This is a genomic window from Streptomyces sp. NPDC024017 (assembly GCF_040638895.1).
In the GTDB taxonomy this organism is placed as follows: Bacteria; Actinomycetota; Actinomycetes; order Streptomycetales; family Streptomycetaceae; genus Streptomyces.
On sequence record NZ_JBEZYZ010000005.1, the window covers coordinates 230687 to 344032 of the forward strand.

At 71.8% G+C, this 113346-nt stretch carries 103 protein-coding genes, 2 tRNA genes and 4 pseudogenes (2 of these 109 only partly in view); 68 read left to right on the top strand and 41 right to left on the bottom strand.

Annotated elements, in window-relative coordinates; all coding sequences use genetic code 11:
* Nucleotides 1-954, bottom strand: partial view of a GNAT family N-acetyltransferase gene (locus AB0G20_RS15260; RefSeq protein WP_361301537.1) — the 5' portion only. The gene continues 78 nt to the left of window position 1, outside the view; 954 of the gene's 1032 nt are visible here — the first part of the coding sequence; the start codon lies at nt 952-954; the stop codon falls past the left edge of the window.
* A gap of 140 nt (nt 955-1094) precedes the next feature.
* Between AB0G20_RS15260 and fdxA the strand changes: the two genes are divergently transcribed.
* Together fdxA and AB0G20_RS15270 are read left to right on the top strand one after the other, a co-directional pair.
* Nucleotides 1095-1415: a ferredoxin gene (gene fdxA, locus AB0G20_RS15265; RefSeq protein ID WP_003973842.1), complete on the top strand. Its 321-nt coding sequence runs from the start codon at nt 1095-1097 to the stop codon at nt 1413-1415.
* Nucleotides 1416-1535: 120 nt separating this feature from the next.
* Nucleotides 1536-2627 (top strand): bifunctional succinyldiaminopimelate transaminase/glutamate-prephenate aminotransferase, encoded by a 1092-nt coding sequence (locus AB0G20_RS15270; RefSeq protein ID WP_361301540.1) that lies wholly within the window; start codon nt 1536-1538, stop codon nt 2625-2627.
* A gap of 87 nt (nt 2628-2714) precedes the next feature.
* On the opposite strand, the gene AB0G20_RS15275 is transcribed toward AB0G20_RS15270, so the two are convergent.
* Both AB0G20_RS15275 and AB0G20_RS15280 read right to left on the bottom strand, forming a co-directional pair.
* The gene (locus AB0G20_RS15275; protein WP_361301543.1) at nt 2715-3161 is read right to left on the bottom strand and encodes an ATP-binding protein; all 447 of its coding nucleotides are present in this window, start codon (nt 3159-3161) and stop codon (nt 2715-2717) included.
* Nucleotides 3162-3508: 347 nt separating this feature from the next.
* Nucleotides 3509-4489, bottom strand: a complete 981-nt coding sequence (locus AB0G20_RS15280) for a heavy metal transporter (protein WP_361301546.1) — start codon at nt 4487-4489, stop codon at nt 3509-3511.
* 85 nt (nt 4490-4574) lie between these two features.
* Between AB0G20_RS15280 and dapE the strand changes: the two genes are divergently transcribed.
* Together dapE and AB0G20_RS15290 are read left to right on the top strand one after the other, a co-directional pair.
* Nucleotides 4575-5654, top strand: a complete 1080-nt coding sequence (dapE, locus tag AB0G20_RS15285) for a succinyl-diaminopimelate desuccinylase (RefSeq protein ID WP_033311086.1) — start codon at nt 4575-4577, stop codon at nt 5652-5654.
* 119 nt (nt 5655-5773) lie between these two features.
* Nucleotides 5774-6532: a TIGR00730 family Rossman fold protein gene (locus tag AB0G20_RS15290; RefSeq protein ID WP_361301549.1), complete on the top strand. Its 759-nt coding sequence runs from the start codon at nt 5774-5776 to the stop codon at nt 6530-6532.
* Nucleotides 6533-6591: 59 nt separating this feature from the next.
* Here the strand turns inward: AB0G20_RS15290 and folP are convergent, their stop codons facing one another.
* Entirely contained in the window at nt 6592-7452 is an 861-nt protein-coding gene (gene folP / locus AB0G20_RS15295) for a dihydropteroate synthase (RefSeq protein ID WP_361301552.1), read from the bottom strand.
* Between the two features lie 144 nt (nt 7453-7596).
* On the opposite strand from folP, the gene AB0G20_RS15300 reads away from it, so the two are divergent.
* Both AB0G20_RS15300 and AB0G20_RS15305 read left to right on the top strand, forming a co-directional pair.
* Nucleotides 7597-7980 carry a DivIVA domain-containing protein gene (locus AB0G20_RS15300; protein ID WP_361301555.1) on the top strand — a complete coding sequence of 128 codons (384 nt, stop codon included), beginning with the start codon at nt 7597-7599 and terminating at the stop codon, nt 7978-7980.
* Nucleotides 7977-8588 (top strand): DNA-3-methyladenine glycosylase I, encoded by a 612-nt coding sequence (locus AB0G20_RS15305; protein WP_361301558.1) that lies wholly within the window; start codon nt 7977-7979, stop codon nt 8586-8588. Before AB0G20_RS15300 ends, AB0G20_RS15305 begins: the two co-directional genes overlap by 4 nt.
* A 32-nt stretch (nt 8589-8620) precedes the next feature.
* Here AB0G20_RS15305 and AB0G20_RS15310 read toward each other — a convergent pair whose 3' ends face one another.
* On the bottom strand, nt 8621-9424 hold the full coding sequence (locus tag AB0G20_RS15310; protein ID WP_361301561.1) for an enoyl-CoA hydratase-related protein: 804 nt from the start codon (nt 9422-9424) through the stop codon (nt 8621-8623).
* A gap of 67 nt (nt 9425-9491) precedes the next feature.
* Here AB0G20_RS15310 and AB0G20_RS15315 point away from each other — a divergent pair, with 67 nt between their 5' ends.
* On the top strand, nt 9492-9656 hold the full coding sequence (locus AB0G20_RS15315; protein ID WP_361301564.1) for a hypothetical protein: 165 nt from the start codon (nt 9492-9494) through the stop codon (nt 9654-9656).
* Between the two features lie 153 nt (nt 9657-9809).
* Nucleotides 9810-9977, top strand: a complete 168-nt coding sequence (locus tag AB0G20_RS15320; protein WP_003966491.1) for a DUF3117 domain-containing protein — start codon at nt 9810-9812, stop codon at nt 9975-9977.
* 118 nt (nt 9978-10095) lie between these two features.
* On the opposite strand, the gene AB0G20_RS15325 is transcribed toward AB0G20_RS15320, so the two are convergent.
* The gene (locus AB0G20_RS15325) at nt 10096-10794 is read right to left on the bottom strand and encodes an O-methyltransferase (RefSeq protein WP_269783204.1); all 699 of its coding nucleotides are present in this window, start codon (nt 10792-10794) and stop codon (nt 10096-10098) included.
* Nucleotides 10795-11028: 234 nt separating this feature from the next.
* Here AB0G20_RS15325 and sigE point away from each other — a divergent pair, with 234 nt between their 5' ends.
* The 5 genes from sigE to AB0G20_RS15350 all read left to right on the top strand — a co-directional run bounded on the left by sigE (nt 11029) and on the right by AB0G20_RS15350 (nt 16399).
* Nucleotides 11029-11730, top strand: coding sequence for an RNA polymerase sigma factor SigE (sigE, locus tag AB0G20_RS15330; RefSeq protein WP_037667389.1), 702 nt, complete (start codon nt 11029-11031; stop codon nt 11728-11730).
* Nucleotides 11727-12767, top strand: coding sequence for a zf-HC2 domain-containing protein (locus AB0G20_RS15335; RefSeq protein WP_361301567.1), 1041 nt, complete (start codon nt 11727-11729; stop codon nt 12765-12767). Before sigE ends, AB0G20_RS15335 begins: the two co-directional genes overlap by 4 nt.
* 131 nt (nt 12768-12898) lie before the next feature.
* On the top strand, nt 12899-14833 hold the full coding sequence (locus AB0G20_RS15340) for a trypsin-like peptidase domain-containing protein (protein ID WP_361301570.1): 1935 nt from the start codon (nt 12899-12901) through the stop codon (nt 14831-14833).
* A 217-nt stretch (nt 14834-15050) separates the two neighbouring features.
* Entirely contained in the window at nt 15051-15500 is a 450-nt protein-coding gene (locus AB0G20_RS15345) for a sec-independent translocase (protein ID WP_344458633.1), read from the top strand.
* 227 nt (nt 15501-15727) lie between these two features.
* Entirely contained in the window at nt 15728-16399 is a 672-nt protein-coding gene (locus AB0G20_RS15350; protein ID WP_361301574.1) for a hypothetical protein, read from the top strand.
* 127 nt (nt 16400-16526) lie between these two features.
* Here AB0G20_RS15350 and AB0G20_RS15355 read toward each other — a convergent pair whose 3' ends face one another.
* From AB0G20_RS15355 to AB0G20_RS15365, 3 genes are read right to left on the bottom strand one after another with little or no spacing between them, the layout of a single operon-like run.
* A complete protein-coding gene (locus AB0G20_RS15355; RefSeq protein WP_361301577.1) occupies nt 16527-17660 on the bottom strand; it encodes an Mrp/NBP35 family ATP-binding protein in 1134 nt (377 codons plus the stop codon).
* Nucleotides 17661-17702: 42 nt separating this feature from the next.
* Nucleotides 17703-18302, bottom strand: coding sequence for a DUF1003 domain-containing protein (locus AB0G20_RS15360; RefSeq protein ID WP_361301580.1), 600 nt, complete (start codon nt 18300-18302; stop codon nt 17703-17705).
* Nucleotides 18292-19575, bottom strand: a complete 1284-nt coding sequence (locus tag AB0G20_RS15365; RefSeq protein ID WP_361301583.1) for a CBS domain-containing protein — start codon at nt 19573-19575, stop codon at nt 18292-18294. Before AB0G20_RS15365 ends, AB0G20_RS15360 begins: the two co-directional genes overlap by 11 nt.
* A 225-nt stretch (nt 19576-19800) precedes the next feature.
* Here AB0G20_RS15365 and AB0G20_RS15370 point away from each other — a divergent pair, with 225 nt between their 5' ends.
* Entirely contained in the window at nt 19801-20556 is a 756-nt protein-coding gene (locus AB0G20_RS15370; protein WP_361301586.1) for a hypothetical protein, read from the top strand.
* A gap of 4 nt (nt 20557-20560) precedes the next feature.
* Here the strand turns inward: AB0G20_RS15370 and AB0G20_RS15375 are convergent, their stop codons facing one another.
* Nucleotides 20561-21073 (bottom strand): hypothetical protein, encoded by a 513-nt coding sequence (locus AB0G20_RS15375; protein WP_361301589.1) that lies wholly within the window; start codon nt 21071-21073, stop codon nt 20561-20563.
* A 23-nt stretch (nt 21074-21096) separates the two neighbouring features.
* Entirely contained in the window at nt 21097-22212 is a 1116-nt protein-coding gene (locus AB0G20_RS15380) for a magnesium and cobalt transport protein CorA (protein ID WP_361301592.1), read from the bottom strand.
* Nucleotides 22213-22668: 456 nt separating this feature from the next.
* On the opposite strand from AB0G20_RS15380, the gene AB0G20_RS15385 reads away from it, so the two are divergent.
* Nucleotides 22669-23253, top strand: coding sequence for a suppressor of fused domain protein (locus AB0G20_RS15385; RefSeq protein ID WP_361301595.1), 585 nt, complete (start codon nt 22669-22671; stop codon nt 23251-23253).
* A gap of 30 nt (nt 23254-23283) precedes the next feature.
* Here AB0G20_RS15385 and AB0G20_RS15390 read toward each other — a convergent pair whose 3' ends face one another.
* Nucleotides 23284-24507, bottom strand: a complete 1224-nt coding sequence (locus AB0G20_RS15390) for an MFS transporter (RefSeq protein ID WP_361301598.1) — start codon at nt 24505-24507, stop codon at nt 23284-23286.
* Between the two features lie 161 nt (nt 24508-24668).
* Here AB0G20_RS15390 and AB0G20_RS15395 point away from each other — a divergent pair, with 161 nt between their 5' ends.
* The 3 genes from AB0G20_RS15395 (at nt 24669) to AB0G20_RS15405 (ending at nt 27024) form a co-directional block, all read left to right on the top strand.
* A complete protein-coding gene (locus AB0G20_RS15395; protein ID WP_361301601.1) occupies nt 24669-25310 on the top strand; it encodes a DUF6758 family protein in 642 nt (213 codons plus the stop codon).
* A gap of 119 nt (nt 25311-25429) precedes the next feature.
* A complete protein-coding gene (locus AB0G20_RS15400) occupies nt 25430-26290 on the top strand; it encodes a PHP domain-containing protein (RefSeq protein WP_361301604.1) in 861 nt (286 codons plus the stop codon).
* 128 nt (nt 26291-26418) lie between these two features.
* Nucleotides 26419-27024: a MarC family protein gene (locus AB0G20_RS15405; RefSeq protein ID WP_361301607.1), complete on the top strand. Its 606-nt coding sequence runs from the start codon at nt 26419-26421 to the stop codon at nt 27022-27024.
* 9 nt (nt 27025-27033) lie between these two features.
* On the opposite strand, the gene AB0G20_RS15410 is transcribed toward AB0G20_RS15405, so the two are convergent.
* Nucleotides 27034-29145 (bottom strand): serine protease, encoded by a 2112-nt coding sequence (locus AB0G20_RS15410; protein WP_361301610.1) that lies wholly within the window; start codon nt 29143-29145, stop codon nt 27034-27036.
* 132 nt (nt 29146-29277) lie between these two features.
* A complete protein-coding gene (locus tag AB0G20_RS15415; protein WP_003992775.1) occupies nt 29278-29430 on the bottom strand; it encodes a hypothetical protein in 153 nt (50 codons plus the stop codon).
* A gap of 228 nt (nt 29431-29658) precedes the next feature.
* Here AB0G20_RS15415 and AB0G20_RS15420 point away from each other — a divergent pair, with 228 nt between their 5' ends.
* On the top strand, nt 29659-30552 hold the full coding sequence (locus tag AB0G20_RS15420) for an NYN domain-containing protein (RefSeq protein WP_361301614.1): 894 nt from the start codon (nt 29659-29661) through the stop codon (nt 30550-30552).
* Nucleotides 30553-30583: 31 nt separating this feature from the next.
* Here AB0G20_RS15420 and AB0G20_RS15425 read toward each other — a convergent pair whose 3' ends face one another.
* Together AB0G20_RS15425 and AB0G20_RS15430 are read right to left on the bottom strand one after the other, a co-directional pair.
* The gene (locus AB0G20_RS15425; RefSeq protein ID WP_361301617.1) at nt 30584-31456 is read right to left on the bottom strand and encodes an alpha/beta hydrolase; all 873 of its coding nucleotides are present in this window, start codon (nt 31454-31456) and stop codon (nt 30584-30586) included.
* A 97-nt stretch (nt 31457-31553) separates the two neighbouring features.
* Entirely contained in the window at nt 31554-34112 is a 2559-nt protein-coding gene (locus tag AB0G20_RS15430) for a DEAD/DEAH box helicase (RefSeq protein ID WP_361301620.1), read from the bottom strand.
* 475 nt (nt 34113-34587) lie between these two features.
* Between AB0G20_RS15430 and AB0G20_RS15435 the strand changes: the two genes are divergently transcribed.
* Nucleotides 34588-35337, top strand: coding sequence for a ferritin-like fold-containing protein (locus tag AB0G20_RS15435; protein ID WP_248504544.1), 750 nt, complete (start codon nt 34588-34590; stop codon nt 35335-35337).
* A gap of 73 nt (nt 35338-35410) precedes the next feature.
* Here the strand turns inward: AB0G20_RS15435 and AB0G20_RS15440 are convergent, their stop codons facing one another.
* From AB0G20_RS15440 to AB0G20_RS15455, 4 genes are all read right to left on the bottom strand, one after another.
* Nucleotides 35411-35680, bottom strand: coding sequence for a hypothetical protein (locus AB0G20_RS15440; protein ID WP_361301623.1), 270 nt, complete (start codon nt 35678-35680; stop codon nt 35411-35413).
* A gap of 227 nt (nt 35681-35907) precedes the next feature.
* Nucleotides 35908-36135, bottom strand: a complete 228-nt coding sequence (locus AB0G20_RS15445; protein WP_248504549.1) for a DUF3107 domain-containing protein — start codon at nt 36133-36135, stop codon at nt 35908-35910.
* 134 nt (nt 36136-36269) lie between these two features.
* Nucleotides 36270-36917 (bottom strand): TetR/AcrR family transcriptional regulator, encoded by a 648-nt coding sequence (locus AB0G20_RS15450; protein WP_031132394.1) that lies wholly within the window; start codon nt 36915-36917, stop codon nt 36270-36272.
* 207 nt (nt 36918-37124) lie between these two features.
* Nucleotides 37125-37349 carry a hypothetical protein gene (locus tag AB0G20_RS15455; RefSeq protein ID WP_361301628.1) on the bottom strand — a complete coding sequence of 75 codons (225 nt, stop codon included), beginning with the start codon at nt 37347-37349 and terminating at the stop codon, nt 37125-37127.
* Nucleotides 37350-37604: 255 nt separating this feature from the next.
* Here AB0G20_RS15455 and AB0G20_RS15460 point away from each other — a divergent pair, with 255 nt between their 5' ends.
* From AB0G20_RS15460 to moeZ, 12 genes and pseudogenes are all read left to right on the top strand, one after another.
* Nucleotides 37605-38651 carry an alpha/beta hydrolase gene (locus AB0G20_RS15460; RefSeq protein ID WP_361301631.1) on the top strand — a complete coding sequence of 349 codons (1047 nt, stop codon included), beginning with the start codon at nt 37605-37607 and terminating at the stop codon, nt 38649-38651.
* Nucleotides 38652-38659: 8 nt separating this feature from the next.
* Nucleotides 38660-40330, top strand: a complete 1671-nt coding sequence (locus AB0G20_RS15465) for a DUF3152 domain-containing protein (protein WP_361301634.1) — start codon at nt 38660-38662, stop codon at nt 40328-40330.
* Nucleotides 40331-40398: 68 nt separating this feature from the next.
* Nucleotides 40399-40491 carry an Ms4533A family Cys-rich leader peptide gene (locus AB0G20_RS15470; protein ID WP_361301637.1) on the top strand — a complete coding sequence of 31 codons (93 nt, stop codon included), beginning with the start codon at nt 40399-40401 and terminating at the stop codon, nt 40489-40491.
* Between the two features lie 167 nt (nt 40492-40658).
* On the top strand, nt 40659-42377 hold the full coding sequence (locus AB0G20_RS15475) for an ABC transporter substrate-binding protein (protein ID WP_361301640.1): 1719 nt from the start codon (nt 40659-40661) through the stop codon (nt 42375-42377).
* 4 nt (nt 42378-42381) lie between these two features.
* Nucleotides 42382-43466, top strand: a pseudogene (locus AB0G20_RS15480) (ABC transporter permease).
* Complete coding sequence (locus tag AB0G20_RS15485; protein WP_361301643.1) at nt 43463-44461, top strand: ABC transporter permease; 999 nt, start codon at nt 43463-43465, stop codon at nt 44459-44461. The pseudogene AB0G20_RS15480 and the gene AB0G20_RS15485 overlap by 4 nt, the downstream one beginning before the upstream one ends.
* Complete coding sequence (locus AB0G20_RS15490) at nt 44458-46050, top strand: ABC transporter ATP-binding protein (protein WP_361301646.1); 1593 nt, start codon at nt 44458-44460, stop codon at nt 46048-46050. The genes AB0G20_RS15485 and AB0G20_RS15490 overlap by 4 nt, the downstream gene beginning before the upstream one ends.
* A 189-nt stretch (nt 46051-46239) precedes the next feature.
* Nucleotides 46240-47991, top strand: a complete 1752-nt coding sequence (locus AB0G20_RS15495; RefSeq protein WP_361301649.1) for a DUF3492 domain-containing protein — start codon at nt 46240-46242, stop codon at nt 47989-47991.
* The gene (locus AB0G20_RS15500) at nt 47988-49313 is read left to right on the top strand and encodes a hypothetical protein (RefSeq protein ID WP_361301652.1); all 1326 of its coding nucleotides are present in this window, start codon (nt 47988-47990) and stop codon (nt 49311-49313) included. The genes AB0G20_RS15495 and AB0G20_RS15500 overlap by 4 nt, the downstream gene beginning before the upstream one ends.
* Before the next feature lie 129 nt (nt 49314-49442).
* Nucleotides 49443-50402, top strand: coding sequence for an NAD-dependent epimerase/dehydratase family protein (locus AB0G20_RS15505; protein ID WP_361301655.1), 960 nt, complete (start codon nt 49443-49445; stop codon nt 50400-50402).
* The gene (locus AB0G20_RS15510) at nt 50390-51139 is read left to right on the top strand and encodes a spherulation-specific family 4 protein (protein ID WP_361301658.1); all 750 of its coding nucleotides are present in this window, start codon (nt 50390-50392) and stop codon (nt 51137-51139) included. Before AB0G20_RS15505 ends, AB0G20_RS15510 begins: the two co-directional genes overlap by 13 nt.
* A 63-nt stretch (nt 51140-51202) precedes the next feature.
* The gene (gene moeZ, locus AB0G20_RS15515; RefSeq protein WP_361301661.1) at nt 51203-52381 is read left to right on the top strand and encodes an adenylyltransferase/sulfurtransferase MoeZ; all 1179 of its coding nucleotides are present in this window, start codon (nt 51203-51205) and stop codon (nt 52379-52381) included.
* Nucleotides 52382-52452: 71 nt separating this feature from the next.
* On the opposite strand, the gene AB0G20_RS15520 is transcribed toward moeZ, so the two are convergent.
* From AB0G20_RS15520 to AB0G20_RS15530, 3 genes are all read right to left on the bottom strand, one after another.
* On the bottom strand, nt 52453-53919 hold the full coding sequence (locus AB0G20_RS15520) for an alpha/beta hydrolase (protein WP_361301664.1): 1467 nt from the start codon (nt 53917-53919) through the stop codon (nt 52453-52455).
* A 148-nt stretch (nt 53920-54067) separates the two neighbouring features.
* On the bottom strand, nt 54068-55612 hold the full coding sequence (locus tag AB0G20_RS15525) for an alpha/beta hydrolase (protein ID WP_361301667.1): 1545 nt from the start codon (nt 55610-55612) through the stop codon (nt 54068-54070).
* A gap of 273 nt (nt 55613-55885) precedes the next feature.
* Nucleotides 55886-58618, bottom strand: a complete 2733-nt coding sequence (locus AB0G20_RS15530; protein WP_361301670.1) for a lysylphosphatidylglycerol synthase domain-containing protein — start codon at nt 58616-58618, stop codon at nt 55886-55888.
* 186 nt (nt 58619-58804) lie between these two features.
* On the opposite strand from AB0G20_RS15530, the gene AB0G20_RS15535 reads away from it, so the two are divergent.
* The 6 genes from AB0G20_RS15535 to AB0G20_RS15560 all read left to right on the top strand — a co-directional run bounded on the left by AB0G20_RS15535 (nt 58805) and on the right by AB0G20_RS15560 (nt 69645).
* Nucleotides 58805-59194, top strand: a complete 390-nt coding sequence (locus AB0G20_RS15535; protein ID WP_361301673.1) for an MGMT family protein — start codon at nt 58805-58807, stop codon at nt 59192-59194.
* A gap of 268 nt (nt 59195-59462) precedes the next feature.
* A complete protein-coding gene (locus AB0G20_RS15540) occupies nt 59463-62804 on the top strand; it encodes an ATP-dependent DNA helicase (RefSeq protein ID WP_361301676.1) in 3342 nt (1113 codons plus the stop codon).
* A 91-nt stretch (nt 62805-62895) separates the two neighbouring features.
* On the top strand, nt 62896-66537 hold the full coding sequence (locus AB0G20_RS15545) for an ATP-dependent DNA helicase (protein WP_361301679.1): 3642 nt from the start codon (nt 62896-62898) through the stop codon (nt 66535-66537).
* A gap of 10 nt (nt 66538-66547) precedes the next feature.
* Nucleotides 66548-67945 carry a dipeptidase gene (locus AB0G20_RS15550; protein ID WP_361301682.1) on the top strand — a complete coding sequence of 466 codons (1398 nt, stop codon included), beginning with the start codon at nt 66548-66550 and terminating at the stop codon, nt 67943-67945.
* Nucleotides 67946-68101: 156 nt separating this feature from the next.
* Entirely contained in the window at nt 68102-69046 is a 945-nt protein-coding gene (nudC, locus tag AB0G20_RS15555; protein WP_361301685.1) for an NAD(+) diphosphatase, read from the top strand.
* Between the two features lie 11 nt (nt 69047-69057).
* A complete protein-coding gene (locus AB0G20_RS15560) occupies nt 69058-69645 on the top strand; it encodes a class I SAM-dependent methyltransferase (protein WP_361301688.1) in 588 nt (195 codons plus the stop codon).
* A 41-nt stretch (nt 69646-69686) separates the two neighbouring features.
* On the opposite strand, the gene AB0G20_RS15565 is transcribed toward AB0G20_RS15560, so the two are convergent.
* Nucleotides 69687-69929, bottom strand: coding sequence for a mycoredoxin (locus AB0G20_RS15565; RefSeq protein WP_003992805.1), 243 nt, complete (start codon nt 69927-69929; stop codon nt 69687-69689).
* 126 nt (nt 69930-70055) lie between these two features.
* Between AB0G20_RS15565 and AB0G20_RS15570 the strand changes: the two genes are divergently transcribed.
* From AB0G20_RS15570 to AB0G20_RS15590, 5 genes are all read left to right on the top strand, one after another.
* Nucleotides 70056-72308 (top strand): ATP-dependent DNA helicase UvrD2, encoded by a 2253-nt coding sequence (locus AB0G20_RS15570; protein ID WP_361301692.1) that lies wholly within the window; start codon nt 70056-70058, stop codon nt 72306-72308.
* A gap of 164 nt (nt 72309-72472) precedes the next feature.
* Nucleotides 72473-72799: a hypothetical protein gene (locus tag AB0G20_RS15575; protein WP_361301695.1), complete on the top strand. Its 327-nt coding sequence runs from the start codon at nt 72473-72475 to the stop codon at nt 72797-72799.
* A 173-nt stretch (nt 72800-72972) separates the two neighbouring features.
* Complete coding sequence (locus AB0G20_RS15580; protein WP_033313877.1) at nt 72973-73341, top strand: WhiB family transcriptional regulator; 369 nt, start codon at nt 72973-72975, stop codon at nt 73339-73341.
* On the top strand, nt 73338-73661 hold the full coding sequence (locus tag AB0G20_RS15585) for a hypothetical protein (protein WP_361301698.1): 324 nt from the start codon (nt 73338-73340) through the stop codon (nt 73659-73661). Before AB0G20_RS15580 ends, AB0G20_RS15585 begins: the two co-directional genes overlap by 4 nt.
* A 285-nt stretch (nt 73662-73946) precedes the next feature.
* The gene (locus tag AB0G20_RS15590; protein ID WP_361301701.1) at nt 73947-74165 is read left to right on the top strand and encodes a hypothetical protein; all 219 of its coding nucleotides are present in this window, start codon (nt 73947-73949) and stop codon (nt 74163-74165) included.
* Nucleotides 74166-74181: 16 nt separating this feature from the next.
* Here the strand turns inward: AB0G20_RS15590 and AB0G20_RS15595 are convergent, their stop codons facing one another.
* Together AB0G20_RS15595 and AB0G20_RS15600 are read right to left on the bottom strand one after the other, a co-directional pair.
* Entirely contained in the window at nt 74182-75552 is a 1371-nt protein-coding gene (locus AB0G20_RS15595) for an AarF/ABC1/UbiB kinase family protein (protein ID WP_361301704.1), read from the bottom strand.
* On the bottom strand, nt 75545-76759 hold the full coding sequence (locus AB0G20_RS15600; protein WP_361301707.1) for a ThiF family adenylyltransferase: 1215 nt from the start codon (nt 76757-76759) through the stop codon (nt 75545-75547). The genes AB0G20_RS15595 and AB0G20_RS15600 overlap by 8 nt, the downstream gene beginning before the upstream one ends.
* A gap of 351 nt (nt 76760-77110) precedes the next feature.
* Here AB0G20_RS15600 and AB0G20_RS15605 point away from each other — a divergent pair, with 351 nt between their 5' ends.
* From AB0G20_RS15605 to AB0G20_RS15620, 4 genes are all read left to right on the top strand, one after another.
* Nucleotides 77111-77719: a M48 family metallopeptidase gene (locus AB0G20_RS15605; protein WP_361301710.1), complete on the top strand. Its 609-nt coding sequence runs from the start codon at nt 77111-77113 to the stop codon at nt 77717-77719.
* A gap of 142 nt (nt 77720-77861) precedes the next feature.
* Nucleotides 77862-79586, top strand: a complete 1725-nt coding sequence (locus tag AB0G20_RS15610) for a TerD family protein (RefSeq protein WP_361301713.1) — start codon at nt 77862-77864, stop codon at nt 79584-79586.
* An 11-nt stretch (nt 79587-79597) separates the two neighbouring features.
* The gene (locus AB0G20_RS15615; RefSeq protein ID WP_031112077.1) at nt 79598-80278 is read left to right on the top strand and encodes an AIM24 family protein; all 681 of its coding nucleotides are present in this window, start codon (nt 79598-79600) and stop codon (nt 80276-80278) included.
* Between the two features lie 16 nt (nt 80279-80294).
* On the top strand, nt 80295-81050 hold the full coding sequence (locus AB0G20_RS15620) for an AIM24 family protein (RefSeq protein ID WP_361301717.1): 756 nt from the start codon (nt 80295-80297) through the stop codon (nt 81048-81050).
* Between the two features lie 65 nt (nt 81051-81115).
* Here AB0G20_RS15620 and AB0G20_RS15625 read toward each other — a convergent pair whose 3' ends face one another.
* Complete coding sequence (locus AB0G20_RS15625; protein WP_361301720.1) at nt 81116-81643, bottom strand: NUDIX hydrolase; 528 nt, start codon at nt 81641-81643, stop codon at nt 81116-81118.
* Nucleotides 81640-83079 (bottom strand): zinc-dependent metalloprotease, encoded by a 1440-nt coding sequence (locus AB0G20_RS15630; protein ID WP_361301723.1) that lies wholly within the window; start codon nt 83077-83079, stop codon nt 81640-81642. Before AB0G20_RS15630 ends, AB0G20_RS15625 begins: the two co-directional genes overlap by 4 nt.
* A 192-nt stretch (nt 83080-83271) precedes the next feature.
* On the opposite strand from AB0G20_RS15630, the gene AB0G20_RS15635 reads away from it, so the two are divergent.
* From AB0G20_RS15635 to AB0G20_RS15650, 4 genes are all read left to right on the top strand, one after another.
* Complete coding sequence (locus AB0G20_RS15635) at nt 83272-84393, top strand: SDR family oxidoreductase (RefSeq protein WP_361301725.1); 1122 nt, start codon at nt 83272-83274, stop codon at nt 84391-84393.
* A gap of 94 nt (nt 84394-84487) precedes the next feature.
* Nucleotides 84488-84949, top strand: coding sequence for a molybdenum cofactor biosynthesis protein MoaE (locus AB0G20_RS15640; protein ID WP_361301728.1), 462 nt, complete (start codon nt 84488-84490; stop codon nt 84947-84949).
* A 114-nt stretch (nt 84950-85063) separates the two neighbouring features.
* Nucleotides 85064-85228, top strand: coding sequence for a hypothetical protein (locus AB0G20_RS15645; RefSeq protein ID WP_361301731.1), 165 nt, complete (start codon nt 85064-85066; stop codon nt 85226-85228).
* Between the two features lie 102 nt (nt 85229-85330).
* Nucleotides 85331-86422, top strand: a complete 1092-nt coding sequence (locus AB0G20_RS15650; protein ID WP_361301734.1) for a PDZ domain-containing protein — start codon at nt 85331-85333, stop codon at nt 86420-86422.
* A 62-nt stretch (nt 86423-86484) separates the two neighbouring features.
* Here AB0G20_RS15650 and AB0G20_RS15655 read toward each other — a convergent pair whose 3' ends face one another.
* Nucleotides 86485-87027 carry a PPA1309 family protein gene (locus AB0G20_RS15655; RefSeq protein ID WP_361301737.1) on the bottom strand — a complete coding sequence of 181 codons (543 nt, stop codon included), beginning with the start codon at nt 87025-87027 and terminating at the stop codon, nt 86485-86487.
* Between the two features lie 163 nt (nt 87028-87190).
* On the opposite strand from AB0G20_RS15655, the gene AB0G20_RS15660 reads away from it, so the two are divergent.
* The 4 genes from AB0G20_RS15660 (at nt 87191) to AB0G20_RS15675 (ending at nt 92464) form a co-directional block, all read left to right on the top strand.
* Nucleotides 87191-90118, top strand: a complete 2928-nt coding sequence (locus AB0G20_RS15660) for a UPF0182 family protein (RefSeq protein WP_361302421.1) — start codon at nt 87191-87193, stop codon at nt 90116-90118.
* Between the two features lie 57 nt (nt 90119-90175).
* Nucleotides 90176-90249: transfer RNA gene (locus AB0G20_RS15665), tRNA-Met, on the top strand.
* A 234-nt stretch (nt 90250-90483) separates the two neighbouring features.
* The gene (locus tag AB0G20_RS15670; protein ID WP_361301740.1) at nt 90484-92307 is read left to right on the top strand and encodes a tetratricopeptide repeat protein; all 1824 of its coding nucleotides are present in this window, start codon (nt 90484-90486) and stop codon (nt 92305-92307) included.
* A gap of 83 nt (nt 92308-92390) precedes the next feature.
* Nucleotides 92391-92464: transfer RNA gene (locus tag AB0G20_RS15675), tRNA-Met, on the top strand.
* 48 nt (nt 92465-92512) lie between these two features.
* On the opposite strand, the pseudogene AB0G20_RS15680 reads toward AB0G20_RS15675, so the two are convergent.
* The 3 genes and pseudogenes from AB0G20_RS15680 to AB0G20_RS15690 all read right to left on the bottom strand — a co-directional run.
* Nucleotides 92513-92851: pseudogene (locus tag AB0G20_RS15680) on the bottom strand (hypothetical protein); the annotation flags it as partial.
* 2 nt (nt 92852-92853) lie between these two features.
* Nucleotides 92854-93228 (bottom strand): annotated as a pseudogene (locus AB0G20_RS15685) (ATP-binding cassette domain-containing protein); the annotation flags it as partial.
* Nucleotides 93229-93409: 181 nt separating this feature from the next.
* A complete protein-coding gene (locus AB0G20_RS15690; protein WP_352115369.1) occupies nt 93410-93826 on the bottom strand; it encodes a Fur family transcriptional regulator in 417 nt (138 codons plus the stop codon).
* Nucleotides 93827-93971: 145 nt separating this feature from the next.
* Between AB0G20_RS15690 and AB0G20_RS15695 the strand changes: the two genes are divergently transcribed.
* The gene (locus tag AB0G20_RS15695) at nt 93972-95423 is read left to right on the top strand and encodes a catalase (RefSeq protein WP_361301743.1); all 1452 of its coding nucleotides are present in this window, start codon (nt 93972-93974) and stop codon (nt 95421-95423) included.
* A 70-nt stretch (nt 95424-95493) separates the two neighbouring features.
* On the opposite strand, the gene AB0G20_RS15700 is transcribed toward AB0G20_RS15695, so the two are convergent.
* On the bottom strand, nt 95494-95886 hold the full coding sequence (locus AB0G20_RS15700) for a CBS domain-containing protein (RefSeq protein WP_361302424.1): 393 nt from the start codon (nt 95884-95886) through the stop codon (nt 95494-95496).
* Nucleotides 95887-96117: 231 nt separating this feature from the next.
* Between AB0G20_RS15700 and AB0G20_RS15705 the strand changes: the two genes are divergently transcribed.
* From AB0G20_RS15705 to AB0G20_RS15725, 5 genes are all read left to right on the top strand, one after another.
* A complete protein-coding gene (locus tag AB0G20_RS15705; RefSeq protein ID WP_361301746.1) occupies nt 96118-96378 on the top strand; it encodes a hypothetical protein in 261 nt (86 codons plus the stop codon).
* Between the two features lie 27 nt (nt 96379-96405).
* Nucleotides 96406-97104: a CocE/NonD family hydrolase C-terminal non-catalytic domain-containing protein gene (locus AB0G20_RS15710; protein WP_361302427.1), complete on the top strand. Its 699-nt coding sequence runs from the start codon at nt 96406-96408 to the stop codon at nt 97102-97104.
* Nucleotides 97105-97185: 81 nt separating this feature from the next.
* Nucleotides 97186-97758, top strand: coding sequence for a MauE/DoxX family redox-associated membrane protein (locus AB0G20_RS15715; RefSeq protein WP_361301749.1), 573 nt, complete (start codon nt 97186-97188; stop codon nt 97756-97758).
* A gap of 10 nt (nt 97759-97768) precedes the next feature.
* Nucleotides 97769-98272, top strand: coding sequence for a hypothetical protein (locus AB0G20_RS15720; protein ID WP_361301752.1), 504 nt, complete (start codon nt 97769-97771; stop codon nt 98270-98272).
* Between the two features lie 2 nt (nt 98273-98274).
* The gene (locus tag AB0G20_RS15725) at nt 98275-100263 is read left to right on the top strand and encodes an ABC transporter ATP-binding protein (RefSeq protein WP_361301755.1); all 1989 of its coding nucleotides are present in this window, start codon (nt 98275-98277) and stop codon (nt 100261-100263) included.
* Here AB0G20_RS15725 and AB0G20_RS15730 read toward each other — a convergent pair.
* Both AB0G20_RS15730 and AB0G20_RS15735 read right to left on the bottom strand, forming a co-directional pair.
* Nucleotides 100244-102118 (bottom strand): BTAD domain-containing putative transcriptional regulator, encoded by a 1875-nt coding sequence (locus AB0G20_RS15730; RefSeq protein ID WP_361301758.1) that lies wholly within the window; start codon nt 102116-102118, stop codon nt 100244-100246. The two genes, AB0G20_RS15725 and AB0G20_RS15730, sit on opposite strands and share 20 nt — an antisense overlap.
* A 29-nt stretch (nt 102119-102147) precedes the next feature.
* Nucleotides 102148-102600 carry a S26 family signal peptidase gene (locus AB0G20_RS15735; RefSeq protein WP_361301761.1) on the bottom strand — a complete coding sequence of 151 codons (453 nt, stop codon included), beginning with the start codon at nt 102598-102600 and terminating at the stop codon, nt 102148-102150.
* Between the two features lie 299 nt (nt 102601-102899).
* Here AB0G20_RS15735 and AB0G20_RS15740 point away from each other — a divergent pair, with 299 nt between their 5' ends.
* Nucleotides 102900-103103: a hypothetical protein gene (locus tag AB0G20_RS15740; protein WP_031104385.1), complete on the top strand. Its 204-nt coding sequence runs from the start codon at nt 102900-102902 to the stop codon at nt 103101-103103.
* 918 nt (nt 103104-104021) lie between these two features.
* On the opposite strand, the gene hisN is transcribed toward AB0G20_RS15740, so the two are convergent.
* Both hisN and AB0G20_RS15750 read right to left on the bottom strand, forming a co-directional pair.
* On the bottom strand, nt 104022-104822 hold the full coding sequence (hisN, locus tag AB0G20_RS15745; protein WP_361301765.1) for a histidinol-phosphatase: 801 nt from the start codon (nt 104820-104822) through the stop codon (nt 104022-104024).
* A 105-nt stretch (nt 104823-104927) separates the two neighbouring features.
* A pseudogene (locus tag AB0G20_RS15750) lies at nt 104928-105136 on the bottom strand (MarR family transcriptional regulator); the annotation flags it as partial.
* A 205-nt stretch (nt 105137-105341) separates the two neighbouring features.
* On the opposite strand from AB0G20_RS15750, the gene AB0G20_RS15755 reads away from it, so the two are divergent.
* The gene (locus AB0G20_RS15755) at nt 105342-105947 is read left to right on the top strand and encodes a TetR/AcrR family transcriptional regulator (protein WP_361301768.1); all 606 of its coding nucleotides are present in this window, start codon (nt 105342-105344) and stop codon (nt 105945-105947) included.
* A 7-nt stretch (nt 105948-105954) separates the two neighbouring features.
* Here the strand turns inward: AB0G20_RS15755 and AB0G20_RS15760 are convergent, their stop codons facing one another.
* The 4 genes from AB0G20_RS15760 to AB0G20_RS15775 all read right to left on the bottom strand — a co-directional run bounded on the left by AB0G20_RS15760 (nt 105955) and on the right by AB0G20_RS15775 (nt 109594).
* Nucleotides 105955-106278, bottom strand: a complete 324-nt coding sequence (locus tag AB0G20_RS15760) for a multidrug efflux SMR transporter (protein ID WP_361301771.1) — start codon at nt 106276-106278, stop codon at nt 105955-105957.
* Between the two features lie 138 nt (nt 106279-106416).
* Nucleotides 106417-107427, bottom strand: a complete 1011-nt coding sequence (gene rsgA, locus AB0G20_RS15765) for a ribosome small subunit-dependent GTPase A (RefSeq protein WP_361301774.1) — start codon at nt 107425-107427, stop codon at nt 106417-106419.
* A 17-nt stretch (nt 107428-107444) separates the two neighbouring features.
* Nucleotides 107445-108761 carry a 3-phosphoshikimate 1-carboxyvinyltransferase gene (aroA, locus tag AB0G20_RS15770; protein ID WP_361301777.1) on the bottom strand — a complete coding sequence of 439 codons (1317 nt, stop codon included), beginning with the start codon at nt 108759-108761 and terminating at the stop codon, nt 107445-107447.
* Nucleotides 108762-108871: 110 nt separating this feature from the next.
* Complete coding sequence (locus AB0G20_RS15775; RefSeq protein ID WP_361301780.1) at nt 108872-109594, bottom strand: M50 family metallopeptidase; 723 nt, start codon at nt 109592-109594, stop codon at nt 108872-108874.
* Nucleotides 109595-109644: 50 nt separating this feature from the next.
* On the opposite strand from AB0G20_RS15775, the gene AB0G20_RS15780 reads away from it, so the two are divergent.
* The 5 genes from AB0G20_RS15780 to AB0G20_RS15800 form a co-directional block, all read left to right on the top strand.
* Entirely contained in the window at nt 109645-110460 is an 816-nt protein-coding gene (locus AB0G20_RS15780) for an SOS response-associated peptidase (protein WP_361301783.1), read from the top strand.
* Nucleotides 110461-110470: 10 nt separating this feature from the next.
* A complete protein-coding gene (locus AB0G20_RS15785; RefSeq protein WP_361302430.1) occupies nt 110471-111118 on the top strand; it encodes an alpha/beta family hydrolase in 648 nt (215 codons plus the stop codon).
* Nucleotides 111119-111374: 256 nt separating this feature from the next.
* Nucleotides 111375-112061: an RNA polymerase sigma factor SigR gene (gene sigR / locus AB0G20_RS15790; RefSeq protein ID WP_097220242.1), complete on the top strand. Its 687-nt coding sequence runs from the start codon at nt 111375-111377 to the stop codon at nt 112059-112061.
* Entirely contained in the window at nt 112058-112369 is a 312-nt protein-coding gene (rsrA, locus tag AB0G20_RS15795) for a mycothiol system anti-sigma-R factor (RefSeq protein WP_059416550.1), read from the top strand. Before sigR ends, rsrA begins: the two co-directional genes overlap by 4 nt.
* Before the next feature lie 153 nt (nt 112370-112522).
* Nucleotides 112523-113346: the 5' portion of an HD-GYP domain-containing protein gene (locus AB0G20_RS15800; protein WP_361301788.1), read on the top strand. 514 nt of this gene lie beyond the right edge of the window; only the first 824 of its 1338 coding nucleotides appear in the window; it begins with the start codon at nt 112523-112525; the stop codon falls past the right edge of the window.

Sequence of the window (113346 nt, forward strand, 5' to 3'; positions counted from 1 at the left end):
GCCCATCCCGGCGTACAGCGCCCGCGCTCCCGCGTTGTCGGCCTCGACCTGGAGCCACGCGGCCGACGCGCCCTCGTCGAGCGCCTGCCGGGCCAGCGCGGCCATCACGGTCGTGCCCAGCCCCTGCCGCCGCAGCGCAGGATCGACCTCGACGGCGGCGAACCCGGCCCACCGCCCGTCGACGACACACCGCCCGATCGCGGCCGGAGGCGCTCCCTCGGCCGCCCCGGGCACCGTCGCGAACCACACCGACGGCCCGCTCCGCAGCACCCGCAGCGCCACCTCGCTCACGCCCTTGCGCTGATACCGGGCCAGCCAGGCCTCGTCGGCCTCCCGGGACAGCACGACCCCCGCCGGGTCACCCCGGTCGGCGATCGACGCCAGCGGCCCGACCCACAGCTCGGCGGTCACCTCCCGCACCCAGCCCCGCTGCTCCAGCTCGGCGCAGAGCAGCTCCTGCGTGCCCTCGGCGCCGGTCGCGGTCTGGACGTAGGCGGGCAGGCCGCGCTCGCCGTACCACCGCCGCACGGCGCCGAGCGCCTCGTCGAGCGGCACGCCCGGCGCCCCCAGCGGCAGCACCGAGTTGGCCCGCCGCGTGAACCCGGACGCGGCTCGCAGCTCCCACTCGCCGAGGCGCTCGCTCTCCACGGGCCGCCAGGCCCGCGCGGCGACCCGGGCCAGCTCCTCGTAGGAGGCGGCCGGGCCGCGGCGACGCGCCGGTGCGGAGGGCACGGTCTTGCCCGCGACCAGTGCGGATTCCGGAATACGGACGCTCTCGCCACTCTTGCGTGTGATCAGCAGCACACCGTTGTCCCATGATGTGAGAACACCGACCGTGTCGGTGAACTTCTCCACCGGAGCTGGACGTTCGATCAAGCTCCGCACGGAGACCCGTTTGCCCACGTCAGCAGCGGTGATACGGACCTCGAGTCGCCCGGCGGCAGAGATTTCCACAGGTCAGTTCACCCCTCCTGTACGGATCATGCCCAAGAACGGAGATACTAGGGGCGGGCATCGACGACGCCGCGCTCCCGCGCGCCAGGCGGCGGAGCCTGAGGAGGCCCGCCAGCGCCCTATCGAGGAGGAACGACAGCGTGACCTACGTCATCGCGCAGCCTTGTGTCGACGTCAAGGACAAGGCGTGCATCGAGGAGTGCCCGGTCGACTGCATCTACGAGGGCCAGCGGTCCTTGTACATCCACCCGGACGAATGCGTCGACTGTGGTGCCTGTGAGCCGGTCTGCCCGGTCGAGGCGATCTTCTACGAGGACGACACTCCCGAGGAGTGGAAGGACTACTACAAGGCGAACGTCGAGTTCTTCGACGAGCTCGGTTCGCCCGGCGGAGCCAGCAAGCTGGGGCTGATCGAGCGCGACCACCCCTTCGTCGCCGCGCTGCCGCCGCAGAACCAGTAAGAGCGGCCCGCTACCAGCGCCGCCTCGGTCCCGTACGGCCCGATCACCCCCATGATCGCCGTACGGGGCCGAGGCGTTTGCCGTAACCGGCTCGTACGTACCAGAAAGTGAGCCAGACCCGTGTCCGCAGTCTCCGACCGCCTCCCCACGTTTCCCTGGGACAAGCTGACCCCGTACAAGGCCACGGCCGCCGCCCACCCGGACGGCATCGTCGACCTGTCCGTCGGCACCCCGGTCGACCCGGTACCCGAGCTGATCCAGAAAGCGCTGGTGGCCGCGGCCGACTCGCCGGGTTATCCGACCGTCTGGGGCACGCCCGAGCTGCGCGACGCGATCACCGGCTGGGTGGAGCGCCGCCTCGGCGCCCGGGAGGTCACCCACCGTCACGTGCTGCCGATCGTCGGCTCCAAGGAGCTCGTCGCCTGGCTCCCGACCCAGCTGGGCCTCGGCCCCGGCGACCGGGTGGCCTACCCGCGCCTGGCCTACCCGACGTACGAGGTCGGCGCCCGCCTGGCGCGTGCCGGCTACGAGGCCTACGACGACCCGACCGAGCTGGACCCCGAGGGCCTGAAGCTGCTCTGGCTGAACTCCCCGTCGAACCCCACGGGCAAGGTCCTCTCCAAGGAGGAGCTGACCCGGATCGTCGCCTGGGCCCGCTCGCACGGCATCCTGCTCTTCTCCGACGAGTGCTACCTGGAGCTGGGCTGGGAGGCCGACCCGGTCTCGGTCCTGCACCCGGACGTCAACGGCGGCTCGTACGACGGCATCGTCTCCGTCCACTCCCTCTCCAAGCGCTCGAACCTCGCCGGCTACCGCGCGGCCTTCCTGGCGGGTGACCCGGCGGTCCTCGGCCCGCTCCTGGAGATCCGCAAGCACGGCGGCATGATGACGTCGGCCCCGACGCAGGCGGCGGTGATCGCGGCCCTCGGCGACGACGACCACGTCCGTGTCCAGCGCGCGCGCTACGCCTCCCGCCGCGAGCTCCTGCGCGAGGCCCTGCTCACCCACGGCTTCCGCATCGAGCACAGCGAGGCCAGCCTCTACCTGTGGGCCACCAGGGGCGAATCCTGCTGGGACACGGTCGCCCACCTCGCCGAACGCGGCATCCTCGTGGCCCCGGGCGACTTCTACGGCCCGGCGGGCGCGGAGTTCGTCCGCGTGGCGCTGACGGCGACGGACGAACGGATCGCGGCGGCCGTACGGCGTCTGTGACCGCCGCACGGCACTCACCCGCCCCGCACACACCGAAGGGGTCCAGGGAAGCTCCCTGGACCCCTTCGGCGTCACTACGCCGGCGTGTCAGCCGACCGGCAGGCTCTTCACCGGCAGGGAGTCCGCGGACGGCACGCCACCCTTGGTCAGGGAGTCCGTCGGCAGGCCGCCCTTGGTCGAACCGGCCGTGTCGCCGACGAGCTGCCCGGCGGTGCCCGCCGCGTCACCGGCCGCCTTCTGCGCCACGGGCGTGGTCTTCTTGACCGCCTTGCCACCGGTCTTGCCCGCGGCCGGCACCGCCTTCTTGACGGTCTTGCCGCCGGTGTCACCCGCGGACTTCGTGACGTTCTGAGCCGCGCCGTCGACGGTGTTGCCGACGTTGGCCCCGTCCAGGGCGGTCAGGCCACCGAGGTTCGGGGTGGCGGGCAGCTCGGGGGCCGCGCTGGCGGAGCCGGCCGCACCGACCCCGGCAGCCGCTCCCGCAGCGACGATCAGCGCGGCACGGGCGATCCGGCGGGTCAGGGGGAGGGACATGGTGCTCCTTCGACGGGAGAGAAAAGTGAGCTTCGTGAAGTGTCCGACCTGGTCCGGCAGTTGATCGACTGGCTGTTGATCACCCCGGCTCGGACGCAGTGACTACCGCTCGAAGCCCGCGAAGGTTGCGGCGGCGCAACGTAAAGAGTTGGCAATGCGTCGCATTATCGGCTGCGGATAAAACAGGTCAAAGGGGCCGCTGCGAGAAACTCCGCCGAATCCTTCCAGCCCTGTGTTCCCAAGGGTTCCCACGGTTTCCCGGGTGAGGGTGCGAAAACCTGCGCACGCCTTCGCCGCCGAGCCGTGCGGGTAACCCCCTCGGGTGAGTCCCCGCACCCCTGCGCGATCTAGTTCATCGTGACGATACGGACCGCTTCCGCGTCCCGTTCCGCGCCCGCGGTGCCCTTCGCGGCGGGCTCCCGCCACTGGCTGGCGGTGTTCCCGGCGACCCACTCCCGCCCCGCGTAGGTGACGCGCGCGATGTGCAGCTCGGACGCGTTGGCCACCGCCCAGTGGGCCAGTTGCCAGCCGCGCCGGTCCAGGCCCCGCTCGGTCGCCGTACCGGCGTCGCCGGTCACCGGCAGGGTCACGGTCCGCCCGCCGGCCCCGTCCGCAGCGCTCGGGGACGGCGTCGGCGTGGCCGCCGGCGAGCCGCCCACCTGGGCACCGGCCGGCTCCAGCACATCCCGCCCGAAGTCCCGCACGAGCGCGGCACGCACCCCGTCGGGGCCCGAGGCCCGGGTCGCGGCCGGGCGGCCCTCGCAGGTCAAGGTGGCCGCTGACTGCCCGGTGAGGGCCGCGGCGAGCAGTGCGGCGTCCGGCTCGTGCTTGGCGTAGGCCTGCGGGAAGCCACTGCGCTGCACGCGCTGAGCGGCGACGGTGAGCGGCAGCCGGGTGTAGCCGGGCACCTTGACCAGGTGGTCGTAGAACTCACCGGCCGAGTACGTCGGGTCCATGATCTCCTTCGGCGTTCCCCAGCCCTGCGAGGGCCGCTGCTGGAACAGGCCGAGGGAGTCCCGGTCGCCGTGCTTGATGTTGCGCAGGGCCGACTCCTGGAGCGCGGTCGCCAGCGCGATGGTCACGGCCCGCTCGGGCAGGCCGCGCGCGGTCCCCACGGCGGTGATCGTCGCCGCGTTCACCGCCTGCTCGGGCGTGAACTCGTACGACGCTCCGTCGCCCTTGCCGGAGACCACCTTGCAGCCCGGTCCACCCGAGCCCCCGGTGACGTACTGCACGACGAGGTAACCGGCGACCGCGAGCAGGGCCACGAGGGCGGCACCGCATCGGAAGAGGCGGCCACGACGCTTGGGAGAGGACGGCTCTGGCACGCCGTACAAGGTACTGGAGAGTACGGAGTGGTATGAGCCGGGTGTGGACAGTGAGGCCCGGGCCTGGCGCGTTAGGGTCGACGGCATGGCCGACACCTCGCTTGACCTCACGCTGGACGCCGCGGAGCTCACCGCCCGGCTCGTCGACTTCCGCTCCGAGAGCGGCACCGAGAAGCCCCTCGCCGACGCGATCGAGACCGCGCTGCGCGCGCTGCCCCATCTGACGGTCGACCGGTACGGCAACAACGTCGTGGCCCGCACGAACCTGGGCCGCTCGGAGCGGGTGATCCTGGCCGGCCACATCGACACCGTCCCGATCGCGGACAACGTCCCCTCCCGGCTCGACGAGGACGGCGTCCTGTGGGGCTGCGGCACCTGCGACATGAAGTCGGGCGTCGCCGTGCAGCTGCGCATCGCCGCCACGGTCCCGGCCCCCAACCGCGACCTGACCTTCGTCTTCTACGACAACGAGGAGGTCGCCGCGGAGCTGAACGGCCTCAAGCACGTCTCCGAGACGCACCCCGAGTGGCTGGAGGGCGACTTCGCGGTGCTCCTGGAGCCGTCGGACGGCCAGGTCGAGGGCGGCTGCCAGGGCACGCTGCGGGTGCTGCTGAAGACCACGGGCGAGCGGGCCCACTCGGCGCGCGGCTGGATGGGCTCCAACGCGATCCACGCCGCCGCCCCGATCCTCGCCCGCCTGGCCTCCTACGAGCCGCGCTGGCCGGTGATCGACGGCCTGGAGTACCGCGAGGGCCTGAACGCGGTGGGCATCGGCGGGGGAGTGGCCGGCAACGTGATCCCCGACGAGTGCGTCGTCACCGTCAACTTCCGCTACGCGCCCGACCGCACGCCCGAGGAGGCCGTCGCCCACGTCCGTGAGGTCTTCGCGGACTGCGGGGTGGAGGAGTTCGAGGTCGTCGACCACAGCGGCGCGGCGATGCCCGGCCTGTCCCATCCGGCGGCGAAGGCGTTCATCGAGGCGGTCGGCGGCACCCCGATGCCGAAGTACGGCTGGACGGACGTCTCCCGCTTCTCGGCCCTGGGCGTCCCCGCGGTCAACTACGGCCCCGGCAACCCCCACTTGGCGCACAAGCGGGACGAGCGTGTGGAGATCGCCAAGATCCTCGCGGGCGAGGAGCGCCTGAGGAACTGGCTGACCGCCTGACCGGGCCGGGACGCCCTCGTGTTTACGGCGCTTCATCGCGGACATGCTCACGTCCCTCGTTCGTAACCCGCGTAGATCTACGCTGAGGTGGAAAGACAGGCACGACGGAGGGAGCGCACATGGCGACCGGCAACCCCGAGGGGAAGAAGCAGCCGCCGGACGAACAGCGCCTGGGCCCGGTCCTCCGAAGGCGGGATCAGGTGCAGGCCAGCACCACGGACCAGCGACTGCTGGACGAGCGTGCCCCCTCCGACTGGGTCCACACCGACCCATGGCGCGTGCTGCGCATCCAGTCGGAGTTCATCGAGGGCTTCGGCGCGCTGGCCGAACTTCCGCCCGCGATCAGTGTGTTCGGCTCGGCCCGGACCCCGGTGGACTCACCCGAGTACGAGGCGGGTGTCCGGCTGGGCCGGGGCCTGGTGGACGCGGGCTTCGCCGTCATCACGGGCGGCGGCCCGGGCGCGATGGAGGCGGCCAACAAGGGAGCCCTGGAGGCGAAGGGCATCTCGGTCGGCCTCGGCATCGAACTGCCGTTCGAACAGGGGCTCAACCCGTACGTCGACATCGGCCTCAACTTCCGCTACTTCTTCGTGCGGAAGATGATGTTCGTCAAGTACGCCCAGGGCTTCGTCGTCCTGCCCGGCGGTCTCGGCACCCTCGACGAACTCTTCGAGGCCCTCACCCTCGTCCAGACGCAGAAGGTCACGCGCTTCCCGATCGTCCTCTTCGGCAGCGACTACTGGGGCGGCCTGGTCGACTGGCTCCGTGGCACGGTGATCGCCCAGGGCAAGGCGGCGGAGAAGGACCTGCTGCTGTTCCACGTGACGGACGACGTGGACGAGGCGGTGGCACTGGTGTCGAAGGAGGCGGGCCGCTAGCGGGCCCTTCGAGGCACAGGCCGGGGGTCCAGGGGGCGCGGAGCCCCCTGGCACCTCAGCTAGGCCAGCCCCCGCCGGGCGACGGCAGGCACCCGATGCCCCGCGATCGCCGCGACCATGTCCAGCACCTGCCGCGTCTCGGCGACCTCGTGCACCCGGTACACCTGCGCCCCCAGCCACGCGGACACCGCCGTGGTCGCCAGCGTCCCCACGACCCGCTCCTTCACCGGCCGGTCCAGGGTCTCCCCGACGAAGTCCTTGTTGGACAGCGACACCAGCACCGGCCACCCCGTGGCGACCATCTCGTCCAGCCGCCGCGTCGCCTCCAGACTGTGCCGCGTGTTCTTCCCGAAGTCGTGGCCCGGGTCGATCATGATCGACTCCCGCGGCACCCCCAGTGCGAGGGCCCGCTCGGCCAGTCCGACCGTCACGTCCAGGATGTCCGCCATGACGTCGTCGTACTCGATCCGGTGCGGCCGGGTCCGCGGCTCCGCCCCGCCGGCGTGCGTGCACACCAGCCCCACCCGGTAGCGCGCGGCGACCTCCGCCAGGCCCGGATCGACACCGCCCCACGCGTCGTTCAGCAGATCGGCCCCGGCCTCGCACACGGCCTCGCCGACCTCGGCCCGCCACGTGTCCACGCTGATGATCACGTCAGGGAACCTCCGCCGCACCTCCGCGACGAACCCGACCGTCCGGCGGGCCTCCTCCTCGGCCGTGACCTCCTCGCCCGGCCCGGCCTTGACCCCGCCGATGTCGATGATCGCGGCGCCCTCGGCCACGGCCTGCTCCACGCGCGCGAGGGCCGGCTCGTCGCGGAAGGTGGCGCCCTGGTCGTAGAAGGAGTCCGGGGTGCGGTTCACGATCGCCATGATCACCGGCTCGTGCGTCCCGAACTCCCGCTTGCCCAGCCTGAGCATCCCCTGTGACCTTTCCTGGTACGTCCCGCTCTTCCGCCGCCTGCGACCCTAGCTGTCGGACTCGCATGGCACGATCGGAGCCTGACAACATCGGCTCGGAGGACTTCCGAAGAGTCCGATCCATCCGACCGTGGGGGCCCCGCGATGGTTATGTTCCTGTTCCTGGTCGTCGCGCTCGCCGTCGTGGTCGGCGCGGTGACGCTCGCCGTGGTGGGCGGCGGCGAGAGCGGCCCGCTGCCCGAGGCCGCCCCCGAGCGGCTGCGGGACCCGCTGCCCCCGGACCGCCCGGTCGACCGCGCGGACGTGGAGGGCCTGCGCTTCCCGCTCGCCGCCCGCGGCTACCGGATGGCCGACGTGGACGACGCCCTCAGCCGCCTGGGCGCCGAGCTCGCCGAGCGCGACGCCCGCATCGCCGACCTGGAGTCCGCCCTGGCCGGTGCCCGGTCGGCCTCCGCCCACGGGCCGGTGCAGCCGTCCGGGGAGAACCACGTCTCCATGGAGAAGCCGAGGCAGGAGGACCGGCCGTGAGCGACGGCGCCGCCCTGGCCGGCCCGGACGGCGCGCTGCGCTGCCCCTGGGCCCTGTCCGCCCCGGAGTACGTCGCGTACCACGACGAGGAGTGGGGCCGTCCGGTCCACGGCGACGACGCGCTCTTCGAGCGGCTCAGCCTGGAGGCCTTCCAGTCCGGCCTGTCCTGGATCACGATCCTGCGCCGCCGCCCCGGCTTCCGCGCCGCCTTCGCCGACTTCAAGATCGCCTCGGTGGCCGCCTTCACCGACGAGGACCGCGAGCGCCTGCTGGCCGACGCCGGCATCATCCGCAACCGCGCCAAGATCGACGCGACCCTGGCCAACGCGCGTGCGCTGACAGAATGGTCCCCGGGCGAACTGGACGCCCTGATCTGGTCCCACGCCCCCGACCCGGCCACCCGCCCGATCCCGCAAACCCTCTCGGACGTCCCACCCGTCACACCCGAGTCGACCGCCCTGTCCAAGGCCCTGAAGAAGCGCGGCCTGCGCTTCGTGGGCCCGACGACGGCGTACGCCCTGATGCAGGCGTGCGGCCTGGTGGACGACCACCTGGAGGCATGCGTGGCGAGAAGCACCGCATCAGGGGCGCGGGGGCCGGCCGCATAGGCCCCGGCCCCGACGGCGCTGCACCCCCGGGCTCACCGGCCCAGATACTTCGGCTTCTCCTTGTTGACGAAGGCCTGCACCGCGATCGCGTGATCCTCGGAGGAACCGGCCCGGGTCTGGAGCTCGTCCTCCTTCTCCAGGGCCTCCTCCAAGGAGTGCGTCAGCCCGTACGCCACCGACTCCTTCAGCGCCGCGAGCGCCACCGTCGGCCCCTCGGCCAGCGTCCGCGCCACCTTCTCGGCCTCCGCCCGCAGCTCACCGGCAGGCACCAGCCGGTTGGCGATGCCGAGCTCGTACGCCTCCTGTGCGCCGATGCTCCGCGGGAAAAGCAGCAGGTCGGCGGCCCGTCCCGGTCCGACCACCCGCGGCAGCGTCCAGGAGATCCCCGAGTCCGCGGTCAGGGCGACCCCGGCGAACGAGGTGTTGAACGCCGCCGTGTCCGCCACGATCCGGTAGTCCGCCGCGAGTGCGAAGCCGAAGCCCGCCCCGGCCGCCACCCCGTTCACGGCGGCGACGACCGGCTTCGCCGCCCCGGCCAGCGCGCGCACGATCGGGTTGTAGTGCTCCCGCACCGTGCTCATGGTCTGCCCCGACCCGGTCTCCCGGTCCTGGATCAGCAGCCCGATGTGCTCCTTGAGGTCCTGCCCGACGCAGAACGCCCGGTCACCGGCGGCGGTCAGCAGCACCGCCCGCACGGCGGCGTCCTCCGCCGCGGACCGGACCGCCTCCCGCAGGGCGACCTTGGCCTCCACGTTCAGCGCGTTCATCGCCTCCGGGCGGTTCAGCGTGATCGTCGCGAGTCCGTCGCTCACCTCGTAGAGCACGGTGTCGGTCATGGCGTATCCCCTCCGAGTCGCGGATCGGGGGCGTACCGGCCGGTACGTCCCGGGTCTGCAGGACAGCATGACGGAGATCGCCGACGGGGAACCGGACCGGACGTGTGACCTGCGTCAAAGAATTCTCGTCCGGATTGGTTCGGTGGATGTGTGTGCGGTGGCGGAGTATCGCAGTCTCATCGCCGAATTGAGTGGTTTTGCTCGCGTGCGTTGCCCAAGCGATGCCGACTGATGTTGGTCATCGGGTCCTGAGATGCGGGATAATGGCTTGGAAGCAATGTGTTCGATGCCGGTGTCGCGTGTCCTGCCACAAGGGCCGCACGTGTGCCCTTCTCAGGGGCCGTCGGCTTTGACGATGAGCTGGGTTTCAGGAAGGGGAACGAGCATGGCGGCCATGAAGCCGCGAACGGGTGATGGCCCGCTCGAGGTGACCAAGGAGGGGCGGGGCATCGTCATGCGCGTTCCGCTCGAAGGCGGCGGTCGGCTCGTCGTCGAGCTGACCCCTGACGAGGCCGACGCGCTCGGCGACGCCCTCAAGAAGGTCGTCGGCTGACGCGCAAGCGACCATACCCCTTCAGTTGCCCCGGCATCATCTGTGATGCCGGGGCTGCTGTTTTCTCACCGATGACACTCGCCTGCCCCGGCTCCCGCTCCGCTAACGTGCGACCCGGCTAGCGTTTCACCGCGCACAGCAGCCCGTCGCCGACCGGCAGCAGAGACGGCACCAGCTCCTGGCTCTCGCGCACCGCGCGCAGCAGCTCCCGCAGCCGCAGCACTTCCGTGGGCTGCGGACCGGAGTCCACCGTCCGGCCGTTCGCGAAGGCGCCCTCGAAGACCACCAGCCCGCCGGTGCGCAGCAGACGCAACGATTCAGCGAGGTAGTCCATGACCTCCAGCCGATCACCGTCGCAGAAGACGAGGTCGTAACCGGCGTCCGCGAGGCGGGGCAGCACGTCCAGGGCGCGGCCCGGGATGAAGCGGGCCCGGTTGCTGGCGAAGCCGGAGGCGCGGAAGGCCTGGCGGGCGAACTGCTGGTGCTCGGGCTCGGGGTCCACGGTCGTCAGGACACCGTCGGGCCGCATACCGTGCAGGAGGTGGATCCCGGAGACACCGCAGCCGGTCCCGATCTCCGCGACGGCCTTCGCGTCGACCGACGCGGCCAGCAACCGCAGCGCGGCGCCCGTGCCGGGCGTCACCGAGCGCAGCCCTGCCTCACGGGCCCGGTCCCGGGCCCAGTGCAGCGCTTCGTCCTCGGCGACATAGGCGTCGGCGAACGCCCAGCTCGTCTGCCGGTTGCCGGTAATGACCCTCTCCTGTCCCCGTGAATGCCTGGGCGTGACTGTATCCGTTGGGCACGGGAACCCGCAGATGGGACCGGTCGTTTAAAGGGATGAGCAAGTGGCGCGGGTCGGGACGGGGGGCGGGCGGTGGATCAGGACGCCGAGCAAGTGCCAACGCAGCAGTACGAGGCGTATCAGCCCAGATCAAATTCTCGTAAAACCGCTTATCCGGTCCTAACGGGCGAGGTGGCTATGGTAGGGGCTCCACTGGACACCACCAGAGCTGACAGGGGAGGTGCGGCTGCGCCTGTGGATCGCGCAGGAGTGCTCAGGCGCTTCCTCGGATCGGCGGGCAGGCCGACATCTGTGAACGACACCGCTGCTGACCACAGTCACGCCGCTGACTTCGCCCAGACCGCGACCTTCACCACCGACGCGGACGGGCAGGCGTGGACTCCGCCCACGTGGGAGGAGATCGTCAGCACGCACAGCGGCCGGGTCTACCGGCTCGCCTACCGCCTGACCGGCAACCAGCACGACGCGGAGGACCTCACGCAGGAGGTCTTCGTCCGCGTCTTCCGCTCCTTGTCGACCTACACGCCGGGCACCTTCGAGGGCTGGCTGCACCGCATCACCACGAACCTGTTCCTGGACATGGTCCGCCGCAAGCAGCGCATCCGCTTCGACGCGCTCGGCGAGGACGCGGCCGAGCGGCTGCCCAGCAAGGAGCCCTCGCCGCAGCAGGTCTTCAACGACGCGCACTTCGACGCGGACGTCCAGCAGGCCCTCGACACCCTGGCCCCGGAGTTCCGCGCCGCGGTCGTCCTGTGCGACATCGAAGGGCTGTCGTACGAGGAGATCGCCGCGACCCTCGGCGTCAAGCTGGGCACGGTCCGCTCGCGGATCCACCGTGGCCGCTCCCAGCTGCGCAAGGCCCTCGCGCACCGCTCACCGGAGGCGCGTGCCGAGCGCCGCTCCTTCGTGCCCCGTGTTCCCGCCCTGGGAGGAGGGGGCGCGAGCGCGTGAGCGGATCTCGGCCGAAAGCTTCCGAGGGGCACCTCGCAGAGCAGCATCTGGGAGACCGACTCTCCGCCCTGGTGGACGGAGAGCTCGGTCATGACGCGCGTGAGCGCGTACTGGCGCATGTGGCCACCTGCCCGAAGTGCAAGGCGGAGGTGGACGCCCAGCGCCGGCTGAAGAACGTCTTCGCGGAGGCGGCCCCGCCGCCCCCCTCCGAGAGCTTCCTGGCCCGCCTGCAGGGACTACCCGCGGGCGGCAGCCCGGACGGTGATGTCACACCGCCGGGCGGAGGAGGGCTGCCCGGAGGTCTGTCCGGACGGTTCGGATCGTCCGGGGCCTTCGGCGTGAAGCGCGGCGAGCGGTTCGAGTTCGGGTACGCCCCGGCCCGGCCGCACCTGCCCGTGCTGCCCGCGTCCCCGGGAAACCGGAGCCTCCCGTCCGACCCCAGCGGCCTGCCCGCCGGCCACCGGGGCCTTCCCCCGGAGAGGGGCTTCCGCATTCACGACGTCGGCCGGCACGACAGCGACCGGTCCTCCTCGCGGCTGCGGTTCGCGTTCGTGGCCGCCGGTGCCGTGTCCCTGGCCGCGATCGCCCTGGGCGGCGTCACCACCGGCAGCTCGACCGACACGGATGCCCGCGGCGGCCAGGGCACGGGGAGCAACGTGACCCCGATGCGCCCCCAGGGCTCCGGCGCCGCGACACCGCCCGAATCCCAGCGCCGCCGGACCGCGCCGCTGCTCGGTCAGGTACACGGCCAGAACATGTTCGGCCACACCCCGGCCGCCCCGACCGAGGTCTCCGCCCCGCTGCTGCCCGGCGTACCGCCCGCCGCCCGGCACCAGGCGCTGCATGCCCTGACCGCCCCGGTGGTGGCCGGTGCCGCCGTCATGTCCCCGCTGATACGTCCGCTCGAGGCGGCCACGCCGGCCGCCCTGACCTCGTGGTCCGCGGTCCCCGAGATCACGGCCCCCCTGTTCGCCGTGCCCCTCGCGGACCCGGCCTCGTCCCCCTCTTCCCCGACCTCCTCGCGCACGGCTCACTGACCGGCCTCTGCGCAGCGGCCCGCGAACCTGATTGAATCCGGGGGTTGTCGCCCGCCGCCGAGGTGTGGCCGGGCGCCGATTCGACGAACTGCGGCCACCGCGACGAGCCGTGCCGCGGCTGTGGGGAGAGCATGAACGAGGGGAAGCCCACGAAGGCGAAGTGGTGGAGCCGTCCACGGCCGCAGGACCTTGCGGGGGAGCCGGAGGGTGCGGACCGGGCCGTGGCGCAGGACCCGGGCGCGAACGGGGCGCACGGGCCGGTGACGGCCCCTGCCGACCTGACCGGCACCGACGGGGACTTCGAGCTGGCACGTCCTGCGGTCCGGCACGATGAAGACGGCGACTACGAGTTGAGGCGTCCCGAGGCGGCTCCGGTCCAGGGCGCAGGGGCGCCCGGGGCAGTGGAGCCCGGCGACGGCGCCCCGGCTCAGGCCATGACCCAGGGCGCCGAGGAGGCCGCTGCCACGGTCCCCGCCGCCCGGCAGGAAGGCCAGGACGTCCCCGTCGCCTCCGCCGCACCCGCCGTGCCGGCCGAGGGCGCTCCCAGGCCGCTGCACGACCCCGACCCCTACAGCACCCCGCCCTACGGCGAACCCGGCCCCTGGGCGCCCGCGCCGCCCGTCCAGCACCCGGCGACGACCCCCGCGCAGGGTGTGGCGATACCGGGCCCGCCGACCATGCCGGGCACCCCGGCCGTCCCGTCGCCGCACGGCGCACCGCCTGCGCAGGCTCCCGGCGGCCCCGCGCCTGCCGCTCATGCTCCGGCCGAGATGCCGGCCCCCGGCACCCCCGCGCCCCTGCCGGCCGCGCCGGTCTACGCCGAACCTGCAGCACCTGCCCTCACCCCTGCCCCCGACCCCTGGCAGCGCTACGACCCCTGGGCGGCTCCCGCGTCCGCCGGCGGGCACGGCCCTCTCCAGCAGAACGGCGCCGCCGTGCTCAGCACGGAGCAGCGGCGCAAGCGGGGCAAGAAGTCCCTGGTGCTCGGTGCCGTGCTGCTCGCGCTCGTGTCCGGGGGCTTCGGCGGCGCCGTGGGGACGTATCTGGAGCGCAACGGGGGCGTCGGGACCCTCGAGCTGCCGCAGGCCGGGAGGGAGGCCTCCGCGCGGGACGCGGACAGTGTGGCCGGGATCGCCGGGCGGGCCCTGCCCAGCGTGGTCACCCTGCATGTCAGCGGCGGGGGCGAGCAGGGCACGGGCACCGGCTTCGTGCTCGACACCCGCGGCCACATCCTCACCAACAACCACGTCGTGCAGCCCGCCGGATCGGGTGGCGAGATCACCGTGACCTTCAACGGCGGGCAGACCGCCCAGGCCGAGGTCGTCGGCCGGGACAGCGGCTACGACCTCGCCGTCGTCAAAGTGAAGGGCGTCAGCGGACTCACCCCGCTGCCCCTCGGCAACTCGGACAACGTGCAGGTCGGCGACCCGGTCGTGGCCATCGGCGCCCCCTTCGACCTGGCCGGGACGGTCACCTCCGGCATCATCAGCGCCAAGCAGCGGCCCATCACGGCCGGCGGCGAGAAGGGCGACGGCAGCGACGTGTCGTACGTCGACGCGCTGCAGACCGACGCGCCCATCAACCCCGGCAACTCCGGCGGGCCGCTGCTGGACGCCCGGGCCCGGGTCATCGGCATCAACTCGGCCATCCGCTCGGCGGACAGCGGCTCCACGCAGGACAGCGGCCGGTCCGGTTCGATAGGCCTCGGCTTCGCCATACCCATCAACCAGGGCAAACGTGTGGCCGAAGAGCTGATCAACACCGGGAAGGCGACCCATCCGGTCATCGGCATCACCCTGGACATGGACTACACGGGCGACGGCGCCCGCGTCGCCGCCGAGGGCAGCGAGGGCGGAGCGCCGGTCACCGCGGGCGGCCCGGGCGCCGAGGCCGGGATCAAGGCGGGCGACGTCATCACCGAGGTCGACGGCCAACGGGTGCACTCCGGCGAGGAACTGATCGTCAAGACCCGGGCGCACCGTCCCGGCGACCGGCTGGAACTGACCGTCGAGCGCGGCGGCAAGGAGCGGAAGGTCTCGCTCGTCCTCGGCTCGGCCGGTGGCTGAGGCATGCGGTCCGTGACCCGCGGAGACGTCTCATCGGCCCGCACAAGGGACCAACGAGGCAAACAATCGGGAAAGCGCTCCCACCTCCCGCACTCGGAGGTCCCGGGACAGTACCGGTCGGACAGGATCGCCGGGTACCGTGGATCCGGCCCGGACCACGGCAAGACCCGCACCGACCACGAGGGCCGAGGACCGAGGACATCGCTAGGAGCTTCAGGTGTTCAATGACATAGGACCACTCGAGCTGGTGACGCTCATCGTCCTTGCCGTGCTCGTCTTCGGTCCGGACAAGCTCCCCAAGGTCATCCAGGACGTGACACGCACGATCCGGAAGATCCGTGAGTTCTCGGAGAGCGCCAAGAACGACATCCGGGAGGAACTCGGCCCGGAGTTCAAGGACTTCGAGTTCGAGGACCTCAACCCCAAGACGTTCATCCGCAAGCAGCTGGACAACGAGGACCTGGGGCTCAAGGAGATCCGCAACGGCTTCGACCTGAAGAAGGAGATGGCCGAGGTCACCGACGCCGTCCACAGCCGTGACTCCGACACGTCCTCCGCGTCGTCCGCCGGCGCCGCCGGGTCGTCCGGTGGCCGTATCGACATGACGAAGAAGCCGGAGACGCCCGACCCGGACGACCGGCCGCCGTTCGACGCGGACGCCACCTGAGCGACACGCCCAGGGGCGCACGCCCCCGGGCGCGTGACGCGTTTCATACTCCGGTCGGGCTGTGTAAGGCCTGAACCGGGCGCCCGTGCGGCCCACGCGCCGGGCGGTTTCCCTGCTGCTCGCAGCGGTGTGGCTATGCTGCCGAGTTGTTGTGCGGACCGTGACGAGTACGCCCGAAGGGGGGCGGGCCGTTCCGGTCCGACTAGAGCGAGGAGGCGTCCGGGCACATGGAGACGACGAGTCGGGCAGTCGCGCAGACGCCGGCCGCGGAGGGTGGACAACAGCGCCCCTCCGCCCGGCGTACGGTCGACGGCTACCTGCGTGCGCCCTTCCCGTGGTACGGCCTCGACGAGGCCTTCACGGGGCCGCGCTGGCTGATGCAGGTCGGTACGACGGCCGACGGGGCCGTGGAACACGGGTCCATCGGGCACGGGGACGAACCCACGGTGCGCAACGAGCATGCCGCCGGGGGCGATCAGGAGGCCAAGGAGAAGTTCGCGGTCGTCGTGACCGTGGCGGCGAACCCCTCACGGCGCACGGCGGACGGCACGGGGCTGCTGGAGGCCACGTCGGTCTCCTCCGCGGCGTGGCTCGCGGGTGTGGGACTGCTGTCCTTCACCTGGCCCGGGTCGATGGACCACACGCTGCGGGACGACTGGCTGGAGCAGCAGACCGAGACGGCGTGGGTGCTGGCGGACGACCTGGACGGGGCCGACTGGTCGACGCTGTCGCTTCCCGTGGACGGGGTGCCGACGACGTTCCACTACCGGGAGTCCGAGTTCGGCTGGGTGCTGGCCGGTTCCACCTCGGCAGGGGTGCACGTCGGGGCGTACGGCAGGGGCATGAGTGCGTACGGGCTCGGCTTCGCCGTGGTGAAGGACATCGCCGCTTACGCGTGACGCGAGGGGCGCCGGGTTGTTTTCGGCGCCCCCACGGTTCTCGTGCGCGGGCGGCTGCGGGCCGCCGGTGGCTGGTCGCGCAGTTCCCCGCGCCCCTGGGGGGCGCTGCCCCCCTAGGGCGTTCTGATCAGAACTTGTTCCTCGGGGTGATCCCCAGCGACAGACCCGACAGGCCGCGCTGGCGGCCGCCCAGCTTGCCCGCGATCGCCCGGAGGGCCGAGCCCGCCGGGGAGTCCGGGTCCGTCAGGACGACCGGCTTGCCGTCGTCGCCGCCCTCGCGGAGGCGGACGTCGATGGGGATGCTGCCGAGGACCGGGACGTTCGTGCCGGTCGTGCGGGTCAGGCCGTCGGCGACCGTCTGACCGCCGCCGGTGCCGAAGACGTCGACCATCTCGTCACAGTGCGGGCAGGGCAGGCCGGACATGTTCTCGACCACGCCGACGATCTTCTGGTGCGTCTGGACGGCGATGGAGCCCGCGCGCTCGGCGACCTCGGCCGCCGCCTGCTGCGGGGTCGTCACGACCAGGATCTCGGCGTTCGGGACCAGCTGGGCGACGGAGATCGCGATGTCGCCGGTGCCGGGCGGCAGGTCCAGCAGCAGCACGTCCAGGTCGCCCCAGTACACGTCCGCGAGGAACTGCTGGAGGGCGCGGTGCAGCATCGGGCCGCGCCAGACGACCGGGGCGTTGCCCGGGGTGAACATGCCGATCGAGATGACCTTCACGCCGTTCGCGGACGGCGGCATGATCATGTTCTCGACCTGGGTGGGACGGCCGTCGGCGCCCAGCATGCGCGGCACGGAGTGGCCGTAGATGTCGGCGTCGACGACACCGACCTTGAGGCCGTCGGCCGCCATCGCCGCCGCCAGGTTGACCGTCACCGAGGACTTGCCGACGCCGCCCTTGCCGGAGGCGACCGCGTAGACCCGGGTCAGGCTGCCCGGCTTGGCGAAGGGCACCTCGCGCTCGGTCTGGCCGCCGCGCAGGGCGGACGCCAGCTCCTTGCGCTGCTCGTCGCTCATCACGTCGAGCGTGACGTCGACGCGGGTGACCCCCTCGACCGCGGAGACCGCGTCGGTCACGCGCTGCGTGATCGTGTCCCGCATCGGGCAGCCCGAGACCGTGAGGTACACGGTGACCGCGACCGCCCCGTCCGCACCGATCTCCACGGACTTGACCATCCCGAGTTCCGTGATGGGCTTGTGGATCTCGGGGTCGTTCACCGTCGCCAGTGCCTCGCGCACCGCGTCTTCCGTAGCCATAGGACGATGGTACGGCGCCGTACCGGTGCGTAGGAAAGCGTCTCAGCGGTCGTCTGCGTCACGTCCCCTCGACCGTTCCGCCGGGAATACGACGGGGTCGTGACGGTGGCCGTTCTGCCGTTCCTCCATCTCCTTGATCACGTCCTGGAGCTCCGAGCGGATCCAGTCGCGGGTGGCGACCTCGCCCAGACCGATGCGCAGGGCGGCGATCTCGCGGGTCAGGTACTCGGTGTCCGCGATCGACCGCTCGTTCTGCTTGCGGTCCTGCTCCAGGTTGACCCGGTCGCGGTCGTCCTGCCGGTTCTGCGCGAGCAGGATCAGCGGGGCGGCGTAGGAGGCCTGGAGGGACAGCATCAGGGTCAGGAAGATGAACGGGTACTCGTCGAAGCGCAGGGGCCGGGGCGCGAGGCTGTTCCACGCCACCCACAGGATGATGGCGGCCGTCATCCAGACCAGGAACCGTCCGGTGCCGAGGAAGCGCGCGATGCGTTCCGAGAACCGTCCGAAGGCCTCCGGGTCGTACTCGGGCAGGATCCGGTGCCTGGGCACGCCGGGCTGGTCGAGGCGGGCGGCGCGCGGCCGGGAGGCGGCCGTGGCGCCCGTCGGCGTGCGCTCGCGCAGGGTGTCGCGCTCAGGAACCATCGGTCGCCACCTCCTCGTCCAAGTGGAACTCCGTCTCCCGCCAGTCCTCGGGGAGCATGTGGTCGAGTACGTCGTCCACGGTCACCGCGCCCAGCAGCGAGCCGGCCTCGTCGACCACGGGGGCCGCGACCATGTCGTACGTGGCGAAGAAGCCCGCGATGGCCGGCAGCTCCGCCTCGGGGTCGAGGGGCTGCAGGTCGCTGTCCAGGATCGAGCTGACCAGGGAGGGCGGTGGCTCCCGCAGCAGGCGCTGGAAGTGGACCGTGCCCAGGTACTTGCCGGTCGGGGTCTCGTCGGGTGGGCGGCAGACGTAGACCTGGGCCGCCAGGGCGGGGGAGAGGTCTGCGTTGCGGACGCGGGCGAGGGCGTCGGCGACGGTGGCGTCCGGGCGCAGCACGATCGGCTCGGTGGTCATCAGACCGCCCGCCGTTCGGTCCTCGTACGACATCAGGCGCCGCATGTCGGCCGCGTCGCCGGGCTGCATCAGCCGCAGCAGCCGCTCCTGATCGTCCGTGGGCAGCTCGCCCAGCAGGTCGGCGGCGTCGTCCGGGTCCATGGCCTCCAGGACGTCGGCGGCGCGCTCCTCCTTGAGCTTGCCGAGGATCTCGATCTGGTCGTCCTCCGGGAGCTCCTCCAGCACGTCGGCGAGGCGGTCGTCGTCCAGGGCGGCGGCGACCTCGGCCCGGCGCTTGGGGGAGAGGTGGTGCAGGACGTTGGCCAGGTCGGCCGGGCGCAGCTGCTCGAACGTGGCGAGGAGGCTCTCCGCGCCCTGCCCCTGCTCCTCCAGGGAGAAGCCGGTCACGGCGGTCCACTCGACGGTCAGCGCCTCGCCCTTGGCGCGCCGGAAGGCACTTCCCTTCCGGCCCTTGCGGACGAAGACCCGGTCGATCTCCCACTCCCGGCGGGCCGGCAGCTGATGCACCGACAGGTCGAGGACGCTGACCTCCTCGCCCGTCTCGACGAGCGTCACGCGCCGGTCCAGCAGCTCCCCGAAGACCAGCCGCTCGGTGGGCCGCTGCTCGAAGCGCCGGACGTTCAGCACGCCGGTGGTGATGACCTGGCCGGACTGGATGGCCGTGACCCGGGTCATGGGCAGGAAGATGCGGCGGCGGGTGGCGAGTTCGACGACGAGGCCGAGCAGTCTCGGCGGTCGCTGCCCCACCCGCAGCATGACGACCAGATCGCGCACCCGCCCCACCTGGTCGCCGGCGGGGTCGAAGACGGCGATACCGGAGAGGTGCGAGACGAAGATCCGGGGGGCGCCCGCTGCCATGGCCGCGGCTCCTTTTCGTGCGGGGTGGTTCGTGATGCCGTTCTGGGTGGCTGTCTTTGCGTCTGTGTCTTCCGAATTGCCCGCTCGGGTGGGCTTCAGGCTAGCCCGTCCTGATCGGCGACGCGTCGGCGGGCGGTCCGGACGGACTGGCTCCGATCTGCCCGCACGACCCCGGTACCCTGCGGTACGCCGTTCAGGTCTCCCGTCAGAGAGGCAGCCCCACCTGTGACTCCGATTCGCCAGAACCGTGGCCGCAGAGCCGCACTCGCGAGCGCGATGTGCGTGCTGCTCGTGACGGGGACGGTGCTCACCGGCTGCGCGGAGGATCCGAACGAGGGCACCAACGGGGTCGGCAGACTCCCCGCCGCCAAGATCCAGGGCAAGACCCGCTCGGCAGCCGAGTCCGCCGGAGCGGTCCGTGTGCACGGCAACGTCGTCAGCGGCGGGCGGACCTACGCGCTCGACATGCGGCTGAAGGACGACGGCGGCGACGGGTCGGTCACCTCGAAGGGCGCGACCTTCAAGCTGCTGCGCATCGGCGAGCAGCTCTACGTCAAGGCGGACGCCGAGTTCTGGACTCACGGCAGCGGCCAGGGCGGGGGCGGCGAGGCGGACGCGGCGGCGGCCTCCAAGCTCGACGGCAAGTTCGTGAAGGTGCCGCAGGGCGACCCCGCGTACAAGAAGTTCAGCGGTTTCACGGACAAGGGTCTCCTCCTCGACGGTCTGCTGACCCTGCACGGGACGCTCGCGACGGACGGCCACGACGAGGAGGCGGGCGTCCGCACCATCCGCGTCACCGGTGACAAGGGCTCCGGCGGCACCCTGGAGGTCTCCCTCGAGGGCAAGCCGTACCCGCTGCGCCTGGAGCGGGCCGGCGGGGCGGGCACCCTCACCTTCTCCGCTTGGGGTGAGGACTTCTCCCTCAGGAAGCCGGAGAAGAACGAGACGGTGGACTACGGCCGGCAGCTGCCGACGTCGTAGGCCGTCAGGTCCGTTTGCGCTTCTTCAGCAGCAGGCGGGGCAGGCCCGCCGGGACCGGCCGGCGGGTGAGCGCCGGGGACGGCAGGGGCGGCTCGGACAGGGAGCCGTCGGGCAGCGGCGCCGTCGCCCCGGTCGGTTCCAGACGCAGCACCCGGCACTCGCGGGCCCAGCGGCCGGTCATGGCCTCGCCGTCGGGCGCGTTCAGCCGCTTGCCCTTGAGCTCGGCGACCGCCGCGTCCCACGCCTCGGAGCCCGGCGCGAGCTGGGTGACCCGCGCCGTCCAGGTGACCAGCCGGCCGCCCTTGTCCTTGCTGCGGACCGTCACCTTCGCCTCGGTGCCGTCGGCCAGCCCCGGCAGCGGCTGCTCGCCCGGCCCGTCGCCGACCAGGCACGCGGCACCCTCGTGCCACACGTGCCACAGCGCACGCGCCGGGCCGTCGGGGCCCTGGACCCAGACGAGGCCGGACTTCTTCGTGGCCTCCTCGACGAGGGCCTGGTCGAGCAGCTCGCTTGTCATGGGACCCAGCCTAACCAGGCTGCTCACAGCCACCCGTTCCGCTTCAGTGTGCGGTGGATGCCGAGACAGATGACCACCGTGATGCCCATGATCACCGGGTAGCCGTAGCGCCAGTGCAGCTCCGGCATGTGGTCGAAGTTCATGCCGTACACACCGCACACCATCGTCGGCACGGCGATGATCGCGGCCCACGACGTGATCTTCCGCATGTCCTCGTTCTGGGCGACGGACGCCTGCGCGAGGTTGGCCTGGAGGATGGAGTTCAGCAGCTCGTCGAAGCCGAGGACCTGCTCCTGGACGCGGGCCAGGTGGTCGGCGACGTCCCGGAAGTACTTCTGGATGTCCGGGTCGATCAGCCGCATCGGCCGCTCGCTCAGCAGCTGCATGGGGCGCAGCAGCGGCGACACGGCCCGCTTGAACTCCAGCACCTCGCGCTTGAGTTGGTAGATCCGGCCGGCGTCGGAACCGCGCGGGGCGCCCTTGCGCCCCGGGGAGAACACCTCGGTCTCGACCTCGTCGATGTCGTCCTGCACCGCGTCGGCGACGGCGATGTACCCGTCGACGACGTGGTCGGCGATGGCGTGCAGCACGGCCGAGGGCCCCTTGGCGAGCAGCTCGGGGTCGTCCTGGAGGCGGTGCCTGAGGGCCCGCAGGGAGCCCTGGCCGCCGTGCCGGACGGTGATGAAGAAGTCCCGTCCGGTGAAGCACATGACCTCGCCGGACTCGACGACCTCGCTGTTGGCGTCGAGCTGGTCGTGCTCGACGTAGTGGATGGTCTTGAAGACCGTGAAGAGGGAGTCGTCGTAGCGCTCCAGCTTGGGCCGCTGGTGGGCCTGGACGGCGTCCTCCACGGCCAGCGGGTGCAGCCCGAACTCACCGGCGATGCCGGAGAATTCGGCCTCCGTCGGCTCGTGCAGGCCGATCCACACGAAGCCCCCGTCGCGGCGCACCAGGCGCACCGCCTCCTGCGGGGTCAGGGCGGTCTCGGTCTCGATGCGGCGGCCGTCCCGGTAGACGGCGCAGTCGACGACGGCCGAGGCCGCCGCGGGGCTGCGGGTGGCGTCGTACGTCCCGCCGTCCTTGCGCAGCGACACACGGGACGGACGGACGACTGCGCGCAGGTCGCGGATCATCGACATGGCGGGCTCCTTCGCGGGCGTGCAACGAACGGCGCCGGCGACGGGTGGAACTACCCGGAATGGGGACGTTGTGACTACGAATGTTTGGCACGTCCACAAAGCGGGGAGCACCGCACCGTCGCGGTGGCCGGTTTCGTTACTGATTCAGCTACTGAGGCAGATCAGGCAAAGCGAAACGAAGCGCTCTTCCGCGGTGAAGCGAGTGCGAGAGGTGGCAGCCGGAGAACGAAGCAGCTACATCGGCGGCGCGAAGAGCGTGGTGCTACTGCACGGTCGACTTCGATCCATTGCAGCCCCACCTCCTCCGGCCGGTCCCTCGTAAGGGAGTTCCTTCGGCGTCGGGTGCTTGATCGCGACGCTTCTGCGTGCTGCCCCGAACCACCGGGCAAGAGTAGCAGCCGACACAACTGTCAAGGTGCTGGTTTGCCCGCTACTGGCGAGTTCTATGCTCGCCGCATGGCGAATGTTCTTCCTCTGGTCGAAGCCCGGTTGCGCAGCGCGCTGGGCGAGCCGGACGCGCGCGCGGCGGTCACCTTCCTGGGCACGGACCGCGTCGAGGTGCTCCGCTTCCAGGAGGCCGGCATCGTCCGCTACGCCTCGCTCGGCATGTCCGCGCACCCCATGACGGACCCCACGGCGGTGGTCGCCGACCCGGTCAAGGGGCCGCGCGCCGAGCTGGTCCTCTCGGTCCGTTCCGGGCTCGCCGACACCGACAAGGTGCTCCGGCCGCTCGCCGTGCTCGCGGCGTCTCCGCAGGTGGAGGGCCTGGTCGTGGCTCCCGGGGCGTCTCTCGACGTCGGTGAGCCGCTGTGGCCGGGCGCCCCGTTCACCTCGGTCCTGGTCGCCGAGCCGGGCGGCCTGGTGGAGGACCTGGAGCTCGACGAGCCCCTCGACCCCGTACGGTTCCTGCCGCTGCTGCCGATGACCCCGAACGAGGCGGCCTGGAAGCGCGTGCACGGCGCGCAGGCGCTGCAGGAGCGGTGGCTGAACCAGGGGACGGACCTCCGGGATCCGTCCCGGAAGTCCGTCCCACTGGAGTGAGGAAGCTCACCAACCCCTGGCCGCGCCGCCTCAGTTGGCGAAGACGGTGACGCCGTCCTCGGTCGCGTGCTTCGGCTCCAGCTCCTCGGCTTCGTGCGTGAGGGCCTTGCGTCGTACGACGACCACGGCCGCGCCCGCGACCGCGGTGACCGCCGCCACCACGAACGGGATGTGGAGGTCGGTCCACTCCTCGATCTTCGGCGCGAAGTACGGAGCGGCCGCCGCCGCGAACCAGCGCACGAAGTTGTAGCCCGCGCTCGCCACCGGCCGGGGCGCGTCCGAGACGCCGAGGGCCAGCTCGGTGTAGACGGTGTTGTTCACGCCGATGAAGGCGCCGGACAGGATCGTGCAGACGACGGCGGTCGTGTGGGAGCCGTAGCCGAGCACCAGCACGTCGGCTGCGAGCAGCACCAGCGAGCCGCCGAGCACCTTCAACGAGCCGAACCGCTTCTGGAGCCGGGGCGCCACGATCACCGAGAAGACGGCGAGCAGCACACCCCAGGCGAAGAACACCGCACCCGACCGGTACGGGCTCATGTTCAGCACGAACGGCGTGAAGGCCAGCACGGTGAAGAACGTGTAGTTGTAGAAGAAGGCCGAGACCGCCGCGGAGGCGAGGCCACCGTGGCCGAGGGCCTTGATCGGGTCCAGCAGCGAGATCTTGCGGGCCGGCTTGGGCTGCTCCTTCAGGAACACGGTGATGCACAGGAAGCCGACGGCCATCAGGAACGCCGTGCCGAAGAACGGGTAGCGCCAGCTGGCGTCCCCGAGCAGGGCGCCCAGCAGCGGGCCGCAGGCCATGCCGAGGCCGAGGGCCGACTCGTACAGCAGGATCGCCGCCGCGCTGCCCCCGGCCGCCGCGCCGACGATGACCGCGAGGGCCGTCGAGACGAACAGCGCGTTGCCGAGGCCCCAGCCGGCCCGGAAGCCGACCAGTTCGCCGACGGAACCGGAGGTGCCCGCGAGCCCGGTGAACACCACGACGAACGCGAGGCCGAGCAGGAGTGTCCTGCGGCCGCCGATCCGGCTGGAGACGAAGCCGGTCACCAGCATCGCGACGGCGGTGATGAGGAAGTACGACGTGAAGAGCAGGGAGACCTGGCTCGCCGTGGCGTCGAGTCCCTGGGCGATGGACGGCAGGATCGGGTCGACGAGCCCGATGCCCATGAAGGCGACGACCGACGCCCCGGCGGTCGCCCACACGGACTTGGGCTGCTTCAGGAGGCCGCCCGCTCCGGCGTCGAAGGGGTCCATTGCTTGCTCCCTTTCCCGAGACAGAGGTAGTTGGTATATACACACACTAAGTTAGCTAGGCTAATTAATGCAAGCTACATCTAGTGTCGGTGGTGAAGGGTTCCGTCCGGATGGGTGATCGTCCTTGACGCGGAGGGGCGGGGGTAGGACCGTGGGGCCCTATGAGGGGCGAACCCAGTTGCCCGAAGTGCGGTGGCCGGGTCAGGGCTCCCGGCCTCTTCTCCGACTCGTGGCAGTGCGATGTGCACGGCACCGTTCATCCGGTGCAGCCCGTGATACCGCCCAGCGTCGACGCCCTCAACGTCGTGGTGCACCGCACCCAGGTGCCGCTGTGGATGCCGTGGCCGCTGCCGGTGGGGTGGCTGTTCACGGGGGTGGCCTGCGCGGGGGACGACCGCACGGGCGGCCGTGCGACCGCCGTCGCCTGCACGGGCCCCGGGCCGCTCGGCGGGATGGGCGAGCTGATCCTGGTGGCCGAGGAGCTCGGGGTCGGGCTCGGGGCGCGGTACGCGGGCATGGACGGTCCGGACCCCGGGCCGCACATGAACGTCGAGAAGCCGCCTCAGGCGAAGGTGCTGGCCGCCGGGCGCCCCACGCCGCTGTGGCATGTGGCCGGGGCGCCGGACGACCGTGCCGTGTTCGCGGGCGAGGCGCTCGGGATGTGGCTGTGGGCGGTCGTGTGGCCCGAGCAGTCCGGGTTGCTGATGTACGACGAGCTGGTGCTGACCGATCTGCGGGACGCGGGGGCCGAGGTCGAGTTGGTGCCGTGCGGCGCCCTGTCGCCGCGCCTGCTGGGCGCCTGAGGGGCGTAGGGGGTCGCGGTGTAGGGGGCGCTTGCCGGGTTCGGGTGTGACATGGGGCGTTGAAAAGCTGGTTATCCTTGAGCAGTCCTGTCGTCCCGCCCGTGTCTGGAGTCCGTGTCGTGCGTATCGATCTGCACACCCACTCCACCGCTTCCGACGGCACGGACTCGCCCGCCGAGCTGGTACGCAAGGCCGCCGTGGCCGGGCTGGACGTCGTCGCGCTCACCGATCACGACACCACCCGTGGGCATGCCGAGGCGATCGCCGCGCTGCCCGAGGGAGTGACGCTGGTCACCGGGGCCGAGCTCTCCTGCCGCATCGACGGGATCAGCATGCACATGCTGGCCTACCTCTTCGACGCCGAGGAGCCGGCGCTGCTCGCCGAGCGGGAGCTGGTCCGGGACGACCGGGTGCCGCGTGCCCAGGGCATGATCGCCAAGCTCCAGGAGCTGGGCGTGCCGGTGACGTGGGAGCAGGTGGCGCGGATCGCCGGTGACGGCTCCGTCGGACGCCCGCACGTGGCGAGCGCGCTCGTCGAGCTGGGTGTCGTGCCGACCGTGAACGACGCCTTCACGCAGGACTGGTTGGCCGACGGCGGCCGGGTCTTCGTGGAGAAGCACGAGACCGACCCCTTCGAGGCGCTCCGGCTGATCAAGGGCGCCGGCGGGGTCGCGGTGTTCGCGCATCCCGGGGCGAGCAAGCGGGGGCTCACCGTGCCGGAGGCCGCCATCGCCGAGATGGCCGCGGCCGGGCTGGACGGCATCGAGGTCGACCACATGGACCACGACGCCGACACGCGGGCGAGGCTGCGGGGGCTGGCGAAGGAGCTCGGGCTTCTCGTGACCGGGTCCTCGGACTACCACGGCAGCCGGAAGACGTGCGTGCTCGGGGAGTACACGACGGATCCCGAGGTCTACGGGGAGATCACGCGGCGGGCCTTCGGGGCGTTTCCCGTACCGGGGGCCGGCGGAGCCGTCTGAGTTCTCGCTCCTCTGCGTCCGTCTCCTTCCTTTTCTCCTTCTCTCACCCGGCGCTGCCCGCTGCGCCCAGGCGTTCCGCCCTGCGCACCGCCTGCCCGCGGCGGCAGCCCCCTGCGCAAGGCTCACTCATGTTCGACGTCGCCGTCTTCGGCTCCCTGTTCCTGACCCTCTTCGTCATCATGGATCCCCCGGGGATCACACCGATCTTCCTCGCGCTCACCGCCGGCCGGCCCGGCAAGGTGCAGAAGCGGATGGCCTTCCAGGCCGTCTGTGTCGCCGGTGGCGTGATCACCGTGTTCGGACTCCTCGGGCACCAGATCCTGAACTATCTGCACGTCTCCGTGCCCGCGCTGATGATCGCGGGCGGTCTGCTGCTTCTGCTGATCGCGCTGGATCTGCTCACCGGCAAGACCGACGAGCCCAAGCAGACCAAGGACGTGAACGTCGCCCTCGTGCCGCTGGGCATGCCGCTGCTGGCCGGACCCGGCGCGATCGTGTCGGTCATCCTCGCCGTGCAGAAGGCCCACAGCGTCGCGACGCAGGTGTCCGTGTGGACGGCGATCCTCGCCATCCACGTCGTGCTGTGGATGGTGATGCGCTACTCGCTGGTGATCATCCGGATCATCAAGGACGGCGGTGTGGTCCTGGTGACCCGGCTCGCCGGCATGATGCTCTCCGCGATCGCCGTGCAGCAGATCATCAACGGCGTCACGCAGGTGATCCAGGGGAGCTGAGGGCCCGCGTCAGGCCGGGAGGGGCAGGACGCTGCGGATCTCCCGGGCCGGTCCCGGATGGCCGAGGTACTCGTCGATCTTGTGCGCGCGATCGCGGCCGTTGGAGACGGCCAGCTGGGTGAGCTTCCCCCACCGCTCGTCCTCCAGGGGGCAGCCGATGGCCACCGCGTCGGTGGGGCACCAGACGTTCACCCAGTCACGCACCCTGGGCGGCTGGTGCGGGCCGCGGCTGAGGAGCCGTTCGTTGACGCCGTCCAGGCCGAGCGGGCTGCCCGCGGTGACCAGCAGGACGGGGTCGAGGCCGTCGGGGAGCCGGGCCAGGAGGTCCATGCCCACGACCGTGCCCAGGCTGTGCGTGACCAGCACCAGCTCGCCGCTGGTCGGCATCGTCTCCATGACGCTGTCCAGCACCGACTGCCGCACGGCGCTGTCGCCGAGGTACAGGTCGACGTCCCGCAGGAACGTGGCGATGGTCCACTCGTCCAGGTCCGACCTGGCGGCCAGCCAGCTCAGCGGCCGGTGCAGCGCCCCCACCAGGCCCGCACCGAAGCCCTCCGTGGTCGCCGGCCCGTTCTGCGGCATGCCGGCCCGGGCGGCCGCCTCGTAGAGCAGTTGCTCGTAGGAGCCCGTGGGCGACTCCGCGGCGAACACCTCGGCGGCAGCGGCGGCGCTCACCCGGTCGAGGCCGATGGGCTCGGCCGTGCTCTCCCTGCCGCTCACGAGGTCGTGCAGTCTCGTGCCGTAGAACGGGAACCACGCGTCCTCCGGGTCGAGCGGGGGCAGGCCCGCGAGGGTGAGTCCGCGGTTCAGGCCGGCCGTCCAGGTGCGGCGGAGATCGTCGGGTTCGTGCTCCTGCTGGTCCCGGCCGTGCAGGAAGACCAGGTGCTGACGACCGCCGAAGGCGGTACCGCGGGCGCGGAGGCCGACCTTCGGTTTCCGGGCCGCGGTCTCGCTCCCGGTCATGGGGACCGTCACCGGGACCGCGGGGACCGACGGGGTCGTGACGCCCGGTACCGCCGCCGTCCTCTCGGGCTGTGCCCCCGGGGCCGGTGTGGGGAAGACCGTCGCGGTGGCCGCGGCCTGGTCCAGGCCGGTGTCCGGGCCCATCTCGGCCAGCAGGGCACGCTGCCCCGGGTCGAGGTTGAGCCCGGCCAGGTGCTTGAGGATCGAGCTGATCCGGACGCCCTCGTTGGCGACCCACTCGATGGCGTCGTCGCCGTCGCCCTGCTGCCAGGGCCGACCGTCCTTGCGCAGAACGCGGCCCTGGTCGTCCTTCTTCGGCACGCCGCTGTGGTGCAGCGCCACGACCTCCCACTGGTCGTTGAAGACGGGGGAGCCGGAGTTCCCCGGTTCCGTGTCGGTCGTGTAGTGGACGAAGTCGTCGAGGCGGACCAGCACCGCGTTGTCGCGCAGGGCGATCTCCTTCAGCCGTCCCAGCGGATGGCCGATGATGTTCACCTTCTCGCCGAGCACCAGTTTGCCGGTCTGCACGCTCAGCCGGTTCCAGCCGAAGATCTCGCCCGGCGCTGGGCCGTCCAGGGTGGGCGCCACCGCCACGAGGGCGAAGTCGAGCCGCCGGTCCGCGGCGAAGAAGGTCCCGGGGTCGAGCTCCATCCGGACGACGGTGTCGGGCAGGTTGTCGGCCGTGACCTGGGCGTTGAACTCCGCGAAGCACTGGCGGGCGAAGCTTGCGTCGGGCAGGACGTGGTGGTTGGTCATCATCAGCCGCGGCGAGACCAGGAAGCCGGTGCCGTGCGGCAGCTCGCGGCCGTGGCGCCGCAGGGTGATCCGGGCGACCGTGGCCCCGGCCCGCACCCCGCGCGGCAGGAAGCTCCAGGCCTGGAGCTCGTTGGACAGGTTGATGATCCGCTCGTTGGCGTCGGGCAGGTCCATGGCCTCGCGGTGGATGTCCGCCACCACCGCCGAGGGCGACAGGCCGCCCCGGTCGAGGATCCGGTCGGCGCGGACGGCGAGTGCGTCCGGGGAGTCCGGGAACCGCACACCGGCCGCCAGCCGGCCCTCGACCCGCTCGCGCTCCGGGGCGGAGTCCTCGTAGCGCCGTGCGGCCTCGTCTGCGGCCTGCTGGTGCAGTTCCTTGTGCGACCGATCCGTCACCGCCATGATCCACCGTCCTGTTCTGGTTCGCGCCGGCCCCCCAGCCAGTACGCCCCCGACCTCGGAGGTCCGCAACAGCGGAGCCCCCGCACGGCCGATGCCGGGCGGGGGCTGCGAAGTGTGGGAGAGCTGCGCGCGTTATGAGGCCGTGGTCTCGGCCGGGCGGATCCACAGGCGCTGCCCTATGGCGGCTGCCTGCTGAACGATGCGGTTGACGGAGGCGGCGTCCACAACGGTCGAGTCCACAGGTGTGCCGTCGACGTCGTCGAGTCGCATGATTTCGAAGCGCAAGGGCTTCTCCCTTCGTCTGGTCATCCTCCTGAGGAGAACTACTTGGGTGTGCGGCCCACCAGGCTTCGTGCCCGGTGTTCCATATGGGTCAACAGGGATGCATGCGTCAAACATTCCCTACGCTAAGGAAATTTTTCGCACGGCTAATTACTGTGCCGTAAGAGTGCTGTTACGGGACCGACCGGGACCGGTTGTTCTCGCAGCGTGACCGCCGGGACAATGGCAGTGATGAACGACGACCTCGCGGCGCTCCACGCCCGCATCGACCGCACCAACGAGCTGCTCCAGCGCATGCTCGCCGAGGTGGCGAAGACGCCCTCGACCCACGCGATCTTCGTCGATGCCGGGTATCTGTACGCGGCCGCGGGACGCCTCGTCGCCGGCACGGAGGACCGCCGCGCCTTCGATCTGGACGCCGAAGGCCTGATCGACGCGCTGATCGACAAGGCCCGCACGATCTTCGCGGACAGCCGACTGCTGCGGGTCTACTGGTACGACGGCGCCCGGCGCCGCATCCACACGGCCGAGCAGCAGACCATCGCGGAACTGCCGGACGTCAAGGTGCGGCTGGGCAACCTCAACGCCAACAACCAGCAGAAGGGCGTCGACTCCCTCATCCGCTCCGACCTGGAGTCCCTCGCCCGGCACCGCGCGATCAGCGACGCGGCCCTGCTCGGCGGCGACGAGGACCTGGTCTCTGCGGTGGAGGCGGCCCAGGGGTACGGCGCCCGGGTCCACCTCTGGGGCATCGAGGCGCCGGAGGGCCGCAACCAGGCGGAGCCCCTCCTGTGGGAGGTCGACAGCCAGCGCACCTTCGACCTCGACTTCTTCAAGCCGTACGTCTCCCGCCGCACGGCCCCCGGCTACGAGACGGCCGCGGACCGGCCCACCCGCGAGGACGTGCGGTTCGTGGGCGCGCAGATCGCCGCGAAGTGGCTGGCGGCACGCGGCCGGGACGCACTGGTGGAGCTGCTGCCCGGGCACCCGTACCTGCCCGGCTCGGTGGACCAGGACCTGCTCGTGGAGGCGGAGGGCCTCCTGCAGTACTCGCTGCGCGGCCAGGCGGACCTGCGGCGGGCGCTGCGGGACGGGTTCTGGGAGCACCTGCGGACGCAGTACTAGACCGGGGTCCGGTCGTTTCGGGGGCGAGGTGCTAGACCCGCCCGATGCCGTCCCAGAAGTCGGCTAGGGCGTGGGCCGTCGGCAGCGGCTGGTCGGCGTTGGGCGAGTGCTCGGCTCCCGGGACGACCGTGCGGCGCGCGCCCAGCCGCAGGGCCATGTCGTCGAGGATCGCCACCGGCCAGGTGTCGTCGTGGGCGCCCGACAGGACGTGGAACGGCAACGGGATCGCGGCGAGTTCGGCCACGCGGTCCGGTTCGGTGCACAACTGACGTCCCGTGGCCAGCAGTTGGGCAGGGCTGTGGCCGAGCCAGCGGCGGCGCAACTGGCCCGGGTCACCGGGGCCGCGGGCGGGCCCGCCGACTTCCTCCGGCGGTCCCATGGCCTGGATGGCCTCCCACACCGCCTCCATCGACAGCACGGCGAGCGAGTCCCGCAGCAGCTTCACGCGCTGCTGCTGGGAGACGGAGATCTCCGCGGGCCCTGACGAGATCAGGGTGAAGGAGAGAAACGGGGAGTGGTCGAGCAGGACGGCCGCTCGGGCGATCTGCCCGCCGAGCGAGTGCCCGGCGAGGTGCACGGGCCCGCCCAGCGCGGCGGCCTGCGCGAGCACGTCCCGCGCCAGTTCCCGCTGGGCGTAGGCGGACTCGTCGTCCCGGGGCCCGTCCGACTCGTGCTGCCCCCGCCCGTCCACGGCGACGAGCCGGTAGCCCCGCTGTGCTAGGGGTTCGTGGAGCAGACCGAAGTCCTCCTTGCTGCCGGTGAACCCCGGCAGCATCAGGACGACCCCCCTGTCCTCCGCACCCGCCCTCGGCGACGAGTCGACGACGGCGAACTCGCCGCGCGAGGTGCGCAGGGGGTAGGCGCGGGCGCCCGGGGGCGGGGGGAAGGTGGGGTGGCTGGTCACGGGGCGAGGGTAGCGGGTGGGGGCCGGCCCTGTGCCCGGGGTGAACGCCGACGGCCCGGCTCCCTGTGAGGGGGCCGGGCCGTCGCAGAGGGGTGTATCAGCCCTCCGTGGGCTCCGCGGTCGCCGTGGCCTTGCGGGTGCGGCGGGCCCTTGGCTTCGCCTCCGCCGCGTCCTCCGAAGCGACAGCCGTGGCGGACGTCGTCGCCTTGCGCGTGCGGCGCGGCTTGGCGGCCTCCGGCTCCTGATCCGCCTGTGCGGGGATCTCGGTGGGCTCGACGGCCTTGCGGGTGCGGCGCTGCGGCTTGGCCTCCGTACCTTCGGCCGTGTCGACGGCGGCCTCGGCGGCTGCGGCCGTCTTCCGCGTCCGGCGCGGCTTGGCCTCGGCGGCCTCCGGCTCCTGCGCCGTCTGGGCCGGGATCTCGGCGACGGCCGGGGCCGGCTCGGCGGCCTTGCGGGTCCGGCGGCGCGGCTTGGCCTCCGTGCCCTCGGCCGTGTCGACGGCGGCCTCCGCCGCGGCGGCAGCCTTGCGGGTGCGGCGCGGCTTGGCCTCCGCGGCCTCGGGAGCCTCTGCCGTGGCCGTAACCGCGGTCTCGGCCGTCTCGGCGGTCTTGCGGGTGCGGCGCCGCGGCTTGGCCTCGGCGGCCTCCGCGGTGTCGACGGCGGACTCGGCCGCTGCCGTCGCCTTGCGCGTACGCCTGGGCTTCGCCTCGGCCGTCTCGGCGGTGTCCTCCGCAGCGGCGGCCGTCTTGCGGGCGCGGCGCGGCCTGGCCTCGGCCGCCTCGGCCGTGTCGACGCTCGCCTCGGCCTTCGCGGCCGTCTTACGGGTGCGGCGCGGCTTCGTCTCCGCCGTCTCCGGCGCGGACTCGGTGGTCCCCTCGGCCGTGTCGACGGCCGACTCGGCCGCGGACGCCGCCGTGGCCTTACGGGTGCGGCGGCGCGGCTTGGCGGCAGCCTCGGGGAGCGCGGCATCCGCAGCGGCCGGGGCCTCGGCGACGATCGGCTCCGCGGCCGGCGTCACCGCGGCCTCGGCCTCCACCGCCGGTGTCTCCGACCGGCGAGTACGGCGCCGACGCGGCTTCGCAGCCGTCTCAGAGGCCTCCGTGGCCTCCACGGCCGTGCCCTCCGCTGTCGCTACGGCACTCTCCGCCTGCTCGGACACGGGGGACTCGACCGCCGCGGCCGGGGCCGCCTCGGACTGGGCCCCGCCGCGCGTACGGCGACGGCGACGCGGGGTGCGCGGAGCCGTCACGGCGTCCGCCTCGGCGGCGCCGCCGGTGACCGTGGTGTCCGGTGCGGTGGCGCCGGCGGACTCGGGTGCGCCGTCCAGCGCGGCCCCGCCGCGCGTACGGCGACGGCGACGCGGCGTACGCGACGACCGCTCGCGGTCGGCCGAGCGGGACTCGTCCCGGTCGCTGCGGCCACCTCGGCCACCTCGGCCGTCGCGTCCGCGCGGCCCGCGGCCGCCCGGCTCGCCCAGGTCCTCCAGCTGCTCCGCGTCCAGCCCGGCGCGCGTGCGCTCCGAGCGCGGCAGGAGGCCCTTGGTGCCCTCGGGGATGCCGAGGTCGGAGTAGAGGTGCGGGGACGTGGAGTACGTCTCCGGCGGGTCGTTGAAGTCCAGCTCCAGCGCCTTGTTGATCAGCTGCCAGCGCGGAATGTCGTCCCAGTCGACGAGCGTGATCGCGATGCCCTTGGCGCCCGCGCGGCCCGTACGGCCGATGCGGTGCAGGTACGTCTTCTCCTCTTCCGGCGACTGGTAGTTGATGACGTGCGTGACGCCCTCGACGTCGATACCGCGGGCGGCGACGTCGGTGCAGACGAGTACGTCCACCTTGCCGTTGCGGAACGCCCGCAGCGCCTGCTCACGGGCGCCCTGGCCGAGGTCGCCGTGGACCGCGCCGGAGGCGAAGCCGCGCTGCTTGAGCTGGTCGGCGAGATCGGCCGCCGTGCGCTTGGTGCGGCAGAAGACCATGGCCAGTCCCCGGCCGTCGGCCTGCAGGATGCGCGCGACCATCTCCGGCTTGTCCATGTTGTGCGCGCGGTAGATGTACTGCTTGGTGTTCGCGACCGTCGCGCCCGCGTCGTCCGGCGACGTGGCACTGATGTGCGTGGGCTGCGACATGTAGCGGCGGGCGAGGCCGATGACCGCTCCCGGCATGGTCGCCGAGAACAGCATGGTCTGGCGCCGCACCGGCAGCATGTTGATGATCTTCTCGACGTCGGGCAGGAAGCCCAGGTCGAGCATCTCGTCGGCCTCGTCGAGGACCAGGGACTTGACGTGCTTCAGGTTCAGCTTCTTCTGCCCGGCGAGGTCGAGCAGCCGGCCCGGGGTGCCGACGACCACGTCGACGCCCTTCTTCAGGGCCTCGACCTGGGGCTCGTAGGCCCGGCCGCCGTAGATGGCGAGGACGCGCACATTGCGCACCTTGCCCGCGGTCAGCAGGTCGTTGGTGACCTGCGTGCACAGCTCGCGCGTGGGGACGACGACGAGCGCCTGCGGGGCCTCGGTGAGGGCTTCGGGCTCGGCGCGTCCGGCCTCGACGTCGGCGGGGACGGTGACGCGCTCGAGGAGCGGGAGGCCGAAGCCCAGCGTCTTGCCGGTGCCGGTCTTCGCCTGGCCGATGACGTCCTTGCCCGAAAGGGCCACGGGGAGCGTCATCTCCTGGATGGGGAAGGGAGTGATGATGCCGACGGCCTCCAGGGCCTCGGCGGTCTCGGGAAGGATTCCGAGCTCTCGGAACGTAGTCAGGGTGCTGCCTCTTCTGTGTGGGCGGCGCGAGGCGAGCGCGGGGTCGTGTCAGACCGTGCCGGGGACGTCGGCTGCCTACGGGCGGGCCGTAGAGCACGGGACCGCGCCGACGCTCTAGCGCTCGTGCCGCTGAGGGTGTCCCCCTCCGGGTCTCGTACGCACTGTGGCGGACGGCCGGGGAGGGCTGTCGGGTCGGAGCCGATCGGGCCTCCGACCGGGCATCCTCATACGTGCGGCCTGTCGAGGTACGTCGACGTACCAGCAGGCGCATTACCACCATACCCCGGAATCGCGCACATGCGATGGCCGATTTGGTCACGTAGTCGTCGTCACAGTGATTGACCAGGGCCTTACGCCTCCCGGCGGGCGGGCTATTGTGCGCTTCATGACGAGCTCTGACAAGCCTGAGAACGCCTCGGACACCGCTGCCGCCGAAGACACCTCAGTCGCCGCCCGGGACTGGGCGACGGCCTCCGCCGACCCTCAGTACCGCGCCGCGGTCGTGGACCTGCTCGGTGCGCTCGCGTACGGGGAGCTGGCGGCGTTCGAGCGGCTCGCGGAGGACGCCAAGCTGGCGCCGACGCTGGCGGACAAGGCGGAGCTGGCGAAGATGGCGTCGGCGGAGTTCCACCACTTCGAGAGGCTGCGCGACCGGCTCGCCGAGATCGGGGAGGAGCCGACGCGGGCGATGGAGCCGTTCGTCGCCGCGTACGACGGGTTCCACAAGCAGACGGCTCCCTCGGACTGGCTGGAGGGACTCGTGAAGGCCTACGTCGGCGACTCCATCGCCAGCGACTTCTACCGCGAGGTCGCCGCCCGGCTGGACTCCGACTCCCGCAACCTGGTGCTGGCCGTGCTCGACGACACGGGGCACGGCGGCTTCGCCGTGGAGAAGGTGCGGGCCGCGATCGACGCCGACCCGCGTGTGGGCGGGCGGCTCGCGCTGTGGGCACGGCGGCTGATGGGCGAGGCCCTGTCGCAGTCCCAGCGGGTGGTAGCCGACCGGGACGCGCTGTCGACCATGCTGGTGGGCGGTGTCGCGGACGGCTTCGACCTCGCCGAGGTCGGCAAGATGTTCTCCCGGATCACCGAGGCCCACACCAAGCGGATGGCCGCGCTGGGGCTGGCCGCCTGATCCAAACGACAGGCCCTAGTCCATCGCCGAGCGGCCGGGCCGCGTCGTCAGCGCCGCCACCGTCGGCGACCCCTCACGCGGTCGCCGACCGGCGGCGCAGTCTTCCCGCGGGGCGCAGCAGCAGCGACAGCGAGGCCACGGAGACGATCACCGCGCCGAGCAGGACGAGCAGCACGTGCCCGGCGTCCAGCGCGCTGTGCATGACGAAGGCCCCGAAGAGGGCACCGGCGACGCCGGTCGACAGGACCATGGGACGCGCCGGGAGACGGTGCGGCAGGCGGTGAGTGGCCGCCCACGCCAGAGCCAGGCCGAGGATCGCGGAACTCAGCGTTTCCAGGAGCATGTCGGGGTCCCTCCCACATGGCCGGCCTGCCCAAATCGGTCGTAGCCCGTCTTACCCCTGACCTGCGGAATCCAATCCACCCCTGTGGGCGACTTGTGCTCCATCCGTGGAGGAAGCGGTGCGCCGCAAGGGGAAGTCGAGGGCCACGCGGAAGGGGTGTCCGGGGGAGAGCAATGCAAACGGGGCGGGTCGGCCGCCAGCCGTCCCGCCCCGCTCCACATCTGCGCCTACAGCGCGCCGAAGCCCACCTTGCGCGGGGCCTGCTCGCCGATCTCGATGTAGGCGAGACGGTCGGCCGGGACCAGGACCTTGCGGCCGTGCTCGTCCACGAGGCTCAGCAGCGGCGACTTCCCGGCCAGTGCCTCGGAAACGGCCCGCTCGACCTCCTCGGCAGTCTGACCGCTCTCCAGAACGATCTCGCGGGGCGCGTGCTGCACGCCGATCTTGACCTCCACGGCTATGTCCCTCCGACGGTCAGTGATGTGCGCGACCTTCCGCGCCGTACGCAGCACACATTAGCCCGGTGAGGGGACGTACATGCTCCGCCCGAGAACGCCACGAGCGAACATCGGGCGGGAACAAAGCGCCGTCAGTGGTGCGGCTGGTCCATGCCGTGCAGCGGGAATCCCGCGATACCGCGCCAGGCCAGCGAGGTGAGCAGCTGCACCGCCTGGTCGCGGGGCACGCTGCGGTCGCTGTGCAGCCAGGAACGGGCCACCACCTGGGCGAGACCGCCCAGGCCCGAGGCGAGCAGCATCGACTCCGCGCGTGACAGGCCGGTGTCCTCGGCGATGACGTCGCAGATCGCCTCCGCGCACTCGTTGGTGACCTTGTCGACGCGCTCGCGCACGGCGGGCTCGTTCGTCAGGTCCGACTCGAAGACCAGGCGGAACGCACCGCCGTCGTCCTCGACGTAGGCGAAGTAGGCGTCCATCGTCGCCCGGACGCGCTGCTTGTTGTCGGTCGTCGACGCGAGCGCGTTCCGTACGGACTGGATGAGCGACTCGCAGTGCTGGTCCAGCAGTGCGAGATAGAGGTCGAGCTTGCCCGGGAAGTGCTGGTAGAGCACCGGCTTGCTGACGCCTGCGCGCTCCGCGATGTCGTCCATCGCGGCCGCGTGGTAGCCCTGGGCCACGAAGACCTCCTGGGCGGCGCCCAGGAGCTGGTTGCGTCGGGCACGGCGCGGCAGGCGTGTGCCCCGCGGGCGAACCGCCTCTGTCTGCTCGATGGCTGTCACGCCGCCTCCCATGTTCGTCCATGTGCGGATCTGGCCGCGTCGCCATCGTACTTTTCGGTAACCGTGGTGCGCGCGGTGAGAACGCAGAATTTCACGGACCGGACGGTTACGAAAGCGGTTGCGGAGGTTTCAAACAGGGTCAGAGCGGGCAAAATGCTGCCTCTTTCCTGTTCGGAGGAGCTGCTCGTCGCCCGTCGGCGGCGAGCGTCACCGGTAGTCGTCCTCGTCGAGCGAGACGATCCGGGCCTGCTCCACCAGGTCGGCCTCGTTGGCCCGGGCCGGGTCGACGCCGGTCAGCGGGTCGTCGCGGTCCGGCGCGATGTCCGCCTGCTGCTCGGCCGCGTCGACCTCGGGGGCCTCGACGTCGAACTCCTGCGCCTCCTGCGCGTCCTCGGCCTCGAACGTCTCCGGGTCGGTGGGGTCTACGGCCATGCTGGGCTCCCTTCCTACGAACGTCCCTGGGAATGCAGGGGCCACACGCGGGTGCCCTCTGTACGAGCCTAGGAGACACCCGATCCGGACGCTATGCGATCCGCGTCCGGGATGTGACGCAGTGCTCATCCCATTGACTGCTACCCACGCGCGCTCGGGTGCCTCCTCTTCCGCCGTCCCAACTGGCCGATCCCTGTGATGGCGAACACAGGCGAACACATGAGTCACTGCGTGATCGTCTCGTAACATTGCCGCATGTCTTCGACCGAGCTGCCGTTCGTGCCGCCCGCCAATGTGCTGCCGAAGGTGGGGACCGTCCGGGTCGCGGAGGGTGAGCGCCTGCGGTCGGTCGAGCTGCCCGGGGTGACGCTGACGATCCGGTCGAGGCCTCCCGCGCGCGAGGACCTGCCGCCCGCGCTGTACGTGCACGGGCTCGGCGGTTCCTCGCAGAACTGGTCGGCGCTGATGGCGCTGCTGGACGGCTTCGTCGACGGCGAGGCCCTCGACCTGCCGGGCTTCGGCGACTCCCCGCCACCGGACGACGGCAACTACTCCGTCACGGGTCACGCGCGCGCGGTCATCCGTTACCTCGACGCCTCCGGGCGCGGTCCCGTGCACCTGTTCGGGAACTCGCTCGGCGGCGCCATCGCCACCCGTGTCGCCGCGGTTCGTCCCGATCTGGTCCGTACCCTCACGCTTGTGTCGCCCGCTCTGCCGGAAATCCGAGTGCAGCGCGCCGCCGTGCCCACGGGGCTGCTGGCGGTGCCGGGCGTCGCCCTGCTCTTCACCCGGCTGACCCGGGAGTGGACGGCGGAGCAGCGGGTCCGGGGCGTGATGGCGCTGTGTTACGGGGATCCCGGGCGGGTGACGCCGGAAGGATTCCGCAACGCCGTGCAGGAGATGGAGCGGCGGCTGCGGCTGCCCTACTTCTGGGACGCAATGGCGCGCTCCGCGCGCGGGATCGTCAACGCGTACACGCTGGGCGGCCAGCAGGGGCTGTGGCGCCAGGCCGAACGGGTTCTCGCGCCGACCCTCCTCGTCTACGGCGGCCGTGACCAGCTCGTCGGCTTCCGTATGGCCCGGAAGGCGGCTCGCGCCTTCCGTGACTCCCGGCTGGTGACGTTGCCCGATGCGGGTCATGTGGCGATGATGGAGTACCCGGAGACCGTCGCCATGGCGTTTCGTGAACTCCTCGAAGAAGCAGGAGAGTTGGGCGCGCAGCGGGCGAGGCGGGCCGACCGGGAGGATGCCGGGGGCGACGCCGTCGACAGAGAAGGCACCGACGAGAGCATGGGGGGCTGAGGCGCGACGTGGGACGCCACAGCCGCCGTGGGCCGGTCGTCAAGGGCGACAGCGCGGACACAACTGAAGTACGGGACGGCCGGGCGGGGTCCGCGCAGGGGCAGAGGTCCGGTCAGGGCCAGGCGCCGGACGCCGGCCGGGGTGCCCGGACCGCACCGCCCGGTGCTCCGCAGGGCGGCTGGCCCTCGCAGGGCCCGCGCAGGACGCCGGGCCCGCGGCCCGCGCCGACGGAGGGGACGCCGCCGCACGGCATGCCGCGCCTGCCCGACGGCTGGCACCCGGACGGCACACCGGCCCAGGGTCTTCCCCGCCTGCCCGACGGCACACCGGTACGCGGGGTGCCCCGCCTTGCCGACGGGACACCTGGGCAGGGCGTGCCGCGGCTGGCTGACGGGACTCCGGCGCGGGGTGTTCCCCGGCCGGCCGGCGGGACTCCCGCGCAGGGCGTTCCCCGGTTGCCGGACGGCACCCCTGCGCACGGGGTGCCCCGGGTTCCCGGCGGCACACCGGCGCGCGGCGTACCGCGGTCGCCCGACGGGACTCCCGCGCACGGCTTCCCGCACGCCCGTGGCGGACACCCCGAGCAGCAGGAAGCCGGGGGTGCCTGGGGTGAGTTGAGGGGGGACGGCGGTAGGTCCGCCGGCGCGAGTGTGCCCATACCGCGGCAGCGCCGGGCACCCGTGCCCGGGCCGCGGCAGGACTATCTCAACGCCTTCGTCGACGAGGAGGACGACGTCTTCGCGCCCCGCACGCCCGCCTCCGCGCACGCCGCGGACGCCTACGCCTCCGTCACGGACTGGAACGCCGGCACCCCGGCCGACTCCGGGTCCGGCGGCCACGACGACGCGGGGCCCACCGGCACGCCCGTGCCGGGCAAGGGCGGCAAGGGCCGTGCCTTCACCGGCATCGCGGCAGCGGCCGTCACCACCGTGCTGGCCTTCATCGTCGCCGGGCAGGTCGCCGACGACCCCGGCGGCGCCGGCGTGCAGTCGCAGTCCGCCACCGACCAGGCCCGCGACGTCCGGGACTCCGCGTCCCGCGCGGACGGCCGGGCACCCGCCCCCGAGGCCGCGCCGCTGACGTACGACGAGAAGATGGGCAGGACGTACTCGCTCGGCGCCGAACTCAAGGGCTCCGGGAAGTTCGACGCCGTTCCCGGCATCGCCAAGGCGCCGGGTGCCGGGCAGAAGTTCACCTACCGCGTGGACGTGGAGCAGGGGCTCGGGCTGGACGGCGCGCTGTTCGCCGACGCCGTGCAGAAGACGCTCAACGACCCGCGCAGCTGGGCCCACAGCGGCGCGCGGACCTTCGAGCGCATCTACTCCGGCAAGCCCGACTTCGTGATCACTCTCGCCAGCCCCGGCACGACGGCCGACTGGTGCGCCAAGTCCGGTCTGGACACCACCGAGGACAACGTCTCCTGCGACTCGGCCGCGACCGAGCGCGTGATGATCAACGCCTACCGGTGGGCGCAGGGCTCGGAGACCTACGGCGACAGCAAGATCCACGCCTACCGGCAGATGCTGATCAACCACGAGGTCGGCCACCGCCTCGGCTACGGTCACGTCACCTGCGACAAGGACGGCGACCTCGCGCCGGTCATGCAGCAGCAGACCAAGTTCCTCGACCACGACGGCATCCGCTGCCGTGCCAACGCCTGGCCGTATCCCGGGAGTTGACAGGCGTCACAGGCGGTGTGGCGCGGCTCGCGTTGACATGCTCGGAAAGTTCGTTCATATTTCTGGGCATGTCCGCCCGTCACGTCTCCGTTCGCGCCGCCATCGAGCTGGCGCTCATCGGCGTGACCCCGCTCTGCGTGGCCGACATTCACTGTTGCTGACGCCCGCCCGAGGCGCGCGTCGCTCACCCTCTCCGTGACCTGGTCACGGCTTCTTCGACGACCCGGCGCCGGGCAGACGTCTGTCTTCTTTCGTCTCACCCTTCGTCATTTCGTCTCGCGATCCGAGATCCGTGATCCGGGACGCCTCCCGAGAGGTCGTCATTCCCATGCGCCAACCGTCCGTCACAGCGCGCCGCGTGGCCGCGGCATCCGTCAGCCTGGTCCTGGCAGCGGGTACCGCCGCCTGCGGGCCGAAGGACAACGATGCCAAGGGCGCCGGCGGCGACTCCACGCCCCGCAAGGGCGGCACCCTCACGGTCCTGAACGCCAATCCCCAGCAGGACTTCGACCCGGCCCGGCTGTACACCTCCGGAGGCGGCAACGTCCCGTCCCTGGTCTTCCGTACGCTCACCACCCGCAACCGCGAGGACGGCGCCGCCGGCGCGAAGGTCGTCCCCGACCTCGCCACCGACACCGGGCGTCCCAACAAGGACGCGACCGTGTGGACGTACACCCTGAAGAAGGGCCTGAAGTACGAGGACGGCACCCCGATCACCTCGGCCGACATCAAGTACGGCATCGAGCGCTCCTTCGCCCCCGAGCTGTCGGGCGGCGCCCCCTACCTGCGGGACTGGCTGGTCGGTGCCGCTGACTACCAGGGGCCGTACAAGGACAAGAAGGGCCTCGACGCGATCGAGACGCCGGACGAGCGGACCATCGTCTTCCATCTGAACAAGCCCGAGGGCGAGTTCCCCTACCTCGCCACGCAGACGCAGTTCACGCCCGTCCCGAAGAGCAAGGACACGGGTACGAAGTACGAGGAGCACCCGGTCTCCTCCGGGCCGTACAAGGTCGTGGAGAACGAGAACGACGGTGAGCGGCTGGTCCTGGAGCGCAACACGCACTGGTCCGCCACGACCGACGCCGAGCGCAAGGCCTACCCCGACAAGATCGACGTACGGTCCGGTCTCGACTCGTCCGTGATCAACCAGCGGCTGTCCGCGTCCCAGGGAGCGGACGCCGCCGCGGTCACCACGGACACCAACCTCGGCCCGGCCGAACTGGCCAAGGTGACCGGCGACAAGGACCTCGCCTCGCGCGTCGGCACCGGGCACTTCGGCTACACCAACTACCTCGCCTTCAACCCGTCCATCAAGCCGTTCGACAACGCCAAGGTGCGGCAGGCCATCTCGTACGCCATCGACCGGTCGTCCGTGGTCAACGCCGCGGGCGGGTCCGCGCTGGCCGAGCCCGCCACGACCTTCCTGCCGGACCAGAAGTCCTTCGGCCACACGCCGTACGACCTCTTCCCGGCGGGCAAGGCCGGCGATCCGGCCAAGGCCAGGGCACTGCTGAAGGAGGCCGGTCACGCGAACGGTCTCACCATCACGCTGACGCACTCCAACGCCAAGGACTTCGAGACCAGCCCCGAGATCGCGACCGCCGTCCAGGACGCGCTGAAGAAGGCCGGCATCACGGTCAAGCTGCAGGGCCTGGAGGAGAACGACTACTCCGACAAGATCCACGACGTGAAGTCCGAGCCCGGCTTCTTCCTCGCCCACTGGGGCGCCGACTGGCCCTCCGGCGGGCCGTTCCTCGCCCCGATCTTCGACGGCCGGCAGATCGTCAAGGACGGCGCGAACTTCAACACGGGCCTGCTGAACGACAAGTCGGTCAATGCCGAGATCGACGCGATCAACAAGTTGACGGATCTTGACCAGGCCGCCGAGAGGTGGGGTGCACTGGACAGGAAGATCGGCGAGAAGGCCCTGACCGTCCCGCTGTTCCACCCCGTCTACAAGCGCCTCTACGGCGAGGACGTCAAGAACATCGTGATCAGCGACTGGACCGGTGTGCTGGACATCTCGCAGGTCGCGGTGAAGTGACGCCGTGAGTGAGGCACTTCTCGCCGCCGGGGCGATCGGGACGGACACCTCCGTCCCGGCCGCCTCGGGGGCCCGTCAGTTCTGGCGGCGGCTGCGCACGCAGCGCGCCGCCCTCGTCGCGGCGGGAGTCGTCGCGCTGCTCGTCCTGGTCGCGCTCGCCGCGCCGCTGCTCACCGCCCTCGAGGGCCAGGACCCGACCACCTACCGGCGCTGCTCGTCCTGGTCGCGCTCGCCGCGCCGCTGCTCACCGCCCTCGAGGGCCAGGACCCGACCACCTACCACCCGTCCCTCGTGGACTCCGCGCGCGGCGGCGTGCCCATCGGGTCGCTCGGCGGAGCGAGCGCCGACCACTGGTTCGGCGTCGAACCGCAGACCGGCCGGGACCTGTTCGCGCGGCTGGTGTACGGCGCGCGCGTCTCGCTGGGCGTCGCGCTGGCCGCGACCGTCGTGCAGGTCGCCATCGGGATCACCCTCGGTGTCGCGGCCGCGCTCGGGAAGCGATGGGTTGATCAACTGTTGAGCCGGTTCACGGACATCATCGTCGCCATGCCGCTCATGATCATGTCGCTGGCGCTGCTCGCGATCGTGCCGTCGAGCTTCCCGCGGCCGGTGCTCGTCGCCCTCGTCATCGGCCTGATCGGCTGGGGCAACATCGCCCGGATCGTGCGGGCGCAGACGCTCACCCTCAAGGAACTCGACCACGTCTCCGCGGCCCGGCTCAGCGGCTGGGGCATCTGGAGCATCGCCCGCCGCGAACTCCTGCCCGGTATCGCCGCGCCCGTCATCACGTACGCCGCGCTGCTCGTGCCGACGAACATCACCGTCGAGGCCGCGCTGTCCTTCCTCGGCGTGGGCGTGAAGCCGCCGACGCCCTCCTGGGGACAGATGCTCACCGCCGCCGACGTCTGGTACCAGGCCGCCCCGCAGTACCTGCTGCTGCCCGCGGGCGCCCTGTTCGTCACGGTGCTCGCCCTCACGGTCCTCGGCGACGGGGTCCGCACCGCGCTCGACCCGCGCGCGGCCTCCCGGCTGCGCGTCGGGACGGGACGCAGGCGGGAGTCGAAGACGGCCGAGGGAGGCACGGCATGAACGGCTTCACCGGTTTCGTCCTGCGCCGGGCCGTCGGCGCCGCGGTCACCCTGCTCGCCATCTCGGTGATCGTCTACGTCGTCTTCTACGCCACTCCCGGCAACGTCGCCCAGATCACCTGCGGCCCGCGCTGCTCACCGGAACAGGTGCACCAGGTGGCTCGGCAACTGAACCTGGACGACCCGCTGTTCGTGCGGTACGGACACTTCCTCCAGGGCCTCGTCGCCGGCCAGGACTACTCGACGGGTACGTCCGTGCAGCACTGCTCCGCCCCCTGCCTCGGCCTGTCGTACCAGAGCGACCAGCAGGTCACGCAGCTGATCTGGGCGAAGCTGCCGGTCAGTCTGTCCCTGGTGGCCGGGGCGATGGTGCTCTGGCTGATCCTCGGGGTCGGCACCGGCGTGCTCTCCGCCTGGCGGCGCGGCCGGTTCTCCGAGCGGGTGCTCACCGGCGTCACCCTCGCCGGCACGGCCACTCCGGTCTTCGTGATCGGCCTGGTCCTGATGATCGTCGTCTGCGGCGAACTGCGGCTGCTGCCCTTCCCGCAGTACGTCGCCCTCACCGACGACCCCGAACAGTGGGCGTGGAACCTGCTGCTGCCCTGGCTGTCGCTCGCCCTCATTGAGGCCGCCGCGTTCGCCCGGCTGACCCGGGCGTCGATGCTGGAGACGCTGGCCGAGGACCACATCCGCACCTTCCGCGCCTATGGCGTCGGCGAGCGGTCGATCGTCGGGTGGCACGCGCTGCGCGGTGCGTTCGCGCCGGTCATCGCGCTGAACGCCAACAACGTCGGGTCGGCGATCGGCGGCGCGGTGCTCACCGAGACGCTCTTCGGCCTGCCGGGCATCGGACAGGAACTCGTCCATGCCGTCAACGTCGTCGACCTGCCGGTCGTGGTCGGCATGGTCCTGGTCATCGGATTCTTCGTGGTCCTCGCCAACGCCGTCGCGGACGTCCTGTACGCGGTGGCCGACCGACGGGTGGTGCTGACATGAGTCTGGTCGACGTGACCGGCCTGCGCGTGGACTTCGGCGCGCTGCGCGCGGTCGACGATCTCTCCTTCCGGCTGGAGGAGGGCGCCGCGCTGGCCCTGGTCGGCGAGTCCGGCTCGGGCAAGTCGACCGTGGCGTCCGCCCTGCTCGGCCTGCACCGCGGCACGGGCGCGCGGGTCGAGGGCTCGGTCGAGGTGGCCGGCACCGATGTGCAGCGGGCCTCCGACGAGGAACTGCGGCGGCTGCGCGGCGGGCAGGCCGCCATGGTGTTCCAGGACCCGCTCTCCTCCCTGGACCCGTACTACGCGATCGGCGACCAGATCGCCGAGGTGTACCGCGTGCACGCGCGCGTGTCCCGGCGTGCGGCACGCGCGCGTGCCGTCGAGGTCCTCGACCGGGTGGGCATCCCGGACGCCGCTCGACGGTCCCGGTCCCGGCCGCACGAGTTCAGCGGCGGCATGCGCCAGCGCGCCCTGATCGCCATGGCGCTCGCGTGCGAACCCCGGCTGCTGATCGCCGACGAGCCGACGACCGCCCTCGACGTGACGGTCCAGGCCCAGGTCCTCGACCTGCTGCACACGCTGCGCGAGGAGACCGGCATGGGCCTGCTGCTCGTCACGCACGACGTGGGCGTGGCCGCCGAGAGCGTCGACGAGGTGCTGGTGATGCGGCACGGCAGGGCGGTCGAGCACGGCCCGGTCGCCGGCGTGCTGGGCGCACCGGCCCAGCCGTACACCAGGGAGCTGCTGGCCGCCGTCCCCCGGCTGGACGCGCCGCGGAAGGCCTCGACGGACCCCGAGGAGGTCGTCCTGGAGGCGACCGGCCTCCAGCGCGAGTTCGGGCGCGGGAAGCGGGCGTTCACGGCCGTGGACGACGTGTCGCTGACCCTGCGCCGCGGCGAGACCCTCGGGATCGTCGGCGAGAGCGGCAGCGGCAAGACGACCCTCGGGCGCATGCTCGTCGGCCTGCTGGAGCCGACGGCGGGATCGCTGAGCTTCGAGGGCCGCGCGCACACCGGCGTGAATCCGGCCGTGCAGATGGTCTTCCAGGACCCCGTCTCCTCCCTCAACCCCCGCCGCAGCGTGGGCGAGTCCATCGCCGACCCGCTGCGGGCGCGGGGCGAGCGGCAGGAGGGGCGCATCCGGGAGCGCGTGGGGGACCTGCTGGAGCGCGTGGGGCTCGAAGCGGCGCACTACGACCGCTACCCCCATGAGTTCAGCGGCGGGCAACGCCAGCGTGTCGGCATCGCCCGGGCCCTCGCGGCCGACCCGCGCGTCATCGTCTGCGACGAACCGGTCTCGGCCCTCGACGTCACGACCCAGGCCCATGTGGTCCACCTGCTGGGGGAGTTGCAGCGCGAACTCGGGCTCGCGCTGGTCTTCGTCGCCCACGACCTGGCCGTCGTCCGCCAGGTCAGCGACCGGGTCGCGGTGATGCGGCGGGGCAGGATCGTCGAGGAAGGGCCCGTCGGAGAGGTGTACGAGTCGCCGCGCGACCCCTACACCAGGCAGCTGCTGGCCGCCGTACCGGCGCTCGACCCGGAGGCCGCCGCGCGACGCCGGGCGCAACGACGGGAGTTGGCCGCGGCATGACGATCCGTGTCCGCTTGATCTCCTAGCGCGACAGAACGCGACCCGCACGGGAAAGTTACGACCGTTCACCCCTTTTGGTGGTGCGACGGACAACCGTCCGTCGCACCACCGCCTTGTCCGCATACGTTCGTCCCGCTGCGAGCCGCCGGGCAACGGCGGCTCCCCATACGGGAGATCGGGGGTGCACTCGTGCGCATCGGACTGCTTACGGAGGGTGGCTATCCGTATGTGAGCGGTGACGCCAGGCTCTGGTGCGACCGGCTGGTGCGCGGGCTCGCCCAGCACGAGTTCGACGTCTACGCGTTCAGCCGCAGCGAGCACCAGGAGGACGAGGGCTGGGTCCCGCTGTCGCCGAACGTCCGCAGGGTGCGCACCGCATCGCTGTGGATGGCCGAGGACGACGAGGTGGTGCTCGGGCGCCGCGCACGCCGGCGGTTCACCGAGTGCTTCGGGGAACTGGCTGCCGTGCTGTGCGGGGCGTCGGGGGGTGGCTCCAGTGCCGCCGGGAAGATCCCCCAAGGGGCCTCCAGTGCCGCCGCCGGGCTCCCCGAGGGTGCGCCCGCCTCTGAGGCGGACCGTTTCGCCAACGCTCTGTACGGGCTCGCCGAACTCGCCCGCGACGAGGGCGGGCTGGCGGGGGCTCTCCGGTCGGAGGCCGCCGTACGCACCCTGGAACGCGCCTGCCGTGCGCCCGGCGCCCATCGCGCGGCGCGCGAGGCGCGCGTACCGGATCTGCTCTCCGTCGCCGCTCATCTGGAACGCGCCCTGCGCCCCCTCTCCCTCGACTGGTACGAGGACGACGGGCTCGGTGCGGTCGACCTCTGTCACGCCGCGTCCGGCGGCACCGCCGTCCTGCCCGGCCTGCTGGCCCGGCACTTCACCGGCGTGCCCCTGATGGTGACCGAGTACGGAGTGCGCCTGCGGACGCACTACCTCACCGCCCCGGACGCCCCACCCGCCGTACGGTCCCTGCTGGCGGCCTTCCAGGGCCGACTCGCGGCCGAGGCCTACGGGCGGGCCGAGGTCGTCACCGCGGGCAACACGCACGCCCGCCGCTGGCAGGAGCACTGCGGCGCCGACCGCGAGAAGCTCCGCACGGTCTACCCCGGCATGGACGCCCGGTCCTTCGCCGAGGTGGGCGAGTCCCCGGACTGCGCGGACCCGGACACACTCGTCTGGGTCGGCCGCGTCGAGCCCGCCAAGGACCTGGTCTCTCTCCTGCACGCCTTCGCGGAGGTCCGCAAGCAGGAGCCGAGGACGCGCCTGCGCATCGTCGGCGCCCCCGCCGGCCCCCAGGGCGCGGCCTACCTCGGTCACTGCAGGACTCTGGCCGCCCAGCTCTTCCCCGACGAGGCGGAGGGCCCGCACGCCGCCGGCGACAACCCGGTGTCCTTCGAGGAGATCGGCGGCCCCGAACTCCCGGTCGCTGCCGACGCCTACGCCTCGGGTGCCGTGACCGTCCTCTCCAGCGTCGTCGAGGGCTTCCCCCTCGGCCTCGTCGAGGCCATGCTCTGCGGGCGCGCGACGGTGTCGACGGACGTCGGCGCGGTCGTGGAGGCCATCGGCGGCACGGGGCTCGTCGTACCGCCGCGCAACCCACGGGCGCTCGCGGAGGCGTGCGTGGCACTGCTGCGCGACCCCGAGCGCCGTGCGCGTCTGGGCGCCGCCGCTCGCGCCCGTGCCCTCGAACTGTTCACGGTCGAGCAGAACATCGAGGCATTTCACGGCATTTACCTGGAGATCGTCTCGCGTGCGCCCGTCCGCCGTGTCCTCGACGGAGCAGGGGAGGCGCTGCCGTTCGCGGTTCCCGCCGAGGCCCACGTCCCCGTCCGCTGGACCGCCGCGTCGCCCAGTCTCGCCGCTCGCAGCGGCCCCGGCTGGGTGGCGGGCAGGCCCGTACGCGCCACCACGTCCGTCCCCGCCCCGGAGGGTGCGCGATGAGCGACTTGGGCGAACTGGACCGTCCGGGAAGCCCGACCAGCCCCGGAGCGTGGGACGCCCCCTCGGAGAAGGAACCGGACCCGGCGACCACGGACTCGACCACCCCGGAGGCGGTCGCCGCACGCAAGGTGCCCGGGAGCCGGGAGCCGGCCGCCGATCGCCTGGTGCCCGGCAAGCCGGAGCCGGCCGCCGACCGCAAGGCGTCCACCCCGCGTCGGGGCGCTGCCGACCCGGTGAAGGCGCTGATGCACCGTCACCGGGAGCTCTGCGAGCGGGCGGTGGACCCCCTCGAGATCGCCGCGGGACTGGAGACGCACGGCATCACCGACCGGACCGCCGCCCGCTTCCGCCACCGGGACGTCTTCTCCCTCGCGGAGGAGATGTACGCGCGCATCTCCCGTGACGGAGACACGTCCCCGCCCGCCCCGCCCACCGCTCCCCGGGTGCGCGCCGACTGGGCACTGCTGACCCTCCTGCCCGGTGCGCTGTGCGCCGCCGCCGTGGCCGCCGTGCACCTCACCCACGGGCGGTCCCGCCTGTTCGCGGTCGCAGCCGGTGCCCTCGCCGTGGCCCTGGCCCTCCGCGCGGCCCTCCGCCGGGGCCCCCTGAGCAGGACCGATGCGGGCCGGCCCGGACCGCGACCCGGCGCAGCCTCCGGCAGGACCACCCCGTGGACCGTGTGGCTCCTCACCTACTCCCTCCTGGGCAACGGCCTGCTCCACAGCGCTCTCACCGGAGGCCCCGACGTCCTGCCCACCGGCACGGCCGACGGCCCCTGGCCCCTCACCGCGGCCCCGGTCCTGGCCCTCGCCCTGGCCTGCGCGCCCGCCGCCTGGACCGCGCACCTCCTCACCGCCCGTGCCCGCCGCAAACTCGCGGCCAGCCGCGGCCTGGAGGACTTCGCCGCCTCCGTACGCCCCCTTCTGCTCGGCACCTTCGCCCTGTTCCTGGGCACCCTGGCGGCCCTGCTCACCCTCTGCGCGGCGGTCCTCGACGAGCCCGCGGCCTACGCGCAGGTCCTCGCCCTGGGCGCCCTCCTCTTCCTGGCCCGCCTCCTCACCACGCACGGCTTCACCTACGCCCCCGCCGTGGTCCTCACCGCGACGGCCACGGTCGAGGCGGCCGCACTCGCCACGGTCTTCGCCTCCCGCCTCCCCGGTCTCGGCTTCCTGGCCACCCCCGTCGAAGCCCTCGTCACGACCTGGGGCGCCGGCAGCGTCCCCACGCTCGCCTGCGGAGCGGCGGCCCTGGCCCTCCTGGTCCACACCACCCGCAAGCTCACCCGGGCCTCGGCCCACGCACCGCCGGAGCCCGCACGGTGACCGCCGCGGGCACCGGCCCCACCGCCGCAGGCAGCACCCGTCCCATCCGTTCCTTCCCGCCCTTTCCGCCTCGAGGAGAACCCGCATGATCACCCACCCAGGAGCCCCGGCGACATGGGGAGCCGCGCGATGAGAGTCCTGCTGATCGGAGCCAACGGCTACATCGGGCGCTTCGTCGCCGACCGTCTGCTCGCCGACCCGGCCGTGCAACTCACCGCCCTCGGCCGCGGTGACGACGCCGACGTCCGCTTCGACCTCGCCTCCGGCAGCCCCGGCGCCCTCACCCGCTTCCTCGACGCGGTCCACCCGGGTGTCGTCGTCAACTGCGCCGGCGCCACCCGTGGCGGGGCCCGCGAGCTCACCCGCCACAACACCGTCGCCGTGGCCACCGTCTGCGAGGCCCTGCGCCGCAGCGGCTGCGGCGCCCGGCTGGTGCAGATCGGCTGCAGCGCGGAGTACGGCCCGAGCCAGCCCGGCTCCTCCACGGCCGAGGACGCCGTGCCCCGGCCCGGCGGTCCGTACGGCGTCAGCAAACTCGCCGCCACCGAACTGGTCCTCGGCTCCGGCCTGGACGCCGTCGTCCTGCGCGTCTTCTCACCGGCCGGACCAGGCACCCCTGCCGGCTCCCCGCTGGGCCGTCTCGCCGAGGCCATGCGCCGCGCCATGCAGTCCGGCGACGGCGAGCTGAAACTCGGCGGCCTCGGCGCGCAGCGCGACTTCGTCGACGTCCGTGACGTGGCCCGTGCCGTCCACGCCGCCTCGCTCTCCGCCGCGCAGGGCGTCATCAACATCGGCTCCGGCCGCGCCGTACGCCTGCGCGACGCCGCCGCGGTCCTGGCCCGCGTCGCCGGATACGGCGGTGCTCTCCACGAACTCGACGGCCCGCCCGGTGCCCTGCGCGCGGCCATCGGCCACCCCCGCCCCGACCCCGACCACGCGCCCCCCGTCGCGTACCCGTACCCGGACGGCTGCGGCAGCTGGCAGCAGGCCGACGTGCGCACCGCGCGCGACCGGCTCGGCTGGCGCCCCCGGATCGGCCTGGAGGAGTCCCTCGCCGACATCTGGATGGAGGCGGCATGCCGCATCTGACCCGATCCCGGCGACGCACCTCGGGCACGGAACTCCGCCCCGGCGTCGGCGTCCCCGGCTACGCGCACCCCCTCCTCGCCCCCACCGAGTGGGGCGAGCTGACCCGCCCCGGCACCCCGCTGCACTGGGTCGTCCTCAACGTGGCCGACGGCCCCGGCGCCCGCCCCGACCCGCACTGCCTGGAGGCGGCCGGCCGCCTGCGCAACGCGGGTGTCCGCGTCCTCGGCCACCTCGACACCCGGTACGGCACCCGGAACTTCGGCGAGCTGATCTCGGACGCCCACCGGTTCGTCGACTGGTACCAGGTCGACGGATTTCTCCTGGAGCGCTGCCCCGCGGACCACGCCGGGCTGCCCGAGGTCCGCCGCACGGTCGCCACGCTCCGCGTGGTCCGTGACGCTGCCCACATCGTCCTCGGCCACGGCATCCACCCGCACCCCGGCTACGTCGAGCTCGCCGACCAACTGGTCACCTTCTCCGGGCCCTGGAGCGACTACCGCTGGTCGCAGGTGGCCGAGTGGACCGCGGACCATTCGCCCGAGCGCTTCTGCCACTTCGTCCACGGCGTGCCCCGCCCCCACCTGGCCGAGGCGCTGCGTATCGCCCGCTGGCAGGGCGCCGCGACGGTCTGGATCACCGACCACACGGACGGCGGGGGCCGCACCGACCCCTGGGAGGCCATGCCCGGCTACTGGGACGAATTCGTCTCGCGTATCGGAACGGGTGTCTCGGAATGAAAAAGGGCATGGCACTGTTACGGGGAGAACAACCGTAGTGATTGACCGACCAACGGAGTCCCCGTGTCGCTGCCACCCCTGGTCGAGCCGGCTTCCGAGCTCACCGTAGACGAGGTCCGCAGGTACTCCCGCCACCTGATCATCCCCGACGTGGGGATGGACGGGCAGAAGCGGCTGAAGAACGCCAAGGTGCTGTGTGTGGGCGCCGGCGGCCTGGGCTCGCCGGCGCTGATGTACCTGGCCGCCGCGGGCGTCGGCACCCTCGGCATCGTGGAGTTCGACGAGGTCGACGAGTCGAACCTGCAGCGCCAGATCATCCACAGCCAGGCCGACATCGGCCGCCCCAAGGCGGAGTCCGCCCGCGACAGCGTCAAGGGGATCAACCCGTACGTGAACGTGATCCTTCACGAGGAGCGGCTCGAGGCCGACAACGTGATGGACATCTTCAGCCAGTACGACCTGATCGTCGACGGCACGGACAACTTCGCGACCCGCTACCTGGTCAACGATGCCTGCGTGCTGCTGAACAAGCCGTACGTCTGGGGCTCGATCTACCGCTTCGACGGCCAGGCGTCCGTCTTCTGGTCCGAGCACGGCCCCTGCTACCGCTGCCTGTACCCGGAGCCCCCGCCCCCCGGCATGGTCCCCTCCTGCGCCGAGGGCGGCGTCCTGGGCGTGCTGTGCGCGTCCATCGGCTCCATCCAGGTCAACGAGGCCATCAAGCTCCTCGCCGGCATCGGCGATCCGCTGGTCGGCCGACTGATGATCTACGACGCCCTGGAGATGCAGTACCGCCAGGTCAAGGTCCGCAAGGACCCGAACTGCGCGGTCTGCGGCGAGAACCCGACCGTCACCGAGCTCATCGACTACGAGGCCTTCTGCGGCGTCGTCTCCGAAGAGGCCCAGGCGGCGGCCGCCGACTCCACGATCACTCCCAAGCAGCTCAAGGAGTGGATCGACGACGGCGAGAGCATCGACATCATCGACGTCCGCGAGCCGAACGAGTACGAGATCGTCTCCATCCCGGGCGCCCGGCTGATCCCGAAGAACGAGTTCCTCATGGGCACCGCCCTGGAGAGCCTCCCGCAGGACAAGAAGATCGTCCTGCACTGCAAGACGGGTGTCCGCAGTGCGGAAGTCCTCGCGGTCCTGAAGTCCGCGGGCTTCTCGGACGCGGTCCACGTCGGCGGTGGCGTGATCGGCTGGGTCAACCAGATCGAGCCGGCCAAGCCGGTGTACTGAGCCGTATCCGGCCTCCCTTTCCGAGCGGCGGGGGCTTCGGGCACGACAGGTGCCCGAAGCCCCCGCCGTCGTCATGAGCAGACCTTGCCGTCCTTCGGCACCGCGCCGTCCAGCAGGTACGCGTTCACCGTGGAGTCGACGCAGTCGCTCCCACTGCCGTACGCGCCATGCCCCTCGCCCCGCCAGGTGAGCATCACTCCGACGCCCTTGCCCAGCTCGTCGGCCATCCGCCGCGCGCCCTCGTACGGGGTGGCCGGGTCGCCGGTGTTGCCGACCACCAGGACCGGTGCCGCGCCGAGGGCGCTCACCTCCGGAGTGTCGTGCTGTCCGGGCACCGGCCAGTCGTGGCACCAGCCGGCCGTGTCCCAGCCGAGGAACGTCCCGAAGACCGGGGAGATCTTCTCGAATCGGGGCAGCAGCTTCTTCGTCCGGGCCGCGGTCGGCCGCTGCCTGTCGTCCAGGCACGATATGACCCGTTGGGAGTGGGTCGTCGTGCCGTAGCGGCCCGACGGATCACGTTCGTTGTAGCGGTCGGCCAGGGCCAGCAGCTCCGAGCCGTCGCCCTCCTCGGCCGCGTCGAGGGCGCTGGTCAGGGTCGGCCAGCTGTCCCTGCTGTACAGGGGGAGGATGATGCCGGTGACCGCGAGGGTCTGGGTCAGCTTCCGCCCGGGCAGGCCCGCCGGGAGGGGGCGGGCGTCGATCCGTCGCAGCAGGGACGCGATCTTCCGCGAGCCCTCCTGAGGATCCTGGCCGCTGGACTCGAGGTAGCCGTTCAGCGCGCGCTGGAAGCCCCTCGCCTGGTTCTGGGCGTGGCCCACGGTGTCGGCGCCGGGGTCGACGACCGCGTCCAGCGTCATGCGTCCCACCTTCTTCGGGAAGAGGTGGGCATAGGTGCCGCCCAGTTCTGTGCCGTAGGAGATGCCGAAGTAGTGCAGCTTGTCGTCGCCGAGGACTTGCCGGATGCGGTCCATGTCGCGGGCCGAGTCGGCGGTCGAGACGTGCGCCATCAACTTCCCGGCGTCCTTCTGGCAGCCCTGGCCGAAGTCGGCGGCGTCCTCGAAGTACGCCTTCTCCTCCGTGGGGTCGTCCGGGGTGACGTCCACCGACTCGGCGGCCTGGATCTCCTTGTCGCCCCGGCAACGCACGCCCTCGCTGGCGCCCACGCCGCGCGGGTCCCAGCTCACCAGGTCGTACCGCTCGCGGAGTGCGGAGACGGTCGGGGCGTACGACGGCATCATGGACACGCCCGACGCGCCCGGGCCGCCGAAGTTGAACAACAGCGACCCGACGCGGTTGCCGCCGCGGGCCTTGGCGCGGATCAGGCCCAGGCCGATCGTCTCGCCGTCCGGCTTCGACCAGTCCAGCGGCACCTTCAGCGTCGCGCACTGCCATTCGCTGCTCGGCGCGGGGCCGTCGGCAGTGGCCTTGCAACGGCCCCAGGAGAGCCCGCTGCTGCCGTCGTCGGACGAGCCGCTGCAGCCCGCGGCCAGCAGGGCCGAGGCGGCCGCCAGAGCGGTCCACCGAACGAAGCGCGTCATTGCCCATCCCCCCTCGCAGGCCGTCCGCTCCGTGCCGCGGATGGCGGTCAGGCCATGGTAGGCAGATCCCGCGCCGGCCGTCTCAGCCTGTGGATAACCTTCTGACCTGCGAGTTCGTCAGGAGCGGTCGTCAGGAGCGGTGCGGGTGTCAGGTGCAGACGGTCCCCGTCGGCGGCACCTTCCCGTCCAGCAGGTAGCCGTTCACCGCTCCCTGCACGCACCTGTTCTTGCTGTCGTATGCGCCGTGCCCCTGGCCCCGGTACGTCAGCTCGACACCGACCCCCTTGCCCAGCGCGTTCACCATCGCCCGCGCGCCCTCGTACGGCGTGGCCGGGTCACCCGTGTTCCCGACGACCAGAATGGGCGCCGAGCCCGGAGCGCTCACATCCGGGTGGTCGGCCGCGCCCGGCACGGCCCAGTCGGTGCAACTGAGCATGCCCCACGCCAGGTAGTCGCCGAACAGGTCGGACGCGGCCCGGAACTCGGGCAGCTTCTGCTCGACGTAGGCGGTGTCGTAGCGGGGTTTGTCGTCGGCGCAGTTGATGGCGACGTTGGCGGGAGTGATGTTGCTGTACTCGCCGTTCTCACTGCGCCCGTTCATCGAGTCGGACAGCGACAGCAGGATCCTGCCGTCACCGTCGTACGCGTTCTCCAGGCCCTCGGTGAGGTACTCCCAGAAGTCCTGCGAGTACAGCGCCTGCGCGATGCCGCTGGTCGCCGCCGTCTGGGTCAGCTGGCGCGGGAAGATCCCCGGGATCGGACTGCGGTCGAGGTCGTTCAGCAGCTTGGCGATGCGGTCCTTCACGTCCTGGGCGCTGTCGCCGATCGGGCACTCCTCGGTCTGCGACACGCAGTCCTCGGCGAAGTTGTCGAGTGCGAGCTGGAAGCCCTTGGCCTGCCCCAGCGACCCCTGTTCGGCGTCCTGTGTCGGGTCGACGACGGCGTCGAACACGGCACGGCCGACCCGCTCGGGGAACAGGTGGGCGTACACGCCGCCCAGTTCGGTGCCGTAGGAGATGCCGAAGTAGTGCAGCTTGTCGTCGCCGAGGACCTGGCGCATCAGATCCAGGTCGCGGGCCGCGTCGGTGGTGCGCACGTGCGGCAGGATCTTCTCGGAGTTCTCCTCGCAGGCGTCGTTGAACTCCTTGGTGTTGTCCACGAGCCGGGTGCGTTCGGCGGCGTCGTCGGGTGTGGCGTCCTGCTGGAAGTAGGCGTCGAGCTGCTGGTCGTTCTCGCAGATCACGGGGTCGCTGCGGCCGACTCCGCGCGGGTCGAAGCTGACCAGGTCGTAGCGGGTGCGCAGCTTCTCGTAGCCCTCGGCGAAGGCGGGCAGCGAGGTGACGCCCGAGCCGCCGGGGCCGCCGAAGTTGAAGACGAGCGAGCCGATGCGTTCGGTGCCGTCGCCGGTGGTCTTGACCCGGATCAGTTCGAGGCCGATCGTGTCGCCCTTCGGGTCGCCCCAGTCGAGCGGGGCCTTCATGGTCGCGCACTGCCACTCACCGTCGTCCGGCAGGGGAGAGGGCGGGGCGCCTCCGCCCTGGGCCTCGTCCGGGGCGGGGCAGGCCTTCCAGCTCAGTTCCTGCCGCGTGAGGTCCACGTCCTCGGCGTCGTCGCCGCAACCCGCCAGCACGGTGGACAGCAGCACGGCGGAGGCGGTCAGGACGGTGGCGCGCAGCCGGAGGAGGGTTGGCATGGTTCCATCCTGCGGCGGTACCGAACGGGGCGCGCGGGACGCGTGTCGTACGAGGTAAGAGGGGCCGGTGAGGCCAAAGGGCCTGCTCGCCGGCCCGAGCGGGCGGATGGGTGCTCGCCGGGCCGGCCGTGCGGATGGGTGCTCGCCGGGCTGACCGTGCGGATGGGCGCTCGCCGGGCCGACCGTGCGGATGGGCGCTCGCCGGGCCGACCGTGCGGAAGGGTGCTCGCCGAGCCGACCGTGCGTGGAGGGCACGCTTGCGGCCCGGTCGGGTCAGAGGGCCTGCTTGCGCGTGAGGTGGTTGAAGGCCAGCCAGCCCGGCAGTACGGGCAGCCACAGCGTCAGCAGGCGGAACAGCAGGACCGCCGGTGCCGCGACCTCCTTCGGGAGCCCGACGGCGATCAGACCGACCGTCAGGGTCGCCTCGACCGCGCCCACACCGCCCGGTGTCGGCGCGGCGGACCCCAGGGCGTTGCCCGCGAGGAAGACGACGGCGACGCTGGCGATGCTGATCGACGTGGTGTCGTCGCCGAACGCGCGGATCGACGCGTCCAGGCACATCACGAAGCAGGCGGTCAGCAGCAGCATGCCGCCGATGCCGGTGACCAGCTTCTGCGGCCGCTGGAGCACGTCCAGCATGCGCGGCACGACACCCGCGAACAGCGACCGCACGCGCGTGGCGACGAACTTACGCAGGAACGGCACCGACGTCGCCACGAGCACGAGCACCGCCACCGTCAGCAGACCGGCGATGACCGTCCGGGACGGCGACAGCGACGGCGTCTTCTCGGTGCCGGTCAGATAGCCGAAGGACAGCAGCATCAGGATGTGGCAGCCGAGCCCGAACAGCTGCGACGCGCCCACACTCGCCACCGCGAGCCCGGGCCGCACTCCCGCGCGCTGCAGGAAGCGCGTGTTCAGGGCGACACCGCCCACCGCCGCCGGGGCGACGATCTTCACGAACGACCCGGCGACCTGGGCCGCCACGGTCCGCACGAACGGCACCCGCTCGGGCACGAACCCCAGCAGTGCCATGGCCGCCGCGAAGTAGCTGCACATCGAGAACAGCACGGCCGCGGCCACCCAGCCCCACTCGGCGTTCGCGATGAGGGGCCCGAACTCGATGTGCGTGAGCTGCGTCAGCAGGAAGTACGCGCCGATCGCGCCGGCGATGAAGCTGATCAGCGTGCGCGGCCGCACCCGCTCGAGCCGGGCCGGCTCCACGGGCGCCTGCGGCCTGATCCGCAGCACCGCGTGCCGGATCTGCGTGAGCAGGTCCTCCTCGCGCGCCTCCTCCAAGGCCTCGTCGATCGCCCGCTTCTCGGCCCGCTGCTCCGCCCGTACGGCCTTCTTGTCGGGCTTCTCCAGGAGGACGGGCGCGGACTCGTCCGCGTCCTCCTCCAGGCGGGCCTGCTTGGCCTGCCGGGACGCCTCCAGGACCGCGTCGCGCTCGCGCTGTGCCCGCTCCCGGGCCAGTCTGCGCAGCGTCGCGCGCGTGGAGCGGCTGAGCGCGATGGGCTGGAGCATCGGCAGACAGTCCGCCACCGCGTCGGGACCGAGCACGCCCACCGCCGCGGCCACCGACCGCTCGGCGCCCACGCGGAGGCCGAGCGTCACCAGCAGCTGGGAGGTGTCCATGCGCAGCAGCAGATCGCCGGCCGCGATCTCGCCGACGCGCAGGTCGGTGAGGATCACCGTGCCGGAACGATCCACCAGGATCGCGTCGCCCACCAGCCTGCGATGCGCGATACGCCGCGACTGCAGGGCCTTCACCTGGTTCCAGGTGTCGCGCAGCAGGTCGTCGGTGATCTCCTCGTCCGACAGCGAGTCGAGGGTGCGTCCGCCGCTGTGCTCGTAGACGAGCATCACCGCGTCGGGGCCGAGTTCGGAGGTGGCGATCAGCTTGGGTGCGTTGGCGCCGGCCGCGATGGCCGCGTACGCCAGCAGGGCCTCCTGCTCCAGGGCCTGCCGCAGCGACTGGAGGCTGCTGCGGGTGGCGAAGCCGCGCAGGGTCAGGTTGCGCCAGGCGCGGTAGAAGAAGCCCTGTGCCTGCTGCTCCCGGTCGACGACCGTCACGTCCAGGGGCGGGCCGTCCTCGAGGGTGACGAAGTAGCGGCGGCCCCGGTCTCCGGTGTCCGGGTTGTCCGAGGTGTCCTCGCGTGACGCGCTGACCGGACGGAAGCCGACCGTCCGCAGGCCGGCCATCAGCGTCTGCCCGGTGGGCCGGACGTTGGGCGAGCCGACCGCGTAGAGCGTGCCGTAGGCCACGGTCCAGCCGATCAGCACGGTCAGGATGATCGAGAACGGCGTGGTGTACCCGGTGACGAGCATCGAGAAGGCGTCGAGGAGCAGCACGACCCACAGCACCGCGCGCCATCTCGGTCTGCGCGACATGCCGACGGCCGTCATGTAGGCGATGACCGGGGCCAGATATCCGTGCACGGGATCGGTCAGCGCGTGGATGTCGCCGGGGGAGGGCTGGGTGAGCGCCTCCTGGATCGAGTCGGGGGCGGCCCGGGCGACCCACAGGTCGGTGGCGAGGGTCACACCGTGCGCGAGGACCGCCGCGAGTACGCCGTCGGCGATCCGGAGCCCGTCCCGCTTGATCAGCCGCTCGATGGCGAAGGCGACCGGCACCAGCAGGATCGCGATGCTGGAGGCCAGCCCCGCGATCTTGATGAGCAGGTCGGGTGCCTGCCCGGTGCCCTTGTTGATGTCCTGTTCGAGGCCCGAGGTGGTGCCGTGCGCGAACGCGGCGATCCCGATCAGGACCGCGACGGCGAGCACGCCCACCAGGAGTCGCATCAGGTCGGACGGGCGGTGCACGCGCGCGGGGAGCAGCGGTTCGTCGCCCTCCACCTCGTCGATGTGCGCGAAGTCGGGCTCCTCGGCGGCCGAGCGGGCCTTCTTCGGTGCCGTCTTCCGGCCGTCGTCCGGAGTGCCCGGGCGCGACGAGGCGTCAGAGGTGCCCTCCGTGTCCTCGGGGTGCGCACCCTGCTGCTTCATCGCCTCTTCTTGGTCTCGTATCACCGGTCACCGCCCGCACGATGGTGGCATGCCGCACCGATACACGGGGGCATCAGGGTGCACATGCGGGGGCGGACAGTCTGCCCGACGCGCCTGTGCCGGGCGAGACGGACGCTCGGGAGCACGCCCGGTCCGTTGTCGGTGGGGTGCGGCAGGATGGGGCGGATGAGTGAGCAGAAGCCTGAGGGGGTCCGGTACGAGGACGAGCCCGCGCAAGCGCTGCCCGAGTACGCCGAGCGGGTCCTCGACGTCGCCGAACTGATCCCGCCGGGCCGTGTCATGACCTACGGGGACGTCGCCGAGTGGCTGGAGCAGGGCGGTCCGCGGCAGGTCGGCCGCGTGATGGCGCTCTACGGGGGAGCCGCCCCGTGGTGGCGGGTCGTCCGCGCGGACGGAGTCCTGCTGCCGGGGCACGAACAACGGGCGCTCGGCCACTACCGGGCGGAGGGCACGCCCCTGAAGGAGGCGAGCCGCGCCGCCGAGGGCCACCTGCCGCGCATCGACATGAGACGGGCGCGGTGGGACGGCGGTGATCGCGCGGAGGGTCACACCTGACAGCTTCCGCCATCGGGCGGCCTCCCGTGTGACCCGTGATCCGTACGGGGGAATCGGGGCACACCGGGGGCATGACGTACGTTCGTGAGACGAGGGGCATGAGTGCCACGAGTGCCGTGAGTGGTCGGTGGGAAGAAGGGGAAGCCCTGCTTCCGCCTCACCCGTCGGCGTAGCGTCGGCTGCGCGTGCCCCCGTCACCCCGCGGTCACCGCCCGCCACGCGCGGTGGCCCGCCCACCAGCACTTCCACCAGAACCGGCGAACCACACGTGAGCTCCTCTTCCTCCACCAGCGGCCTGTCGCACCCCCGGGTGCGGCGGGGGAATCGTGGCGCTTACCGGCTGGTACGTACCCCTCCTGCCCGCGTGGACCCCCCTCTTTTGGACGCCTCGCAGCGCTCCGTGGTTGACCACACCGCGGGTCCGCTGCTCGTCCTCGCCGGTCCGGGCACCGGCAAGACCACCACGCTCGTCGAGTCCGTGGCCGAGCGCGTCGCCCGGGGCCAGGACCCCGAGCGCGTCCTGGTGCTCACGTTCAGCCGCCGGGCGGCCGTCGAGCTGCGCGACCGCATGGCCCAGCGGTCCGGGGCGGCCCGCGCTCCCCAGGCGACCACCTTCCACTCGTTCTGCTACGCCCTGGTCCGCGCCCACCAGGACAGCGACCTGTTCGTGGAGCCGCTGCGGCTGCTGTCCGGCCCCGAGCAGGACGTCTCGGTGCGGGAGCTGCTCGCGGGCCAGGTGGATCTGGAACGGCTCGGCCTCGCGCACGTGCGCTGGCCGGACGAACTGCGTGCCTGCCTGACCACCCGCGGTTTCGCCGACGAGGTCCGCGCGGTCCTCGCCCGCAGCCGTGAACTGGGCCTCGGCCCCGACGCCCTGGACGCCTTCGCCCGCCGCACGGGACGGCCCGACTGGCGAGCCGCGGCCGCCTTCCTCGCCGAGTACCTCGACGTGCTCGACCTCCAAGGCGTGATCGACTACGCGGAACTCGTCCACCGCGCGGTGCTCCTCGCCCGCAGCCCCGACGTCGCGGCGTGGCTCGCCGCCCGGTACGACGCCGTCTACGTCGACGAGTACCAGGACACGGACCCCGCTCAGGTGCGGCTGCTGCACGCCCTGGCCGGCGGCGGACGCACGCTCGTGGCCTTCGGCGATCCCGATCAGTCGATCTACGCGTTCCGCGGGGCCGACGTCAACGGCATCCTGGACTTCCCCCACGCCTTCCCGCGCGCGGACGGCCGCCCGGCCCCCGTCTCCGTGCTGCGCACGTCCCGCCGCTCCGGCGCCGGCCTGCTGGCCGCCACCCGCCTGCTCACCCAGCGCATGCCGCTGACCCGTCTGCCCGCCGAGAAGGTGCGCGCCCATCGCGAACTCGCCCCCGTACGGGACGGCGGCCGCGTCGAGGCGTACACGTACCCGACGTCCGGGACGGAGCTGGACAACATCGCCGACATCCTCCGCAGGGCCCACCTGGAGGACGGCGTCCCCTGGAGCGACATGGCCGTCCTGGTGCGCGCCGGCTCGCGCACCATCCCGACGGTCCGCCGCGCCCTCACGGCGGCGGGCGTCCCCGTGGACGTCGACGGTGATGATGTGCCGCTGCGGCACGAACCGGCGGTGGCGCCGCTGCTCACGGCACTGCGGGCGGTGGCCGCGGCGGAGGCGGGACCTCCTGAGCCACAGGAAGCCGAGCGGGATCCCTCCTCCGGGGACACTCCTTCCGCGCGGCAGGACACCTGCTGGCTCGACACCGAAACCGCCCTCACCCTCCTGACCTCCCCCCTCGCGGGCATGGACGCCGCAGACCTGCGCCGCCTCGGCCGCGCCCTGCGCGACGAGGAGCGGGCCGCCGGCAACCCGCTGCCGGCGCCCTCCGACGTGCTGCTCGCGCAGGCCCTCGCCGAGCCGGAGCGTCTTGCCGTGCACGACCCCACGTACGCGCGTGGCGCCCAGCGCCTCGGCGCGCTGCTGCGCAGGGCCCGCGAGCGCCTGGCCGGCGGCGGTACGGCCGAGGAGGCGCTGTGGGACCTGTGGGAGGGCACGCCCTGGCCCGCGCGGCTGGAACGGGCCGCCCGCCGGGGCGGCGCCGCCGGGCGCAACGCGGACCGTGACCTGGACGCCGTCTGCGCCCTGTTCGCCACCGCGGCCCGTGCGGAGGAGCGCACCGGCGGCCGGGGCACCCTGAACTTCCTGGAGGAGATCGACGCCGAGGACATCGCCGCCGACACCCTCACGCGGCGTGCCGTACGCCCCGACGCCGTCCGCCTGATGACCGCGCACCGCTCCAAGGGCCTTCAGTGGCGCCTCGTGGTCGTCGCGGGCGTCCAGGAGGGCCTGTGGCCGGACCTGCGCCGCCGCGGCTCCCTCCTGGAGGCCGACCGCATCGGCCGCGACGGACTCGCCGAACCCCTCACCCCCGGTGCGCTGCTCGCCGAGGAGCGCCGCCTGTTCTACGTGGCCGCCACGCGCGCGCGTGAACGCCTCGTCGTCACCGCGGTCAAGGCCCCCGCTGACGACGGCGACCAGCCCTCCCGCTTCCTGACCGAACTCGGCGTCGAACCCAAGGACGTCACGGGACGCCCCCGCCGCCCGCTGTCCGTCGCCGCACTCGTCGCCGAACTGCGCGCCACCACGGTCGACCCGCGCGTCTCCGACGCCCTCCGGGAGGCAGCCGCGCGCCGCCTGGCCCGGCTCGCCGCCCTCGCCGACGAGGACGGCCGCCCGCTGGTGCCGTCCGCGCACCCCTACCGCTGGTGGGGCATGTTCGAGCCGACCGAGTCCAAGGTGCCACTGCGCGACCGCGACCAGCCCGTCGTGCTCTCCGGCAGCGCCCTCGACCAACTGGCCAACACCTGCGCCCTGCAGTGGTTCCTGGGCCGTGAGGTGAAGGCCGACGCGCCCGCGACCGCCGCCCAGGGCTTCGGCAACGTGGTGCACGTCCTCGCCGACGAGGTCGCCTCCGGGCACACCCCGGCCGACCTCACCGTCCTCATGGAACGCCTCGACTCCGTGTGGAACGCGCTGGCCTTCGACGCGCCGTGGAAGTCGGCCCAGGAGAAGGACAACGCGCGCGTGGCGCTCGAACGGTTCCTGCAGTGGCACGTCATGAACCGCACCGGTCGGACCCCGGTGGCCAGTGAGCACGACTTCGACGTCACCCTCGAAGCGGGCGACTACCAGGTGCGCATCCGCGGCCAGATGGACCGGGTCGAGGTGGACGGTGACGGCCGCGCCTACGTGGTCGACTTCAAGACCGGCAAGCAGGCGCCCAGTTCCAAAGAAGTGGAGCGCCACCCCCAGCTCGCCGTCTACCAGCTTGCCGTCCGCGAGGGCGCCGTCGACGAGGCCTTCGACGGCGTACGTCCCGAGCCGGGCGGTGCCGAACTCGTCCACCTCCGGCAGGGAGCGGCGAAGCGCGACGGCGGCGAGAGCCTGCCCAAGGTGCAGGCCCAGGAGCCGTTGGAGGGGGAGTGGGTCGGCGACCTGCTCGCCACCGCCGCCGGCAAGGTCCTGGACGAACGGTTCACGCCGACCGCCGGGCAGCACTGCACGCACTGCGCGTTCCGGGCCTCGTGCAGCGCGCGGCAGGAGGGGCGTCACGTCGTCGAGTGAGCTATCGCACCACATGTGCTGACCTGCGCTTCTTCCTCCCCCGGAGGCCGATTCGGTCACCACTGTCAGTGGCCGCCGCTAGCCTTTCGATGTGCCCGCCCGAATCACCGATCCCGAGCAGCTCAAGGAGCTCCTCGGCATCCCGTTCACCCCGGAGCAGACGGCCTGCATCACCGCGCCGCCCGCCCCGCAGGTGATCGTGGCCGGAGCCGGCTCGGGCAAGACGACGGTGATGGCGGCACGCGTGGTGTGGCTGGTCGGCACCGGCCAGGTCGCCCCCGAGCAGGTGCTCGGCCTCACCTTCACCAACAAGGCCGCCGCCGAACTCGCCGAGCGCGTCCGCAAGGCGCTGGTCAAGGCCGGCGTCACCGACCCGGACGCCATCGACCCGGACAACCCGCCGGGCGAGCCGGTGATCTCCACGTACCACGCCTTCGCGGGCCGCCTGCTGACCGACCACGGTCTGCGCATCGGTCTCGAGCCCACGTCCCGGCTGCTCGCCGACGCCACCCGCTTCCAGCTCGCCGCGCGCGTCCTGGGCGAGGCCCCGGGGCCCTACCCGGCCCTGACCCGTTCCTTCCCGGACCTGGTCGGCGACCTCCTCGCCCTCGACGCCGAGCTCGCCGAGCACCTCGTACGCCCGGAGGCACTGCGCGCGTACGACGCCGAACTGCTGCTGACCCTGCGGGGCGCCAAGCTCAGCAACGCCGACCTGCGCAAGGTCCCCGACGCGGCCGCCGCCCGGCGTGAACTCGCCGAGCTGGTCACCCGCTACCGCGCCGCCAAGCGCGAGCGGGACCTGCTCGACTTCGGCGACCAGATCGCCCTGTCGGCCCGGCTCGCCGGGGTCCCCGAGGTGGGCCGCGCCCTGCGCGACGAGTTCCGGGTGGTCCTGCTCGACGAGTACCAGGACACGTCGGTCGCCCAACGTGTCCTCCTGGCGGGCCTGTTCGGCGAGGGCACCGGCCACCCGGTCACCGCCGTCGGCGACCCCTGCCAGGCGATCTACGGCTGGCGCGGCGCGTCCGTCGCCAACCTCGACGACTTCCCCGAGCACTTCGCCCACGCCGACGGCCGCCCCGCGACCCGCCAGTCCCTCAGCGAGAACCGCCGCAGCGGCGGCCGACTCCTCGACCTCGCCAACGGTCTCGCGGAGCCCTTGCGCGCCCTCCACGCCGGCGTGGAGGCCCTCCGCCCGGCCCCCGGCGCCGAACGCGACGGCTCGGTCCGCTGCGCCCTGCTGCGCACCCACACCGAGGAGATCGACTGGGCCGCCGACTCCGTCGCCCACCTCGTCCGGACCGGGACGGCACCCGGCGAGATCGCCGTCCTGTGCCGCACGGCGACCGACTTCGCCGAGATCCAGGGCGCCCTGGTCGCCCGGGACATCCCGGTCGAGGTCGTCGGCCTGTCCGGGCTGCTGCACCTGCCCGAGATCGCCGACCTCGTCGCCGTCTGCGAGGTCCTCCAGGACCCCGGCGCCAACGCCTCCCTGGTTCGCCTGCTCACCGGCCCGCGCTGGCGCATCGGCCCGCGCGACCTCGCCCTCCTGGGGCGGCGCGCCCGGCTCCTGGTGGCCCACGCGCGCGTGGCGGACGACGACGACCAGGACCGCTGCCTCGCCGAGGCCGTCGAAGGGGTCGACCCGTCCGAGGTGATCTCCCTCGCGGACGCCCTCGACACGTTCCTGGAGACCCCGCTGGACGGCCGCGGGGACGACGGCCTGCCGTTCTCGCCCGACGCGCGCGTGCGCTTCGCCCGGCTGGCCACGGAACTGCGCGAGCTGCGCCGCTCCCTGGCCGACCCGCTGATGGACGTGCTGCACCGCGTCCTCGCCGTCACCGGCCTGGAGGTGGAGCTGTCGGCGTCCCCGCACGCCCTGGCCGCCCGCCGCCGCGAGACCCTGTCCAACTTCCTGGACGTCGCCGCCTCCTTCGCCGCGGGCGACAACGAGGCGTCCCTGCTGGCCTTCCTCGGCTTCCTGCGCACCGCCGCCCAGTACGAGAAGGGGCTCGACAACGCCCTCCCGGGCGGCGAGAACACCGTCAAGGTGCTCACCGCCCACAAGTCCAAGGGCCTGGAATGGGACGTCGTGGTCGTCCCCGGCCTGGTCACCGGCACCTTCCCCAGCAGCCAGGGCCGCGAGAAGTGGACCTCCCAGGGCAAGGTCCTGCCGCACGAGCTGCGCGGCGACGCCGACACCCTGCCCGACGTGGCGTCCTGGGACGCCAGGGGGCTGAAGGCCTTCCACGAGGCCATGAAGGACCACCAGCACACCGAGGAACTCCGCCTCGGCTACGTCACCTTCACCCGCCCCCGCTCCCTCCTCCTGGGCTCCGGCCACTGGTGGGGCCCGACCCAGAAGAAGCGCCGGGGACCGTCCGCGTTCCTCCAGGCCCTCTACGAGCACTGCGAGGCCGGATACGGCGAGATCGAGGCCTGGGCGGACGAACCGGCCGAGGACGAGGAGAACCCGGCCCTGCACCAGGCGACGGCCGACCAGGTGTGGCCTCTGCCCCTGGACGACGCGGCCCTGGCTCGGCGCCGCGCGGCCGCCGAGACCGTCCTGGCCCACCTGGAGGACCTGGCGTCCCACGAGGACGGGCACCCGGTGGCCGCGCACGACCCGGACGCCCTCGACGACCCGGAGTGGCCCCCACCCCCCGAGGACGACGAGCCTCCGTACGACGAACCGGACCCCTTCGACGAGGACCTCTTCGACGAGGGGTCCGTCCTGAAGGACCCCGTCGAAGAGGACCCAGCCCAAAGGGACCCCTTGGAAAGGGACCCCTTCGAAGAAGACCGCTTCGCAGACGCCGGCGGGGAGGACCCGGTGGACGGGGCCGCCCGGCCCACGGTCCGCCCCACCGTCCCCCACCAGGCGGCCCCGCCGGAGCCCCCGGCCGCCCGCCCACACCCCAGGGCCCCCGAGCGCCCGGGCCCCCGGGGCCGGGAACACCCGCACCTCACCCCGGAGGAGGCCCGCACCATCGCCTCCTGGGACCGCGACCTCGACGCCCTCACCGGCGAGCTGCTGCGCGCCCGCGACAGCATCACCGACGTCCCCCTCCCGGCATCGCTCTCGGCGTCCCAGCTGCTGCGCCTGGCCGCCGACCCGGACGGCTTCGCCCAGGAGCTGGCCCGCCCCATGCCCCGCCCGCCCCAGCCCGCAGCCCGCCGCGGCACCCGCTTCCACGCCTGGGTCGAGGCCCGCTTCGAAGAGCTCACGCTGCCCATGCTGGAGCCGGAGGAACTGCCCGGCAGCGAGGCCGAGATCGACGACGAGCGGGACCTGGAAGCCCTCAAGGACGCCTTCGAGCGCACCGACTACGCGCACCGTACGCCGCACCGGGTGGAGGCCCCCTTCCAGCTCGCGATCGCCGGCCGGATCGTCCGGGGCCGCATCGACGCCGTCTACAAGGAGGGTGACGGGGAGGACGCGACGTACGAGATCGTCGACTGGAAGACCAACCGCTTCCGCACCGCCGACCCGCTCCAGCTCGCCGTCTACCGTCTGGCCTGGGCCGAGCAGCAGGGCGTGCCCCCCGAGTCGGTCACGGCCGCGTTCCTGTACGTGCGCAGCGGTGAGGTCGTACGCCCGGAGGAGCTGCCGGACCGCGCCGCCCTGGAGCGGCTGCTGCTGGAGACGCCACCGGTCGGGGAGACCGGTGCGCAGCCGGGTGCGGAGCCCGGTGAGGAACCGCACTCCGAGGACGTCCGTGCGGGCCGATAGGCTCGTGACCATGAGCCAGACCCCGGACAGCGTCGTCCGTACGTACATCCAGCAGCACCGCGCCGCCTTCCTCGACGACCTCGCCGCGTGGCTGCGCATCCCGTCGGTGTCCGCCCAGCCGGACCACGCACCCGACGTACGACGCAGCGCCGACTGGCTCGCCGCCAAGCTGAAGGAGACCGGCTTCCCGACGGCCGAGGTCTGGCAGACGCCGGGCGCGCCCGCCGTCTTCGCCGAGTGGCCCTGTGACGACCCGCAGGCGCCCACGGTGCTGGTCTACGGCCACCACGACGTGCAGCCCGCCGCCCGGGAGGACGGCTGGGACAGCGAGCCCTTCGAGCCGGTCGTGCGCGAGAACCGCCTCTACGCGCGCGGGGCGGCCGACGACAAGGGCCAGGTGTTCTTCCACACCCTCGGCGTCCGCGCCCACCTCGCCGCCACCGGCCGCAGCACCCCGGCCGTGCACCTCAAGCTGATCGTCGAGGGCGAGGAGGAGTCCGGCTCGCCGCACTTCCGTGCCCTGGTCGAGCAGCACGCCGAGCGGCTCGCCGCCGACGCCGTGATCGTCTCCGACACCGGCATGTGGTCCGAGGACACCCCCACCGTGTGCACCGGCATGCGCGGCCTCGCCGAGTGCGAGATACGCCTGCACGGCCCCGACCAGGACATCCACTCCGGCTCCTTCGGCGGCGCGGTGCCCAACCCGGCGACCGCCGCCGCCCGCCTGGTCGCCGCCCTGCACGACGAGCACGCGCGCGTGGCGATCCCCGGCTTCTACGACGGCGTGGTCGAACTCACCGACCGCGAGCTCCTCGCCGAACTGCCCTTCGACGAGCGGCAGTGGCTGCGCACGGCCAAGTCGTACGCCGCCCAGGGGGAGGCCGGGTACACCACCCTGGAGCGCATCTGGGCCCGCCCCACCGCGGAGGTCAACGGCATCGGCGGTGGCTACCAGGGCCCCGGCAGCAAGACGATCATCCCCTCCGCCGCCATGGTGAAGCTGTCCTTCCGCCTGGTGGCGGGCCAGGACCCCGGCCATGTGGAGAAGGCCGTCCGCGCCTGGGCCGGGCAGCAGGTGCCGCCCGGGATCCGCTGCGACATCACGTTCAGCGGGGCCACGCGTCCGTGCCTGACCCCGCTGGACCACCCGGCTCTCCGGTCTGTCACCCGCGCCATGGGCCGGGCCTTCGAGAAGCCGGTCCGCTTCACGCGCGAGGGCGGCTCCGGACCGGCGGCGGACCTCCAGGACGTCCTCGGCGCCCCGGTGCTGTTCCTGGGCATCTCCGTCCCGTCGGACGGCTGGCACGCTCCGAACGAGAAAGTCGAACTCGACCTCCTCCTCAAGGGCGTCGAGACCACCGCGTACCTGTGGGGTGACCTCGCCGAGAACTGGCGCCATGCGCCCTGAGCGTCCCGAGCCGCCCGGACCGGCCGCATGCGCGGGGCACACTGGAAGCGCCGCCCCGCACCGCCCGAGCCCGCCGGACCCGGTCGCCTCCTGCCGTACGTCCCGCTGAACCGCCTGTCGAACCCGATCGTTACACCGGGGGAGTTGGAAGCACCCGTGACCACCTGGACCGACCACAACGCCGACCGTCCCATCTCGCTCACCGCCCCGAGCGGCATCGACCGGGCCGCCCACCACAGGCTCGACGAGGCCTGGCTCGCGGCGGCGTGGAGCCACCCCACGACGCGCTGTTTCGTGGTCTCCGGCGGACAGGTCCTCATCGACGAGACGGCGGACGGGCGCACCGAACTCGTCATGACCCCCTCATTCGAGGCCCCCCTCACCGAGGCACACCGCTACTTCCTCGGCATCGACGAGGACGGCGTCAGCTACTTCGCCCTCCAGAAGGACTCCCTGCCCGGCCGGATGGACCAGTCGGCGCGCCCGGCGGGCCTGCGCGAGGCGGGCCTGCTGCTGTCGGCACGCGACGTGGGCCTGATGGTGCATGCGGTGGGCCTGGAGAACTGGCAGCGCACGCACCGTTTCTGCTCGCGCTGCGGAGAGCGCACCGTCATCGCCGCCGCCGGACACATCCGCCGCTGCCAGGCCTGCGGCGCGGAGCACTACCCGCGCACGGATCCCGCGGTGATCATGGCCGTGACCGACGAGGACGACCGCATCCTGCTCGGCCGCCAGGTCCACTGGCCCGAGGGCCGCTTCTCGACGCTGGCAGGCTTCGTCGAGCCCGGCGAGTCCATCGAGCAGTCGGTGCGCCGCGAGGTCCACGAGGAGGTCGGCATCAGCGTCGGCCAGGTCGAGTACGTCGCCAGCCAGCCCTGGCCCTTCCCGTCCAGCCTCATGCTGGGCTTCATGGCCCGCGCCACCTCGACCGAGATCGACGTCGACGGCGACGAGATCCACGAGGCCCGCTGGTTCTCCCGCGAGGATCTGCGCGCCGCCTTCGAGTCCGGCGAGATGCTCCCGCCCTACGGCATCTCGATCGCGGCCCGCCTGATCGAGCTCTGGTACGGCAAGCCGCTCCCGACGCGGAGCGTCGCCTGACGGGGGCGCGGGTGAGCGACCCGTACTGGAACCACAACGTCCATCACCATCCGGCGGTGCTGGCGGCCGTTCCGGACGGCTGCCGCACGGCCCTGGACGCCGGCTGCGGCGACGGGCTGCTCGCCCGCAAGCTGGCGGGACGGTCGGTGTCCGTCACGGGCGTCGACCGGTCGCCGGAGATGATCGAGCTCGCCCGCGGGCACGCGCACGTGCCGGACAACGTCACCTACCTGGAAGCGGACTACCTCGCCGACGGGGCCCTGCCGGAGGACGCGTACGACTTCGTCAGCGCGGTCGCCGTGGTGCACCACGCGCCCTTCGAGGAGGCGGTCACCCGCCTGGCCCGGCTCACCGCACCCGCCAACCGGACGCCCCTGGACTGGCTCATCAGCGCGTGCGGCGTGCCCGCGAGCCTGCTGCACGCCCGGCGGCGCGGCGGCAAGCGCGGTCCGGTCGGCATGCCGATGGAAGACGCGTACATGTCCTGGAGACAGATCCGGCGAGCGGTCCACCGGCTGCTGCCCGGCTGCGCCTACCGCCGCACTCTGCTGTGGCGCTACGTCGTGGTGTGGGACAGACCACGAGAAGGCGGCCCCTGAGGTGCCTCAGGAGCCGCCCTCCCCGCACAAGCACGCGGCGACTAGGCGCCGATCTTCTGCTTCACCTGAGCCAGCGAGGGGTTCGTGAGCGTCGAGCCGTCCGGGAACAGAACAGTGGGCACCGTCTGGTTTCCGCCATTCGCCTTCTCCACGAACGCGGCGGACTCCGGGTCCTGCTCGATGTTGATCTCGGTGTACGCGATGCCCTCGCGGTCCATCTGGCTCTTCAGCCGGCGGCAGTAGCCGCACCACGTGGTGCTGTACATCGTCACAGTGCCCAGCATGTCTCTCGTGCTCCTTCGGTGGCTCGGGGCGGGTGGTCGCAGTCGAAGAACGTATGTGAAAGGTCCACCATTCCCGGTCCCCGGGCCCCACCCGACGTGACGCCTGCCGCATTGGTACGACTATCAGTGCCTGCCTGTGGACAACCGGCGCAGCCGTCTCGCGCGACCTGGCAGCATGGCTGTGTGACAGCAGCAACGCACTCCACCCTGTTCCCGCAGGCACCGGATTCCGCCGACGCGGTGCTCGAAGGGCTCGACCCCGAGCAGCGCGAGGTGGCCACGGCCCTGCACGGTCCGGTGTGCGTCCTGGCGGGCGCGGGCACGGGCAAGACGCGGGCGATCACCCACCGCATCGCCTACGGAGTGCGCGCCGGCATCCTGCATCCCTCCAGCGTCCTCGCCGTCACCTTCACCAACCGCGCCGCCGGGGAGATGCGCGGCCGGCTGCGCCAGCTCGGTGCCGCGGGCGTCCAGGCCCGTACGTTCCACTCGGCCGCCCTGCGTCAGCTCCAGTACTTCTGGCCGAAAGCGATCGGTGGCTCCATGCCCCGGCTCGTCGACCGCAAGATCCAGCTCGTCGCCGACGCGGCGGCCGCCTGCCGCATCCGCCTCGACCGGGGTGAGCTGCGGGACGTCACCGCCGAGATCGAGTGGTCCAAGGTCACCCAGACCGTTCCCGCCGACTACGCGCCCGCCGCCGCCAAGGCCGGCCGTGAGTCCCCCCGCGCCCCTGCCGAGATCGCCCAGCTCTACGCCGCCTACGAGGACGTCAAGCGCGAGCGGTCCGTCATCGACTTCGAGGACGTGCTGCTGCTGACCGTGGCCGTCCTGCAGGACCGGCACGACATCGCCGAGCAGATCCGCGCCCAGTACCAGCACTTCGTGGTCGACGAGTACCAGGACGTCAGCCCCCTCCAGCAGCGTCTGCTCGAACTGTGGCTGGGCGAACGGGACAGCCTGTGCGTGGTCGGGGACGCCAGCCAGACGATCTACTCGTTCACGGGGGCGACCCCGGACCATCTGCTCGACTTCCGCACCCGCCACCCCGGTGCCACCGTCGTCAAACTGGTCCGCGACTACCGCTCCACCCCCCAGGTCGTCCACCTCGCCAACGGCCTGCTCGCCCAGGCCCGGGGGAGGGCCGCCGACCACCGCCTGGAGCTCGTCTCCCAGCGCCCCGCGGGGCCCGAGCCGGTCTACGCCGAGTACACCGACGAGCCCGCCGAGGCGGAAGGCGCGGCCCGCCGGATCCGCGAGCTCATCGACTCGGGGGTCCCGGCCTCCGAGATCGCCATCCTCTTCCGCACGAACGCGCAGTCCGAGACCTATGAGCAGGCCCTCGCCGACGCCGCGGTGCCCTACCAGCTGCGCGGTGCCGAGCGGTTCTTCGACCGCCCGGAGGTGCGCAAGGCGGGCATCGCCCTGCGCGGCGCGGCCCGCTTCGGCGGCAACGACTCCCTCCTCGACGACGTCGTCGACCTGCCCTCCCAGGTGCGTGCCGTGCTGTCGGGAGAGGGCTGGACGACGCAGCCACCGGCGGGTTCCGGCGCCGTGCGGGAGCGCTGGGAGTCCCTGGCCGCCCTGGTGAACCTCGCGCAGGACTTCGCCGCCGCCAAACCGGGCGCCACCCTGGCGGACCTCGTCGCCGAACTCGACGAACGGGCGAACGCCCAGCACGCCCCCACCGTGCAGGGCGTCACCCTCGCCTCCCTGCACTCGGCCAAGGGCCTGGAGTGGGACGTCGTCTTCCTGGTGGGCGTCGCCGAGGGCATGATGCCGATCACCTACGCGAAGACCGACGAACAGATCGAGGAGGAGCGCCGCCTCCTCTATGTCGGTGTCACCCGCGCGCGCGAACACCTCCATGTCTCCTGGGCGCTCTCCCGCTCGCCCGGCGGTCGCGCCAGCCGCCGCCCCAGCCGCTTCCTCGACGGACTGCGCCCCGGCTCGACGGCAACCACGGGCCGCACCAGCGCCGCCGGAGCGGGCGGAATCGAGCGTGGAATCCCCGGAACCAGGGGGTCCGCCCCGAGACGGGCTCAGCGTGTCCCCGCCCGCTGCCGAGTCTGCGGCCGCACGCTGACCGACCCGGGCGAGATGAAGCTGATGCGCTGCGACGGCTGCCCCTCCGACATGAACGAGGGCCTGTACGAGCGGCTGCGCGAGTGGCGTGCCGACCAGGCACGCGGCAGCGGCCAGCCCGCCTTTTGCGTGTTCACGGACAGGACCCTGATGGCGATCGCCGAGTCCGCCCCCGACGACGAACGCGAGCTCGCCCGCATCCCGGGCGTCGGGATGCGCAAGCTCACCCGCTACGGAGCCGACGTACTGGCCATCTGCGCAGGCCAGTCACTCGCGGAGAGCACAGATCAGGACTGACACGAACTCGTCGAAAAAATAGTTTGCGCATGCCCCAGCAATCCCCATAGGTTCTTAGGCACGAGAGCAGCGGCCTTCTCGGAGGCCCTGATTCCGTGTTGTACTTGCATATCCGTCGGACTGGTTCACCCAGTCCCCCGAGACGCCGAGAGGAGGCGAGTCCAGTGATCAGCATCAACACCAGCTCCGTCAGCATCGTGAAAATGACCGATCGCTCGGCCGTCTCCGCGTGCATGCTCGGCGTTTCGAACCTGGGCACCGGTCTGTCCGGCATTCGTGCCGCCCGCCCGGCGTCCTCCTCCGTTGCTCCCGCGGGCCTTCCCGTCCGCGAGCGCAATGAGCGACCGACCAAGGCACTGGAAGCGGCAGTAGAGGCACAGGCACAGGCCTATGCCTTTACGGCGACCGGTGCCGGATTCCGGAAGCAGACGACGCAGCACCACCAGATGTGGGCCTTCCGTGGGCCAGAACCCTGGAGTGATCCAGCCTGATCGCCGATCAGGCCGGCGCCTTCAGGGCCGCGGAACCCCATCCGGGATCCGCGGCCCTTCTGTTTGTCCCTGAACAGGGATGACGGACCGAAGGAGCCTCGGGGCAAGAAAAGAACCCGGTACCACCACCCCCCGGCCAACAGGCCGGAACGACCAGACGAGGAAGACGAACCGTGCAACTCGAAGCGCACGCCCCGTCCGTACCGCCTTCCGACACGATCCCCAAGCCCGGCTCCACGGAGGACCCCGCCTTGACCCCGCTCACCGCGCTCACCGCGCTCGACGACGCCATCGAGAACCTCGGCGTACCCGTCCCGTGCCGTTCCTACGACCCGGAGGTCTTCTTCGCCGAGTCGCCCGCGGACGTCGAGTACGCCAAGTCCCTCTGCCGCACCTGCCCGCTGGTCGAGGCCTGCCTCGCCGGCGCCAAGGAGCGGCGTGAGCCCTGGGGCGTCTGGGGTGGCGAGCTGTTCGTCCAGGGTGTTGTCGTCGCCCGGAAGCGGCCGCGTGGCCGCCCGCGCAAGAACCCGGTCACCGCATGAACACCGCAGGAACGATCGACCGCCCCCTCACGCACGACCCCCAGAAGCAGGCCCCGATGAAGCCGTCCACTTACGAGCCCGCAGGCTCCGCGAACCAAGACTTCACCATCAGCGGCGCGAAGGACTCGCGTCAGAACAGGACCCGAGAGATGCAACTCATTCCAGAAGCCATGGCTCGTGCGCATATGCGCGAGCGACTGCAGGAGGCGGAGCGGGATCGCCAGGCCGTGCGCCTGGTGACCGCCCGCCGGATGCAGCGCAGGGCGGAGCGCGCCTCACTGCGTGCCCGCCGGGCGCTCGCCATGGCCGTCATGCAGTAACCCGCCCCACCTGAAGCGGGGGCCTCCCGGCCGGGAGGCCGCGCTGCCACCGTCGAGCTCTCACCGCGGGGGCCGGTCCGTGCCGAACGGACCGGCCCCCGCGGTGCGTTGTGCCGATGAAGAGATTGCGTGGCGTTCACCGAGCCAGCCAGGGCATGGTGCGCGTCAATCCGCATCGTGGTGCTCGTGAAGCCGCGGCGGTGCGCCCACTTAGCCCCGGCGTTGTGCCCACTGAGCCGGGCGTCGTGCCCACCGAGTGACCGGCCGCGGGGATATCGTCGCCGGGTGACGAGTCCTCCAGGAGGCAGTGGCGACGGGTCCGCCGCGGAGCCGCGGCGCTTCGCCTGCGCACGCTGCGGCACAACGGCCGACGTCCTGACCGAAGGTCCACCACTCACCTGGACCTACTCCGTGGAGGACGGCGCCCGCCGCTCCTACTGCGAGACCTGCTCCCGGGAGAATCTCAGGTCCATCGAGGGGCGCCTGGACTCGGACTGGTGGTGAAGGCCGCGGCCGGGACTCACGCCTCCGCCACCGCCTCCTCTCCGTCCGCCGGGTCCTCCGGGACGAATCCCGGCAGCCACTCCTCCAGCTCTTCGCGCAGCCGCACGGTCGCCCCCAGCTGGCACAGCACGCCGATCGTGCTCAGCGTCACCCGGTGGATCAGCAGATAGGAGGGGGGCAGGTTGAGCTGCTTGCCGAGCTGATAGGCGGGGGAGCGAGGGTCGGCGACACGGGCCGCCTGGCTGCGCATCCAGCCCCGGGTGAAGGTGAACTCCTCGACCTGGGCCGGCTCGATGATCGGCAGCAGGTAGTCCATGACGGCGTCCGGGTCCAGCTCTATGGTCTCCCTGACGAACCCTTCCGCGCACAGGAGCTCGTAGACCGCCTCGGCCTCGCCGTCGAGGGTCATCCGCAGGGACTCGCCGATGGTGGCCGGCAGGCCGCCCGGGAGCCGGTCGACGGTGCCGAAGTCCAGGACGCCCAGGCGCCAGTCGTCCTCACCCTCCGGGCCGCCGGGCAGGAGCCGGAAGTTGCCCGGGTGGGGATCGGCGTGCAGCAGGCCCGTGCGGGCGGGGCCGGAGAACAGGAAGCGGGCCAGGAGCTGACCGGCACGGTCACGCTGCTCCTGGGTGCCGTCCGAGATGATCTCCGACAGCGGGACGCCGTCCATCCACTCGGTGACCAGGACCTGGTCGGACTGGTGGACCACCTGCGGCACGACCACGTCCGGGTCGTCCGTGAACTCCTCCGCGTGGGCCTGCTGGGCCTGGGCCTCCAGGCCGTAGTCCAGCTCCTCGGAGACGCGGTCCTTCAGCTCCGCGAGCAGCGGCTTGATGTCCATGCCGGGGATCAGCGGTCCGAGCAGGCGCGAGAAGCGGCTCAGCTGGTTCAGATCCGACAGCAGGGCCTCACCGGCGCCCGGGTACTGCACCTTGACCGCCACCTCGCGGCCGTCGTGCCACACCGCTCGGTGGACCTGGCCGATCGAGGCCGCCGCGGCGGGCTTGTCCTCGAACTCCAGGAACAGCTCCTGCCAGCCCTCGCCGAGCCGCTCCTCCAGCACCGCGTGCACGGTGCGGGTCGGCATGGGCGGCGCCGCCTCCTGGAGCTTGGTCAGAGCGGCCCGGTAGGGGCCGGCCACCTCTTCGGGCAGCGCGGACTCGAAGACGGACAGGGCCTGGCCGAACTTCATCGCCCCGCCCTTGAGCTCGCCGAGCACCTTGAACAGCTGCTCCGCCGTGCGCTGTTGGAGTTCGCGGCCGACGAGCTCGGCGGACTCGCCGACGATCCGCTTGCCGAATCCCCAGGTCGCCCGCCCGGCGATGCCGAGCGGGAGCGCGGCGAGCTTGGCGGTCCGGGTAACCGCCTTCCGGGGAAGATCAGACATGCGCCCTCCAAGTCCCAGCCGGCCGCTCCGCCTCTGCCTCAGGGCACTGCTCCGACGGCCGTTGCACCGCCATTGTCTCGTGCGACTCCCCTTCCTCCGAGAGGTGCTCCCCTTTTCCTCTCTCAGCCGCAGCGCACGGGCATGCCGGATGCGCCAGGATCGGCCGCGCATGCCAGTGGAGATCAGGCAGGGAGACCTCCCAGCGAGCCCCGGCACTGGAGGGGACCCGGCCGTCCAGGAAGGCGAGCGCGTGGGCGGCCGCCAGCCCGGCCGCGGTCGTGGCCAGCGTCAGGTCGCAGGGCCGGACCTGCCGCTGCCTGCCGGAGCGCCACTGCGCGACCAGCCGCGGCCAGGCCGGGTCCCGGTCGGCGCGGCCCTCGTGCAGACATCCCGCGCAGCTCGTCTCCCCGGGCAGAACGAGAGGCCCGACGAGGCCGGTGCCCTCCACGACACCGGCGTACAGATGAGGAGTCCCGGAGGACATCAGCGGCTCGGCGGCGGCCGGGTCGGGCGCGTGCACGGCGACGTCGTCCCGAGGGGCGAGGATCACCAGCGAGAAGCCCAGGTCGCCATCCTCCGCGGATGACCGGGCCGTCGAGCGGCGCGGAGGCCGGTCCGGGGCCGCCCGGCGTACGGCGCGGCGGGCCGACTCGTCCCTGCGGTCACCGACGGATTCCGCGGGGAGCCCGCCCGGCGCGACGTCCCACGGCTCCACACGGCCACCGTCGAGCACGTCCACCCCGCCCACTCCGGCCCCGGCCAGGAGCGAGGCCAGCACGGCACCCACCCGGCCCGCGCCCCGTACCTGCACGCGCTGCGAGCGCCGGGCGGCCAGCTGTCCGATCGCGTCGCCGGGGACCGAGGTCGTCAGGGAGAGGGAGGCCAGGTCGGGGCGCAGCCGGTCGAGGACCTCCCTCTTCTTCCGCAGGGCGTCGGCGGCCGGCCCGCCGCCCCGGGCGTCGTCCAGGAGCCCGGCCCGTGCGAGCCCCCGCACCAGCCCGTCGACATGACCGTCGGGCAGGTCCATGCGGCGTCCCTCCTCGCGCAGAAGCTCCAGCCCCCGCGTGCCGTTCAGCAGGTCGAGGAAGCTGCCCGTCGCCAGGTCCATCGGGCCGAGCGTCATCGCATGCGCCGGTGTCATCCCGAACTGCACGGTGTTGAGGTCGCGCCAGCCGCGCCGGAGCGCGGGTTTCACCATCGGATGCATGACAGGCCCCCTTATGCCGTAGATCGTCCCCGTATGCCGGTGGAGCGAGGATGCGGGCCCTGGCTGGTCACGCCGAGGCCGGTCGCAGGCAGGGCATGTGCGCAGGCCTGCCCCGAGCAAGGCGCGGCCCGCGCGCAGGCCTACCCCGACCGCGGGCGCGGTCCCTGGTCCCGGACCGACCCCGCCATCGCTTCGCCGACGACAGCCAGCATGCCCAAACCCGCCGCCGGCTGCCGAAAGTTGTCCACAGGCACGGGTATTCGTCGTACAAATCCGGCGGCCGGTGGGGGTGACGGCACGGAACCGTCCCGGAGTCGGGACTTCCCTGAGTGCAGCGGGTAACGTCGGGGCGTGCCCGCCGACCCACTGCACCGCGCCGGAACGCCACACCGCAGCACGACGAGCCAGCCGCCGAGCGGCTCGGGGGCGAGCGCGATCGAGGTCCGCAGGAGCGCCCGCCGACGCAGAACGGTCTCCGCGTACCGCGAGGGCGATCGCACCGTGGTGCTCATCCCCGCCCGGATGTCCGAGGCGGAGGAGCAGCGCTGGGTGAACGTCATGCTCGACAAGCTGGCCGCCCAGGAGAGCAAGCGGGCCCTCGGCGACGCCGAGCTGGCCGAGCGGGCCCGGCGTCTTTCGGAGCAGTACTTCGGCGGGCGGGCCCGGCCCGCGTCGGTGCGCTGGGTGACCAACCAGAACACGCGCTGGGGATCCTGCACCCCCTCCGAGGGCAGCATCCGCCTCTCGCACCGCCTCCAGGGCATGCCCGAGTACGTCGTCGACTACGTCCTCGTCCACGAACTGGCCCATCTGCTCGTCCCCGGACACGGACCTCGCTTCTGGGAACTCCTGGAGGCCTATCCGCGCACGGAGCGAGCCCGGGGATACCTCGAAGGCGTGGTCGCCGCCGAGCGGTTGCCCCACGTGCCCGGCGCGCGGGGTGAGAGCCCCGCGGGGTGACCGACCGCTTTCCGCGAGCGAACAGCCGATACGGCTGAGCGAGCGTTCTGTACCGGCTCTGTACCGACATCGTCCGGTGTCCGAGTTTGCCGTTAGCCTGGCGCGACGCACTCACGTTCTGGATGGGGGACGGTCGTTACGCATGGCCAGGGAATTCCAACGCGGCCACAAGGCCAGGATCAGTGACCTCACCGCGGGCACGGATCTGTACGTAGGTGTACAGATCGCCGGCCCCGGACTGAGCTTCGACATCAGCTGCTTCGGCCTCGATGCCGACGAACGGCTCTCGGACGACCGGTACTTCGTCTTCTTCAACCAGCCGAAGTCCCCCGAGGAGTCCATTCAGCTCCTGGGCGCCCAGGCGGGCGACACGGAGTCCTTCCGGGTGACGCTCGACCGGATTCCCTCGCAGATCCAGAAGCTGTCCTTCACGGCGACGATCGACGGCGCCGGCCAGATGTCGCAGATCGCCTCCGGTTACATCCGCATCGTCGCGGGCGGCGAGGAGGTGGCGCGCTACTCCTTCAACGGCTCGGAGTTCTCCACCGAACGGGCCGTGATGCTGGGCGACTTCTACCTCAAGGACGTCTGGCGGTTCGCCGCCGTCGGGCAGGGCTTCGACGGAGGCCTGGACGCGCTGCTGCAGAACTTCGGCGGCGAGGTGGCCGAGGAGGAGACGCCCGCGCCCGCCCCGCAGCAGCCGCAGGCCGGCGCCGCCCCGGGCTTCGCCCCGCCCGCGTTCGGCGTCCCCGGAACTCCGGAACCCGCCCCGGCCCCCGCATCGGCGGCGCCTCCGGCTCCCGCGCCCCAGCCCGCCGCGCAGGGCTTCGCGCCCCCGCCCGGCCACACTCCGCCTCCGGCGCCGGCGCCCGCACCCCAGGTGCACGCGGCCCCGACCATCGTCGCGCCCCTGAACACCCCGCCCGGCGGCTCCCCGGTGCCGCCCCCGGCCCCGGCGCCCGCGCCGTACGGCCAGCCGGGCCAGCAGCCGCCGCAGTACGGCCAGGTCCCCGGCCAGACGGCCCCGCCGCCTCCCGGCTACGGCCAGCCCCAGGCACCCCATGCGCCGCAGGCGCCCCATGCCCCGGCCCCGCCGCCCGGGTACGGCCAGCCCACCCCGCCCCCGGGCTACGGCCAGCAGCAGCCGCCGTTCGGGCAGGCCCCCTACGGAGCCCCGCAGGGCGCCCCTCAAGGTGCTCCCCAGGGTCCCGGTGTGTCCGCCGCGCTCCAGCAGTTCAAGGAGACGCCCACGGGGCAGCGCTGGACCCAGCAGAACAAGAAGCTCGTCCGCGTCGACCTCGGCATCGGCGGACAGCCGGTGCTGGCCCGGCAGGGCAGCATGGTGCTCTACCAGGGCAAGGTCGACTTCAGCTACAAGGGCGCCGGCTTCTCCGGCCGGATCGTGGGCAACGCGACCGGCCAGGAGATGCAGCTGATGCGCTGCACCGGCCAGGGGCAGGTGTTCCTCGCCGAGAACTCGACCATGCTGCACCCCCTCGAACTGCAGGGCGACGCCGTCTGCGTCTCCGCCGAGAACGTCCTCGCGTTCGACGAGAGCCTCACCTACGAGGTCCGCCGCGTCGAGGGCCACGGCATCCCCGGCGGCGCGCTGTTCACGATGCAGTTCCAGGGCACCGGCACCATCGTCGTGAAGACGCACGGCACGCCCGTGGTGCTGCCCGTCACGCCCACCACGTTCGCCGACTGCAACGCCGTGGTCGCCTGGTCGGCCGCCGCCCAGGTCGTCGTCTCCAGCCAGGTGCGGATGCGCCGCAACGCCTACCCCGGCGACACCGGGGAGAGCGTGAACCTCCAGTTCCGGGGAGCGCCCGGCAACTTCATCGTCGTCCAGCCGTACGAGGTCTGAGGGAGCCCGTCATGACACAGCAACTCGCGGGCCACGCTCCCGCACCCGTCACCGCCCGCATGGAGAACCACGGCAATCACATGCTGAAGGTCGCCATGCAGACCGGGAACGACCTCCTCGCGCGCGTGGGGTCGATGGTCGCCTACGAAGGGTTCGTCCAGTACGAGCCCAACCCGCCGGCCGTGCGCCAGATCGCCAAGGACTGGATGACCGGCGAGGGCGCGCCCCTGATGAAGTGCTCCGGTGACGGCCTGCTCTACCTCGCCGACTACGGGGCGAACGTCGTCGTGATCAACCTCAACGGCGACGGCATCTCCGTCAACGCCACCAACCTGCTCGCCTTCGACGCCCACCTGACGTGGGGCGTGGAGCGGGTCAAGGGCCTGGCGAAGTTCGCCGGGCAGGGCCTGTGGAACACCAAGATCTCCGGGCAGGGCTGGGTCGCGTTGACCTCCCGGGGCAAGCCGATCGTCGTCGACTGCGGAGGCGGCGAGGACGAGACCTACGTCGACCCCGACGCGCTGGTCGCCTGGTCCCCGAACCTCAAGGTGAAGGGCAAGCGCAGCTTCCGGGCGCAGTCCCTGATCGGCCGCGGCAGCGGCGAGGCCTACCAGATGGCCTTCTCCGGTCAGGGCATCGTCGTCGTCCAGCCCAGCGAGGACAGCACCGACCGCCTCCGGGTCCGGGGCTGAGGGGGAGCCACACGCCATGCAGAGCCCGATTTTCGCCTACAACGAGCAGCAGACCCAGGAACGCTGGAGCCTGCAGAACAAGCAGATGCTGCGCGTCAACCTGGAAGGCCACGACGACATCCTGGCCCGCAAGGGCACCATGGTCGCCTACCAGGGCCTCGTCGAGTTCGACGCCGAGTACCAGAGCGACCAGCAGTCACGCGCGCGTGCGCAGACCGGGGAGGGCCTCGACCTGATGCGCTGCCACGGGCAGGGCACGGTCTACCTCGCCAACCTCAAGCAGCACGTCCACGTCATGGAGGTGGACCAGGACGGTCTCACCGTCGACAGCAGCTATGTGCTGGCGATGGACTCCTCCCTGCACCACGAGGTCATCGCCGTGGACAGCCTGTACGGCATCTCCGGTTCCGGGAAGTACCAGCTCAACATCACGGGCCGGGGCAAGATCGCCCTGATGACCTCGGGCATGCCGCTGCTGTTGCAGGTGACGCCCGACAAGTACGTCAACTGTGACGCCGACGCGATCGTCGCCTGGTCGACGAGCCTGCGGGTGCAGATGCAGGCCCAGACGCACTCCTCCGGGGTGTGGCGGCGCCGCGGCAGCACCGGCGAGGGCTGGGAGCTGAGCTTCATGGGCAGCGGCTTCGCGCTCGTCCAGCCGAGCGAACTGCTGCCGCCGCAGAACGCCCAGATCGGCTCGGGCCTCTCCGCGCAGTACGGCATGGGTCAGCAGGGAGCCCGCGGACAGAACCAGGGCAACGTCTGGAGCTGACCGCGCACAGGGCCGGACGTAAGGGGCGACCGCCGTGGCGGTCGCCCCTTACGCATGTTCGGGCCTCAGGCCGAGAGCCTCGCGCGCGTGGCCTCCAGCAGGCGTACCACCGACTCGTCCGCCACGTCCGCCACCTCGTCGTACCCGAACCAGCGCACGTCGAGCGACTCGTCGCTGATCGCGTGTGTGGCGTCCGGGCGAGCCACGACCGCGTACTGGACGTCGAAGTGGCAGTGGCACGGCGGCGGGATCGGATGCCGGTCCAGACGCACCGGGCCGCCGGGCAGCAGGGAGAGCCCCGCGACGCCGGACTCCTCCGTCGCCTCACGCAAGGCCGCGTCCGCCAGTGAGGCGTCACCCGGCTCGCAGTGGCCACCCATCTGCAGCCACATCTGGAGCTTCTTGTGCAGGGTCAGCAGCACCCGGCCGCCCTCGGGGTCGATCACCAGGGCGCTCGCCGTGATGTGACCCGCGTGGCAGGCCTTCCACAGGCCGTCCGGGTGCTCCGCCAGGTGGTCCAGATAGGCCTGACGCAGCTCCGTCTGGTCCTCGTACTCCTTCAGCACGAGGACCGCGTCGTCGTACAGGCTCACTCGGCGTCGTCGCCCTTGTTCTTGTCCTCGCCCTCGTCCTTCTTCTTCAGGTCGGGCTTGTCCGCCGCCTCGCCGAGCATCTTGTCCAGCTCGGAGAAGTCGATCTGCTCGCGGTGCACGAAGCCGTCCGGGTCGTCCAGGTCGGTCGCCGTCGGCAGCATGTCCGGGTGGTGCCACAGGGCGTCCCGGCCGTCGACACCGCGCGCGTCCGTGAGCGAGGCCCACAGACGGGAGGCGTCCCGCAGCCGGCGCGGGCGCAGCTCCAGGCCGATCAGGGTGGCGAACGTCTGCTCGGCCGGACCGCCCGAGGCGCGGCGGCGGCGCAGCGTCTCGCGCAGGGCGTCGGCGGACGACAGGCGGGGTTTCGCGGCGGCGTGGACCACCGCGTCCACCCAGCCCTCCACGAGCGCCAGAGCCGTCTCCAGACGGGCCAGGGCGGCCTTCTGCTCGGGCGTGTCCTCGGGCTGGAACATGCCCTGCTGGAGTGCCTCCTGCAGCTGCTCCGGGTTCTGCGGGTCGAACTGGCCGACCACGTCCTCCAGCTTGGCCGTGTCGACCTTGATCCCGCGGGCGTAGCCGTCGACCGCACCGAACAGATGCGAGCGCAGCCACGGCACGTGCGCGAAGAGGCGCTGGTGGGCGGCCTCGCGCAGGGCGAGATACAGCCGCACCTCCTCCTGGGGCACGCTCAGGTCCTTGCCGAACGTCTCGATGTTCACCGGCAGCAGCGCGGCCTTGCCGGCCGGGCCGAGCGGCAGGCCGATGTCGGACGAGCCGACGACCTCGCCGGCGAGCACGCCGACGGCCTGCCCGATCTGCGTGCCGAACATGGCGCCGCCCATCGAGCGCATCATGCCGATCAGCGGGCCGGCCATGGCCTGCATCTCCTCCGGCAGGACGTCGCCCATGGCGGTGCCGACGCGCTCGGCGACCGGATCGACGAGCTCCTTCCAGGCGGGCAGGGTGGCCTCGACCCACTCCGCGCGGCTCCAGGCCACCGCGGAGGCGGCGCCGGAGGGCAGCGACGTGGCATCGTCGAGCCACAGGTCGGCCAGGCGGACGGCTTCCTCGACGGCCTTGCGGTCGGCGGGGCCGACGCTGGCGTCCTTGGTGCCGTCAGGGCTGCCCTGGGAGACCGTCTGGCGGGCGATCTGCTTGGCCATGTCCCAGTTCACCGGGCCGCCCTCGTAGGAGAGCATCTGGCCCAGCTGCTGGAACGCGGCGCCCAGGTCGGTGGGGTTCAGCGACCCGAACATGGCTGCGAACGGATTGTCCGCACCGGGGCCGCCAGGGCCTCCGGCTCCGGGCAGGCCGCCGAAACCGAACGGGTTGGCCGGTCCCTGACCACCACCGCTCTCCTGGTCCTTCTTCTTGCCCTCGTCGCCGTCGTCCGGCTCCTCCGGCGGAAGGCCGAATCCGAATGGGGTGTCACTCACGGGATTCCTCGGCTGGTAGGGCCGCCGGTTCTTTCCGGCGGCACGGCTGCCCGACAACACCACCCAGCGTAGACACCTGGGGCGGATCGGGCCTCGGTGCTTCGCCGACTGACGGCCTGCGGCAGGATGGATGCCACCTGGTACGCACGCGTCGGACGCGCTCGTACTGAAGACAACCGCTGGAGACGCCCGGTGAGTTCCCCAGATCCGCAGGTTCGCGCAGCGCGAAACCAGTCAACCAGTTCCGCGAGCCCCGCGGCGCGCGGACCCGTCGTCGCGGTGACCGGCGCCGCGTACGGCGTAGGAGCCCTGCTCACGGAGCAGCTCGCCGCATCCGACGAGGTCAAGCAGGTCGTCGCCATCGACGAGCGGCGCGGCGAGTGCGCGGCGGCCCAGTGGCACATCCTGGACGTACGGGACCCGGCCATCGCGGACAAGCTGCGCGGGGCGGACGTCGTGGTGCATCTGGCGCTCGATCTCGACCTGGAAACCGACGCAGCCGCCCGAACGGCCTACAACGTACGGGGGACGCAGACCGTCCTGACGGCGGCCGCGGCGGCCGGAGTGCACCGGGTCGTGCTGTGCACCTCGGCGATGGTCTACGGGGCGCTGCCCGACAACGAGCTGCCGCTGTCCGAGGACGCCGAGCTGCGTGCCACGGCCGAGGCGACCGGAGTCGGCGACCTGCTGGAGATCGAACGGCTGGCGCGCCGCGCGCCCCGGGCGCACCCGGGGCTGAATGTCACCGTGGTGCGGCCGGCCGTGCTGGTGGGCGGCACGGACACCGCGCTGACCAGGTACTTCGAGTCTCCCCGGCTTCTTGTCGTGGCCGGATCGCGGCCCGCGTGGCAGTTCTGCCACGTCGAGGACCTGTGCAGCGCGCTGGAGTACGCCGTCCTGGAGAAGGTCGACGGTGAACTGACCGTCGGGTGCGACGGCTGGCTGGAGCAGGAGGAGGTCGAGGAGCTCAGCGGCATCCGGCGGATGGAGCTGCCGTCGGCGGTCGCGCTGGGTGCGGCGGCGCGGCTGCACCGGATCGGGCTCACGCCGTCCCCGGCCGGGGACCTGGCGTACACGATGTACCCCTGGGTGGTGAGCGGCAGCCGGCTGCACGACGCCGGGTGGCGGCCGCAGTACACCAACGAGGAGGTGCTGGCGCAGCTCTTGGAGGAGGTCTCCGGCCGGCACACGGTCGCCGGGCGGCGGCTGGGCCGCAAGGACGCGACGGCCGCGGGTGCCGCGGGGGCGACGGTGGCGCTGCTGGGCGCGGCCGCGGTGGTGCGGCGGGCGCGCAAGGCCCGGCGGCGGATCTGAGGGACGCCCCTGTAGGAGGCTCCAAACGCGTACGCGCGCGTGCCGGTCGATAGCTCTATTCCGTGCTGTCGGCCGCGTGCGGCACGATGGAGGCATGGCAACCACGAACGATCACCCCGGTGAGCAGGCCGCGCAGGACCCGATCAAGCTGATCGGGATCCGGGACTCGGCCCTCTCCCTGGACGAGGTGTTCCAGGCGGTCGGGGACGACGCGGCCGGGGGCACCGCGCTCTTCGTGGGAACCGTGCGGAACCACGACGGGGGCGCCGATGTCGACGAGCTGGGGTATTCGTGCCACCCCAGCGCCGAGGCCGAGATGCGGCGGATCGCGGAGAAGGTCGCCGCCGAGTTCCCGGTGCGGGCCCTGGCGGCCGTGCACCGCGTGGGGGACCTCCGGGTCGGGGATCTCGCGGTGGTCGTCGCCGTCTCCTGCCCGCATCGTGGGGAGGCCTTCGAGGCCTGCCGGAAGCTGATCGACGACCTCAAACACGAAGTGCCCATCTGGAAGCACCAGAAGTTCTCCGACGGCACCGAGGAATGGGTCGGCGCCTGCTGATCCGGCAAGCGGCTTCCGGTTGCGTAACCGCACCCCTGGCGTGAGCGTTGTCACTGCGGATCGTTAATCTGCTGATCAGTCAGTTGCGGATGCTCAGAGGGGTTGGAGGTCGGCATGGCGGCGCTCGCCTGGTTGCTGATTCCGCTTGTGGCTGCCATCGGCGCGGGGCTCTGGGGCAGTTGGGCCAACCGGACCCGCAAGGTCCGGAACGACGGTCCGGAACTCATCGGTTACGCCCGCTTCCGCGAGGCCATGGAGAAGCCCCGGCCGGGTGGCTGACGGCCGAAGAAACAGCAGGTCACAAGGGTTGTAGGGCGCAGGGTCGCCCCGGACGGGCGGCCCTGACGGTGCGCTGACAGGACCGTCCCGTAATGTCGAGTCATGCCACGCCGCACCGCGACGATGCTCGCCTCCACCCTGATGCTGATCGCGCTCCTGTGCGCGGGAGTGTTCATCCCCGTGCCCTATGCGGAGATGTCCCCGGGGCCGACGGTGAACACCTTGGGCGATCACGACGGTGAGCCGGTGCTGCAGATCGCGGGGAAGAAGACCTACGCGACCAGTGGCCATCTGAACATGACCACGGTCCGGGTCACGAGCGCCGACTACCGGATGAACCTGGTCGAAGCCGTCTACGGCTGGCTCGCGCACGACAACAAGGTCGTGTCGCACGAGACGCTCTACCCGGACGGCAAGACGGAGGAGCAGTCCACCCAGGAGAACGCCGAGGAGTTCAGCCAGTCCCAGGAGAGCGCCAAGGTCGCCGCCCTGAAGCAGCTGGACGTTCCGGTGAAGTCCTGGGTGATCGTCTCGACGGTCGTCAAGGGATCCCCGGCCGAGGGCAAGCTGCACGCGGGGGATGTGATCAAGGCCGTCGACGGTACGGCGGTGAAGGAGCCGGCCGACGTCGCGAAGCTCGTCACCCGGCACAAGCCGGGCCAGGACGTCCGCTTCACGATCGTGCCGGCCAAGGAGCAGGCCGCCGCGGAGAAGGAGAAGCGGACGCCGACCGGGACGCAGGACATCACCATGACCACCACGACGTCCGACGACACCGGTGAGAAGCGGGCCATCGTGGGGATCTCCGCGGGGACCGACCACACGTTCCCGTTCACCATCGACATCAAGCTCGCCGACGTCGGCGGGCCCAGCGCCGGGCTGATGTTCGCGCTCGGCATCTACGACAAGCTCACCCCGGGCAGCCTGACCGGCGGCACGTTCGTGGCCGGCACCGGCACGATCGACGACGCCGGCAAGGTCGGGCCGATCGGCGGCATCGAGATGAAGACCGTGGGCGCGCGGGCCAAGGGCGCGCAGTACTTCCTGACGCCCGCCGACAACTGCGCGGCCGCCGTCAAGGACACCCCCGACGGCCTCACCCTGATCAAGGTGGGAACCATCCAGGACGCCCTCGGTGCCCTCAAGGACATCCGCAGCGGCGACACCGCGGATCTGCCGAAGTGCGGTAAGTAGCCCGCGGACCAAGGGCCCGGACGGCCGGACGGCCGGACGACCGGACCCACGGTCCTGCGGGGCTACTCCTCGAACGTCGCCGCCAGCGCCTCCGCCAGCCCCGGGACCAGGTCGGAACCGGTCAGGACCTCGGTGGGGGAATCCTTCTCGCGCAGCCGCAGGGCCGACTCACGCGTGCCGTCGCGCAGGACCGCGACCGTCATGCGGACCTCCTGGCGGTCCGGGTGGTCCGCCACCCACTTCGTGAGCGCGGCCTCGCTCAGACCCTTCGGAACCTGGGCCTCCGCGGACGGCGGCAGCATCAGGCGCTCCACGGCGAGGGCGCAGCCGGCCACCGCGTCGGGCCAGGCGATGGTGGCGAGGAACTCGTCGAGCGGCTTGCCCGTTGGCACTTCGTCCTGCTCGATCGGGGTGAGGCCGGAGTTCTCCGACTCGTCACCCAGACCGAGCCGGTCCGCGAGCGAGGGCTGATCGGCCCGCAGCCGTGCGGTGTCGACGAGGGCGAAAAGGCGGGCTGACTGGTCCCAGCCGAGGCCGGAGACGTACTCGTCGATCTCGAGTACGGCCCGGGTGAGTGGGTTCGCAGCCATGGGAGTGTTGGACATGGTCACAATCCTGCCTCGTTCCCGGCCGGAATCGGGAACCGAGTAAACGGTGAGTAAGTTGCATAGGTGGGGGCCCACGATCACGGGGGCCACGGACGGTCCGTGAAGACGCGGGCCTGACGAATCAACAGCGAACTTCGAGGTGCGCACCTTGGCTTTCCAGATGCCGGACCGCGGCGGAGGCCCTTCGGGGCCGCGGATCAGAGTGGGCCGCCCGTCCCGGCGTGTCCGGACCCTGCTCATGACGCTGGGCGTCCTGGCCGTTCTCGGCATGGCGTTCACCATGTTCGCGGGCTTTTGGACTGACTGGCTCTGGTACCGCTCGGTGAACTACTCCTCGGTCTTCACCACCACGCTGTGGACCAAGATCGGGCTCTTCTTCGTCTTCGGCCTGCTCATGGCCCTCGCCGTCGGCTTCAACATCTGGCTGGCCCACCGGCTGCGGCCGCCGCTGAGCGCCATGTCGATGGAGCAGCAGAACCTCGACCGCTACCGGATGGGCATCGCGCCCTACAAGAAGTGGCTGCTGTTCGGGATCACCGCCCTGGTGGGTCTGATCGCCGGCGCCTCCGCCTCCGGTCAGTGGCGGACGTGGCTGATGTGGGTCAACGGCGTGTCCTTCGGGCAGAAGGACCCCCAGTTCAAGCTGGACGTCTCCTTCTACGCCTTCGACCTGCCGTGGTACCGGTTCCTGCTCGGCTTCGGCTTCGCCGCCGCGATCCTGTCCGTGATCGCCGCGGCACTCACGCACTACCTGTACGGCGGGCTGCGCGTCACCAGCCCCGGCGCCCGCGCCACGGCGGCGGCCACCGGGCACCTGTCGGTGCTCATCGGTGTCTTCGTGGCCCTGAAGGCGGTCGCGTACTGGCTCGACCGGTACGGACTCGCGGTGAAGTCCAGCGACTTCAGGGCGACCGACAACTGGACGGGCCTGAGGTACGTCGACGCCAACGCCTACCTGCCGGCCAAGACGATCCTGTTCTGCATCGCCGTCATCTGCGCGCTGCTGTTCTTCGCCACCCTGTGGCGGCGCACCTGGCAGCTGCCCGTGATCGGCTTCGGCCTGATGGTGCTCTCCGCGATCCTCATCGGCGGCCTCTACCCGGCGATCGTGCAGAAGTTCCAGGTCCAGCCGAACGAGCAGGCCAAGGAAGCGCCGTACGTCGAGAAGAACCTCGAAGCCACGCGCAAGGCCTACGGCATCGACGGCACCAAGGTCACCGACTACTCGGGCACCAGCAAGACCGAGGACAAGACCACGCTGCGCGACGATGTTCCCTCCACGGCGAGCATCCGGATCATGGACCCGAACATCGTCTCGCCGACGTTCCAGCAGCTCCAGCAGATCAGGAACTACTACGCGTTCCCGACCAACCTGGACGTCGACCGCTACGCCAAGGACGGCAAGGACCAGGACACGGTCATCGGCCTGCGTGAGCTGAACCTCGCCGGCATCCCGAAGAAGAACTGGATCAACAACCACTTCCGTTACACCCACGGATACGGAGTGGTCGCCGCCGAGGGCACCAGCGCCGACGCCCAGGGCCGGCCGGACTTCACGGAGTCCGACCTCCCGTCCAAGGGTGACCTCGGCACGTACGAGCAGCGGGTCTACTACGGCGAGAAGACCACCACGTACTCGATCGTCGGCGGTCCCCAGAAGGAGATCGACTACTCCGACGACAACGGCGAGAAGACCACCAGCTACAAGGGCGACAGCGGGGTCAACCTCTCCAACCCCGTCAACCGGGCCGCGTACGCGGTGGCGTTCGGCGAGCCGCAGATGATGTACTCCGGTGCCATCGGCGACGGTTCGCGGATCCTGTACAACCGCACGCCCAAGGAGCGCGTCGAGGCGGTCGCCCCCTGGCTGACCATCGACGGCGACGCCTACCCCGCGGTGGTGAACCACCGGATCCAGTGGATCGTCGACGCGTACACGACGACGAACGGATACCCGTACTCCTCGCGTACCACCCTCGGTGACACGACGGCCGACTCGCTGACCGCCACCAACGACAACCGCGCGGTGGTGGCCCAGCAGAACCAGGTCAACTACATCCGCAACTCGGTGAAGGCGACCGTCGACGCGTACACCGGCGAGGTCAAGCTCTACCAGTGGGACACCAAGGACCCGGTCCTGAAGACCTGGATGAAGGCCTTCCCGGACACGGTGGAGCCCAAGAGCGACATCTCCAAGGACCTGATGGACCACCTGCGTTACCCGCAGGACCTGTTCAAGGTTCAGCGGGAGCTGCTCACCCGCTACCACGTGAAGGACGCCACGACGTTCCTCAGCGGCAGCGAGGTGTGGCAGGTGCCGGACGACCCGACGAACCGGTCGGGCAGCGCGGTTCCGCCGTACTACCTGAGCATGAAGATGCCCGACCAGAAGGCACAGGCGTTCTCACTGACGACGACCTTCACGCCCAACGGCCGGGACAACCTCAGTGCGTTCATGGCGGTCGACGCCGAAGCGGGCACCGGTGACTACGGCAAGATCAGAATCCTGAAACTGCCGACCAACACCACGGTCAACGGACCCAAGCAGGTCCAGAGCCAGTTCAACTCGCAAGAGGAGATCGCCGAGTCCATCAGGCTCCTGAGAGGCGGCGACTCCGAGGTCGAGTACGGCAACCTGCTGACGGTGCCGCTCGACGGAGGACTGCTGTACGTGGAGCCGGTCTACGTACGCGGTGGTGGGCTGAAGTACCCGCTGCTGCGCAAGGTGCTGGTCACCTACGGAGGCCAGACCGCCTTCGAGAACACCCTCGACGAGGCCCTCAACAAGATCTTCGGAGCGGACGGCCCGGTCACCCAGCCACCACCGGACGAGGGCGATACGACACCACCGCCGACGTCCGACAACCCGACGGTCCAACAGGCCCTGGAGGACGCCCAGAAGGCGTTCGACGCGGGCCAGGAGGCCCTGAAGAAGAACGACTGGGAGGCCTACGGCCGGGCGCAGAAGGACCTCGAGGACGCCCTGCAGCGGGCCGAGGACGCGCAGGCCGAGGCGAGCCGGGCGGGCGGTGCCGGGGGCGGCGAGAGCAAGCCCAGCGGCAGCCCGAGCCCGAAGCCGAGCAGCTAGGGCCCTGGCCTGGTCAAATGCTCACCCCGCGCCGTGATACGGTTGTGAACACAACGGCGCGGGGTGGAGCAGCTCGGTAGCTCGCTGGGCTCATAACCCAGAGGTCGCAGGTTCAAATCCTGTCCCCGCTACTGAAGTCGCAATGTCCGAGCGACAGAGCGACACCGAAGGCCCGGATTCCACACAGGAATCCGGGCCTTCGTGATGTGTGAACGCATGTGCTGGCGCAGGCTGTGGCCGCGCCGCCGGGGGGAGTTGGGCAACCTGTGTTTGACTTGTCTCTCTGTGGGCATGTCGACAAAACGCTGAAGTGACCTCACTGGCTGCGGTATACCAGGTGTACCCAGGTTGCAGGTGGTGCGACGATGGACGTTATGGGGGACAAGGCAACTCTGTTCGAGACAGGGCGTTTTGTGCAGCCTTCCAGCCGGGAGGACACCGAGACCCCGGACGAGACCGGGGAGATCGCCGACGAGGCGGCCGAGGAGCTGCGTCAGCGGCTCGCCGCCGAGGCCGGCGACGTCGAGGCGATGAGTGTCCTCGGGGCCATGCTGCTGCGCCGTGGCGATCTCGACGGCGCCGAGCCTCATCTGCGTGCCGCCACCGCCGCGGGCGACCGGGCGGCCGCCAACAACCTGGGGGTCCTCCTGCACCAGCGGGGGTACGCCGACGAGGCCGCCGGATGGTGGCGGATCGCCGCCGTCGCTGGCTCCACGGCGGCCGCGCACGCCCTCGGCCGGCACCACCGCGAGCGCGGCGACGAACCGGCCGCCGAGTACTGGCTGCGCCAGTCCGCCGAACAGGGCCACACCCTGGGCGCATACGCGCTCGCCGACCTGCTGGAGCACCGCGCGGACCCCGGGGCCGAGCAGTGGATGCGGGTCGCGGCCGAGCGCGGCCACCGGGAGGCGGCATATCGGCTGGCGCGGGCGCTGGACCGCAAGGCGGCGCAGGAAGCCGACGGTGACAACGGTGTCCAGGCGCCCGAGGAGGCCGAGCAGTGGTACCGGCAGGCCGCCGCGCGCGGCCACCGGCGGGCCGCGCTGCACCTCGGGACGATCCTGGAGCGGCGCGGCGAGCTCAAGGAGGCCGGGCGCTGGTACCTGACGTCCGCCAAGGACGGCGAGGCGCGGGCCGCCTGCGCGCTCGGCTTCCTGCTGCGCGACGCGGGCGACACCGAGAACGCCGCCGTGTGGTGGCTGCGGGCCGCCCAGGACGGCGACGGCAACGCGGCGAACGCGCTGGGCGCACTGCACGCCGAACGGGGCGAGACGCAGACCGCCGAGCGGTGGTACCGGGCCGCGATGGACGCGGGCGACGTGAACGGCGCGTACAACCTCGGCCTGCTCTGCGCCGAGCAGGGGCGCACCCCGCAGGCCGAGCAGTGGTACCGGCGTGCGGCCTACGCCGGACACCGGGAGGCCGCGAACGCGCTGGCGATCCTGCTGCTGCGGGGCGGCGACGAGTCGGGCGCGGAGCCGTGGTTCTCCAAGGCCGCGGAGGCCGGGAGCGTCGACGCCGCCTTCAACCTCGGCATCCTGCATGCCGGGCGGGGTGAGGAGCAGGCCGCGCTGCGCTGGTACGAGCGTGCCGCCGCCGCCGGGCACACCGAGGCGGCGCTCCAGGTCGGTATGGCGAGGCTGCGGGACGGCGACGAGCAGGAGGCCGAGCGGCATCTGCGGTGTGCGGCCGGCGGCGGGAGCGCCGAGGCCGCGTACCGGCTGGCGACCGTGCTCGACGCGCGGCGGCCACCGGAGCCCGCGCACGAGCTCGGGGAGCCGGTGCACCGGCGGAGCGAGTGCGAGGAGTGGTACGAGCGGGCGGCGTCCCAGGGGCATCGGCGGGCGCAGGTGCGGGTCGGCATGCTGGCGGCGGCCCGGGGCGATGTCGTCGAGGCGGCTCGGTGGTACCGGGAGGCGGCCGAGGCCGGGTCCCGCAACGGCGCGTTCAACCTCGGGCTGCTGCTGGCCCGGGAGGGGAGCGAGCCCGAGGCGGCGGTCTGGTGGACCCGGGCTGCCGACGCCGGGCACGGGCGGGCGGCGTTGCGGCTGGCCCTCGTCTACGCGCGTCGGGGTGAGCTGGCGGAAGGGCAGCGGTGGGCCGACCGGGCCGTGTCGCTGGGGCCGGCGTCCGTCGCGGAGAGGGCGGAGCGGCTGAGGGATGCGCTGCGGCAGGAACTGTCCGCGTGAGGCGTTGTCGGGGGGACCGGAGCGCAGCCCGGGTAATGGATTTGCATCCGTCCTCTGCGTTGACGTAACGTTGCATTCACCGACGCGGGGTGGAGCAGCTCGGTAGCTCGCTGGGCTCATAACCCAGAGGTCGCAGGTTCAAATCCTGTCCCCGCTACTGAAGGCCGAGGGCCGGAATCCGAAAGGGTTCCGGCCCTCGGTGTTTCTATCGGCCGTGACCCACCGCTTCCTCGTACAGCGAGCGGTTCACCGTGCTGGACTCGGGGAGCGAGTCGCGGAGCGCAGGATCGCGGCGCCCTCGAAGGTTCGCCAGATACGTGACATACCTCTCATCCTGCTTGTAGTCGGCCGCGAAGTACGTGTTCACGGTGCGGATGTACGCCCGCAGCAGGGCCACCCCCGCGTCCACGTCGTCGTCCAGCAGGCTGGGGCCGTAGAGCATGCCGCCCAGGGGCTCGCCGGGGGGTTGGCCACCCGGGAAGGCCTAGCCCGGCTCGCCGTCGACCCGGCGCCAGACCGGGTCCAGCAGCCACGCGGAGTCGATGCGCCCGAGAGGGGCGCCGGGTAGGCGTGCGCGAAGTCGGCGAGGCCCGTGCGGGACAGCCACTCGGCGGCGCGGGCGTTCGCCTCCAGGCGCGGGACGCGCTGGACGTCGAGGCCGAAGCGGACGTTGGCCTGGACGGTCTTCCAGTCGTAGATCCCGTAGTCCCGGAAGATCATGGCGGCCGGGCGCCTACTGGAGGTGCGGATCTCCAGGGTGCCGGTGCTGGGGCGGAGCAGGCCCGCGGCGATGCGCAGCAGCGTCGACTTGCCGCAGCCCGACGGGCCCACGAGGCAGACGAACTCGCCGGGGGCGACGGTCAGGCCGAGGGGGCCGAGGGCGTCAACCGCGCGGGGGCCCCGGCCGAAGGTGCGTGTCAGGTCGTGGGCGGGCGGTGAGTTCGGTACAGGGCTCTCCCACTTCGGTCTCCTCGCGGAGTGCGGAACGGACTGGTGGGTGCCGCCGACCATATGACGACCCGTCAGATACGGAAGGGTGCGGGCAGCGCAAAGCCCCGGCACCCATGGGTGCCGGGGCTTTCGTGCGTTCCGTGCGGGAGGGCTAGGCGGCCGCGCAGTTCGGGCAGACGCCGCGGTAGGTCACCTCGACGTCCGAGACCGTGAAGCCGAAGCGCTCGGTGTCGGGGAGGTCCGCCAGCGGGTTGCCGATCGGGTGGACGTCCCGGATCGCGCCGCACCGGGCGCAGACCAGGTGGTGGTGTGGCTGGTGGGCGTTCGGGTCGTACCGCTTGGCGCGCTGGTCGGTGGAGACCTCGAGCACCTCGCCGAGGGTCACGAGCTCGCCCAGCGTGTTGTAGACGGTCGCCCGGGAGATCTCGGGCAGCTTGGCGACGGCCCGGGCGTGGACCTCGTCGGCCGTCAGATGGACGTGTTCGCCGTCGAGGACCTCGGCCACGACGCGCCGCTGCGCGGTCATCCGCCATCCGCGTCCGCGCAGGCGTTCCAGAAGGTCACTCATAGCCATCAGCCTAACAGCAAAGGGGACCAGGTCCCGAACAGGTGTGAGTTTAGAGTCTTGCTTGCTTTAGACATTGTCTATTGTAGGATCGGGAACGACTCTGGCCATGGGACAGGTTTGGTCAGGAATGACGCAGGAGGCGCACGTGACGCAGGGACCGCTCACGACGGAGGCCGGGGCACCGGTCGCCGACAACCAGAACAGCGAGACCGCGGGCGTCGGCGGCCCGGTGCTCGTCCAGGACCAGCTCCTGCTGGAGAAGCTCGCCCACTTCAACCGTGAGCGCATCCCGGAGCGTGTCGTGCACGCCCGCGGCGCGGGGGCGTACGGCACCTTCACGGTGACCGCCGACGTCACCCCGTACACACGCGCCGCGTTCCTCTCCGAGGTCGGCAAGCAGACCGAGGTCTTCCTGCGCTTCTCGACGGTGGCCGGCAACCTGGGCGCGGCGGACGCGGTCCGCGACCCGCGCGGCTTCGCGCTGAAGTTCTACACCGAGGAGGGCAACTACGACCTCGTCGGCAACAACACCCCGGTCTTCTTCATCAAGGACGCCATCAAGTTCCCGGACTTCATCCACACCCAGAAGCGCGACCCGTACACCGGCTCGACGGAGGCGGACAACGTCTGGGACTTCTGGAGCCTGTCGCCCGAGTCCACGCACCAGGTGACCTGGCTGTTCGGCGACCGCGGCATCCCCGCCTCGTACCGTCACATGGACGGCTTCGGCTCGCACACCTTCCAGTGGAGCAACGAGGCCGGCGAGGCCTTTTGGGTGAAGTACCACTTCAAGACGGACCAGGGCATCAAGAACCTGACCGCGGAGGCCGCCGCCCGGCTCGCCGGTGAGGACCCCGACTCCCACCAGCGCGACCTGCGCCAGGCCATCGAGCGCGGCGAGTACCCGACCTGGACCGTCGGCGTGCAGATCATGCCGGTGGACGAGGCGGCGACGTACCGCTTCAACCCGTTCGACCTGACCAAGGTCTGGCCGCACGCGGACTACCCGGTCGTGGAGATCGGCAAGCTGGAGCTCAACCGCAACCCGGAGAACGTCTTCGCCGAGGTCGAGCAGTCGATCTTCAGCCCCGCCCACTTCGTGCCGGGCATCGGCCCGTCCCCGGACAAGATGCTCCAGGGCCGCCTCTTCGCCTACGGCGACGCCCACCGCTACCGCGTCGGCATCAACGCCGACCACCTGCCGGTGAACCGCCCGCACGCCACCGTGGCGCGCACCAACTCCCGTGACGGGTACCTGTACGACGGCCGTCACCAGGGAGCGAAGAACTACGAGCCGAACAGCTTCGGCGGCCCGTTCCAGACGGACCGTCCGCTGTGGTCCGCCACGGCCGTGAGCGGTGCGACGGGCAGCCACCCGGCCCCGGTTCACGCCGAGGACGACGACTTCGTGCAGGCGGGCAACCTCTACCGCCTGATGAGCGAGGACGAGAAGGAGCGCCTGATCGCCAATCTGGCGGGCTTCATCGCCAAGGTCTCGCGCGACGACATCGTCGAGCGGGCGATCGACAACTTCCGTCGGGCCGACGGAGACTACGGCAAGCGGCTGGAGGTCGCGGTCCAGGCCCTGCGCGGCTGAACTCCAGCGCTGGACCGCTTGCGGTGGCGGACGGGCCGGGTCCCTCTCGGGGCCCGGCCCGTCCGCGTGGTCACGCCGGAACCTGCTGACGTGCCGGTGCCCAGCAGCGGATGATGTCGCGGACCGAGACGATGCCGGCGGGTTCGCCGCCGTCCAGCACGATGAGGTGCCGGAAGCCGCCGTGCGCCATGGCGCCCGCCGCCTCCTCCAGGGTCCAGGCCGGAGCGGCGAACACGACGTCGGTGGTGGTGTGGGCGTGGGCGCGTTCCGTGTCCGGGTCCTGGCCCAGGCCGACGGAGTTGAGGATGTCGCGTTCGGTGAGGATGCCGATGCCGCCGGCGTCGGGGTCGTGGACCACGGCCGCCCCTACCTTGCGCGCGGACATCAGCGCGGCGGCCTGGCGCAGCGTGTGGGTCGGGCCGATGGTGAGGACGACAGTGCTCATGGCGTCACGGACGAGCATGGATGCAGCCACCTCCTGGGAGTCTCCCCACCGTTCGTTCAGAATTTCACAAATTCACAAGTGGGGGGACTCTCAGAGTGGCAGGTAAAGGGAGGGTCAACAAGGGGGCGCTCGGTAACAACGGGGGGCTCAGTAGCGCTGGTATTGAACGATCTCTCGGGTGAGGTGCAGTGTTGATCGATGTCCTGTCAGCGAGTACGGCCCCAAGAACGCCCCGTATCCCCACTTCTCGTGGCCGCTGTCCGTCACCGGCTGGTTGGCGCTGCCGGCGCTCGTTGGGGCTGCCATCGCCTACCTGATGACCTCCGTCAGCTGCTCGGCCGCAGCCTGGCCTACAGCACGACGACTCCCCAGACCGGCAGCAGCCACCGGCCCGCTGACCACAGCGACGACTCCCCGGAAGACGTCGAGCATCTGCGTACGCTGCTGGCGGCCGAGAAGCGCACCACCTCGATCCTGCGTCAGGAGATAGACGGCTCACCAGGGCACTGAAGGCAGCCGAAGACCGCCACCCGGGCCATCGCCGGCACTGTCCAGGACACCTCGCGGCTCGTCTGCTACGGCGAGGGCGTCCCCGGCGACACCGGCTGCGCGTACCGGACGAAGTGCCGCACCGAGACCACCGATTTCAAGATCGTGACGCGGGGCTGGCTCGACGTCCGCAACCGCGACTCGGCCGCCCGGCCGTCGCCGGTCGTCGAAGGCCGCGAGTACCGGCTGCGCTGGGCCATGCAGCCCCAGGACTACGTCGTCGAGAAGGGGCACCGGCTCGGCGTGGTGCTGATCTCCACCGACCACGACTACACGCTGCGCCACCCCCCCGGCACGCGGATGACCGTAAGGACCGGGCTCAGCAGCGTGACGCTCCCCGGTGGCGCCCCCGGCCGGAAGCTGAGGAGCCGGCCCCGGGCCCCGCCCCGGACTCCCGTACCGGCGCGGGCCCGGCGGCCGCTGTATGTCCGCTGTACGGGCCGGTCTATGGCGCGTGCGTACCGTCTGCCGAAAGGAGGAGGGGAACTCATGATGCCGTCATTGAGCAAGGTCGCCGACCGGGTGCTCGAGCGTTTCGTGCCGAAGGCGTCCGCGTCCGCGGACACCAGCTGGTGGGAGTACTGCTACTGCACCGCCGACTGGCGCAAGATCTACCGCCTGTGTCACGTGGTGGGCGGACGGACCTCGTGCGGAAAGTGCGACAACGTCCGCTACATCGGCTGCTGACAGAACACGAGTGCGGGGCGGGCGGCGCTGGCACGCGTCCGGGCCGTCCGCTCCCGTGCCCCACATACGAGGACTTCGCGCATGACCTACGTCGCTTTCGCATGCCGGATTCTCTTGTTCGGTGTCTTTCTGCTGGCGCTCGCCGGAAAGGTGCGCAGCAGGACCGCCTTCGCCTCGTTCGCCCGGTCGATCACTGACCTGCGGCTCTTTCCCCGGAAGGTGTCGAGGGCGGCGGCCGCCGCGGTGATCGCCGGAGAAGTCGCGGTACTTCTGCTGCTCGTGCCCCCGCGAACGGCGCCCCTGGGGCTGGCGGCCGCGGTGCTCCTGCTGCTCGCCTTCACCGCGGGCATCGTGGTGGCACTGCGCGGCGGACGCCGCGCCCCGTGCCGTTGCTTCGGAGCATCGGCCACTCCGCTGGGACCGCTGCACGTGGTCCGCAACCTGATCCTGGCCGGAACGGGCGCGGCCGGCTTCGCGGTGATGACCGCGCTGCCCACCGCCGGATGGCCGGCTCACGCCGGCGGCGGCGCGGTCGCGGCGGTCGCGGCGATCGTCGCGGCCCTGCTGGTCGCCCGGCTCGACGACCTGGCCGCCCTCTTCCGCACCGGCCGGCCGGCCCCGGTCGCCGCCCGTCCACGCGCCGTCCACAAGTGAGGTCCCCTTCATGCCTTTTCTGATTGCCGCCGTCGTCCTGGTCGGTGTGCTGTGCCTGTTCGACCTGCTCCTCACCTTCGCGGTGCTGCGCCGGCTGCGCGAGCACACCGCGGAACTCGCACGGCTGGCGGGTAGGCCCGGCTTCTCCTCGTACGACCCGGGCATGCTGGTGGGCCACCGGCTTCCGGAAGCCGCCCGGGCATCCGGCGCCACCCTCGTGGCCTTCTTCGACGCGCAGTGCGACACCTGCCACGACCACGCGCCGAAGTTCGCCGTCCGGGCCCGCCGGTACGGGGCGCTGGCGGTGGTGTCGGGCGACGGGGCGCGCGCCGACGAGCTGGTCGCCGCGGTGGGTCCGGACGCGGCGGTGATCCGAGGTGAGGACGCCCACGCCGTGGCCGACGACATGGGCATCCAGGCCTTCCCCACCTTCGTCCTGGTCGACGGGGAGGGCTCCGTGGTGCAGGCGTCCACCGAGCTGGCCGAGCTGCCCGAGCCGGCCCCGGCGGCGTGAGCGTGGAGAACGGACCGCAGGCCGGGCCCACCGGGCGGGCGGTCACGGCGGGGCCGAGGCGGACCGTGCGGCACCTCGGGGTCGCCTGGTCGATGTGCTGGCGGGCGGGACCGTGGCACGCGCTGGCGTACTCGCTCGTCACCGTCGTCCTCGGCCTGCTGCCCACCGCCACGGCATGGCTGACGAAACTCGTCGTGGACGACCTGGCCGGCGGACGACCGGAACACGTGCTGGAGTTGGCGGCGGGCCTGGCCGCCGTGGGCCTCGCGGCCGGTGTGCTGCCGCACCTGAGCGGTTACCTGCAGAACGAACTGGGCCGCCGGCTGGACCGCTTGATGCAGGACCGCCTGTACGGCGCCGTCAACCGGCTGCAGGGGCTGTCCCGGTTCGAGAACCCCGGGTTCCGTAACGACCTCAACATGGCCATGCAGGCGTCCGGGGGCGGGCTCGGCCCCGTCACCACGGGCCTGTTCGACACCGCGCGCAACGTCATCACGCTCGTGAGCCTGCTCGGGACGCTGGCGCTGCTGAGCCCGTCGATGGCCGCACTCGTCACGGTGGCCGCCGTCCCCGCGCTCCTCGCGCGGCTCTCCCTGTCCCGGCGCAGGGTCGGCATGCTCGCGGGAGTCTCCCCCGCGGTCCGCCGCCAGGTCTTCTACTCGCTGCTTCTCACCGACGTCCGCAGCGCGATGGAGACCCGGCTGTTCGGCCTCGGCGACTTCCTCAAGGGGCGCATGCTCACGGAGCTCGCGATCCGGCAGGAGGGCGAACAGCGGCTCGACCGCCAGGAGGCGCGGACGCAGTCCCTCCTCGCGCTGCTGTCCACGGTGGTCGCGGGACTGGGACTCGTGTGGGCGGTGCGGGCCGCCACGACCGGAGCCCTGAGCGTGGGCGACGTGACGGCGTTCGTCGCCGCCGTGGCCGGTACCCAGGCCGCCCTGACCGGTCTGGTGGACAACGTCGCGATGGCGCACGAGGCGCTGCTCGTCTTCGGGTACCACGACAAGGTGATGTCGCTCCCCGACGACCTGCCGTCGGCGGACCCTTCGGGGCGACTGCCGGCCCTGCGCCGGGGCATCGAACTGCGCGGCGTCTGGTTCCGGTACGCCGAGGACCATCCGTGGATTCTCCGGGGCGTCGACCTGACCGTCCCGCACGGAACCGCGGTCGCCCTCGTCGGGCTGAACGGCGCGGGGAAAAGCACCCTGATCAAACTGCTCTGCCGTTTCTACGATCCGACCCAAGGGGCGATCTACTGGGACGGAGTGGACATCCGCGACGTGCCGCCGGCCGAACTGCGCCGTCGTATGGGCGTGTTGTTCCAGGACTACATGTGTTACGACCTGACGGCGGCGGAGAACATCGGCGTCGGGGAACTCCAGGCGCTCGACGACCGCCCGCGACTGCGCGAGGCCGCCCGGCTCGCCGATGCCGACGGCACCGTGGAGCGGCTGCCCCGTGGCTACGACACCATGCTCAGCCGCATATTCGCCGACCAGGCCGAGGACGACCCGCAGTCCGGGGTCGTGCTCTCCGGCGGCCAGTGGCAGCGGCTGGCGCTCGCCCGCACCCTGCTGCGCGACGACCGGGACCTGCTGATCCTGGACGAGCCCAGTGCCGGCCTGGACGCCCAGGCGGAGGCGGAGATCCACGCCCGGCTGCGCGAACACCGGGCGGGGCGCACCAGCCTGCTCGTCTCCCACCGGCTCGGCGCGGTCCGCGAGGCGGACGCGATCGTCGTGCTGGAGGGCGGCCGGATCGTGGAAAGGGGAACGCACGAGCAGCTCATGGCCGGGGAGGGCGAGTACGCGCGTCTGTTCGCCATCCAGGCCGAGGGCTATCGCGCCCCGGACGCCCCGGACGCACCCGAGGCCGTGGACGCCCTGGACGCACCGCAGGCCCCGGACGCACCGGCTCGTCCGGACGTGGCGGACCGGCCCGGGGCACCGGCGGCGGAGCCGTCGCACGCGGTCATATCGCCGATCGGCTGAGCACCGCCTCCCTGTAGCGGACCTGGTCGCGGGCGGCGAGCTCTCGCGCGTACAGGCCCGCGAGATCAGGCAACCGGAACCCCTCGCGCGCCACCGGAGTGAGCAGCCCGACGGTCACCAGGCAGTCCAGGGCCCGCTCGGTGGCCGGCAGGGCGGCGCCGATGGCCTCGGCGGCGTGCGTCGCGCTGAAGGACGCCCCGAGGGTGCACAGCCGGCGGAACGCCCGTGCGGCGGCGCGGTGTTCGGGGTCGTGGGCCGACAGCCCCCGGTAGCTCCTGGCGTACGACGAGCGCATCGTCAGGTCGGCGACCCGTAATTCGTCGAGGGTGCGCGCCGGGTCGCGCAGCCGGGCGGCGAGTCCGGCGAGGCTCCCCTGCGGGCGGCCGGCGCAGCGGGCCCCCGCGATGCTGAGCGCGAGGGGGTTTCCGTGGCAGAGCCGTGCGATCTCCCGCGCCGCCCGGGGCTCCGCGGTGACGCGCGCGTCCCCGGCCAGCAGGGACAGCAGGCGGACGGAGTCCGTTTCGTCCAGGGGGTCCACCGGCACATGCACCGCGTCCAGCGCGGGCAGGACGCTCCGGCTCGTGACCAGCACCGCGCACCCCGGGCCTGCGGGCAGCAGCGGAAGGACCTGGCCGCGGTGGAAGGCGTTGTCGACGACCACGAGGACGCGCCGGCCCGCGACCATGGACTGGTAGTAGGCCGAGACCTCGGAGAGGGCGGTCGGCACGTCCGCCCTGGGCATGCCGAGCGAGCGGAGGAAGTGGCGCAGCACGGTGACCGGGGTCAGGGGGCCGGCGCCGGCCCGCGGGCTGTCGAGATCGACGTAGAGCTGGCCGTCGGGGTAGTCCGCGGCGGCCCGGTGGGCGACGTGCAGGGCCAGCGCCGACTTCCCGCGTCCGGCCGGCCCGTGCAGCACCACGACCGGCGCCCCGGCGGTCGTCCCGTCCCGGGTGCGCAGGGCGTCCCGCACCAGGGACGTCTCGTGCGCCCGTCCGGCGAACGGCCCGGGAGCCCGGGGGAGCTGGCGCGGCACCGTACCGGTGGCCGGGTGCGCGGGCCGCGCCGTCGTCAGGGCGGTGACCTCCGGGACGGACGTCGGATCCGGTTCCCGGCGCAGCACGGCCTGTTGGGTGCGGCACAGCTCCGGCCCCGGGTCCAGGCCGAGTTCCTTGCGCAGCGTTTCGCGGGCGTCGGTGAAGGCGGCGAGCGCGCCGGCCGTGTCGCCGCTGTGGTGCAGGGCGAGCATCAGGCGGCTGCGCAGCCGTTCGCGCAGGGGATGCCGGCGCACGGCCCGGCGCAGGGTGTCGACCACGGCCGCCCCGGTACCGCTGGCGAGTTCCACGTCCGCCTGTGCCTCGATCGCGCTCAGGTACCGCTCGGTGAGGTCCGCCGCGATGCCCTCCAGGGCGGGTCCTTTGACGACGTTCTCCAGTGGCGCCCCGTGCCAGAGTGCCAGGGCGCCGCCCAGTGCGCGGGTGGCCCCCGCCAGGTCGTGCCCGGCCGCCGCCTGCCGTGCCCGCTCGACGAGGGCCTCGAAGCGGGCGATGTCGGTCTCGCCGTCGTCCGTCCGGAGCGCGTAGCCGGAGCGGGACGTGATCAGCCGGGGGTGCGTGCCGTCCGCGGCGGGCGGCAGGAGCCGGCGCAACTGCATCACATACGTGCGCAGATTGGGCACCGCCGACCGGGGCGGGGTGCCGCCCCAGAGTTCTTCCACGAGGGCGGGCACGGAGACGACGCCGCCCCGGTGGGCGACCAGCATCGCGAGAATGGTGCGCTGTTTGTCAGCGGCTATACGGACGGTCTGGCCACCGTCCACGATTTCCAGCGGGCCGAGGGCCCGGAACTCGACGGTCATGCTTGTGGCTGTCCCCCGGTATGTGATTTTTACAAAGCACTGCCGCCCAGTCGGCGGACCGCCACGCCCATGATCCGGTCGGCCTCGAAAAATCCCCGATGACGGGAATCAATACTGTCCGGATTGTCGCCGAGCATCACCAGCCGCCCGTCCGGGACCTCGGTGAGGTCTCCGCCTCCCGGTATTCCTTCCGGAATACGGTCCCCGGGAAGCGCGGCGGCCCGCTTGATGTTCCATGCGCGGTCGCTCAGCGGTTCGTAGTCGCCCGTCCTTCGCGGGGGCTGCAGTACGACGATGTCCCCGGCCCGCACCTGGTCGACGGTGCGGCGTTCCACCACCACCCGGTCGCCGGGCGAAAGCGTCGGCGCCATGCTGGTGCCTTCCACGGTGACCACGGTGTATCGGCCGCGTATGCGGAGCGCGGCAAGGACGGCGCCGGCGAGGCCGACAAGGAACCCAACGGCAATCAACAGAACAGGCACAGACACCCCCCGTGGGTTCCGCCGGTCGGTGTGATCGTGCCCGCCCGCCGTATTGCCTGTCAATGTATTTCTTCTTGCCCCCGCGGGAAACCCGGGGGTGCGTCGCGCCCTGTTCGCCCCCTTTGCAATTCGCGTGGAAGTTGGGTGTCTATGGGTGTATCGGGCGGTTCGCTGGACACGGTTTGCGGACCGGTCTCTTCCGCTCGCTGTATCCGAACTGTACGAAGCGCCGTATCTGCCGTTGCTACGGTCGAATCTGCTTCTTTCCGGCAGTGCGTACTCGAAAGGAAACGGCAGTGATGGGATTCATGGGGACGATGGGCGACAAGATTCTGGGCAGGCTCGTGCCCAAGGCCGTGGCCCAGGCGGACACCACCTTCCAGAAGATCTGCTACTGCAGCCAGCGCAACAGCTTCTACTACCGGCAGACCTGCCATGTGGTCGGTGGCTACACCTCCTGCGGCACCTGCTACCTCAGCTCGCCCTGCCGGCCGTCGGCCTGACGGTGACATGGCGACCGGGCCGCGGACGCGCCGTCCGCGGCCCGATCGGTGCGCTGTTCGTCCGGAGGCCGCTCAGCCGTCGCCCCGCACCCGCTGCCGGGGGACGGCGGCGGCGTCCTTCAGGACCCCGAGAGAAGCTTCCCGCTCCTGAAGGACGGTCTGCCAGAGGATGCCCTGCTGCCCCTGGGGCGACCGCTCTGACAGATCTTGCAGTCGGTGAAAATGCTGGGGCCGCCTCGGCGACCAGCACTCTGTGATCAGCGAAGCCACTCCCGCCCGCACGCCAGCAAGCACTGGGGCTACCGCCGTACGTCTCGTACTCCGTCATCGCCGCCTCCCACTGCCTGCAGCGTCGGGCACGGGGACAGGACCTCGCGGGTGGGGCACTTCCCGCCCGGGATCGCTGGATGAAGGGCGCGCACGTCATCGACAGCGGCCGCGAGCCGGTTGCGTTGATCGGCGAGTGGCACGACGACCCGACCGAGCACCGACTCGACGTTCCACTGATTGCGGAGACGCTCGCGCTCGTCGGTCGGCGGCTGATGCGTCCGCGTACGGCGAGGACGGCGAGTGCGAGAAGGGCCGGCTCCAGGAGGCGGGAGCCCATCTCCGGTCGTGGGTGGGGTTCGGGTCGTCCTTGTCGATGGTAAAGGTGACGCGGCCGCCACCGGCCGGGACGGTCCCGCTCGCTTCTTGCCTGGGGGAGTTCTGAGGAAGGCCGAATCCCATGAGCAGCACAATGGTGATGATCATCGCGCACGCTGCGGACGTACGCACACCTGATGCCGAGCAGCGAGAAGCGGACGCGGGAGGCGGTGAACCGGGCCTTTGCGGGCGGCCCGGACGCCGATGACGGCCCCACGACGGCCCAGGCGGCCTGATCCTAGGGGAAACCCGCAGGTTAGGCCGCAATCGCCGTCAGTAGCGCTGGTTGAGGTATCCGAGCAGCTCGTCGTGCAACAGGCCGTTCGACGCGGCCGCGTTGCCGCTGTGGGGGCCTGGGCGGGCGTCGAGGCCGGTGAAGGTGCCGCCGGCCTCGGTGACGACGATGGCGGTGGCGGCCATGTCCCACAGGGACAGCTCCGGCTCGGCGCACATGTCGACGGCTCCCTCCGCGACCATCATGTACGGCCAGAAGTCGCCGTACGCGCGCGTGCGCCACACCTCGCGGGTCAGGTCCAGGAAGCCGTCCAGGCGGCCCTGCTCCTCCCAGCCGCTGAGCGAGGAGTACGCGAGGGAGGCGTCGGAGAGCTTGGAGACGCGGGAGACCTGCAGCCGGGAGGCCTTGGTGAGGCTGCGGCCGGAGAACGCGCCATGGCCCTGCGCGGCCCACCAGCGTCGGCCGAGGGCGGGGGCGGAGACGACGCCGACGACGGGCTGGAAGCCGCCCTCGCCCGCCTCCATCAGCGAGATCAGCGTGGCCCAGACGGGGACGCCGCGTACGTAGTTCTTGGTGCCGTCGATCGGGTCGATCACCCAGCGGCGGGGGCCGGTGCCCTCGACGCCGTACTCCTCGCCGAGGATCGCGTCCCTGGGGCGGGCGCGTGCGAGGTGGCCGCGGATGAGTTCCTCTGCGGCCTTGTCCGCCTCGGTCACCGGGGTCATGTCAGGTTTGGTCTCGACCTTGAGGTCGAGGGCCTTGAACCGGTCCGTCGTCGCGGCGTCGGCGGCGTCGGCGAGGACGTGGGCGAGACGCAGGTCGTCGAGGTAGTCGGGCATGCAACGAACCTATCTGCCGAGGTGGGGGTGGGGCTACAGGGGGTTCGTGAGGGTGGGGGAGCCGGGAGCCGTCTCGGGCTTGGTGCGGAGGATGTCGCGTGCCTGCTCCCGGCGGACCATGCCCTGACTGTCGAGGAACGCGATCGCCTGGAGACGGATGCCGGGCTGACCTCGATACGCCGGGCGAGTTCGGACGCGGTGAGGCTGCCCGAGTCGGTCATGCAGAGGCAGGCCATCACCCGGGCCGTCATCTTGGGCATGCCCGACCCCGTGAGGACGGTGGTGAACGTCTCCTCGTACTCACGTACGGCCTCGGTCCCGCCCGTGGGTCTGCGGGGGTGCCTTCCGGTCCCGGAGTGCGCCGCCCGTTGCGCTGCAGGGGGCGAGGGCCCGGCACGCAGGCCAACGCACCGCGCGACAAGGCCGAAACACGCCCCCGCGTGCGCTCGCGAACCCTTGACAGTGGTTCCACGCGCGTCAAACCTGGGGCAGAGCCGCTCGCCCCAAGGGGAGGCGAAGATGCCTGCAGCGCGGGAATCTCTACTGGACGCCGCTTACACGGCGCTGGTGCGCCGGCCGTGGTCCGCCGTACGGATGGTGGACGTGGCCGCGGCGGCCGGAGTGTCCCGGCAGACGCTCTACAACGAGTTCGGCAGCAAGGACGGTCTCGCCAGGGCGCTCGTGAGGAGAGAGGCCGACGGATATCTGGCCGGCGTGGACCGCGCTCTCGCCGGGCACAGCGATCCCCGCGACCGGCTCACCGCCACCGCCGAGTGGACCGCTTCGGCGGCCCGGGACAACGTCCTCGTCCACGCCATGCTCACCGGCTGCTGGAGTGAGCGGCTGCCCGCCCCGGCCCTGGGGGCCGTGCCGTCCACCTCCGTCGTGCCGGCCCAGCGCCGCGCCGACGGGCCGCTGCCCTCACCCGGCGACTTCGTCGCCCTCGTCCGCGACCGGGCCGTCACCCTCCTGGCCGGCCCCGGCACGCCCACGTCCGACACCGCCGACCTGGCCCGCTCCTGCGAACTCGCCGTCCGGCTCGCCCTGTCGTGCGTGGCCGCGCCACCCGGCGAGGGCGGCGTCGCCGACCTGGTCCGCAGCGCCCTTCACCGGCAGGCCGGCTGACAGGACGTCAGTGCGCCGACCCCGACAACTGCAGCCCGACCACACCGATGATGACGAGACTGATCGACACGATCTTCAGCGTCGACACCAGGTCACCCAGGAACACCATGCCGTAGATCGCCGTCCCCGCCGCCCCGATGCCGGTCCACACCGCGTACGCGGGACCCACGTCGAGTTTTCTCAGCGCGAGGGTCAGCAGTCCGAAACTGCCGAGGGCGAAGATGCAGAACGCGATCGTCGGCCAGAGCCGGGTGAAGCCGTGCGACAGCTTCAGACACACGGCGAAGCCGGTCTCGAGCAACCCGGCCACGATGACCAGCAGCCACGCCATGAGTCGTCCTCCCGTATCCCACGTTCAGTGACCGCTTCGTCAATTTCATCGCGCTCGTCAGGCTTTGGCCAGGCGGGCGTCCGGCTTGGGTGCGATTATGCACTTACCGTCCGCACGGCAGGACAAACAACGCGGAGGTCAGTCGCCTTCCTTGCGCTCGCGCGTGGCCAGCATCCGGCGCAGCGAGTACAGCCGCGCCGGGTCGGCGTGCCCCTCGGCCACCCACGCGTCCAGCGCGCAGTCCGGCTCGTCGTGGCTGCACGCGCGCGGGCAGCCCTCGGTGCCCGGCTCCAGGTCGGGGAAGGCGTGGATGACCTGGGACGGGTCCACGTGGTGCAGGCCGAAGGACCGCAGGCCCGGCGTGTCGATCACCCAGCCGTCACTGCCCGACAGCGGCAGCGCCAGCGCCGAGGTGGTGGTGTGGCGTCCGCGGCCCGTCACCGCGTTCACATGCCCGGTCGTACGCCGCTGATCTTCCGGCACCAGCGAGTTGACCAGGGTCGTCTTGCCGACCCCGGAGTGGCCGACGAACGCGGTGATCTTGCCGTCGAGCTGCTCGCGCACGCGGGCGAGGGCGGTTCCGTTCTGCAGTTCCTCGCGGCTGGTGACGACGTGGGGGATGTCGAGGTGGCCGTACAGCTCCAGCAGCTTGTCGGGCGGGGCGAGGTCCGACTTGGTCAGGACCAGCAGCGGGTCCAGACCGCCGGCATAGGCCGCGACCAGGCAGCGGTCGATCAGGCGGGGGCGGGGCTCCGGGTCGGCCAGGGCGGTGACGACCGCCAGCTGGTCGGCGTTGGCCACGACCACGCGCTCGTACGGATCGTCGTCGTCCGCCGTGCGGCGCAGAACGGAGGTGCGCTCCTCGATGCGCACGATCCTCGCGAGTGAGTCCTTCTTGCCTGTCAGGTCGCCCACGATGGCCACCCGGTCGCCGACGACCGCGGCTTTGCGGCCCAGCTCGCGGGCCTTCATCGCCATGACCACACGGTCCTCGACGAGGCAGGTCAGGCGGCCCCGGTCGACGGTGAGGACGAGACCCTCGGAGGCGTCCTCGTGCTTGGGGCGGATGTTCGTCCGGGGCCGGGTGTTCCGGCGGCCCGGACGGGTGCGGATGTCGTCCTCGTCGGTGTGCTTGCCGTAACGGCGCATGACCTGATCCCCGCGTCCTACGCCCCGAGCATCCCGGTCCACAGATCGGGGAAGTCGGGCAGGGTCTTGGCCGTCGTCGCCACGTTCTCGATCTGCACGCCCTCCACCGCGAGTCCGATGATCGCGCCGGCCGTGGCCATGCGGTGGTCGTCGTACGTGTGGAAGATCCCGCCGTGCAGCCGGCGCGGGCGGATGTGCAGACCGTCGGCGGTCTCCGTGACGTCGCCGCCGAGCTCGTTGATCTCCTTCGTCAGCGCGGCCAGCCGGTCCGTCTCGTGCAGCCGCAGATGGGCCACGCCGCGCAGGGTCGACGGGGAGTCCGCGAGGGCCGCGACCGCGGCGATGCCCGGCGTCAGCTCGCCGACCTCGCTCAGGTCGACGTCGATGCCGTGCACCGAGCCGGAGCCGGTGAACGCCAGACCGTACTCGGTCAGTTCGCAGGAGCCGCCCATCTCGGTGAAGATCTCGCGCAGCCGGTCACCGGGCTGTGTGGTGCGGGCCGGCCAGTCCGGGACGACGACCTTGCCGCCCGTCACCAGCGCCGCAGCCAGGAACGGCTGGGCGTTCGACAGGTCCGGCTCGATGACCAGGTCCCGGCCGAGCAGGGCCCCCGGCGAGACCCGCCAGACGTTCGGCTCGCCGCCCGACTCGGGCGTGTCCACCTGGGCGCCGACCGCGCGCAGCATGTCGACGGTCATGCGGATGTGCGGCATGGAGGGCAGCGTGGCGCCGGTGTGGCGGACCTCGACGCCCTGGTTGAAGCGCGGGCCGGACAGCAGCAGCGCGCTCACGAACTGGGACGAGGAGGAGGCGTCGATGGCGACCGTGCCGCCGTCCAGGGCGCCGCTGCCGTGCACGGTCATCGGCAGCGCGCCGCGGCCGTCGTCGTCGATCCGGGCGCCGAGCTGGCGCAGCGCGTCGATGACCCCGTTCAGCGGGCGCTCGTAGGAGCGGGGGTCGCCGTCGAAGCGGACGGAGCCGTCGGCGAGCGCGGAGACCGGCGGCAGGAACCGCATCACCGTGCCGGCGTTGCCGACGTCGATCGTGGCCGGGCCGCGCAGGCCGGTGGGGAGCACACGCCAGGCCTCGCCGGTGCCGTCGGGGCCCACGCCCTCCTCGATCTCGATGCCCATGGCGCGCAGCGCGCCGGCCATCAGCAGGGTGTCGCGGGAGCGCAGCGGGCGGCGCAGCCAGCCGGGCTCGGAGGCGAGGGAGGCGAGGACCAGGGCGCGGTTGGTGACCGACTTGGACCCGGGCACGTGGACCGTCGCGTCGACGGCTCCGCTCGCGTGCGGGGCGGGCCAGAGGGCGGTGTCTGCGGTGTTCGGGGCCATGCCTTTACTTTATAAGCAGGCCGTCGCCGGAGTGCGGCGCCGTGGGGGCCGGTCGCGCCCGCGTGGGGGAGCCGCACATCGCGGCAGGCCCGCGCCCCTCGGGCCGGCCGTCACGTCTCGAGCAGCCAGCGTCCCCCGCCGATGAGCGAGCACAGCGACACCGCGTGGAACAGGAAGAACCACAGCCCCGCCGGAACGTGCGTCAGCCGCGACAGCTGGTCCGCGTCCGAGTCGCCCGCCCCGCCCCGCGCCCGCTTCGCCTGGAGTTCGAAGGCCGGCCGGACTCCGCCGATCAGCAGGAACCACACCACCGCGTACGCGAACGCCGCCTGGACCTGAGGGCCGGCCAGCCAGGACACCAGCACGAACAGGCCGCCGGTGACGAGCATGGTCAGCGCGCCGTAGGCGTTGCGGATCATCACGAGCATGGCGAGGAGCAGGGCCGTCGCCAGCCACAGCAGGAGCGTGATGCGGCCGGCGCCCAGCAGGGCCGCACCGCCGAGACCCAGCAGGGGCGGGGCGGTGTAGCCCGCGGCCGCGGTGAGGATCATGCCGATGCCGTGCGGCTTGCCGCGGCTGACGGTCAGGCCGCTGGTGTCCGAGTGCAGGCGTATGCCGGTGAGGGTGCGGCCGGTGAGCAGGGCCACCAGCCCGTGACCGCCCTCGTGGGCGATGGTGATGGCGTTGCGGGAGACGCGCCACAGGGCGTGCGGGGTCACCACGGCGACCGCGGCGGCCAGGGTCGCGATCACCACCCACAGGTCGGGGTCGGGCTGCGTGCCGGACACCTCGCCCCAGAGGGAGGCGAGCGAGGCGGTTGCGGTGCTGTCCATGTAAGGCGTTGGCTCCCTGTGGGCGGATGGAATCTGGCAGTGTGGCACGTATGTGCGGACGGTATTCGGCGAGTCGTAGGCCAGAGGATCTCGCAGGAATCTTTGAGGTCGAGAAGTGGGAGCCCGAGGAGATCCTCGAGCCGGACTACAACGTGGCGCCCACCAAAGAGGTCTACGCCGTCCTGGACCGCCCCCTGAAAGACGCGGACGACCCGCGGCCGGTTCGCCAGCTGCGCACGCTGAAGTGGGGGCTCGTCCCGTCCTGGTCGAAGACCCCCGAGGGCGGCGCCCGGATGATCAACGCCCGCGCGGAGACCGTCCACGAGAAGCCCTCCTACCGCCGCGCCTTCACCTCCCGGCGCTGCATCCTGCCCGCCGACGGCTACTACGAGTGGGTCACCGGCACCCAGGAGCGCGAGCTGGAGGTCGAGGGCAAGAAGAAGCGGCCCCGCAAGCAGCCGTACTTCGTGACACCGGCGGACGGGTCGGTCTTCGTGATGGCCGGGCTGTACGAGTTCTGGCGCGACAAGACGCTGCCGGACGACCACCCGCAGGCCTGGTGGGTGACCTGCTCGGTCATCACCACGGAGGCGGAGCAGAGCCCGCTCGCGGTGTCCCCGGCCGACGGGCCGCGGGCGCTCGCCGAGATCCACCCCCGGATGCCGCTGATGCTGACGCCCGACCGCTGGGACGCCTGGCTGGACCCGTCCCGCACGGACGCCGACGACCTGCGCGAGCTGCTCGCCCCGCCGCCCGCCGGGCTGATGCGCGCCTACCCGGTCGCCACGGCCGTCAGCAACGTCCGCAACAACGGGCCGGAGCTGCTGAAGGAGCTGGAAGGGCCCGAAGAGGGCACACTCTTCTGACGTGACGCATGTGACGAAGGCGACCAGTACGACCACCGAGACCGTCGAGACCGACGCCGGAACCGCCCGTATCACCTGGCACGAGGCGAAGAAGGCCCGGCTGGTCCTCGCCGTCAGCCACGGCGCGGGCGGCGGCATCGAGGCCCGAGACCTGAAGGCCCTGGCCGAGGTCCTGCCCGCCCACGGCGTGACCGTTGCCCGGGTGGAGCAGCCCTGGCGGGTGGCCGGGAAGAAGCTCGCGCCGGCGCCGAAGACCCTGGACGCCGGCTGGCGCGGCATCTGGCCCGCGCTGGCGAAGTCCGGACTGCCGGTCGTCTCCGGCGGGCGCAGTGCCGGGGCCCGGGTGGCCTGCCGCACCGCCACCGAGCTGGGCGCCCACGGCGTACTCGCGCTCAGCTTCCCGCTCCACCCGCCGGGCAAGCCGGAGAAGTCCCGCGCCGACGAGCTGCTGGGATCCGGGGTGCCCACGCTGGTCGTGCAGGGCGGCAACGACCCGTTCGGGAAGCCGGAGGAGTTCCCCGAGGGGACGTACACGCTCGTGGAGGTCCCGTACGGGGATCACGGCTTCGCTGTGCCCAAGCGTGCGGACATCTCTCAGGACCAGGCCGTGGCGGTCGTCACGGACGCGGTCGTGGAGTGGACCGGGTCACTCGGGTAAAGCTTCGGGAATGCCGGGGCGGCGGTCACTGTTGTGCGGGACGTACGTGCTGGAGACCAGCGCCGACGTCTTAGGAGAGGGAGTCCGCCGCATGGGTTCGACCATCTGCCCGACCCGCAGCAGCCGCGCCGACCTGGACTGGACGGTGCTGCACGCGGCCAGGACCGCCCCTATTCGGGCGGCGGGCGGACCGGATCGTCGTCTATCCTCCGATTCGGGTGAGACCGGTCTCGGTCTCACGAGAACACTCGAGGAGGTGGGTCCGGTCACTGGGACCGACGCAGGGACCGAAAACGGCCAGGCGGAGCAGCCCGAGGGCCAGGGCGGCACGGGCGCGGAGACGGCCGCGGAGCGCAACGCGCGCTTCGAGCGGGACGCGCTCGAGTTCCTCGACCAGATGTACTCGGCCGCGCTGCGCATGACGCGCAACCCGGCCGACGCCGAGGACCTGGTGCAGGAGACGTACGCCAAGGCGTACGCGTCCTTCCACCAGTTCCGTGAGGGCACCAACCTCAAGGCGTGGCTGTACCGGATCCTCACCAACACCTTCATCAACTCGTACCGCAAGAAGCAGCGCGAACCTCAGCGCTCCGCGGCCGAGGAGATCGAGGACTGGCAGCTCGCCCGCGCCGAGTCGCACATGTCGACGGGCTTGCGCTCCGCGGAGTCGCAGGCGCTCGACCACCTGCCCGACTCGGACGTGAAGCAAGCGCTCCAGGCGATCCCCGAGGAGTTCCGCATCGCGGTGTATCTCGCGGACGTCGAGGGGTTTGCCTACAAGGAGATCGCCGACATCATGGGGACACCCATCGGTACGGTGATGTCCCGGCTGCACCGGGGCCGCCGTCAGCTGCGCGGCATGCTGGAGGACTACGCCCGTGACCGCGGGATGGTCCCGGCCGGTGCCGGAGAGTCGAACGAAGCGAAAGGCTCGGGGTCATGAGCTGCGGAGAGCCGCACGAGACGGATTGCAGCGAAATCCTCGATCATCTCTACGAGTTCCTCGACCGTGAGATGCCGGACTCGGACTGCGTGAAGTTCGAGCACCACTTCGAGGAGTGCTCGCCCTGCCTCGAGAAGTACGGGCTCGAGCAAGCCGTGAAGAAGCTCGTCAAGCGCTGCTGCGGGCATGACGACGTGCCGGGCGACCTGCGGGACAAGGTCATGGGGCGGATCGAGCTGATCCGCTCCGGCCAGGCCGTCCCCGACCAGGACGTCACGGCCTCGCCCGCCACGCCCCAGGAGTCCTGACACTCCTGCGCTTTTCAACTACCCCACCTCTGAACGGGTAGTCACCTTCGAACGCGTCACTCGAACGTGCTAACCCGCGGGTTATCGACCCGCGGACCCCCCTGCCACCGTCCTAGGCTCCGGGCCTGACGGTCATGGCCGGGGGAGGGGCTCATGGAAGCGGTACCGGCACGGGCACGTGTCTACATCGCCTGTGTCGTCATGGCCGCGCTGCTCTGCCTGCTGCCGCTGCCGGGCGTACGCACGCCCTGGTGGGCGGTCGCGCTGCTCGCGGCGCTGTACGCCGGCTGCGAGCGCGTCGCCCGGTCCCGGTTCGTGGGGATCTCCCACCCAGCCGGGACCTTCTACCCCGTGCTGCTCGCCGGCGCCTTCCTGCTGCCGGCACCCGCCGCGGCGCTGGTGGTCGTGCCCGGTGCGCTGCTCTCCCAGGTCGGGCAGCGGCCCGTGGCGCTGCGGCGCGTCTGGCGGGCCGCCCAGCTCGTCCTCGGGGTGTGGGCCGCGGCCACGGTGCACCGGCTGCTCGGCGGGCGGGACGCGGTCGTCGCGGGCGACGTCCCCTACGCCCTCGGTCCGGCCGGGGCGGCCGTGCTGGCGTTCTGCCTGGTGCTCGCGCTGCTCGACGGCGGAATCCTGGTCGTGGCGGAGCGGGTGCCGGTGCGGCGGGCCTGGCGGGGACTGGTGGCGCGCTCGCTCGCGCCGATCACGGTGCACGGCCTCGCCGGGCTGATGATGGCCGTCCTGTGGCGCAGCCCCTACGGGCCGGTCGCCGCGCTGCTCGTGCTGCTGCCCATGTGCGTCTCCTGGTGGGCGTTCGCGCAGTACCACCGGGAACGCGCCGCCCATCAGGCGACCATCCGGGCGCTGGTGCAGGCCGTCGACATCAAGGACGGGTACACCCGCGGGCACAGCGAGCGCGTCGGGCAGGCCTCCATGATGATCGCGCGCGAGCTGGGCCTGGCCGACGAGCGCGTCGAGGT

Coding starts and splice junctions, on each gene's coding strand:
- AB0G20_RS15275 (WP_361301543.1), bottom strand. CDS start 3,161: ATGTCCCTCCCCCTGACCCGCCGGATCGCCCGTGCCGCGCTGATCGTC.
- dapE (WP_033311086.1), top strand. CDS start 4,575: ATGGCCGACACCTCGCTTGACCTCACGCTGGACGCCGCGGAGCTCACC.
- AB0G20_RS15290 (WP_361301549.1), top strand. CDS start 5,774: ATGGCGACCGGCAACCCCGAGGGGAAGAAGCAGCCGCCGGACGAACAG.
- folP (WP_361301552.1), bottom strand. CDS start 7,452: ATGCTCAGGCTGGGCAAGCGGGAGTTCGGGACGCACGAGCCGGTGATC.
- AB0G20_RS15300 (WP_361301555.1), top strand. CDS start 7,597: ATGGTTATGTTCCTGTTCCTGGTCGTCGCGCTCGCCGTCGTGGTCGGC.
- AB0G20_RS15310 (WP_361301561.1), bottom strand. CDS start 9,424: ATGACCGACACCGTGCTCTACGAGGTGAGCGACGGACTCGCGACGATC.
- AB0G20_RS15315 (WP_361301564.1), top strand. CDS start 9,492: ATGACGGAGATCGCCGACGGGGAACCGGACCGGACGTGTGACCTGCGT.
- AB0G20_RS15320 (WP_003966491.1), top strand. CDS start 9,810: ATGGCGGCCATGAAGCCGCGAACGGGTGATGGCCCGCTCGAGGTGACC.
- AB0G20_RS15340 (WP_361301570.1), top strand. CDS start 12,899: ATGAACGAGGGGAAGCCCACGAAGGCGAAGTGGTGGAGCCGTCCACGG.
- AB0G20_RS15350 (WP_361301574.1), top strand. CDS start 15,728: ATGGAGACGACGAGTCGGGCAGTCGCGCAGACGCCGGCCGCGGAGGGT.
- AB0G20_RS15355 (WP_361301577.1), bottom strand. CDS start 17,660: ATGGCTACGGAAGACGCGGTGCGCGAGGCACTGGCGACGGTGAACGAC.
- AB0G20_RS15360 (WP_361301580.1), bottom strand. CDS start 18,302: ATGGTTCCTGAGCGCGACACCCTGCGCGAGCGCACGCCGACGGGCGCC.
- AB0G20_RS15365 (WP_361301583.1), bottom strand. CDS start 19,575: ATGGCAGCGGGCGCCCCCCGGATCTTCGTCTCGCACCTCTCCGGTATC.
- AB0G20_RS15375 (WP_361301589.1), bottom strand. CDS start 21,073: ATGACAAGCGAGCTGCTCGACCAGGCCCTCGTCGAGGAGGCCACGAAG.
- AB0G20_RS15380 (WP_361301592.1), bottom strand. CDS start 22,212: ATGTCGATGATCCGCGACCTGCGCGCAGTCGTCCGTCCGTCCCGTGTG.
- AB0G20_RS15385 (WP_361301595.1), top strand. CDS start 22,669: ATGGCGAATGTTCTTCCTCTGGTCGAAGCCCGGTTGCGCAGCGCGCTG.
- AB0G20_RS15390 (WP_361301598.1), bottom strand. CDS start 24,507: ATGGACCCCTTCGACGCCGGAGCGGGCGGCCTCCTGAAGCAGCCCAAG.
- AB0G20_RS15395 (WP_361301601.1), top strand. CDS start 24,669: ATGAGGGGCGAACCCAGTTGCCCGAAGTGCGGTGGCCGGGTCAGGGCT.
- AB0G20_RS15405 (WP_361301607.1), top strand. CDS start 26,419: ATGTTCGACGTCGCCGTCTTCGGCTCCCTGTTCCTGACCCTCTTCGTC.
- AB0G20_RS15410 (WP_361301610.1), bottom strand. CDS start 29,145: ATGGCGGTGACGGATCGGTCGCACAAGGAACTGCACCAGCAGGCCGCA.
- AB0G20_RS15420 (WP_361301614.1), top strand. CDS start 29,659: ATGAACGACGACCTCGCGGCGCTCCACGCCCGCATCGACCGCACCAAC.
- AB0G20_RS15430 (WP_361301620.1), bottom strand. CDS start 34,112: ATGACGCTCCCCGTGGCCCTTTCGGGCAAGGACGTCATCGGCCAGGCG.
- AB0G20_RS15435 (WP_248504544.1), top strand. CDS start 34,588: ATGACGAGCTCTGACAAGCCTGAGAACGCCTCGGACACCGCTGCCGCC.
- AB0G20_RS15440 (WP_361301623.1), bottom strand. CDS start 35,680: ATGCTCCTGGAAACGCTGAGTTCCGCGATCCTCGGCCTGGCTCTGGCG.
- AB0G20_RS15455 (WP_361301628.1), bottom strand. CDS start 37,349: ATGGCCGTAGACCCCACCGACCCGGAGACGTTCGAGGCCGAGGACGCG.
- AB0G20_RS15460 (WP_361301631.1), top strand. CDS start 37,605: ATGTCTTCGACCGAGCTGCCGTTCGTGCCGCCCGCCAATGTGCTGCCG.
- AB0G20_RS15470 (WP_361301637.1), top strand. CDS start 40,399: ATGTCCGCCCGTCACGTCTCCGTTCGCGCCGCCATCGAGCTGGCGCTC.
- AB0G20_RS15475 (WP_361301640.1), top strand. CDS start 40,659: ATGCGCCAACCGTCCGTCACAGCGCGCCGCGTGGCCGCGGCATCCGTC.
- AB0G20_RS15485 (WP_361301643.1), top strand. CDS start 43,463: ATGAACGGCTTCACCGGTTTCGTCCTGCGCCGGGCCGTCGGCGCCGCG.
- AB0G20_RS15490 (WP_361301646.1), top strand. CDS start 44,458: ATGAGTCTGGTCGACGTGACCGGCCTGCGCGTGGACTTCGGCGCGCTG.
- AB0G20_RS15500 (WP_361301652.1), top strand. CDS start 47,988: ATGAGCGACTTGGGCGAACTGGACCGTCCGGGAAGCCCGACCAGCCCC.
- AB0G20_RS15505 (WP_361301655.1), top strand. CDS start 49,443: ATGAGAGTCCTGCTGATCGGAGCCAACGGCTACATCGGGCGCTTCGTC.
- AB0G20_RS15510 (WP_361301658.1), top strand. CDS start 50,390: ATGCCGCATCTGACCCGATCCCGGCGACGCACCTCGGGCACGGAACTC.
- AB0G20_RS15520 (WP_361301664.1), bottom strand. CDS start 53,919: ATGACGCGCTTCGTTCGGTGGACCGCTCTGGCGGCCGCCTCGGCCCTG.
- AB0G20_RS15525 (WP_361301667.1), bottom strand. CDS start 55,612: ATGCCAACCCTCCTCCGGCTGCGCGCCACCGTCCTGACCGCCTCCGCC.
- AB0G20_RS15530 (WP_361301670.1), bottom strand. CDS start 58,618: ATGAAGCAGCAGGGTGCGCACCCCGAGGACACGGAGGGCACCTCTGAC.
- AB0G20_RS15535 (WP_361301673.1), top strand. CDS start 58,805: ATGAGTGAGCAGAAGCCTGAGGGGGTCCGGTACGAGGACGAGCCCGCG.
- AB0G20_RS15550 (WP_361301682.1), top strand. CDS start 66,548: ATGAGCCAGACCCCGGACAGCGTCGTCCGTACGTACATCCAGCAGCAC.
- AB0G20_RS15565 (WP_003992805.1), bottom strand. CDS start 69,929: ATGCTGGGCACTGTGACGATGTACAGCACCACGTGGTGCGGCTACTGC.
- AB0G20_RS15585 (WP_361301698.1), top strand. CDS start 73,338: ATGAACACCGCAGGAACGATCGACCGCCCCCTCACGCACGACCCCCAG.
- AB0G20_RS15595 (WP_361301704.1), bottom strand. CDS start 75,552: ATGTCTGATCTTCCCCGGAAGGCGGTTACCCGGACCGCCAAGCTCGCC.
- AB0G20_RS15600 (WP_361301707.1), bottom strand. CDS start 76,759: ATGCATCCGATGGTGAAACCCGCGCTCCGGCGCGGCTGGCGCGACCTC.
- AB0G20_RS15610 (WP_361301713.1), top strand. CDS start 77,862: ATGGCCAGGGAATTCCAACGCGGCCACAAGGCCAGGATCAGTGACCTC.
- AB0G20_RS15615 (WP_031112077.1), top strand. CDS start 79,598: ATGACACAGCAACTCGCGGGCCACGCTCCCGCACCCGTCACCGCCCGC.
- AB0G20_RS15620 (WP_361301717.1), top strand. CDS start 80,295: ATGCAGAGCCCGATTTTCGCCTACAACGAGCAGCAGACCCAGGAACGC.
- AB0G20_RS15640 (WP_361301728.1), top strand. CDS start 84,488: ATGGCAACCACGAACGATCACCCCGGTGAGCAGGCCGCGCAGGACCCG.
- AB0G20_RS15645 (WP_361301731.1), top strand. CDS start 85,064: ATGGCGGCGCTCGCCTGGTTGCTGATTCCGCTTGTGGCTGCCATCGGC.
- AB0G20_RS15650 (WP_361301734.1), top strand. CDS start 85,331: ATGCCACGCCGCACCGCGACGATGCTCGCCTCCACCCTGATGCTGATC.
- AB0G20_RS15655 (WP_361301737.1), bottom strand. CDS start 87,027: ATGTCCAACACTCCCATGGCTGCGAACCCACTCACCCGGGCCGTACTC.
- AB0G20_RS15660 (WP_361302421.1), top strand. CDS start 87,191: ATGCCGGACCGCGGCGGAGGCCCTTCGGGGCCGCGGATCAGAGTGGGC.
- AB0G20_RS15670 (WP_361301740.1), top strand. CDS start 90,484: ATGGACGTTATGGGGGACAAGGCAACTCTGTTCGAGACAGGGCGTTTT.
- AB0G20_RS15690 (WP_352115369.1), bottom strand. CDS start 93,826: ATGAGTGACCTTCTGGAACGCCTGCGCGGACGCGGATGGCGGATGACC.
- AB0G20_RS15700 (WP_361302424.1), bottom strand. CDS start 95,886: ATGCTCGTCCGTGACGCCATGAGCACTGTCGTCCTCACCATCGGCCCG.
- AB0G20_RS15715 (WP_361301749.1), top strand. CDS start 97,186: ATGACCTACGTCGCTTTCGCATGCCGGATTCTCTTGTTCGGTGTCTTT.
- AB0G20_RS15720 (WP_361301752.1), top strand. CDS start 97,769: ATGCCTTTTCTGATTGCCGCCGTCGTCCTGGTCGGTGTGCTGTGCCTG.
- AB0G20_RS15730 (WP_361301758.1), bottom strand. CDS start 102,118: ATGACCGTCGAGTTCCGGGCCCTCGGCCCGCTGGAAATCGTGGACGGT.
- AB0G20_RS15740 (WP_031104385.1), top strand. CDS start 102,900: ATGGGATTCATGGGGACGATGGGCGACAAGATTCTGGGCAGGCTCGTG.
- hisN (WP_361301765.1), bottom strand. CDS start 104,822: ATGCCCGACTACCTCGACGACCTGCGTCTCGCCCACGTCCTCGCCGAC.
- AB0G20_RS15755 (WP_361301768.1), top strand. CDS start 105,342: ATGCCTGCAGCGCGGGAATCTCTACTGGACGCCGCTTACACGGCGCTG.
- AB0G20_RS15760 (WP_361301771.1), bottom strand. CDS start 106,278: ATGGCGTGGCTGCTGGTCATCGTGGCCGGGTTGCTCGAGACCGGCTTC.
- rsgA (WP_361301774.1), bottom strand. CDS start 107,427: ATGCGCCGTTACGGCAAGCACACCGACGAGGACGACATCCGCACCCGT.
- aroA (WP_361301777.1), bottom strand. CDS start 108,761: ATGGCCCCGAACACCGCAGACACCGCCCTCTGGCCCGCCCCGCACGCG.
- AB0G20_RS15775 (WP_361301780.1), bottom strand. CDS start 109,594: ATGGACAGCACCGCAACCGCCTCGCTCGCCTCCCTCTGGGGCGAGGTG.
- AB0G20_RS15780 (WP_361301783.1), top strand. CDS start 109,645: ATGTGCGGACGGTATTCGGCGAGTCGTAGGCCAGAGGATCTCGCAGGA.
- rsrA (WP_059416550.1), top strand. CDS start 112,058: ATGAGCTGCGGAGAGCCGCACGAGACGGATTGCAGCGAAATCCTCGAT.